This is a genomic window from Humibacillus sp. DSM 29435 (assembly GCF_001758225.1).
Taxonomy (GTDB): domain Bacteria; phylum Actinomycetota; class Actinomycetes; order Actinomycetales; family Dermatophilaceae; genus DSM-29435.
On record NZ_MAST01000023.1, the window covers coordinates 115,344 to 217,540 of the forward strand.

The 102,197-nt window shown below is 68.1% G+C and carries 92 protein-coding genes, 4 tRNA genes and 2 pseudogenes (1 of these 98 only partly in view); 49 read left to right on the top strand and 49 right to left on the bottom strand.

What is annotated here, in order from left to right:
* Both BA895_RS14405 and BA895_RS23580 read left to right on the top strand, forming a co-directional pair.
* Nucleotides 1-107: the 3' portion of a MoaD/ThiS family protein gene (locus BA895_RS14405; RefSeq protein WP_217493908.1), read on the top strand. It extends 157 nt beyond the left edge of the window; the window shows 107 of its 264 coding nt (coding positions 158-264); its start codon lies off the left edge, out of view; its stop codon occupies nt 105-107.
* Nucleotides 108-113: 6 nt separating this feature from the next.
* Nucleotides 114-926 carry a hypothetical protein gene (locus tag BA895_RS23580; protein WP_070192586.1) on the top strand — a complete coding sequence of 271 codons (813 nt, stop codon included), beginning with the start codon at nt 114-116 and terminating at the stop codon, nt 924-926.
* A 134-nt stretch (nt 927-1,060) separates the two neighbouring features.
* Here BA895_RS23580 and BA895_RS14415 read toward each other — a convergent pair whose 3' ends face one another.
* Nucleotides 1,061-2,872: a bifunctional UDP-sugar hydrolase/5'-nucleotidase gene (locus tag BA895_RS14415; protein ID WP_070192587.1), complete on the bottom strand. Its 1,812-nt coding sequence runs from the start codon at nt 2,870-2,872 to the stop codon at nt 1,061-1,063.
* 118 nt (nt 2,873-2,990) lie between these two features.
* Here BA895_RS14415 and mshD point away from each other — a divergent pair, with 118 nt between their 5' ends.
* From mshD to pstB, 7 genes are all read left to right on the top strand, one after another.
* Complete coding sequence (mshD, locus tag BA895_RS14420) at nt 2,991-3,926, top strand: mycothiol synthase (RefSeq protein ID WP_070192588.1); 936 nt, start codon at nt 2,991-2,993, stop codon at nt 3,924-3,926.
* A gap of 137 nt (nt 3,927-4,063) precedes the next feature.
* Entirely contained in the window at nt 4,064-6,439 is a 2,376-nt protein-coding gene (locus tag BA895_RS14425) for an RNA degradosome polyphosphate kinase (RefSeq protein ID WP_083283390.1), read from the top strand.
* An 88-nt stretch (nt 6,440-6,527) separates the two neighbouring features.
* Nucleotides 6,528-7,478 carry an NUDIX hydrolase gene (locus tag BA895_RS14430; protein ID WP_070192590.1) on the top strand — a complete coding sequence of 317 codons (951 nt, stop codon included), beginning with the start codon at nt 6,528-6,530 and terminating at the stop codon, nt 7,476-7,478.
* A gap of 194 nt (nt 7,479-7,672) precedes the next feature.
* Nucleotides 7,673-8,797: a phosphate ABC transporter substrate-binding protein PstS gene (gene pstS / locus BA895_RS14435; RefSeq protein ID WP_070192591.1), complete on the top strand. Its 1,125-nt coding sequence runs from the start codon at nt 7,673-7,675 to the stop codon at nt 8,795-8,797.
* Nucleotides 8,798-8,814: 17 nt separating this feature from the next.
* Entirely contained in the window at nt 8,815-9,822 is a 1,008-nt protein-coding gene (gene pstC / locus BA895_RS14440; protein ID WP_070192675.1) for a phosphate ABC transporter permease subunit PstC, read from the top strand.
* Complete coding sequence (gene pstA / locus BA895_RS14445; protein WP_083283372.1) at nt 9,819-10,838, top strand: phosphate ABC transporter permease PstA; 1,020 nt, start codon at nt 9,819-9,821, stop codon at nt 10,836-10,838. Before pstC ends, pstA begins: the two co-directional genes overlap by 4 nt.
* Nucleotides 10,839-10,857: 19 nt before the next feature.
* Entirely contained in the window at nt 10,858-11,634 is a 777-nt protein-coding gene (gene pstB, locus BA895_RS14450) for a phosphate ABC transporter ATP-binding protein PstB (protein WP_070192592.1), read from the top strand.
* Nucleotides 11,635-11,655: 21 nt separating this feature from the next.
* Here pstB and BA895_RS14455 read toward each other — a convergent pair whose 3' ends face one another.
* From BA895_RS14455 to BA895_RS14465, 3 genes are all read right to left on the bottom strand, one after another.
* On the bottom strand, nt 11,656-12,648 hold the full coding sequence (locus BA895_RS14455; RefSeq protein ID WP_070192593.1) for an inorganic phosphate transporter: 993 nt from the start codon (nt 12,646-12,648) through the stop codon (nt 11,656-11,658).
* A gap of 7 nt (nt 12,649-12,655) precedes the next feature.
* Nucleotides 12,656-13,276: a DUF47 domain-containing protein gene (locus BA895_RS14460; RefSeq protein WP_070192594.1), complete on the bottom strand. Its 621-nt coding sequence runs from the start codon at nt 13,274-13,276 to the stop codon at nt 12,656-12,658.
* A gap of 265 nt (nt 13,277-13,541) precedes the next feature.
* Entirely contained in the window at nt 13,542-13,766 is a 225-nt protein-coding gene (locus BA895_RS14465) for a hypothetical protein (RefSeq protein WP_070192595.1), read from the bottom strand.
* Nucleotides 13,767-13,862: 96 nt separating this feature from the next.
* Here BA895_RS14465 and BA895_RS14470 point away from each other — a divergent pair, with 96 nt between their 5' ends.
* Nucleotides 13,863-14,066, top strand: coding sequence for a hypothetical protein (locus BA895_RS14470; RefSeq protein WP_139142667.1), 204 nt, complete (start codon nt 13,863-13,865; stop codon nt 14,064-14,066).
* A 161-nt stretch (nt 14,067-14,227) separates the two neighbouring features.
* Here BA895_RS14470 and BA895_RS14475 read toward each other — a convergent pair whose 3' ends face one another.
* Both BA895_RS14475 and BA895_RS14480 read right to left on the bottom strand, forming a co-directional pair.
* Complete coding sequence (locus BA895_RS14475) at nt 14,228-14,839, bottom strand: hypothetical protein (protein WP_070192597.1); 612 nt, start codon at nt 14,837-14,839, stop codon at nt 14,228-14,230.
* Between the two features lie 65 nt (nt 14,840-14,904).
* Nucleotides 14,905-15,426: a YbhB/YbcL family Raf kinase inhibitor-like protein gene (locus BA895_RS14480; protein ID WP_070192598.1), complete on the bottom strand. Its 522-nt coding sequence runs from the start codon at nt 15,424-15,426 to the stop codon at nt 14,905-14,907.
* 127 nt (nt 15,427-15,553) lie between these two features.
* On the opposite strand from BA895_RS14480, the gene BA895_RS14485 reads away from it, so the two are divergent.
* Nucleotides 15,554-15,629, top strand: a tRNA-Lys gene (locus BA895_RS14485).
* A gap of 211 nt (nt 15,630-15,840) precedes the next feature.
* On the opposite strand, the gene BA895_RS14490 is transcribed toward BA895_RS14485, so the two are convergent.
* Nucleotides 15,841-16,518 (bottom strand): DedA family protein, encoded by a 678-nt coding sequence (locus tag BA895_RS14490; protein WP_217493909.1) that lies wholly within the window; start codon nt 16,516-16,518, stop codon nt 15,841-15,843.
* Between the two features lie 104 nt (nt 16,519-16,622).
* The gene (locus tag BA895_RS14495; protein ID WP_070192599.1) at nt 16,623-19,070 is read right to left on the bottom strand and encodes a phosphoketolase; all 2,448 of its coding nucleotides are present in this window, start codon (nt 19,068-19,070) and stop codon (nt 16,623-16,625) included.
* A 212-nt stretch (nt 19,071-19,282) separates the two neighbouring features.
* On the opposite strand from BA895_RS14495, the gene galT reads away from it, so the two are divergent.
* Complete coding sequence (gene galT, locus BA895_RS14500; RefSeq protein ID WP_070192600.1) at nt 19,283-20,359, top strand: galactose-1-phosphate uridylyltransferase; 1,077 nt, start codon at nt 19,283-19,285, stop codon at nt 20,357-20,359.
* A gap of 84 nt (nt 20,360-20,443) precedes the next feature.
* Here galT and BA895_RS14505 read toward each other — a convergent pair whose 3' ends face one another.
* Nucleotides 20,444-20,638 (bottom strand): CsbD family protein, encoded by a 195-nt coding sequence (locus BA895_RS14505; protein WP_070192601.1) that lies wholly within the window; start codon nt 20,636-20,638, stop codon nt 20,444-20,446.
* 164 nt (nt 20,639-20,802) lie between these two features.
* Here BA895_RS14505 and BA895_RS14510 point away from each other — a divergent pair, with 164 nt between their 5' ends.
* Nucleotides 20,803-21,828, top strand: coding sequence for a cation diffusion facilitator family transporter (locus BA895_RS14510; protein ID WP_371327719.1), 1,026 nt, complete (start codon nt 20,803-20,805; stop codon nt 21,826-21,828).
* Between the two features lie 13 nt (nt 21,829-21,841).
* The gene (locus BA895_RS14515; protein WP_070192603.1) at nt 21,842-22,354 is read left to right on the top strand and encodes a methylated-DNA--[protein]-cysteine S-methyltransferase; all 513 of its coding nucleotides are present in this window, start codon (nt 21,842-21,844) and stop codon (nt 22,352-22,354) included.
* 40 nt (nt 22,355-22,394) lie between these two features.
* Here the strand turns inward: BA895_RS14515 and BA895_RS14520 are convergent, their stop codons facing one another.
* A complete protein-coding gene (locus BA895_RS14520; protein WP_070192604.1) occupies nt 22,395-23,159 on the bottom strand; it encodes a GNAT family N-acetyltransferase in 765 nt (254 codons plus the stop codon).
* A gap of 214 nt (nt 23,160-23,373) precedes the next feature.
* Here BA895_RS14520 and BA895_RS14525 point away from each other — a divergent pair, with 214 nt between their 5' ends.
* The 8 genes from BA895_RS14525 to BA895_RS14560 all read left to right on the top strand — a co-directional run bounded on the left by BA895_RS14525 (nt 23,374) and on the right by BA895_RS14560 (nt 28,125).
* Nucleotides 23,374-23,871, top strand: coding sequence for an RNA polymerase sigma factor (locus BA895_RS14525; RefSeq protein WP_070192605.1), 498 nt, complete (start codon nt 23,374-23,376; stop codon nt 23,869-23,871).
* Nucleotides 23,864-24,484, top strand: coding sequence for a methylated-DNA--[protein]-cysteine S-methyltransferase (locus BA895_RS14530; RefSeq protein ID WP_083283373.1), 621 nt, complete (start codon nt 23,864-23,866; stop codon nt 24,482-24,484). The genes BA895_RS14525 and BA895_RS14530 overlap by 8 nt, the downstream gene beginning before the upstream one ends.
* Nucleotides 24,485-24,515: 31 nt before the next feature.
* Complete coding sequence (locus BA895_RS14535) at nt 24,516-25,061, top strand: NUDIX domain-containing protein (protein ID WP_070192606.1); 546 nt, start codon at nt 24,516-24,518, stop codon at nt 25,059-25,061.
* A gap of 216 nt (nt 25,062-25,277) precedes the next feature.
* A complete protein-coding gene (locus BA895_RS14540) occupies nt 25,278-25,781 on the top strand; it encodes a SigE family RNA polymerase sigma factor (protein WP_070192607.1) in 504 nt (167 codons plus the stop codon).
* Nucleotides 25,778-26,770: a hypothetical protein gene (locus tag BA895_RS14545; protein ID WP_070192608.1), complete on the top strand. Its 993-nt coding sequence runs from the start codon at nt 25,778-25,780 to the stop codon at nt 26,768-26,770. The genes BA895_RS14540 and BA895_RS14545 overlap by 4 nt, the downstream gene beginning before the upstream one ends.
* A gap of 32 nt (nt 26,771-26,802) precedes the next feature.
* Nucleotides 26,803-27,849 (top strand): PHP domain-containing protein, encoded by a 1,047-nt coding sequence (locus BA895_RS14550; RefSeq protein ID WP_070192609.1) that lies wholly within the window; start codon nt 26,803-26,805, stop codon nt 27,847-27,849.
* A 64-nt stretch (nt 27,850-27,913) separates the two neighbouring features.
* Nucleotides 27,914-27,986 (top strand) — tRNA-Glu (locus BA895_RS14555).
* A 65-nt stretch (nt 27,987-28,051) separates the two neighbouring features.
* Nucleotides 28,052-28,125 (top strand) — tRNA-Asp (locus BA895_RS14560).
* A 196-nt stretch (nt 28,126-28,321) separates the two neighbouring features.
* Here the strand turns inward: BA895_RS14560 and BA895_RS14565 are convergent.
* Together BA895_RS14565 and BA895_RS14570 are read right to left on the bottom strand one after the other, a co-directional pair.
* Complete coding sequence (locus BA895_RS14565) at nt 28,322-29,257, bottom strand: hypothetical protein (protein ID WP_070192679.1); 936 nt, start codon at nt 29,255-29,257, stop codon at nt 28,322-28,324.
* A gap of 190 nt (nt 29,258-29,447) precedes the next feature.
* Nucleotides 29,448-30,563, bottom strand: coding sequence for a CdaR family transcriptional regulator (locus BA895_RS14570; RefSeq protein ID WP_254666477.1), 1,116 nt, complete (start codon nt 30,561-30,563; stop codon nt 29,448-29,450).
* 170 nt (nt 30,564-30,733) lie between these two features.
* Here BA895_RS14570 and BA895_RS14575 point away from each other — a divergent pair, with 170 nt between their 5' ends.
* The 7 genes from BA895_RS14575 to BA895_RS14605 all read left to right on the top strand — a co-directional run bounded on the left by BA895_RS14575 (nt 30,734) and on the right by BA895_RS14605 (nt 39,167).
* The gene (locus tag BA895_RS14575; RefSeq protein WP_070192611.1) at nt 30,734-31,825 is read left to right on the top strand and encodes a ferredoxin reductase; all 1,092 of its coding nucleotides are present in this window, start codon (nt 30,734-30,736) and stop codon (nt 31,823-31,825) included.
* Nucleotides 31,826-31,840: 15 nt separating this feature from the next.
* Nucleotides 31,841-33,163, top strand: coding sequence for an acyl-CoA desaturase (locus BA895_RS14580; protein ID WP_083283374.1), 1,323 nt, complete (start codon nt 31,841-31,843; stop codon nt 33,161-33,163).
* Nucleotides 33,153-33,851: an HAD family phosphatase gene (locus BA895_RS14585; protein ID WP_070192612.1), complete on the top strand. Its 699-nt coding sequence runs from the start codon at nt 33,153-33,155 to the stop codon at nt 33,849-33,851. The genes BA895_RS14580 and BA895_RS14585 overlap by 11 nt, the downstream gene beginning before the upstream one ends.
* Nucleotides 33,852-34,157: 306 nt before the next feature.
* Nucleotides 34,158-34,892, top strand: a complete 735-nt coding sequence (locus BA895_RS14590) for a hypothetical protein (protein ID WP_070192613.1) — start codon at nt 34,158-34,160, stop codon at nt 34,890-34,892.
* Nucleotides 34,893-35,042: 150 nt separating this feature from the next.
* Nucleotides 35,043-36,119 (top strand): class I SAM-dependent methyltransferase, encoded by a 1,077-nt coding sequence (locus tag BA895_RS14595; protein WP_070192614.1) that lies wholly within the window; start codon nt 35,043-35,045, stop codon nt 36,117-36,119.
* A gap of 134 nt (nt 36,120-36,253) precedes the next feature.
* Nucleotides 36,254-37,831 (top strand): HD domain-containing phosphohydrolase, encoded by a 1,578-nt coding sequence (locus BA895_RS14600; protein ID WP_070192615.1) that lies wholly within the window; start codon nt 36,254-36,256, stop codon nt 37,829-37,831.
* 313 nt (nt 37,832-38,144) lie between these two features.
* Entirely contained in the window at nt 38,145-39,167 is a 1,023-nt protein-coding gene (locus BA895_RS14605) for a M12 family metallopeptidase (protein ID WP_070192616.1), read from the top strand.
* A gap of 137 nt (nt 39,168-39,304) precedes the next feature.
* Here the strand turns inward: BA895_RS14605 and BA895_RS14610 are convergent, their stop codons facing one another.
* A complete protein-coding gene (locus BA895_RS14610; protein ID WP_371327718.1) occupies nt 39,305-39,616 on the bottom strand; it encodes a type II toxin-antitoxin system Phd/YefM family antitoxin in 312 nt (103 codons plus the stop codon).
* Nucleotides 39,617-39,778: 162 nt separating this feature from the next.
* Nucleotides 39,779-41,215 (bottom strand): GuaB1 family IMP dehydrogenase-related protein, encoded by a 1,437-nt coding sequence (locus BA895_RS14615; RefSeq protein ID WP_070192617.1) that lies wholly within the window; start codon nt 41,213-41,215, stop codon nt 39,779-39,781.
* A 106-nt stretch (nt 41,216-41,321) separates the two neighbouring features.
* Between BA895_RS14615 and BA895_RS14620 the strand changes: the two genes are divergently transcribed.
* From BA895_RS14620 to BA895_RS14630, 4 genes are all read left to right on the top strand, one after another.
* Complete coding sequence (locus tag BA895_RS14620) at nt 41,322-41,840, top strand: hypothetical protein (protein ID WP_070192618.1); 519 nt, start codon at nt 41,322-41,324, stop codon at nt 41,838-41,840.
* A gap of 173 nt (nt 41,841-42,013) precedes the next feature.
* Nucleotides 42,014-43,771 (top strand): aldehyde dehydrogenase family protein, encoded by a 1,758-nt coding sequence (locus BA895_RS14625; protein ID WP_070192619.1) that lies wholly within the window; start codon nt 42,014-42,016, stop codon nt 43,769-43,771.
* Between the two features lie 240 nt (nt 43,772-44,011).
* Nucleotides 44,012-44,173, top strand: coding sequence for a hypothetical protein (locus BA895_RS23975; protein ID WP_175442332.1), 162 nt, complete (start codon nt 44,012-44,014; stop codon nt 44,171-44,173).
* 137 nt (nt 44,174-44,310) lie between these two features.
* Nucleotides 44,311-44,386 (top strand) — tRNA-Phe (locus tag BA895_RS14630).
* Between the two features lie 724 nt (nt 44,387-45,110).
* Here the strand turns inward: BA895_RS14630 and BA895_RS14635 are convergent.
* From BA895_RS14635 to BA895_RS14675, 9 genes are all read right to left on the bottom strand, one after another.
* Nucleotides 45,111-47,426, bottom strand: a complete 2,316-nt coding sequence (locus tag BA895_RS14635; RefSeq protein WP_070192620.1) for a UvrD-helicase domain-containing protein — start codon at nt 47,424-47,426, stop codon at nt 45,111-45,113.
* Nucleotides 47,427-47,512: 86 nt separating this feature from the next.
* A complete protein-coding gene (locus tag BA895_RS14640) occupies nt 47,513-49,390 on the bottom strand; it encodes a hypothetical protein (protein ID WP_070192621.1) in 1,878 nt (625 codons plus the stop codon).
* A gap of 2 nt (nt 49,391-49,392) precedes the next feature.
* Complete coding sequence (locus BA895_RS14645) at nt 49,393-52,728, bottom strand: Swt1 family HEPN domain-containing protein (protein WP_139142668.1); 3,336 nt, start codon at nt 52,726-52,728, stop codon at nt 49,393-49,395.
* Nucleotides 52,728-54,575 (bottom strand): DUF262 domain-containing protein, encoded by a 1,848-nt coding sequence (locus BA895_RS14650; RefSeq protein ID WP_070192622.1) that lies wholly within the window; start codon nt 54,573-54,575, stop codon nt 52,728-52,730. Before BA895_RS14650 ends, BA895_RS14645 begins: the two co-directional genes overlap by 1 nt.
* Before the next feature lie 3 nt (nt 54,576-54,578).
* Entirely contained in the window at nt 54,579-57,389 is a 2,811-nt protein-coding gene (locus tag BA895_RS14655; protein WP_254666478.1) for a DUF1156 domain-containing protein, read from the bottom strand.
* Between the two features lie 145 nt (nt 57,390-57,534).
* Nucleotides 57,535-60,975: a helicase-related protein gene (locus BA895_RS14660; protein ID WP_254666479.1), complete on the bottom strand. Its 3,441-nt coding sequence runs from the start codon at nt 60,973-60,975 to the stop codon at nt 57,535-57,537.
* A 76-nt stretch (nt 60,976-61,051) separates the two neighbouring features.
* Complete coding sequence (locus BA895_RS14665) at nt 61,052-61,981, bottom strand: lecithin retinol acyltransferase family protein (protein WP_083283376.1); 930 nt, start codon at nt 61,979-61,981, stop codon at nt 61,052-61,054.
* A 318-nt stretch (nt 61,982-62,299) separates the two neighbouring features.
* A complete protein-coding gene (locus BA895_RS14670) occupies nt 62,300-63,163 on the bottom strand; it encodes an HNH endonuclease (RefSeq protein ID WP_083283377.1) in 864 nt (287 codons plus the stop codon).
* 96 nt (nt 63,164-63,259) lie between these two features.
* Nucleotides 63,260-65,077: a DNA/RNA helicase domain-containing protein gene (locus BA895_RS14675; protein WP_254666480.1), complete on the bottom strand. Its 1,818-nt coding sequence runs from the start codon at nt 65,075-65,077 to the stop codon at nt 63,260-63,262.
* A 498-nt stretch (nt 65,078-65,575) separates the two neighbouring features.
* On the opposite strand from BA895_RS14675, the gene BA895_RS14680 reads away from it, so the two are divergent.
* The gene (locus BA895_RS14680) at nt 65,576-65,812 is read left to right on the top strand and encodes a hypothetical protein (RefSeq protein WP_070192625.1); all 237 of its coding nucleotides are present in this window, start codon (nt 65,576-65,578) and stop codon (nt 65,810-65,812) included.
* Between the two features lie 189 nt (nt 65,813-66,001).
* Here the strand turns inward: BA895_RS14680 and BA895_RS14685 are convergent, their stop codons facing one another.
* From BA895_RS14685 to BA895_RS23175, 6 genes are all read right to left on the bottom strand, one after another.
* Entirely contained in the window at nt 66,002-66,247 is a 246-nt protein-coding gene (locus BA895_RS14685) for a hypothetical protein (RefSeq protein WP_070192626.1), read from the bottom strand.
* Complete coding sequence (locus tag BA895_RS14690; RefSeq protein ID WP_083283394.1) at nt 66,244-66,882, bottom strand: DUF2306 domain-containing protein; 639 nt, start codon at nt 66,880-66,882, stop codon at nt 66,244-66,246. Before BA895_RS14690 ends, BA895_RS14685 begins: the two co-directional genes overlap by 4 nt.
* A 50-nt stretch (nt 66,883-66,932) precedes the next feature.
* The gene (locus BA895_RS14695) at nt 66,933-67,622 is read right to left on the bottom strand and encodes a hypothetical protein (protein ID WP_070192628.1); all 690 of its coding nucleotides are present in this window, start codon (nt 67,620-67,622) and stop codon (nt 66,933-66,935) included.
* Nucleotides 67,623-67,779: 157 nt separating this feature from the next.
* Entirely contained in the window at nt 67,780-70,542 is a 2,763-nt protein-coding gene (locus BA895_RS14700) for a LuxR C-terminal-related transcriptional regulator (protein WP_070192629.1), read from the bottom strand.
* A 538-nt stretch (nt 70,543-71,080) separates the two neighbouring features.
* Nucleotides 71,081-71,434 carry a DUF86 domain-containing protein gene (locus BA895_RS14705; RefSeq protein ID WP_254666487.1) on the bottom strand — a complete coding sequence of 118 codons (354 nt, stop codon included), beginning with the start codon at nt 71,432-71,434 and terminating at the stop codon, nt 71,081-71,083.
* Nucleotides 71,434-71,898 carry a nucleotidyltransferase domain-containing protein gene (locus BA895_RS23175; RefSeq protein ID WP_083283378.1) on the bottom strand — a complete coding sequence of 155 codons (465 nt, stop codon included), beginning with the start codon at nt 71,896-71,898 and terminating at the stop codon, nt 71,434-71,436. The genes BA895_RS14705 and BA895_RS23175 overlap by 1 nt, the downstream gene beginning before the upstream one ends.
* A 309-nt stretch (nt 71,899-72,207) precedes the next feature.
* On the opposite strand from BA895_RS23175, the gene BA895_RS23980 reads away from it, so the two are divergent.
* The 4 genes and pseudogenes from BA895_RS23980 to BA895_RS24515 all read left to right on the top strand — a co-directional run bounded on the left by BA895_RS23980 (nt 72,208) and on the right by BA895_RS24515 (nt 74,608).
* Complete coding sequence (locus BA895_RS23980; protein ID WP_175442333.1) at nt 72,208-72,345, top strand: hypothetical protein; 138 nt, start codon at nt 72,208-72,210, stop codon at nt 72,343-72,345.
* Entirely contained in the window at nt 72,342-73,736 is a 1,395-nt protein-coding gene (locus BA895_RS14715) for a hypothetical protein (protein ID WP_070192631.1), read from the top strand. Before BA895_RS23980 ends, BA895_RS14715 begins: the two co-directional genes overlap by 4 nt.
* Complete coding sequence (locus tag BA895_RS14720; protein ID WP_139142669.1) at nt 73,724-74,137, top strand: DUF6188 family protein; 414 nt, start codon at nt 73,724-73,726, stop codon at nt 74,135-74,137. Before BA895_RS14715 ends, BA895_RS14720 begins: the two co-directional genes overlap by 13 nt.
* A 230-nt stretch (nt 74,138-74,367) precedes the next feature.
* Nucleotides 74,368-74,608: pseudogene (locus BA895_RS24515) on the top strand (toxin).
* Between the two features lie 35 nt (nt 74,609-74,643).
* On the opposite strand, the gene BA895_RS14730 reads toward BA895_RS24515, so the two are convergent.
* The 5 genes from BA895_RS14730 to BA895_RS14750 form a co-directional block, all read right to left on the bottom strand.
* Nucleotides 74,644-74,955 carry a hypothetical protein gene (locus tag BA895_RS14730; protein WP_070192633.1) on the bottom strand — a complete coding sequence of 104 codons (312 nt, stop codon included), beginning with the start codon at nt 74,953-74,955 and terminating at the stop codon, nt 74,644-74,646.
* Nucleotides 74,952-75,254, bottom strand: coding sequence for an AbrB/MazE/SpoVT family DNA-binding domain-containing protein (locus tag BA895_RS14735; protein WP_070192634.1), 303 nt, complete (start codon nt 75,252-75,254; stop codon nt 74,952-74,954). The genes BA895_RS14730 and BA895_RS14735 overlap by 4 nt, the downstream gene beginning before the upstream one ends.
* Before the next feature lie 250 nt (nt 75,255-75,504).
* Complete coding sequence (locus tag BA895_RS14740) at nt 75,505-75,912, bottom strand: nuclear transport factor 2 family protein (protein ID WP_070192635.1); 408 nt, start codon at nt 75,910-75,912, stop codon at nt 75,505-75,507.
* Nucleotides 75,909-76,895, bottom strand: coding sequence for an agmatinase (speB, locus tag BA895_RS14745; protein WP_070192636.1), 987 nt, complete (start codon nt 76,893-76,895; stop codon nt 75,909-75,911). Before speB ends, BA895_RS14740 begins: the two co-directional genes overlap by 4 nt.
* Nucleotides 76,888-78,462, bottom strand: a complete 1,575-nt coding sequence (locus tag BA895_RS14750) for a cytosine permease (protein WP_070192637.1) — start codon at nt 78,460-78,462, stop codon at nt 76,888-76,890. The genes speB and BA895_RS14750 overlap by 8 nt, the downstream gene beginning before the upstream one ends.
* Before the next feature lie 68 nt (nt 78,463-78,530).
* Between BA895_RS14750 and BA895_RS14755 the strand changes: the two genes are divergently transcribed.
* Nucleotides 78,531-79,199: a cyclase family protein gene (locus BA895_RS14755; protein WP_070192638.1), complete on the top strand. Its 669-nt coding sequence runs from the start codon at nt 78,531-78,533 to the stop codon at nt 79,197-79,199.
* Nucleotides 79,200-79,201: 2 nt separating this feature from the next.
* Nucleotides 79,202-79,780: a helix-turn-helix domain-containing protein gene (locus BA895_RS14760; protein WP_070192639.1), complete on the top strand. Its 579-nt coding sequence runs from the start codon at nt 79,202-79,204 to the stop codon at nt 79,778-79,780.
* A 25-nt stretch (nt 79,781-79,805) separates the two neighbouring features.
* Here BA895_RS14760 and BA895_RS14765 read toward each other — a convergent pair whose 3' ends face one another.
* The 8 genes from BA895_RS14765 to BA895_RS14800 are packed head-to-tail and all read right to left on the bottom strand — an operon-like array spanning nt 79,806 to nt 87,429.
* Entirely contained in the window at nt 79,806-80,960 is a 1,155-nt protein-coding gene (locus BA895_RS14765) for a M20 family metallopeptidase (protein ID WP_070192640.1), read from the bottom strand.
* Nucleotides 80,957-81,874 carry a ribokinase gene (locus BA895_RS14770; RefSeq protein WP_070192641.1) on the bottom strand — a complete coding sequence of 306 codons (918 nt, stop codon included), beginning with the start codon at nt 81,872-81,874 and terminating at the stop codon, nt 80,957-80,959. The genes BA895_RS14765 and BA895_RS14770 overlap by 4 nt, the downstream gene beginning before the upstream one ends.
* A complete protein-coding gene (locus tag BA895_RS14775) occupies nt 81,871-82,827 on the bottom strand; it encodes a nucleoside hydrolase (protein WP_070192642.1) in 957 nt (318 codons plus the stop codon). The genes BA895_RS14770 and BA895_RS14775 overlap by 4 nt, the downstream gene beginning before the upstream one ends.
* A complete protein-coding gene (locus BA895_RS14780) occupies nt 82,827-83,582 on the bottom strand; it encodes a glutamine amidotransferase (RefSeq protein ID WP_070192643.1) in 756 nt (251 codons plus the stop codon). Before BA895_RS14780 ends, BA895_RS14775 begins: the two co-directional genes overlap by 1 nt.
* 1 nt (nt 83,583) lies before the next feature.
* Nucleotides 83,584-84,627: a phosphotriesterase gene (locus BA895_RS14785; RefSeq protein ID WP_070192644.1), complete on the bottom strand. Its 1,044-nt coding sequence runs from the start codon at nt 84,625-84,627 to the stop codon at nt 83,584-83,586.
* The gene (locus tag BA895_RS14790; RefSeq protein ID WP_070192645.1) at nt 84,624-85,622 is read right to left on the bottom strand and encodes an ABC transporter permease; all 999 of its coding nucleotides are present in this window, start codon (nt 85,620-85,622) and stop codon (nt 84,624-84,626) included. The genes BA895_RS14785 and BA895_RS14790 overlap by 4 nt, the downstream gene beginning before the upstream one ends.
* A gap of 1 nt (nt 85,623) precedes the next feature.
* The gene (locus BA895_RS14795; protein WP_070192646.1) at nt 85,624-86,394 is read right to left on the bottom strand and encodes an ATP-binding cassette domain-containing protein; all 771 of its coding nucleotides are present in this window, start codon (nt 86,392-86,394) and stop codon (nt 85,624-85,626) included.
* A gap of 57 nt (nt 86,395-86,451) precedes the next feature.
* Nucleotides 86,452-87,429, bottom strand: a complete 978-nt coding sequence (locus BA895_RS14800; protein ID WP_083283379.1) for a substrate-binding domain-containing protein — start codon at nt 87,427-87,429, stop codon at nt 86,452-86,454.
* Nucleotides 87,430-87,540: 111 nt separating this feature from the next.
* Between BA895_RS14800 and BA895_RS14805 the strand changes: the two genes are divergently transcribed.
* The gene (locus BA895_RS14805) at nt 87,541-88,557 is read left to right on the top strand and encodes a LacI family DNA-binding transcriptional regulator (protein WP_070192647.1); all 1,017 of its coding nucleotides are present in this window, start codon (nt 87,541-87,543) and stop codon (nt 88,555-88,557) included.
* Between the two features lie 5 nt (nt 88,558-88,562).
* Here the strand turns inward: BA895_RS14805 and ilvA are convergent, their stop codons facing one another.
* On the bottom strand, nt 88,563-89,819 hold the full coding sequence (gene ilvA, locus BA895_RS14810) for a threonine ammonia-lyase (protein WP_070192687.1): 1,257 nt from the start codon (nt 89,817-89,819) through the stop codon (nt 88,563-88,565).
* Between the two features lie 321 nt (nt 89,820-90,140).
* Nucleotides 90,141-90,245: pseudogene (locus tag BA895_RS24950) on the bottom strand (AbrB/MazE/SpoVT family DNA-binding domain-containing protein); the annotation flags it as partial.
* A gap of 131 nt (nt 90,246-90,376) precedes the next feature.
* Between BA895_RS24950 and BA895_RS14815 the strand changes: the two are divergent.
* Both BA895_RS14815 and BA895_RS14820 read left to right on the top strand, forming a co-directional pair.
* Nucleotides 90,377-91,804 carry a DUF3375 domain-containing protein gene (locus tag BA895_RS14815; RefSeq protein WP_070192648.1) on the top strand — a complete coding sequence of 476 codons (1,428 nt, stop codon included), beginning with the start codon at nt 90,377-90,379 and terminating at the stop codon, nt 91,802-91,804.
* Between the two features lie 18 nt (nt 91,805-91,822).
* Nucleotides 91,823-92,458: a DUF4194 domain-containing protein gene (locus BA895_RS14820; RefSeq protein WP_070192649.1), complete on the top strand. Its 636-nt coding sequence runs from the start codon at nt 91,823-91,825 to the stop codon at nt 92,456-92,458.
* A gap of 65 nt (nt 92,459-92,523) precedes the next feature.
* Here BA895_RS14820 and BA895_RS14825 read toward each other — a convergent pair whose 3' ends face one another.
* The 3 genes from BA895_RS14825 to BA895_RS14835 form a co-directional block, all read right to left on the bottom strand.
* Complete coding sequence (locus tag BA895_RS14825) at nt 92,524-93,657, bottom strand: hypothetical protein (RefSeq protein ID WP_070192650.1); 1,134 nt, start codon at nt 93,655-93,657, stop codon at nt 92,524-92,526.
* Between the two features lie 156 nt (nt 93,658-93,813).
* Nucleotides 93,814-93,993 (bottom strand): hypothetical protein, encoded by a 180-nt coding sequence (locus BA895_RS14830; RefSeq protein ID WP_070192651.1) that lies wholly within the window; start codon nt 93,991-93,993, stop codon nt 93,814-93,816.
* A complete protein-coding gene (locus BA895_RS14835; RefSeq protein ID WP_070192652.1) occupies nt 93,990-94,508 on the bottom strand; it encodes a hypothetical protein in 519 nt (172 codons plus the stop codon). Before BA895_RS14835 ends, BA895_RS14830 begins: the two co-directional genes overlap by 4 nt.
* A 198-nt stretch (nt 94,509-94,706) precedes the next feature.
* Here BA895_RS14835 and BA895_RS14840 point away from each other — a divergent pair, with 198 nt between their 5' ends.
* Nucleotides 94,707-94,943, top strand: coding sequence for a hypothetical protein (locus BA895_RS14840; protein ID WP_070192653.1), 237 nt, complete (start codon nt 94,707-94,709; stop codon nt 94,941-94,943).
* A 14-nt stretch (nt 94,944-94,957) separates the two neighbouring features.
* On the top strand, nt 94,958-95,275 hold the full coding sequence (locus tag BA895_RS14845; RefSeq protein ID WP_254666481.1) for a type II toxin-antitoxin system PemK/MazF family toxin: 318 nt from the start codon (nt 94,958-94,960) through the stop codon (nt 95,273-95,275).
* A 56-nt stretch (nt 95,276-95,331) separates the two neighbouring features.
* On the opposite strand, the gene BA895_RS14850 is transcribed toward BA895_RS14845, so the two are convergent.
* The gene (locus BA895_RS14850) at nt 95,332-95,640 is read right to left on the bottom strand and encodes a hypothetical protein (protein ID WP_175442334.1); all 309 of its coding nucleotides are present in this window, start codon (nt 95,638-95,640) and stop codon (nt 95,332-95,334) included.
* Nucleotides 95,641-95,929: 289 nt separating this feature from the next.
* On the opposite strand from BA895_RS14850, the gene BA895_RS14855 reads away from it, so the two are divergent.
* From BA895_RS14855 to BA895_RS14865, 4 genes are read left to right on the top strand one after another with little or no spacing between them, the layout of a single operon-like run.
* Nucleotides 95,930-98,185, top strand: coding sequence for an ATP-binding protein (locus tag BA895_RS14855; RefSeq protein ID WP_217493911.1), 2,256 nt, complete (start codon nt 95,930-95,932; stop codon nt 98,183-98,185).
* A gap of 5 nt (nt 98,186-98,190) precedes the next feature.
* Entirely contained in the window at nt 98,191-99,381 is a 1,191-nt protein-coding gene (locus tag BA895_RS24210; protein WP_254666482.1) for an SbcC/MukB-like Walker B domain-containing protein, read from the top strand.
* A gap of 13 nt (nt 99,382-99,394) precedes the next feature.
* Nucleotides 99,395-100,558: a Wadjet anti-phage system protein JetD domain-containing protein gene (locus BA895_RS14860; protein ID WP_070192656.1), complete on the top strand. Its 1,164-nt coding sequence runs from the start codon at nt 99,395-99,397 to the stop codon at nt 100,556-100,558.
* A 38-nt stretch (nt 100,559-100,596) separates the two neighbouring features.
* Entirely contained in the window at nt 100,597-101,007 is a 411-nt protein-coding gene (locus BA895_RS14865) for a hypothetical protein (RefSeq protein ID WP_070192657.1), read from the top strand.
* A 44-nt stretch (nt 101,008-101,051) separates the two neighbouring features.
* Here BA895_RS14865 and BA895_RS14870 read toward each other — a convergent pair.
* Nucleotides 101,052-102,197, bottom strand: a 1,146-nt coding sequence (locus BA895_RS14870; protein ID WP_139142671.1) for an HNH endonuclease signature motif containing protein, incomplete at its 5' end; no start/stop codon positions are given.

Here is a 102,197-nt window from a genome sequence, read left to right on the forward strand (position 1 = left end):
TGGCCCGCGTCGCGACGCTGCTGCTCGACGGGCGGGCCGTCAGCCGTGACGCTCCGGTGCTCGTCGGCGCCACGCTGGAGGTGCTCCCTCCCTTCGCTGGCGGATGAGGCACGATGACGACCGTGCCTGACGCCGCTCCGCCCGCCGGCTCGCAACGCCCGCCTCGCTCGGCCGCATCCGGCCCGTCCGCCGAGGTTGCTCGACTGCGGCTCGGCACGGTGACCACGACCGTGGTCGGCGCGGGCGCGCTGATGGCCGCCGGAGCGGCTGGTCAAGGGGCACTGCTGGCCGTCACCCTGGTGCTCGCTCTGGTGCTGGCCTGGAGCTGGCCGTCGATCAGCGGCACCGTCACTCCGCAGTCGACGTCGGTGGTTCTCGCGCTGTCCTGTTTCGCCATCGTGCTCAGTGCCCTGCGTGACGACCTGCGCTGGGTGGCTGCGTCGGCCGCCTTCGGGATCGTCCTGTCGTTCTTCGCCCAGCTGCGCCGCACCTCCGGGCGAGAGGGGCTGGTGCTGTCGTTGCTGTCGGCGTTCGGCGGTCTCGTGCTGATCGCCTCGGGCACCACCGCAGTCGTCGCCGGCGGCAGCGACCGGGGCCGCACCGTCGTCGTGGTGGCGATGGCAGCTGTCGTGGCCGCCATCGTCGCCGACCTCTTCGTCGGCACTGTGAAAAACGCGGCTCTGCTCGGAGCCATCGCCGTGCTGCTGGGTGCTGTGGCCGCCGTCGCCGTCGGCCTGGGCCTGCACGGGGCCGGAACCATCACGGCTGCGCTCGTCGGCGCTGCCGCCGGCGCCGTCTCCTGGGCACTGCGCCGGGTGTTGGCCCCCCATCCCGGTCTGGGGGCCGTGCGGGGCCAGGTGGGCGCAGGGGTGGCGTCGCTGCTCGCGGTCGGCGCCGTCATCCACCTCGCCACCGTCATCTCCTGAACGAAAGTGGCCACTCGACTGGAGGCGGGGAGCTGCCCAGGTCGAGTGGCCACTTTCGTACCTACGCGCGGATGCCGCTGGGCGCTGGCCCAGCGGCATCCGCGCGTCTCATCGGTGGTGCAGACGGCGTCTGCTCACTGCAGGGTGATGCGGTCGAGCGCGCCCGGGGTGTAGGGCGAGACGCTCTCGAGGTAGTTCGCGAAGGCGTCGATGTCGAGCCCGCCGAAGAACTTGTTCGTGCCCGTGGCGAAGGCGGCGAAGCCGTCACCACCGTCGGACAGGAAGTTGTTCGTCGAGATGCGGTAGGTGGCGGCCTTGTCGACCGGGGTGCCGTTGATGGCCACCGAGCCCTCGACGACTCCGGGGGTTCCAGTCTTGGTGTACGTGTAGCTGAAGCCCTTGCTCACCGCGAGGATCTTGCTCGACGCCGCGTTGAGACCGGTGACCTGCTGGTTCAGCACGTCATAGATCTGCTGACCGGTGAGGTCCATCGACACGAGGTAGTTGTTGAACGGCTGCACCGTGAACGCCTCCTCGAAGGTCACGTCGCCCGGCTGTTCGGTGGGGTACTTCTGGGCGTTGTAGACCAGGTCGGCCCGCACCCCGCCGGGGTTCATGAAGGCCACGACCGGCACCTTGCCGCCTGTGGTCGTCGACGGGTCGGCGAGCTGGGCGTCGGCGATGAGGTCACCGAGCGGTGACTCTCCGGCGGCGTTCTGAGCCTTGACGACGTCGGTGGTGATCTGGCCCAGCACCCGTGAGGCGATGGCCTCGACGAGCGTCTTGTACTTGGTGATCAGGGCCGTCTGGGCGGCGTCTTTCGGCACGATTCGCGTCACCGGCAGGTTCGTCGCGTCAACCGACGTGCGCACGATGTCACCGCGCCGGGTGTCGTACTGCAGGTTCGTCTCGGTGTAGAGCCGCCCGAACGACGACGCCGAGGTGACCAGTCGCGGCTTGCCCGCCGGGTCGGGGATGTTGCACACGTACGGCTGGTGCGTGTGGCCCGAGATCACCATGTCGATCGCGGGGCTCAGCTTCTGCGCGATCGGGATGATTGGCGAGCTGGCGTCGAGGGTTCCGCCACCCCCGCACGTGTAGTAGTACGGCGTGCCCGACGGCGGGATGCCGCCCTGGTGGATGAGCACGACGATCGCGTTGACGCCCTTGCGCTTCAGCTCGGGCACGAGCTTGTTGGCCGTGGCCACCTCGTCGTTGAACTGCAGGCCGGCGACGCCGGAGGCGGTGACGATGTTGGGGGTGTCCTTGAGGGTCATGCCGATGAAGCCGATCTTGACCCCGTTGCCGAAGTACTTGATCGAGTAGGACGGCAGAATCGTCTTGCCGGTCTTCTTCACCACGACGTTGGCGGCCAGGTACTTGAAGTCGGCGCCGCCGAACACGCCGTCGGGGCAGGAGTTCTGGTTGTTGGCGCCGTCTCCGTCGTCGATGCAGCCGCCCTTCTGCAGCCGCTGCAGCTCTTTGTAGCCCTCGTCGAACTCGTGGTTGCCGACCGAGGTGATGTCGAGCCCGAGCTTGTTCATCGACTCGACCGTCGGCTCGTCGTGGAAGGCGGCCGACAGCAGCGGGGAGGCCCCGACGATGTCGCCCGCCGCGACCGTGACCGTGTTGCGGTGGCCCTTGCGCGCCTGGGCGAGGTGCGTCGCGAGGTACTCCACGCCCCCGACATCGGTCGTGTCGGTGGCCAGCGGACCGGTCTGGATGCGGCCGCTCGAGCCGCCCGGCGGCTCGAGGTTTCCGTGGAAGTCGTTGAACGACAGAATCTGCACGTCGACGTTGCGAGGCGAGTGGCCGTGGTTGCCATAGCCGTTCGACGAGCTGCTGTCGCTGCTCTGGGTGGGCGAGGCGAGCGCCGGGGCCGCGAGCGCGACCGCGCAGGCTCCCACGACGGCGGCGCCGGCGATTCGGCGGTTTCTTCGGGACATGTCATTTTCCCCTTGATCACGTGGGTTGCGAGAGGGCGCCCCCGAGCGCCTGCTGGGCAGGTTAGCGGCAGGCACCGACGAACGGGGGTCAAGCCAGGTGCCGTGATGAGATGGGCGCATGAACACCGTGCAGATCGTTCGTCGCGACGCCGACCACCCACTCACCGGCCCGGAGGTCGAGAACGTGGTCGCCCTGGTGTCCGCCGCCGCCGAGCACGACGGCGGGAGCGCCCTCTCGGAGCAGTTCCGACTGTCTCTGCGCGCGGGCGAGAGCGAGGGTGTGACCCACCTGCTCGCGGATGCCGCTGACGGCGCCCTGGTGGGCTACGCGCAGGTGCGCGACGGCTCGGCGGACGAACCCCCCTCGACCGAGCTCGTGGTCGCCCCCCGGTCGCGACGGGTCGGCATCGGCACGGCGCTGCTCGACGCGACGCCCGCTGGGGCGCGCGTCTGGAGCCACCTTCCCGGTGCCGCCGGCGACGGCGCGGCGGCCTTCGCCGCGGCTCGCGGGCTGCATCCGGTGCGTTCGCTGCACGTGATGGGCCGGAGCCTGGTCGAGGGCCCGGCCTGGCCGCCGGCCGCGGTGCCCGACGGGCTCGTGGTGCGCTGCTTCGAACCGGGTCGTGATGAGGACGCCTGGGTCGCGGTCAACGCCGCGGCGTTCGCTCACCACCCCGAGCAGGGGTCGCTCACCCGGGCCGACCTGGAGCAGCGCATGGGCCAGCCGTGGTTCGACCCGGCCGGCTTCATCCTGGTGTGCCCGCGCGACGCGCCCGACCAGATCGCCGCCTTCCACTGGACCAAGGTCGACCCGCCCGACGGCACGGTGGGCGAGGTGTACGTCGTGGGTGTCTCCCCTGACCGGCAGGGATCGGGCCTGGGCCGCTCGGTCACCGTGCTCGGGCTCGACCACCTGGCCGGACGGGGCCTCACCGATGTGGTGCTCTATGTCGACGAGGAGAACACGGCCGCCGTGCACACCTACACGCGGCTCGGGTTCACCGACCGGGAGGTGCACCGCCAGTTCGCGCGCTCCGAACCCGAGCTGCCGTAGGCCGCCGTCAGCAGCCGTCAGCAGTACAAGGCAGCCCTTCGCCGCACGGGGCAGCCGTGAGCAGGCCGGAACCGCCCCCGCACCGCCGGTGGGATGAGTTCACCCACGGGTTGCCAAAGGGTGCCACCATGGTGCGCATGAGCACCGGGAGCCTCGAGCGAGCCGACGTGTCCGACCTGAAGGAGGCACGCAGGGCGCGGCGTGGTGACGGCTCCGAACCCACGCCCGACGCCACCCTCGAGTCTGTGCCCGATACCGCCGGCGACTCCCGGCCGGACATGACGCCGGAGTCTTCCGACGCGGTCAGCTCGTTCACGAGCACCGTACCCACGCGGCGCATCCCGGCCCGCGCCCCCAACGGTCGTTTCGTGGGCGAGGGTACGGAGCGAGCGTCGGCTCGTGACGAGCTGCCGGCCGACCGCTACCTCGAGCGTGAGCTGTCGTGGCTGCAGTTCAACGAGCGGGTGCTGCAGCTGGCGATGGATCCCGCGGTGCCGCTGATCGAGCGCACCCGCTTCCTGGCGATCTTCGCCAACAACCTCGACGAGTACTTCATGGTGCGGGTCGCCGGCCTCAAGCGGCGCATCGCGACGGGGCTGGCGGTGCGCACCGCCGCCGGCCTAGAGCCTCGCGAGCTGCTCGAGCGGATCGCCCGGCTGGCCCATGAGCTGATGAACCAGCACGGGGCCGTGTTCCAGAACGAGGTGCGCCCCGCTCTGGAAGACCAGGGCATCAGCATCGTGCGGTGGGACGAGCTCGACGACGAGGAGCGCCAGCCGCTGCACGACTTCTTCGGCGACCGGGTCTTCCCGGTGCTCACCCCGCTCGCCGTCGACCCGGCCCACCCGTTCCCCTACATCTCGGGCCTGTCGCTCAACCTCGCGGTGCTGTTGCAGAACCCGAAGACGGGTACGGAGCACTTCGCCCGGGTCAAGGTGCCACCGAGTCTGCCCCGCTTCATCAAGGTCGAGGAGGACATTGACTCCGAGATCGAGCGCAAGCGCTTCGTGCCGCTCGAGGACGTCATCGCCAGCCACCTCGACCAGCTCTTCCCCGGCATGCTCGTGCAGGAGCACTTCTCCTTCCGGGTCACCCGAAACGAAGACCTCGAGGTCGAGGAGGACGACGCCGAGAACCTGCTCACGGCCCTTGAGAAGGAGCTGACCCGGCGCCGCTTCGGGCCGCCGATCCGGCTGGAGGTCGAAGAGCACATCGACCCCAAGGTGCTCGACATGTTGAGCCGCGAGCTGCAGATCAGCGAACGTGAGGTCTACCGCCTACCTACCCCGCTCGACCTGCGCGGCCTGTTCACCGTGGCCGACGTCGACCGCTCCGATCTGGAGTTCCCGAAGTTCTTCCCCCGCACGCACCCCGACTTCGCCCCCACCGAGAGCTCCAAGGCCATCAGCCTGCTCGACGCCGTGCGCCACAAGGACGTGCTGGTGCAGCACCCCTACAACTCCTTCTCGACCTCGGTCCAGGCGTTCATCGAGCAGGCGGCCGCCGACCCCAACGTGCTGGCCATCAAGCAGACCCTCTACCGCACCTCCGGCGACTCCCCCATCGTCGACTCCCTCATCGACGCGGCCGAGGCCGGCAAGCAGGTGCTCGCAGTCGTCGAGCTCAAGGCCCGGTTCGACGAGGTCAACAACATCAGCTGGGCGCGCAAGCTCGAGGAGGCCGGCGTGCACGTCGTGTACGGGGTGGTCGGGCTCAAGACCCACGCCAAGCTGTGCCTCGTGGTGCGTCAGGAGTCTGACGGGCTGGTGCGCTACTGCCACATCGGCACCGGCAACTACAACCCCAAGACGGCGCGCACCTACGAGGACTTCGGCCTCTTCACAACCGACCCGCAGGTCGGTGAAGACCTCTCGCGCCTGTTCAACCTGCTCTCCGGGTTCGCGCCGCGCAGCCGCTTCAAGCGGCTGCTCGTGGCCCCGAGAACGGTGCGCTCAGGCCTGATAGACCTCATCGACGATGAGATCGAGCTCGAACGCACCCGCGGCAAGAACGACCCGCGGGGGCGAATCGTCTTCAAGGCCAACTCCATCGTCGACGAGGCCCTGATCGACGCGCTCTACCGGGCCAGCATCGCCGGTGTGCAGGTCGACCTCTGGATCCGCGGCATCTGTGCGGTGCGTCCAGGCGTCAAGGGCCTCTCCGAGAACATCCGGGTGCGCTCGGTGCTCGGCCGCTTCCTCGAGCACTCTCGGGTGTTCTGGTTCGACCACGGCGGCGACCCGCAGGTCTACATCGGCAGCGCCGACATGATGCACCGCAACCTCGACCGCCGCGTCGAGGCAATGGTGCGCATCGCCGACGTCGGTCACCTCGCCGAGCTGGGCGACCTGCTCGACATGGGCTTCTCCGAGAACACCTCGCGCTGGGACCTCGGCGCCGACGGTCGCTGGGTGCGACACCACCAGAACGAGCAGGGTGAGCCGCTCGACGACCTGCAGGCCAAGCTCATCGAGCGTCACGACAAGCGCCGCCGCAAGGCACGACGCCGTTGAGCCGCGGGCGCTCCCCCATGCTGCTGCGCGTTCACCCATCCCGGATGCCGCTGTGCCCGCTGGGCCCGCTGTCGGGGCAGCGCAGCCGGTGAGCTCTGTGATCCCGGCCGCGGGAACCCTGCCGTGGCGTCGTCGCGACGGGCGGCTCGAGGTGGCCCTCGTGCACCGGCCGAAGTACGACGACTGGTCATGGGCCAAGGGAAAGCTCGACCCGGGCGAGCTCCCGTGCGTCGCCGCGGCCCGCGAGACAGCTGAGGAGACCGGGCTGACGGTGCGCCTGGGCCTGCCCCTCCCCTCGTCGGAGTACCCGATCCTCGACTCGGTCGGAGGCCCGGCGACGAAGTCGGTTCACTACTGGGCGGCCCACGTGACCGGCGGCTCCGGAACGCTGGAGCACGAGATCGACGAGGTGGCGTGGGTCGACGTGCGCACCGCGAACGACCGGCTCGACTACACCCGAGACCGTGAGCAGCTGTTGGCGCTCGTGCGGGCCGACCGCGAAGGCGACCTGGCCACCTGGCCACTCGTCGTCGTGCGTCACGCCAAGGCCCGTTCCCGGTCGCACTGGGGCCACGACGACCGGCTGCGCCCCCTCGATGCGGCTGGGCTCGCCCAGGCCCGCAGGATCGCGCCGGTGCTCGCTGCGTACGGCATCCGACGGGTCGTCACCTCGTCGGCGACGCGCTGCGTCTCGACGGTCGAGCCCTTCGCCGTCGCTGCCGGCATCCACCTCAAGCGCCGGGACTCGCTCACCGAGGAGGGCTTCGCCCACGACCCGGGTGCCGCCGTGGCGCAGCTCGACGACCTGCTGCGCCGGCACAAGCCTGCAGCGCTCTGCAGCCATGGCCCCGTGCTGCCCGACCTGCTCGACCACCTCAGCGCGCGCGTGTCGCCGCAGCACCATCGCGCTGCGTGGCTGACCGAAGAGCTGCGCACGGCCGCCGACTCCACGATGCGCAAGGGCGAGGCCCTCGTGTGCCACGTGCACGGCTCTGGCGAGACCGCCCGAGTGCTCGGCGTCGAACGCATCTACAGCTGAGCGGCCGACACCGCATCCTGAGTCAGCGGCCCTCCCCAACTCGACGTCACGCGTTCACCTGCGGTTAACCGGTCAGGGCGAACTGGTCACCCGGCGAACCTATCTTCGCCAGTGGATGCACCATTCCGGCAGCGTTGCTTCGGTGGGTCCGACATCGTCCCCCACCTGACCCCCCATCGAGAGGGAGCTTATCCGTGTCCGTTTCACGCACCACCGTTCTTGGGGCCCTGGCCCTGAGCGGAGCCCTGCTGCTCTCCGCCTGCGCGTCCGAGAACAACTCCCCCGCCCCGGCGGCGGGCGGCTCCGGCAGCTCCGGTAGCACCGGTAGCACCGACTGCTTCAGCGGCAACCTCAAGGCCGAAGGCTCGTCCGCCCAGAAGAACGCCATCGACGAGGCCATCTCGGTCTTCCAGACGAAGTGCGCCGACGCCACGATCGACTACAACCCGAGCGGATCAGGCTCGGGCATCAAGCAGTTCATCGCCAAGCAGGTCGACTTCGCCGGCTCCGACTCGGCCCTCAAGACCGTGGCCGTCGATGGCTTGGTCGAGGCCGACGACGCGGCGAAAGCCTGCGGCTCGCCGGCCTGGAACCTGCCCATGGTCACCGGCCCGATCGCCGTCGCCTACAACGTCGCCGGTGTCGACAAGCTCGTGCTCGACGCCGAGGTGACGGCCAAGATCTTCGACGGAAAGGTCACCACGTGGAACGACCCCGCCATCGCCAAGCTGAACGCCGGTGTGAAGCTGCCGTCCACGCCCATCAAGGTCTACTTCCGCTCCGACGACTCCGGCACGACCGAGAACTTCACCAAGTACCTCAAGGCTGCGGCCCCCGACGCCTGGAGCTATGAGACGGGCAAGAAGTGGACCGGCAAGGGTGAGGGCAAGGAGAAGTCGGCCGGTGTCGCCACCGCGGTGAAGGGCCAGGACGGCGGCATCACCTACGTCGAGCTCTCCTACGCCAAGCAGAACACCCTGAAGATGGCCGAGATCGACACCGGCTCGGGCCCCGTCGAGCTCAACGCGGAGTCGGTCGGCAAGACCGTGGCCACCGCGAAGCCCGTCGGCAGCGGCAACGACCTCGCGCTCAAGATCGACTACGCCACCAAGGAGGCCGGGGCCTACCCGATCATCCTGGTCACCTACGAGGTCGTCTGCTCGAAGTACTCCGACGCCGCGCAGGGCTCCAAGGTCAGGGCCTTCCTGACCACCTTCGCCTCCGACGCGGTGCAGGGCCAGCTGGAGGAGCTGGGCTACGCGCCGCTCCCGACCGAGGTCGCCACCAAGGTGCAGACCGCGGTCAAGGCGATCTCCTGATCGAAGGGAGGCCAGTGGTGTCCAGTGTGACCGGAGTACCCACCGTCAACGACGGCGAGGGGCCCGACGGCCAGCGCGTCCCGCAGGCTGACCGGGCCTCGACCGGGCGCCTCGGCGACCGTCTCTTCGGCGGCGCCGCCACGGCATCCGGAGTGATCGTGATCGCCATGGTCACCCTCATCGCCACCTTCCTGATCATCCAGGCCGTACCGGCCCTGATGAACAACCAGGAGAACTTCCTCACCTCCCGGGTGTGGTCGCCGGGGGGTGAGGAGCCCGGCTTCGGCATCCTCGAGTTTCTCTGGACCACGGTCGCGGCCGCGACCATCGCCATGCTGATCGCGGTGCCCTTCGGGGTCGCCGTCGCGCTCTTCCTGACCCAGTACGCGCCCGCCTGGATGCGCGGGCCCGCGGCGGCGCTCGTCGACCTGCTGGCCGCTGTGCCCTCCATCGTCTACGGCCTGTGGGGCCTGATCACCTTCGCCCCGTTCTTCAAGCCGTTCCAGGGCTGGCTCGAGAGCACCTTCGGGTGGTTCCCGCTGCTCGCCCAGACCGGCATCACCGGTGGCACGATCCTGTTCATCGGCATCGTGCTCTCGATCATGGTGGTGCCCATCGTCACGGCCCTGTCGCGAGAGATCTTCGGTCAGACGCCGCTGGCCCACAAGGAGGGCGCGCTCGCACTCGGCGCTACGCACTGGGAGATGATCCGCACCACGGTGCTGCCGTTCGGGCGCCCGGGCGTCATCTCCGCGGCGATGCTGGCCCTCGGCCGAGCGCTCGGGGAGACCCTCGCGGTCACGTTCCTGGTGTCCTCCCTGCCGAACGGGGCGGCGTGGACCTGGTCGCTCTTCAACGGCGGTGAGACCTTCGCCTCGAAGATCGCCAACAACGCCGCCGAGTTCAGCAGCCCCACCCGCACCGGGGCCTACATCGCAGCAGGGCTCGTGCTGTTCGTGCTCACCTTCGCGGTCAACAGCATCGCGAGAATCGTCATCGAACGCAGAAAGGCCTTCAGCGAATGAGCACCCTGACGCGCGAGGGGCGGGCGACGGGCGATCGTCGGCCCCGGCCGCAGCATGAGGACCAGCGCCGCGACCGGCGCCGCGACGACCAGGTTCCCGACGAGGGGGCGACTCCTCCCGGCCAGGGGCCCGACGCCGGGCCTCTGGCGGAGATGGGTAGCCCGCAACGCGGCCGAGCGGTCAAGGATGCCGTGGCCCGAGTGGTGATGTGGGGCGCGTTCGGCGTCGTCATGATCCCGCTCGTCTGGATCCTCTACACCGTGGTCAGTCGCGGGGTCCACCTGCTGCTGAGCTCGACCTGGTGGACGAACAACCAGCGCAACATCAACTCGGGAGACGTCGGCGGCGGGGCCCGGCACGCCATCGAGGGAACGCTGATGATGGCCGGGATCACGGCCGTCATCGCCGTGCCGATCGGCATCCTCACCGCCGTCTACCTCGTCGAGTACGGGCGGGGTGGGCTGGCCAGGGCGATCAGCTTCACGGTCGACATCCTCTCCGGCATCCCCTCCATCGTGGCGGCGCTGTTCATCTACGCGGTGTGGGTCACGACGTTCGGCATCGAGCGTTCCGGTTTCGCCGCGGCGCTCGCTCTCGTGCTGCTGATGATCCCCGTGGTCGTGCGCTCGACCGAGTCGATGCTGACCCTCGTGCCGAACGAGCTGCGTGAGGCGGCCTACGCCCTCGGAGTTCCCAAGTGGGTGACGGTCGTCAAGGTGGTGCTGCGCACGGCCTTCTCGGGCATCGTCACCGGCGTGCTGCTCGGCCTGGCCCGCATCATGGGTGAGACGGCGCCGCTGCTGATCCTCGCGCCGTACACGAAGAACTTCCAGCGCGACCTCTTCAGCGGCAACTTCCCCACCCTGCCGATGATGATCAACCAGGACCGCGGCGACATCGGCCTCGCGGCCGCCGCCGAGCGCATGTGGGGCGCCTCTCTGACCCTCATCCTGCTCGTGCTGCTGCTCAACCTCGTCGGCCGCATCATTGCCCGCGCCGGCTCCGTCAAGACGTAGGAAGCGAACTCACGTAACCATGGCAAAGCGAATCGATGTCACCGACCTCAACGTCTACTACAGCGCGTTCAAGGCGGTCGAGGGCGTCTCGATGACGGTCGAGCCGCGCTCGGTGACCGCCTTCATCGGGCCGTCGGGCTGCGGCAAGTCCACCTTTCTGCGCACCCTCAACCGGATGCACGAGGTGATCGCCGGCGGCCGCGTCGAGGGCAAGGTCATGCTCGACAACCAGGACCTCTACGCCCCCAATATGGATCCCGTTGCCGTGCGGCGCACCGTCGGAATGGTCTTCCAGCGCCCCAACCCCTTCCCGACGATGTCGATCTACGACAACGTGGCGGCCGGGCTGCGCCTCAACGGGGTGAAGAACAAGAAGTCCCTCGACGGCGTCGTCGAGACCTCGCTCAAGAGCGCCAACCTGTGGAACGAGGTCAAGGACCGGCTGGGCAAGCCGGGCGCCGGCCTCTCCGGTGGCCAACAGCAGCGGCTGTGCATCGCCCGGGCCATCGCCGTGCAACCTCAGGTGCTGCTCATGGACGAGCCGTGCTCGGCCCTCGACCCGATCTCGACCCTCGCCATCGAAGACCTCGTGAGCCAGCTGAAGAACGAGTTCACCATCGTCATCGTCACGCACAACATGCAGCAGGCGGCTCGGGTCTCTGACCGAACGGCCTTCTTCAACCTGCGCGCAACGGGCGAGCCCGGGCGGCTCGTCGAGATCGGTGACACCACGAAGATCTTCAACAACCCGACCCAACAGGCCACCGAGGACTACATCTCGGGCCGCTTCGGCTGAGCCCCACCAGAGCCGTCGAGGTCAGCGGAAGACGGCCGTGATGTACCAGGTGGCGACAGCGACGAGCCCGGCGCCGGGGAAGGTCAGGAACCAGGCCCCCACGATGTTGCCGGCCACGCTCCAGCGCACCGCGGACATGCGCTTGGTGGCACCGACGCCCATGATCGCCGAGGTGATCGTGTGCGTGGTGGAGATGGGGGCACCGAAGGCCAGACCGGCCACGTAGAGGATCGAGGCGGCAGTCGTCTCGGCCGCGAATCCCTGGGGCGGGGTCAGGTCGATGATGCGCCGGCCCAGCGTGCGCATGATGCGCCACCCGCCGGCGTAGGTGCCGAGCGAGATGACGATGGCCGAGAGCAACAGCACCCAGATCGGGATGTCGTTGCCGCTGTGGTGTCCGGCGATGTTGAGGGCGAGCACGACCACGCCGGCCGTCTTGGCGGCATCCTGCAGTCCGTGACCGAAGGCCATCGCGGCGGCGGAGGCCACCTGGGCGACCCGGAACCCGCGCGTGACCCGGCCGGGGTTGGAGTTGCGGAAGATCCAGAGGATCGCCGTCATCGCGAGGTAGCCGAGGATGATGCCCAGCACGGGCGAGACCACCATCGGGATGACGACCTTGGCCCAGATGACGCTCCACTGCACGCCGACCCCGGCCACGAGGGCGGCGCCGCCGAGGCCGCCGATGAGCGCGTGGGAGCTCGACGAGGGCAGGCCGAACCACCAGGTGATCAGGTTCCAGCCGGTCGCACCCACGAGCGCAGCCGCGACGAGCCAGAGCCCGTTCGGGCCGGTCGGCGTCTCGATGATGCCCGAGCCGATGGTGGCGGCCACCTTGGCGCCGAAGAACGCGCCCACAAGGTTGGCGACCGCCGCCATGCCCAGCGCGACGCGCGGTGTCAGTGCTCGGGTCGAGATCGACGTGGCGATCGCGTTGGCCGCGTCGTGGAAACCGTTCGTGTAGTTGAACCCCATCGCGAGCGTCACGACGAGGATGATCGGGACCAGGTCCATGGGTCGGTCAGGACTCCTTGACCGCGATGCCCTCGATCAGGTGGGCCACCTTCTCGAACGCGTCGGCGGCATCCTCGAAGCCGTCGATGATGTCTTTCACCTTGACGAGGTAGACGGCATCGGTCACGTTGTTGAACTGGTAGGCCACCATCTTGCGGTGCAGGTCGTCGGCCTGGTTCTCGAGACGGTTGATCTCGATCCAGTAGCTCGACAGGTCTTTGAGCGAGCGGAGCCTCGGCATCGCCTCGGCCGTGACCTCGGCCATCCGGGCGAGGATCTCGAACTGGTCGGCCAGACCGTCGGGCAGATCGCCGAGCCGGTAGAGCACGATCAGGTCGGCGGTCTCCTCGATGAGGTCCATGCAGTCGTCGAGGCTCGCGGCCAACCCGTGGATGTCCTCACGGTCGAACGGCGTGATGAACGAGCTGTTGACCTTCTTGATCAGCTCGTGCGTGGCGTCGTCGGCGTCGTGCTCGAGGTCACGCAGCCGGTCGGCGATGCCCTGACGGGCCGACGGCTCCACCTCGAGAAACTTGGTCAGCTCGCGCGTGGCTTCGACGAGCAAACCGGCCGAGGTGGCGAAGAGAGAGAAAAAACTGGTGTCCTGGGGTGTGAGGCGAAAACCCACTAGGTGCTCCGGTCGGTCGACGGCTGGTCCGGAGACGATGCTACGGGTAGGAGGTCGCAGACACGCAAACGCGCAGTAACCCGCCGTTCACCCGTTCGACGCGTTCCGGCTCCGGCCGGGTCGACGAACCCCGACCGAACGGCCAGCACCCCGCTTGGAGCCATCTCGCGGGCGGCGCGGGCGCTCGCTGCCTGAGCCAGGCCGAGGCACGGTCCGGTGGCCGGCTCGGGCCTCGGTCGGGCCCGATCCGCGCAGAACCAGCGGGTCACACCGCTGAGGGCTCGGCGTCGGCGGAAGGGAGGTCGGCTGCCGGCACGACGGCCGGGCCGTCTGTTGCCGCCGGGGCCACCCCGAGCAGCTCGTCGACCTCGTCGGGGGTGAAGTGCCGGGGGCTCGACGACGCGGCCACCACGAGGTCGCTGACGAGCTCGATCTCATCGCGCAGGGTCACGTCGAGCAGATCGCCCGATCGCTCGTCGTCGGTCGTCATGGGCTCAATCTAGTGGCGCCCGCCGCCCCCGTCGACGAAAGCGAAAAATGCGCTGAGCCATGGTCTCGCGCAGCCGCGGCAGGCATCATGGTGCGCATGTCGCACGACGCGCTCGACGCGCACGACGCGCACGACGCCCGCCTGACGGGATGGACACTCGTGCACCGCGGCAGCTTCGTGCACGGCGCGTGTGACCGCTGTGGCTTCGTCAGTCCGGCGCGCCGAGCCCGGTTCACCACCGGCTCGGACATGGCCGCCCACGCCCTCTCGTGCCCTGGTCGGGGAGCCGCGCCGAAGTAATGCGTCGGGCCGGGAGCGCCTCTCGGCACAGGGCCGCTCGAAGCGGCTGAATTTGGGACCCGGGGCTGCCACGACCCGACGCGAGACCAGAATAAGCCGTGAAACACGGTTCGACAAAGGGTTCGGCCACAGCCGGCCGGATGCCGTCGGCCGCGGCGCACTCAGGTGAGGGTGTGCACCCGCCAGAGCCGGGCGCAGGCGGCCAGGTCGTCGCCGAGAACCAGCACGTTGGCGGCCTGCTCGGCGGCTTCCTCGCCGCTCGAGAGGTCGGCACGCCCGGCCGCGATGACGCGACAGAACGCCGCCGCTCGTTCGAGGGCGACGCCGAGGTCACCGTCGAACACGCCGCGAAGGATCTCGTCGATGACCCGCCCCATCTCGGCCGGGCCGGGCGGCTCCGCGACACCGGCCACGGCGTGGTTGGGAGCCGTGAAACGCATTCCGGCGGCGTACTCCCGGCTGGCTTCCTCGGGCGAGCGGCGCACCCACTCGCGCAGCACGTAGAGGCGCCAGAGGGCGCCCGGCAGGCTGCGGGCCGGCCGGCCGCTCCACAGCTCGGCCAAGGTCGAGAGACCGATGTCATCGACGATGGCGACCAACCGGGTGGTCAGGTCGGGGTCGGCCGCGGCCCGGCCGGCGTGCACGATGGCGGATGCCGTCTCGTGCGCCGCGTGGATCGCCTCGGTCGGGTCGTAGGCGGGCCCGTGCGCCTCCAGCGCAGCCTCGCTGAAGAACGCCGGCCGGCGGTGGCCGCGTCGGTCGTTGTCGCTCATCACGAAAGCGTATCCCCGCTACCCGACACCGGCCCGCTGCCGATCCGTACCGCCGGCCGCTCCGTTCAGTGCTGGTAGGTGCCGTGCATGACCGCACGGGCGAGGGTCTTGAACACGAGGTTGAACGACACCACCGCCGGTGACGCGGTGTCGTCGACCCCGAGGGTCGGCTCCGACACGGCGTGCACGACGAAGAAGTAGCGGTGCGGCATGTCGCCCTCCGGCGGGGCCGCACCCATGAAGCCCTTGTCGCCGCCGTCGTTGCGCACGTGGAACGCCTTGCCCGGCAAGGCGCCCGACGCGGCACCGGTGTCGAGGGTGGTGACGTCGGCCGGCACGTCGACGAGCACCCAGTGCCAGAAACCCGACGGCGTCGGCGCATCGGGGTCGAAGCAGGTCACGACGTAGCTCTGCGTGCCCTCGGGTGCCCCGCTCCACGACAGCTGCGGTGAGGTGTTGCCCTGGTCAGCCACCTGGTCGTTCTTGAGCGGCGCGCCGTCACTGACGTCGTCGCTGGTGACGCTGAACGACGCCACCTGCGGCAGCAGCTCGTAGGGGTTGGGGGCAACGGGCCGGTCGAGGCTCATGCTGGCTCCTGCATCGAGAGTTGAATGGTCTACCGACAGTAACCCGGCCCCGCTGAGAACGACCGAACCCGTGGGTAAGGCATACTGGCGGCTGGTTCGGGCGTCGTCACGACGGCTCTCGACCAGAGGGCCTCTAGCTCAGTCGGTAGAGCATCGGACTTTTAATCCGCCGGTCGTCGGTTCGAGCCCGACGGGGCCCACCATGCGACGCCCGACTCTGAGTCGGACCAACCACCCCCGTCGAAACACACCGAGTAGTCGCCAACTCACCGGGTAGCTACTCGGTGAGTTGAGGATTACTCGGTGTGTTGCCTGGGTCGCCGCACCACCCGGGCAGCGGCTGAGCTCGTGCGGTCACCTTCCGGCATCCCACCGCGGCAACCGGACCACGGCTGAGCTGGCGCGGTCAGAATCTCAGCTGTCGGATGCCGCTGTGCTCCGCGAGGGCGACTCGGAGGTCTCGGAGGCCTCGGTGCCCTCTTCGTCGCCCTCGGCGCGGCGGCGGCGGAAGTGCCAGACGACAAGCCCAACCACGACGGCCACGGCGATGATGATGGCGGCGTCGCGCCCGAAGACCGTCTCGACCTTCTGGTACGAGGCGCCGGCCAGGTAGCCGGCCGTGACCACGACCGAGCCCCACAGCATCCCGCCGAGGGCGTTGAAGGTCAGGAACGTGCGGTAGGTCATCGGGGAGCTGCCCGCGAGCGCCGGCATCACGGCTCGGAAGAAGGCGACCCAGCGACCGAGGAACACGGCCCAGCCGCCCCGGCGCTTGAGGAAGTCCTGCGCGTCGTTGATGCGTGACTCGTGCTTGCGCAGCATCCTCAGACCGAGGATGCGGGGCCCCAGCCGGCGGCCGACCTCGAACCCGACGCTGTCGCCGACGATCGCCGCGATGATCACGACGGCCAGCACGGCAGGCAGTGCGACATGGCCGCGGTTGGCCGCCACGCCGCCGACGATGGCCGCGGTCTCCCCCGGCAGGACGAACCCGACGAACAGCGCGTCCTCTGCGAAGACGAGCAGGCCGACCACGCTCAGCACGAGGGCAGCCGGTGCGCTCAGGATCTTGTTGACCAGGTCAGCGAGCACTAGGGCCCACCGCCTGCGCGACGACGCTCATCCCGGCAGCATCGAACACCAGGCTGGGAACAGTCTGGACGTCAACTGGATGAGCGAGGCCTGAGCAGGAGCGGTCAGACGGTCTCGTCCTCGGTCGTGATGAGCCAGTCGCGCACCTCCGGCATGTCTTCGAGGTGCTCGATGATGTAGGCGTGGTGGCGCTCGAGCTGCGACTCGCACCAGGCCTTGAGGTCGCTCGCCCCGGGCACCTGACGCTTGGAGTTGTTGATGGCGTCCATGACGAGGTGGTAGCGGTCGACCCCGTTGCGCACGACCATGTCGAAGGGCGTGGTCGTCGTGCCCTCTTCGCTGAACCCGCGCACGTGGAACCGGTCAGCGTCGGGCCGGCCGTGCACCAGCTGGTGGATCGCCCCGTGGTAGCCGTGGAAGGCGAACACGACGTCGACCGTGTTGGTGAACAGCTCGGCGAAGCGCACGCCGTCCATCCCGTGCGGGTGGTTGCGGGGGCGCGAGAGCGCCATCAGGTCGACGACGTTCACGACCCGGACCCGCAGCTGCGGCAGCATGTCCTTGAGGATCTGCGCCGCCGCCACCGTCTCCATGGTCACGACGTCACCGGCGCACCCGAGCACGATGTCGGGGTCGGCCGAGCCGTCGTCGTTGCCCGCCCACCCCCAGGTGCCAGCACCGACCGCGCAGTGTTTGATCGCCTCGTCCATCGTCAGCCACTGCGGCTGCGGCTGCTTGTCGATGACGATGAGGTTGACGTACGACGTCGAGCGGAAGCAGTGGTCGGCAACGGAGAGAAGGCAGTTCGCGTCTGGTGGCAGGTAGATGCGGGCCACGTCGCCGCGGGCGGTGAGCACGGTCTGGATCAGGCCTGGCCCCTGGTGGGAGAAGCCGTTGTGGTCGTTGCGCCAGGCCGTCGAGGTGAGCAGGATGTTGAGGCTGGGCACCCGCGCGCGCCACGGCAGGTGTCGCGACTCCTGGAGCCACTTGCTGTGCTGCACGGTCATCGACGCGCTCACCATGGCGAACGCCTCGTAGGTGGCGAACAGCCCGTGCCGCCCGGTGAGGTTGTAGCCCTCGAGCCAGCCGTGGCAGTTGTGCTCCGAGAGCACCTCCATCACCCGACCGTGGCGCGAGAGCAGCACGTCGCCGGGCTCGACCCGCTCGGCGGTCATGCGGTCAGAGACCTCGAACACGGCGCCCAGGCGGTTGCTGTTCGTCTCGTCGGGGCAGAAGAGCCGGAACGAGTCGGGGTTGCGCACGTAGAGCTCGCGCATCATCTCGCCGAGGGCGCGCGTCGACTCGGCCCGAACGCTCGCGGGCGCCGGCACGTCGCGGGCGAAGTCGCGGAAGTCGGGGATGTCGAGGGGCACGTGCAGCCCGTCACCGGCATCCGGCGAGCCCTGCAGGCGCACCCCGCCGTTGGCGTGCGGCGACGCGCTCATCCGCAGGTCGCCACTCGGGTTCGCCGCCCGCACCAGCTCGACCGGTGCGCCCGACTCGTCGAAGAGCTCTTCGGGGCGATACGTCTTCAGCCACGTGTCGAGCAGGGCGAGGTGCCCGGGGTCGCCCTTCACCCCCGACAGCGGCACCTGGTGCGAGCGCCACGTGCCGGTGACCTGCACCCCGTCGATCGTGTCGGGCCCGGTCCACCCCTTGGGGGTGCGCAGCACGATGAGCGGCCACCGGGGGCGTGGCCCCTCCCAGCCCTGCTCGCCGACAGCACGCGCCTCGGCCTGGATCGCCCTGATGCGCGTGTAGGCGTCGGCCAGCACCTCGGCGAAGCGCTCGTGCATGCCGGGGATGTCGTCGCCCTCGACCTCGAGCACGAGGTAGCCGTGCCCCTCGAGCAGGCGGCGCACCTCGCCGGGGTCCTTGCGGCCCAGCACTGTCGGACCGGCGATCTTGTAGCCGTTGAGGTGCAGGATCGGCAGCACCGCTCCGTCACGAGCCGGGTTGAGGAACGAGATCCCCTTCCACGACCCCTCGAGCGGGCCGGTCTCGGCCTCGCCGTCGCCGACGACCGCGACGGCCAGCAGGTCGGGGTTGTCCATCACGGCGCCGAAGGCGTGCATGAGCACGTAGCCGAGCTCGCCGCCCTCGTGGATCGAGCCGGGCGTCGTCACCGAGACGTGGCTGGGGATGCCGCCGGGCGACGAGAACTGGCGGAAGAGCCGCTTGACACCGGCTTCGTCCAACGACACGTCGGGGTAGACCTCGCTGTAGGTGCCCTCGAGGTAGCCGGCGGCGACGAGTGCAGGCCCGCCGTGGCCGGGACCCGTCAGATAGATCGTCTCCTGCCCGGTGTGCCGGATGACGCGCGAGACGTGCGTGTAGATGAACGACAGGCCCGGGCTGGTGCCCCAGTGGCCGAGCAGCCGCGGTTTGATGTCGTCGGAGGTCAGCTCGCGCCGCAGCAGCGGGTTGTCCTGCAGGTAGATCTGACCGATGGTCAGGTAGTTGTTGGCGCGCCACCACGCGTCCATCGCCGCGATCTCGTCGGGCGTGGCCGCGGGCACGGTGGTCAGGTCGGATGCCGGTGTCGTCGTCACGGCCCCACTCTGGTCGAGTCACCGCGCCCCGACAAGGGACCATCGGCCCCCGCAGAACCGGGCCGACCCGCTCACACGGGCAAGCGACGCCGGTGTCACCGAGGCTGCGTCACCTCGACACCCATCGGTTGGCCACTCATGCAACGATGTCCGCGACCAGCACGCCCGCCCGCCGCCCGGCGCGCAACCCCCTCACACGCGAAGGAGCTCGGATGCAGCGCACAGCCGGACTGCTGGCCGACGGCCGCGAGATCATCTGGTTCGACGTCGATGGCTCTCCTGCTCGTTCTGCCGTCGACGACCCTCGCGACCTGCCCCAGACGATCGCCAGCTCGCAGATGCGGCTCGACGTGCTCACGCAGCAGTGGATCTCGATGGCGTCGCACCGCCAGAGCCGCACCTACATGCCGCCGGCCGACGAGTGCCCCCTGTGCCCGTCGAGCGACGGTCGGCACACCGAGGTGCCCTCGGAGGAGTACCAGTCGGTGGCCTTCGAGAACCGGTTCCCGTCGTTCTCGACCCACGTCGAAGGCATCGACTCGGTCGACGACGGCATCACCGCACTGCGCCCCGGCATCGGGCGGTGCGAGGTCGTCTGCTTCACCTCCGACCACGACGGCTCGTTCGCCGGGCTGACGCAGCAGCAGGCGCGGCTCGTCGTCGACGTCTGGGCTGACCGCACCACCGCGCTGTCGAGCTCACCCGGGGTCGAGCAGGTCTTCCCCTTCGAGAACCGCGGCGCCGAGATCGGGGTGACCCTGCAGCATCCGCACGGTCAGATCTACGGCTACCCGTTCGTGCCGCCGCAGACCCACCACGAGCTGCACAGCGCCCGCGAGCATCTGGCCCAGACCGGCAGCAGCCTCTTCGGCGACATCATCGAGCGCGAGCTGCGCGACGAGGTGCGGGTGGTGGTCGACAGCGAGCACTGGGTCGCCTTCGTGCCGTTCGCTGCTCGCTGGCCCATGGAGGTGCACCTCTTCCCCCGGCGCCAGGTTCCCAACATCCCCGCCCTCAACGACGCCGAGCGCGACGACTTCGCCCGCGTCTACCTCGACGTGCTCGGCCGTTTCGACCGGCTCTACTCCACCCCGATGCCCTACATCGCCGGCTGGCAGCAGGCGCCGGTTCACAGCGACCGCGACCTGGCCTGGCTGCACCTCGAGCTGTTCTCGGTGCGCCGTGGCGAGGGGCGCCTGAAGTATCTCGCCGGGTCGGAGTCGGCGATGGGCGCCTTCGTCGGTGACGTGCTGCCCGAGCAGCAGGCAGAGCGGTTGCGCCAGGTCTGACGGCCGAACAGACGGCCCGCGCCGCCCCCTCCACGAAGAGTGGGCCGGGCTCCCGAAGAAGACCGGCCCACTCGACCGCAAGGGTCAGTGCTCGAAGGCGTCCTTGACGTTGCTGCCGGCGTCCTTGAGCTGCTCACCGCGCTGCTTGAGGTCTGCCTTGGCCTGGTCGCCCTGGCCCTCGGCCTCCAGCTGCTCGTTGTCGGTGACCTTTCCGGCGGCCTCCTTGGCCTTCCCCTTGAGCTCTTCCCCGAGGTTCTTGGCCTTGTCCATAGCGCCCATGGCTGGGCTCCTTTCCTGGTCCGATCAGAGATCGGTACCTTACCGGTCGCGTCCGGTTCGCAACCCATGGAGGCGGTCTGGGTCGGGCCTCCTGCCAGTCGCCGGGCTCACGAGACGGTCGCGTTTCGCGTCGGGCCGGTCCGGTTTGCGACACTGGCGGCGTGATCTCTGCAGCGGGCGACCCACCCGGCCTCTCCTCGGTGCGGGCGCCCCGGTCGGTCAACCTGAGCCGCTACGCCTACCTGTCGATCGCGGCGGCCGTGGTCACGATCACCCTCAAGGTCATCGCCTGGCGCCTCACCGGGTCGGTCGGGCTGCTCTCGGATGCCGCGGAGTCGGTCGTCAACCTCGTCGCCGCCGTGGCCATGCTCGTCGTGCTGCGGGTCGCGGCGAAGCCGGCTGACAGCAACCACCTCTTCGGGCACAGCAAGGCCGGCTACTTCTCGGCGGCCATCGAGGGACAGCTGATCTTCGTGGCGGCCCTGGTCATCATGTGGACCGCCGTCGAGCGGTTCATCAACCCGCGACCCATCGAGGACGTCGGGTTGGGACTCGGCATCTCGGTCGTGGCGTCCGTCGTGAACGGGGTGGTCGGCATCCTGCTGATCCGCGCGGGGCGGCGGTACCGCTCGCTGCCGCTGACGGCCGACGGCAAGCACCTGATGACCGACGTCTGGACCTCCGTCGGAGTCATCGTCGGCGTGCTGCTCGTCGCGCTGACCGGCATCGAGCGTCTCGACCCCGTCATCGCGTTTCTGGTCGGCCTCAACATCGTCTTCACCGGCTGGAAGCTGCTGCGTGCGTCGGTCGAGGGGCTCATGGACATCGCCATGACACGGGAGGACAACGCCGTGATCGCTGACGTGCTGACCGGGTTCGTGACCCCCGAGGTGCACTTCCACGCGCTGCGCACGCGCGAGTCCGGGCACGACCGGTTCGCCGAGGTGCACGTGCTCGTGCCGGGAGCCTGGTCGGTGCAGCAGGGGCACGACCTCGTCGAGGAGGTCGAGGCCGCCGTCTGCCTGCGCTTCCCCGACGTCGTGCTGACCTGCCACCTCGAACCGTCTGAAGACCCTCGCGCCTACGGTGACTACGCGGCCGAGTTCCCGGTGCCCACCCACGACGACATCCTCGCGGCCCACCGGGGCCACCCCGACGAAGCGGCCGGCGCCGGCGCCCCACCGACGTGACCGGTCGCCACCGATGAGCCCCCAGCACGTCGTCATCGACTCACCCATCGGTGCGCTCACCGTCGTCGCCGACGATGGGGCCATCACCCACCTGCTCATGGATGCCGCTGCGCACCGCCCCGACGACCCGGCGCTCTTCGGCGGGCTGGGCGACCCTGCCTCCGAGCCGTTCACGTCAGCCGCCCGTCAGCTGGAGGAGTACTTCGCCGGCGAGCGCACGACCTTCGACCTCCCGCTGACGCCGCGCGGCAACGACTTCCAGCAGCGGGTGTGGGCCCGGCTGCTCGAGATCCCCTACGCCGAGACGCGCAGCTACGGCGAGCTGGCTCGTGGCCTCGGCGGCGCCGGTCTTGCCCAGGCGGTCGGGTCGGCCAACGGACGCAACCCGATCGCGGTGGTCATCCCCTGTCACCGCGTCATCGGCGCCGACGGGTCGCTGGTCGGCTACGCGGGAGGGCTGGGCCGCAAGCGTTTCCTGCTGGCACTGGAGGAGTCACCACCACTGGTAGCCGGCCGGCTCTTCTGACTGGTCGCGCGGGCGGCGGGCGGCGGGCGGCCCCACGACCTCAGTCGGCCACCTGCAGGATGCACGCGGTGCCGACGTCGACGAAGCCCACCCGCCGGTAGATCTCCGCCGCGGCATCCGACGCGGCCGAGAGGAAGACGAGCTCGACGCCCCGGTCACGGCAGGCGGTGACCAGCGAGCGGGTGATGGCGGTGCCGTGCCCGCGACGGCGGTGGCCCGGTGGCACGGCGATCCCCATCATCTCGGCAACATCGTCTCGCGGAGCGGCCGACCCGGCACCGCACAGGTGAGTGCCCTCGAACGAGGCGACCACCACGAGGTCACCGCGTTCGATCAGCTGCGGCTGGATGCCGGTGTCGCCAGGCTCTACCTCGTCGACCCCATGGAAGCCCGCCGCCACCGCCCCCACCGCGAGCGCCAGGTGCGGCTCGGCCGGGTGCAGGGTGCGGGCCCTCGGGTCGGGCTCCACGTCGTTCAGGCTGGGCAGGGCGAGCAGCGGGTAGCGCTGCGTCCGGTAGCCGGCCGCCACCACCGCAGGCAGCAGCTCGGGCGTCATCTGCTCCACCCATTCGATGGCCCGGGGAACGCCGAGCTGCCGTTGGCGCTCGAGCACCCGCTCGACATCAGCCGGCTCGAACCGGCCCCGGCCGCCCAGCGCAGGACGGGCGTAGAACTGCCAGCCGGTGCCCGCTTCGGCGACAAAGAGCGTGAACGGTCCGCACGGCTCCGCGGCCGACGAGGCCCGCGGCACGAGGTCGTAGTAGCGCTCGATGCGGTCGAGCCGGTGGTCGTGGATGGTGCGCACGTCGTCACGATGACACCGTTGGGGCTCGCGACGCCATCGAGTTCTCCGGCGTCAGCGAAACGTTCGTCGGTCTGAGGATGGTCACTGACGGCCGAGCGCCTTCGCTGACCAAGCCAGCATCGCACGTCTCCGGTGCGCCGTTCTTGGCGTGGGATGCTGGCCCGACCGCAAACCTCACACCTCACACTTTCGCGGGGCGGAGCGTTCACAGAGCATGAAGCATCCGTTCGACCAGGCTGTCGCCGAGCACAGCGCCGTCGTGCTGCGCGTGTGCCGGGCCGTGCTCGGGCCCGTCGAGGCCGACGACGCGTGGTCGGAGACGTTCCTGTCGGCGCTGCGGGCCTGGCCCGACCTGCCCGACGACGCCAACGTGCGGGCCTGGCTCGTCACCGTCGCGCATCGCAAAGCCATCGACGTGCGAAGGGCGCAGGCCCGGGGCGCCGTGCCGGTCGAGTCCCTTCCCGACCGGCCGTCCTGGGGCGACGAACAGCCGGGAGCAGCCCTGCCCGACACCGAGCTCTGGGCCGCTCTCGCCGCCCTACCGAGCAAGCAACGCCAGTGCGTCGCGTACCACCACGTGGCCGGCCTTCCCCACGCCGAGGTCGCCGCCATCGTCGGAGGAACGGCCGCCGCCTCGCGACGGTCGGCCGCCGACGGGATCGCGACCCTCCGCCGCACCTATCTCACCAAGGAAGTGAGCACGCATGTCTGACAACTTGATTGAGCAACTCGCCGCCCCCCGACCCGCAGACGCCGGGGCCGTAGCCGGGGCGGTGGCGGCGCTGCGCGAGAGGCTGGCCGGGGCGGCATCCGCCCAGGGGCTGGTCGACGTGGCGTTCCGCACCGTCGAGACGCCGGTCGGGGCGTTGCTGCTCGCGGCGACGGAGGCCGGAGTCGTGCGCGTCGCGTACCCGGCCGAGGGTCACGAGGCGGTTCTCGAGTCGTTGAGCGTGGCCATCGGCTCGCGAGTGCTGCGCGACACCAGGCGGTTCGACGACCTCTGCCACCAGCTCGACGGCTACTTCGCGGGGCAGCGGCGCCACTTCGAGGTGGCGCTCGACCTGCGGCTCGCCCACGGGTTCCGCCTCGAGGTGCTGGAGCACCTGCGCACCATTGCCTACGGCGCCACCGAGACGTATGCCGCCGCGGCCGCGGCATCCGGTCGACCGAAGGCCGTGCGCGCCGTGGGAACCGCCTGCGCCACCAACCCGCTGCCGCTGCTCGTTCCGTGCCATCGGGTCGTGCGCTCCGACGGCACGATGGGCGGCTACCTCGGCGGGCTCCCGGCGAAACAGCTGCTGCTCGACCTGGAGGCGGCGGCATGACGTTGCTCTCCGGCCGGCGAGGGGTCGTTCGATGAGCTGGCCGGTCGAGCGCACCCGGGAGGTCTACGCCAACCGCTGGATCACGGTTCGCGAAGACCAGGTGCGGCGGCCCGACGGGTCCGACGGCCTCTACGGCGTGGTCACCGTGCGATCCCCCGCCGTGTTCGTCGTGGCCCTGACCGAGGCCGACGAGGTGCTGCTCGTCACCATCGACCGTCACACGGTCGGGGCCTCCGTCGAGGTTCCGGCCGGAGGCACCGACGGCGAGGACCCCCTGGTGGCCGCCCGCCGCGAGCTCGCCGAGGAGACCGGGATGGCGGCGCGCACCTGGCGCCGGCTCGGCACGATGACGGCGCTCAACGGCATCTGCGAGGCCGAGGAGACCGTCTTTCTCGCCACCGACCTCGAGCCGGCCCCTGGTCACGACGCGGCGACCCTGGTCGAGGAGGGCATCACCGCGGTTCGGCGCGTGCCGCTGCGTGACGTGCTCGCCATGGTCGCCGCCGGCGAGATCACCGACGGTGAGACCCAGGCCGCGCTGCTGCACGCCCTCATCGCCCTCGGCCGGGTCCACTGACCCCCACCCAGTCGAGTGGCCACTTTCCTACAGTCGGGTCCGTACCGAAGTGGCCACTCGACTGACTTCTCCCGTCGAGTGGCCACTTTCGTACCGGTCTCATCACCACCCCCACCCAGTCGAGTGGTCACTTTCGTACCGGTCGCGATGCAACGGTTCTGGGATGCCGTGTGTCAATGAGGGTGTACGGGTTACGCCGAGAGCACCGGAGAGTCGATGAGACGCAGAGACGAGACCGCCTTCCAGGCCTTCGTCGTCGAGCGCCAGACCATGCTGCGCCGCCGGGCCTTTCTGCTGTGCGGCAACTGGGCCGACGGTGACGAGCTGGTACAGGAGGCGTTGGCCCGGGTCTACGTCGCCTGGCCGCGGATCGCCACCGGTGCCGAAACCGCCTACACGAGACGCACGATGATGAACCTCTTTCTCAACGACCAGCGCAAACGACGCCGCGAGGTGCTCACCGACGAGCCCCCTGAGCCGGCCACGACCCCCCACGACCACGACCTGGCCCTGACCCTGACCGCGCTGCTCGACGACCTGCCCGAGAAGCAGCGGGCCGTGCTCGTGCTGCGCTTCTGGGAAGACCTCACGGTGCCGCAGATCGCGGAATGCACCGGGGTCGCCGAGGGCACGATCAAGAGTCAGATCTCCCGTGCGCTGCACGCCCTGCGCGACCGGCTGGCCGAACCGCCGCGAGGCGCGGCGGAGGTGGCGACATGAACACCCGAGGCGACGACGACCGAGCCGACGACGACCGAGCCGACCAGGCCGGCCGAGACCACGAACCGCACGAGAAGCAAGACAAGGACACCGCCATGGACACCGACACGAGCGAGCAGCGGCTCAGAGAGGCATTGAACGCCGTGAACGACCTGGAACCTCCCCGCGACGACCTCTTCGCGGCACGGGCCCTCAACCGTGGCCGGGCCCGCACCGCGCGCCGCCGTTCGGCGCTGCTCGGAGCCGCCGCCGCGGTGATCGTCGTCGGCGGGGTCGGCGGGGTCGGCGGGGTGTGGACCCTGTCGCAGAACGTTGGCACGTCGACCAGCTCCATGGCGGCCGGTGCGCCCGTGCAGGACCAGTCCAAGGCGGGGGCGGGTGGTTCGGGCGAGGCTGCGCGCGCTCCTGGCCCCATCTCACCGGGTCAGCCAACCCGCACCCTGGGCTCGGACCAGCCGGGAACAGACGGCCTCACCGGTGGAAACCTGTCATTGTCGGCCCGCGACACCAGCCAGTGGCTCCGGGGGCCGGTGACGGCGCAGCGCATCGCGTTCGATGCGATTGCGCCCACCCTCGCCGCGCGCTGGCCCGACGTCTTCTCGGGCGCGTATGCCGCTGACGCCACGAACGCGCGCATCGTCGTCGCGGTCGTTCGCCCCGATCCGGCACTCGAGTCGTTCGTGAGGGGCGCCATGCCGACAGCGAGTGATGTTCAGTTCGTCACGGCGGCGAACTCGCTCGCGACCAAACAGAAGGTGGCCACAGAGATCGCCGCGAGCGCCGTGGCCCTGAGCGGCCAAGGTGTCGACGTGACCGGCATCCGCCTCGACGGGCGCACCGACCGGGTGGTCGTGACGACCGCGACGGGGTCAACCCCAGGAGTGCTCGAACAGCGTTACGGCACAACGATGGTGACGGTTGTCGTCTCAGCGGTGACGCCTCCGGCGAAGCTGCCGAACGGCGCCACCCTGCCGCCACTGCAACGCTGACCATCTCGGCTGGCGCGGATAGGCTGCTCGGCATGGAGCAGCCCCCCGCCCCCGAGGCCCCGATGAGCCCCATCGAGGCTCTGAGGCGCATCTGTTTCCTGCTCGAGCGCGGGCGTGAGAGCAGCTACCGGGTCGACGCCTTCCGCAAGGCCAGCGACGCGATCACGCTCATCACTGACGACGAGCTGACGGAGCGGGTCAAGGCTGGAACTCTCAAACAGATCAAGGGCATCGGCGACTCGAGCGCCGCGATCATCGGGCAGGCGGCGCGGGGCGAGATGCCGACCTACCTCGCCGAGACCGAGAAGAAGCACGGCGGGCCGCTCACCACCGACGGCGCCGAGCTGTACGCCGCGCTACGCGGTGACCTGCACTCCCACTCGAACTGGAGCGACGGCGGCAGCCCCATCGAGGAGATGGTGCTGGCCGCCGTGCAGCTGGGGCAGGAGTGGATGGCGCTGACCGACCACTCCCCCCGTCTCAAGATCGCGAACGGGCTCTCGCGCGAGCGCCTCGCCGACCAGCTGAGACGGGTCGAGGCGATCAACGCCAGCGTCGGCGACTCGTTCACCCTGCTCAAGGGCATCGAGGTCGACATCAACCTCGACGGCAGCCTCGACCAGGACGAGGACATGCTGGCCCAGCTCGACGTCGTGACGGCCTCGATCCACTCCAAGCTGCGCCAACCCGCCTTCGAGATGACCCCCCGCATGCTGGCCGCCGTGCGGCATCCGCGCACCAACGTGCTCGCGCACTGCACCGGCCGGCTCGTCACCGGCGGCCGGGGCACGCGGCCCCCGTCGGCCTTCGACGCCGAGAAGGTGTTCGCGGCCTGCCTCGAGAACGACGTCGCAGTCGAGATCAACTCACGCCCCGAGCGCCAGGACCCACCCGACGAGCTGATCGTGCTGGCGCGCGACCTCGGCTGCCTCTTCACCATCGACTCCGACGCCCACGCGCCCGGTCAGCTCGACATGAAGAGCCTCGGCTGCGCGCGGGCCGAGCAGCACGGCATCTGGGCCGAACGCATCGTCACGACGTGGCCGGTCGATGACGTGCTGGCCTGGGCCGGGCGTTGATTTGGAGCGAGCCCCGATCTGCGGCTATGGTTTCGCTCGTCCCAAACGGATAGGTCGGGTTCACGTCCCCATCGTCTAGCGGCCTAGGACTCCGCCCTTTCACGGCGGCAGCACGGGTTCGAATCCCGTTGGGGATACGCGTTACAGTTCCACCAGCGTCACAGTTGCACCAGCACCATGGTTTCACCAGCACTACCAGTGAGGCCCCGTAGCGCAGTTGGTTAGCGCGCCGCCCTGTCACGGCGGAGGTCGCCGGTTCGAGCCCGGTCGGGGTCGCTTCATATGAAGCGCCGCTCCTCAACGAGGAGCGGCGCTTTGGCGTTCACCACCCCCAGCCCGGATGCCGCTCACCCTCCCGCGGCCGCGTCGCCTGTGCGTTCGGCACCTGTTTGGCCTCGCAGGTGCCAACCGCGCGACAGGCTGCCCGTTCGGCACCTCCCCCGCCTGACTGGTGCCAACCGCACAGCTGGGCTCAGGCGGGTCGGCGCGAGCCCAGGCGGTGGGCGCGCACGACCTGGTTGAGGAATGCGTTCGGGTCGAGGCGCAATCCCAGAACGGGAATTCGCAGCACTCGCTCGGCGCCGAGCACCAGCTCGTTCTGGCGCAACGCGTCGGCCACCGCGTTCAGGGCCAAGGCGTGGTGCCCACCGTCGATCTCGACAACGAGCCCGATGTCGTTCCACGCCACGTCGAGGTAGACCCGGCCGTCGGGAAGCGTGCGCACCGACTGCCGGTCGGGCTCGGGCAGGCCACGGGTGCGGCAGAGCCGCGCAAAGTCGAGCTCGCCCAACGAATGCGCACCATCGCAGACGTCACGAACCACCGTGTCGATCAGCTGCCGCCGCGGCGAGCGGCGAACCGCGCTCCACGCCTCGAGCAGCATCGGGGGTGAGACGAGGCGCTGCTGAATGACCAGACAGAGCACCAGGGTGGCCTGGCGATCGGTGCGGGCCCACTGCGCGGCATGGATCGCGGCGTGTTCGGGCCGAACGCGGGGTACGCCGGCGCCGATCGGTTCCGGCTGGCGAACTCGTTGGTGACGTCGCACGCCTGGCACCGAGTGCCGCCGGTTGTCGGCCGGCAGGCAGACATCGATCGCATCGGTCATGAAGCCGGTCAGCCCCGAGGCCAGCAGTGCGGTCGCTCCGTCGAGCGCCGCGCCGGCACCGGTCTCCCACACGGCGCGCCACCACAAGGCCTCGCCTTGAGGCTCTGAGGTGCCGATGACCACCGTGTGCCGACCAGCGCGCCGCCACCGGCCGGCGTTGACCTCTGACGCGACGTCATGCCTGGACAGGCCCGCGGCACGCAGATCGGCTCGGTGAGCGACCCCGGCGTGCCGGGCCGCCACCTCCGCTCCGATGCGGGCTCGCTGCGCACGGCTGCGGCGCACGGTTCTGGCGAGCATGCAGGCAGCCTGCTTCATCAACCGTCCGCGTCGCTGACGTTGTGCACAGGCCGCCGCTGAGCGTTCGGCACCTCTCAAGCCGCGGAGGTGTCAAGCGCACTACGGGTTGCGCGGTTGGCACCTGCACGACGTCGGAGGTGCCAGACGCACAGCGCAACGCGGCCCAGCGGCATGCCGGATGCCGGTGGAATCAGCGGTGGCCGGCCCGCAGCACCAGCTCGAGCTCGAACCGGGTCTCGGGGTCATCGAGAGCCGCACCGAACAAGTCGCGAAGCTGGCCGACGCGGTAGCCGACGGTCTGGGGGTGCACGAACAGCTCCTCGGCGATCGGGGCCCGCGCCCCTTGGTGGCGCAGCCACGACAGCAGCGTCTCGGCCAGCCGCTCCCGAACGGCCGGCCGCAGCGAGTCGAACGGGGTGAGCAGCTTGCGGGCCAAGTCGTCGGTAGCCAGGGGCTCCGCGCGAACGACCAGCTCGGCGAGGTGCTCGTCGACCCACACGGGCGGGGCGCCCGGCCCCGACTCGACCGGGCTCGACAGCCCACGACCAGCGGCCGACGCCGCCAGCTGCAGCGACTCCGACGCCTCCTGCCACGGCCGGGTCGAGCCGATGATGGCCCGGCGACCCGAGAGCGCTCGCTCGATCGCGGAGCGCTGAGCGGGCCGCCCGGCGAAGGGCAGCACGACCACGACGTCGGTACCGCGCTCGCTCACCAGCGCCTCCGCCCCGAGAGCGGCCCGCAGGCCGTCGACGCGCGGAAACGGCACCACGGCGACCACGATCGTGTCGGGCAACGTCCAGCCGATGGCGGCCGCGGCCCGGCTGACAGCGCCGTCGCTCGAGTCACCGCGCAGCAGCATCTCGACGAGCCCACCCCGCAACCGCTGCTGCTCACCGGCGCGCTCCGACTGCTCGTGGGCGTAGCCCTGGGCGCTCGCGGCCGACAGCTCGTCGATGTAGGCGAACAGTGACTCCCCGAGGGCGAGCAGCACGTCGGGGGCCATCTGCGAAACGTCGACGGTGCGCGAGATCGCGCGAAAGGTGACCCGGGCGCCGTAGCGGTAGGCCGCGAGCAGCGACTCGAGGCTGCGGCCAGAGCGCACCTCGCCCCGGCCGAGGCCCTCGTAGACCCACTTGCCGTCATCGGACAGGGCCGGCAACCGGGTTCCGGGCAGGTCGAGAAAGCGGTTGAGGGCGATCTGCACGCCCCGTCGGACCCCCTGCCCGAACCGGCCCTCCATGGGCATCGCGTAGACCGGAACGTCGAGCGGGATACCCGCGATGATGGCCTCGACGATCTCAGCCACCACAGGCCGGATTTGCTGGCTGACTTCGGTCGGTAGGTACAACCACGGAGGGTCAGACGTGGTCTGCGCCACAATCCTCACCGCCTTCTTATCACCACGAGACAGTTTCCTGCGTGAAACAGTACCCGACGTCGCAAGACGCCGAGCCCCTTCAGGGTGGATGATTAGGTATGCCTCAGATCCGTGCCCTGCGACGCGTCGCTTCACTGCTGACGACACCGCTGGCCCCGGAAGACTTCTTCGGCCTGGTGAACCCCCTCAGCTCGACCCGTCAGCTGCGCGGCATCGTCACGAAAGTGACCCGCGAGACGGCCGACTCGACAACCGTCGCCTTTCGCCCCGGCAAGGGCTGGAACGCCCACGCCGCCGGGCAGTGGGCCCGTATCGGGGTCGAGATCAACGGCGTGCGGCAGTGGCGCAGCTACTCGTTGTCGGCGGCCGCGGGGCACGACCCGGCCATCACGGTCACCGCGATCGGCTTCGTCTCGACGGCCCTGGCCCGCGACACCAAGGTCGGCGACCTGCTGTTCCTCGACCCCCCGCAGGGCGACTTCGTGCTCCCCGAGCACCCCCGCCCCCTGCTCATGCTCACCGCGGGCAGCGGTCTCACGCCGGTCATGTCGATGGTGCGCACCCTCGTGCCGCGCCGCCAAGACGCCGACGTCGTGCTCATCCACTCCGCCCGCAGCCCCGACGAGGCCCTGTTCCACGACGAGCTTCTCGAGATGGCCGACCAGTTTCCCAGCCTCAAGGTGCGGCACTGGTACACCCGCGACACGGGCCCCGACGCCTCCAACGATGAGCCCCGCCGCCTCGACCTCACCGACACCACCGACCTCGAGAGCCTCTGCCCCGACTGGCGCGACCGGGCCGCTTACGCGTGCGGCCCCGCCGAGTTTCTCGACGCGGCCGACGAGCTGTGGCTGCGCGACGGCGACGACGCCACCCACGCCAACCTGACCATCGAGCGTTTCGCCACCGTGCTGCTCCCCGGAACCGGGGGCGAGGGTGGGATCGTTACGTTTGAGAAGTCCGACAAGGAGGTGGAGGTCGATGGTGACGTCCCCCTGCTCGACGCCGGTGAAGACTGCGGCGTCGTCATGCCGAGCGGATGCCGTATGGGCATCTGTCGAAGCTGCCTGATCCCGCTCGTGGCCGGCAAGGTGCGCGACCTGCGCACCGGCGAGGTTCACGGCGAAGAGGGCGAGCTCATCCAGACCTGTGTCAATGCTGCCGCCGGCCCCGTCCACCTGGACATCTAGGAAGGAACCCCACATATGCCCACCTTGGTTCACAAGTCAGCCCCGACCGAGACACCGGTCCCCTCGCCCTCTGGAACGCACGCGACCCAGCCGGGCCAGCCGACCCCGGCGACCGAGCCCGGCGGCATCCGCCCGCGCAAGCCGATCCTGGCCGCCACCGGAGCCCCCGCCCTGCGCCCCGCCGCCGCGCGCCACCTCTCTGACGAGCAGGTCTACCAGCTCGGTGTCGAGCTCGACACCCTGCGCGACTCCATCATCGCCACCCGCGGGGCGAAGGATGCCGCCTACATCCGTCGGGTCATCCGCGCCCAGCGCACCCTCGAGGTCGCCGGCCGCGCCACGTTGATGCTGTCGAAGAAGAAGACCGCCCTGGTGGCCGGCACCGCGATGCTCTCGGTCGCCAAGATCCTCGAGAACATGGAGATCGGGCACAACGTGCTGCACGGCCAGTGGGACTGGATGCGCGACCCCGACATCCACTCCACCACCTGGGAGTGGGACTTCGTCACTCCGGCCGCAGCCTGGAAGCACACCCACAACGACCTGCACCACACCTGGACCAACGTCATCGGCAAGGACAAGGACGTCGGCTACACGACGCTGCGCATGGCCGAGGACCAGCCCTGGAAGCCGTTCAACATCCTCAACCCCGTCATCAACGCGGTGCTCGCGCCGTTCTTCGAGTGGGGCATCGCCATCTACGACCTCGAGCTCGAGGCCGTCAAGGACGGCGAGAAGAGCAAGGCCGACCTCAAGCGCGACCTCAAGGCCGTGGGCCGCAAGGTGGTGCGCCAGTTCACCAAGGACTACGTCGCCACCCCCGCCGCCGCCGCCCTGCTCGGCTCGGGCAAGCAGGCCCTGATCGGCACCTTCACCGCCAACGCGATCCGCAACGTGTGGGCCCACTCGGTCATCTTCTGCGGCCACTTCCCCGACGGCGTCGACACCTTCAGTGAGGCCGAGATCGAGGGCGAGACCCGCGGTGACTGGTACATCCGCCAGATGCTCGGCTCGGCCAACATCTCCGGCAGCAAGACCATGCACCTCATGACGGGCAACCTCAGCCACCAGATCGAGCACCACTGCTTCCCCGACCTGCCGAGCAACCGGTACCACGAGGTGGCCGTGCACATGCGCGAAATCACCGAGCGTTACGGCCTGCCGTACACGACCGGCCCGATCCACCGCCAGGTCGGCCAGGCGTGGGCCAAGGTCTTCCGGCTCGCGCTGCCGCCGAAGAAGTCGCGCACGTCGCCGGCCGCGCCCGACGCCGGCTCGCCCGAGTCCGCTCCGACCACCGGTCGCTCGCCCCTGCCGATGGTGGCGAGTGCCCTCTGAGCCGGCTGCGCGCGCAAGCCTGACCGCGGCCTTCTTCGACCTTGACCGAACCCTGATCCGGGGGTCGGCCAACTACCCCTTGGCGATCGCCGCGTTCCGCAGCGGTCACGTGCCGTGGCGCGACCTCGTCAAGGACACGTTCACGGCGCTGACCTTCCACCGCAAGGGTTCGACGGATGCCGGGAGCCACGCGCTGCGCGAACGCATCCTCGGCGCCGTGGCGGGTATCCCGCAGGCCGAGATCATCCACCTGGCCGACGCCATCGTGCCGAAGGTCGTCGGCCGGGTCATCCCCGAGTCGGCTGCGCTGCTGCGTGAGGCGAAGGATGCCGGTCACCACCGCATCGTCGTGTCGGCCTCCCCCATCGAGCTCGTCGGGCGCATCAGCGACGCCCTCGGGCTCGAGGGGGCGGTCGCAACCCGCAGCGAGCTCGACAACGGCTGCTACACCGGCCGGCTGGCGGGCGAGTTCTGCTACGGCCACGGCAAGGTGATCGAGATCGAGAAGCTCGCGGCAGAACGCGGCTACGACCTGACCCGCAGCTGGGCCTACAGCGACTCGATCAGCGACCTGCCGATGATGGAGCGGGTCGGCAACGCGGTGGCGGTCAACCCCGACAAGGAGCTGCGCCGCCTCGCTGGCGAACGCGGCTGGCGCATCGTCGAGATCCGCACCCGCCAACGCTGACCCTGCCCCCCGCCCCCCTCCCCCCTGTCCCCTCGCCCTTTCCCCTCGCCCTGTCCCCTCGCCCTTTCCCCGCGAACGACTCGTTCGTGGTCGAACGCGCCGGTGTGCCAGCGCGTTCGCTCACGAACCCTGCGTTCGTGGGCTTGTGCTTCTGGGCCGGCAGGCCGCTGACCGGCATCCACCGGTGGCACCACGAAGCATCGCGGGCTGGTCGACCGCCGCAGCGCCGCACCGCCGCACTGCCGCACGAGAAGTTGAGGCCGATGCCTCATGACCCGGCAGGGGCCTCGGGGTGACGCTGATGTCATGTTCACGACACCACGTCAAGCAGCCACCACCATCGCGGCCAACCCCCGCCTGGCCCGCGGGTCTGACGAGCGCTTCACCGGGTACGGCGCGATGGGCGTGCCGTTTATCGGGGGGTGCCACCTCGGCCTACGGGACATGGTGGCCAGCTCGCTGGGCACGCCGTACCGCACGGTCTGGTACCGCGACCCGATGGGCCGCTGGACCATCTTCACTAGCGTCGACCCCGACGTCAGCTGTCCGCGCTACTTCGGGTCGGTGACGGCTGTCGAGCGGGTGCCCGCGATCGACGTCACCTGGCGAGACGACTGGACCGTCGACGTCACCATCGGGGCCCGTCTCTCGTGGCGGATGAGACTCGGGGCGACGCCGGCCACCCGTTCGATGACGATGCTGGGCGGCGCCACGCCGCCGCTGGCCTGGAACAGCACGGCCGTGCTCGGCGCCATGAGCCCCATGGCCGGCGGCGTGCTCCGGTCGGGGCGAATCAGGCTGCGCGGCCGCACCCCCAACGGCCCGAGCTTCAAGATGGCCCCGCTGCGGGTGTGGCGAGTCGTCGGCGGCTCCGCGACGCTGGACGGCAACGACCTCGGCGCCATGGGCCCCCTGGCGCAACAGGCGCATCTGGGCGACTTCTGGCTGCCCCAGCGGGGTCTCTTCTTCGCCGGTCGGGCTCGGTTCACGGCGGCCACCCCAGCAACCGAAGCTCCGCGCGAGATGGCAGACCTTCGCTGACGCCCCGGCCCCGGAGGGCCGCCTATGGCGGTCCACTCGCTCCTTCAGAACCGGCGACCGCCTGGCCGCTTACGCGCACCAGGCCGACTTTCACGACAGAGCCGACCCCAACTCACACCCGCACCCGCACCCGCACCGAGAGGAAACATCATGACCGTTCAACAGCAGACACCCACCCTCGACGTCGACAAGCTGATGGCCTTCGTCTTCAAGGCCGTCGACGAGGTCGGCGCGACCCTCAACACCGCTCTCGTCGTGCTGGGCGACAAGCTCGGCTACTACACGACCATGGCGAGCGGGCCGGTCACGCCGGCGCAGCTGGCCGAGGCCACCGCGACCGGGGAGCCCTACGCCCGCGAATGGCTGGGCGCCCAGGCTGCCGGTGGCTACGTCGAGTACGACGCCACCACCGGCCGGTACACCCTGCCCCCCGAGCAGCGGGCCGCTCTCACCGACCCGAACAGCCCGGCCTACCTGCCCGGCTTCTTTCAGATCGCCCTCGGTACGACGCACGACATCGACGACGTGCTCGCCGCCGCCCGCAGTCAGGCCGGTCTGGGCTGGCACGAGCACCACGCCGACGTGCACGACGGCTGCGAGCGGTTCTTCCGCACCATGTACAACGCCCACCTCGTCGGCGAGTGGTTGCCGGCGATGGATGGCGTCGTCGACAAGCTCGAACGCGGCGCCAGTGTCGCCGACGTGGGGTGCGGGCACGGGGCGTCGACGATCATCATGGCGCAGGCCTTCCCGAGCTCCACCTTTACCGGCTTCGACTACCACCCCGCCTCGATCGACACAGCCCGACAGCGGGCTGCCGAAGCGGGCGTGGGCGAGCGGGTGCGGTTCGAGGTGGCGTCTGCGACCGCGTTCCCCGGGACCGGCTTCGACCTCGTCACCACCTTCGACGCGCTGCACGACATGGGTGACCCGGTCGGTGCGGCGCGGCACGTGCATGACGCCATGGCCTCCGACGGCACCTGGATGGTCGTCGAGCCGATGGCCGGCGACACCGTCAGCGACAACCTCAACCCGGTCGGGCGGGCCTACTACGGCTTCTCCACGCTGCTGTGCACCCCGTCTTCCCTGGCGCAGGACGTCGGTCTCGCGCTCGGTACCCAGGCCGGGCCAGCACGGATCCGCGAGGTTGTTGCGGCGGGTGGCTTCACCCGGTTTGCCTCGGTCGCCGAGACGCCTTTCAACAGGGTGCTGGAGATCCGTTGGTGACGAGAGTTGGTCGTCACTGCCCGGTCCGGTGATCGAACGCACGCACCCGCCGTCGGCGTCCCGCACGAGGGGGTACGGCGGGGGCGACGTTGCGAGCCCGTGACCAGCGGCGTCGTTAGGAGCAGAATCAGCCCATGACCGGTCCGGGCACGCACGACGGTGAGGATCTTCCTCGACTCGTCGAGGTTCTGGGCGCGCTCTCGGTCGCGATCGACCTCGGGTTGGGTCAGCCCGCCGAGCACATGCTCCGTTCGGCCACGATCGCCTGCCGACTGTCCGACCGGCTCGGGCTCCCACCTGAGCAGCGCGACACCGTCTACTACTCCACCCTGGTGATGTGGATCGGGTGCCATGCCGACTCCCAGGAGTACGCCCGCTGGTTCGGCGACGACATCGCGGTCCGTCACGACGCGTACCTCGTCGACTGGGCCGGCATCCCCTACCTGCGGTTCCTGCTCGGCAACGTCGCCAAGGGTGAACCTCTTGCCCAGCGGCTGAAGGTGATGGGCACGCTGTTTCGAGACGCTCACGGCCAGCTCGCCACGCTGGTGCACTCGCACTGCGCCTCGGCAGCGTCGCTCGCGCAACACATCGGGCTCTCGCCGGAGGTCGCGACCACGCTCGCCTACACCTTTGAACGCTACGACGGCCGGGGGCTGCCGGTCGGAGCTTCGGGCGACCAGATCCCCATCGAGATGAGGGTCGCGCAGTTCGCCGACATCGCCGAGGTGCACCACCGCACCTTCGGGCTGGACGCGATGACCGCGATGGCCAGGAGCCGACGAGGCGGCCAGTTCGACCCTGCCGTGGTCGACGCGGCGCTGACCAGCCCCGAGGAGCTGTTGGCCGCCGCCCCCGACGGTGACGAGTGGAAGGAGGCCCTCAACTGGGCTCCCGACCGGGAGGTCCGGCTCACCGGCGAGCACCTCGACCGGCTGGTGTGCGCCATCGGCGACTTCGTCGACCTGAAGTGTCCGTTCACGCTGGGTCACTCACGGGCGGTGGCCACACTCGCGGCGGCGGCCGGCGAGAGGCTGGGGATGGGTCCCGCCGAGGTCCACACCCTCCGCCGAGCCGGACACCTGCACGACCTGGGGCGGCTCGGCGTCTCGAACCAGCTGTGGGCGAACCAGGGCAGCCTGAGCCCCTCGGAGTGGGAGCGAGTGCGGATGCACCCCTACCTGACCGAGCGCGTGCTCGACCGCATCCCCGGGCTGGGCGGCGTGCGCACGGTCGCCCGCGCGCATCACGAGCACCTCGACGGCACCGGGTTTCCGCTTGGGGTCGGCGGCACGATGCTAGGCCGCAGCGAGCGCACCCTGGCTGCGGCGGTCGCTTACCAGTCGGCGCTCGAGCCGCGGCCCTACCGGGACGCGATGTCGCCCCAACAGGCCAGGGAGCGGCTGCGTGGAAGAAGCAGGGCAGGCCGACTCGACCCCGACTGTGTCGACGCAGTGCTGGCCGTCGCCGGGCACCGCCCCTCGAGGCTTCGGCGCGATGACCTGCTCACCCCTCGAGAACACGAGATTCTCGGACTGGTCTCTCGTGGGTTCTCGAACCGAGAGATCGCCAGCCGGCTGGTGCTGAGCGAGAAGACCGTGCGCAACCATGTCGAACGCACCTACACCAAGATCGGTGCGACCAACCGGGTAGGCGCCAGCCTCTACGCACTCCAGCACGGCCTGGTGACCCACCTGAACGACCCTGACTAGCAAGCCTGCTCACCCGATCGATCTGCAGCCGCCGCTCCGGCCGCCAGGGTGGCTCGGCACACAGCACGTCGGTTCCGCCTGCTGACCACGGTCTGTAGACAACCCCGCGGCCCGGCATCCGCACCCCGAACCGAACGCGGCGTTCGTTCTCGAACGCGTCGCTACAACACTGAGTTCGGCACCGAACGCGGCGTTCGCGGAAAATGTGCGGCCCCGAGATGTATCAACCGGTTTCGCTGTCGCCCCTGCCATCTACGAGGACCATGAAGTCCAGCGCAAGTGCGCCAGCACAGGGAATCAAGGGGAGATCGCCATGTCTGAGTCACCCAAGGTCTGCTTCGACCGCATCCTGCCGAAAGACCTGATGCGCCCTCACCGGCGCGAGCGCGGGCCCGACGGCGGCGACCGCGCCATATCGCCCATCGGCAAGTCGTGGATGAACGGCACCCGCCTCACCGTCAGCTTCCTGGGCGGCACGCCGGCCGAGCAGAACACTGCCCGTCAGCAGGCCGCCTGGTGGCAGCAGGCGTGCAACATCTCGTTCGACTTCGGCTCGCACATCGCGGCCGACATCCGCATCAGTTTCGACCCGAACGACGGGGCGTGGTCGTACGTCGGCACCGACAACAAGGGCATCCCGGCGAACGAGGCGACGATGAACCTCGGCTTCCTCGACGGCGGCACCGCGGGGCACGAGTTCGGTCACGCCATCGGCCTCGCACACGAGCACTCGAACCCGGCGGGCGGCATCCAGTGGAACGAGCCGGTCGTCATCGCCGCGCTCGCCAAGCCCCCGAACAGCTGGGACGAGGCCAAGGTTCGGCACAACGTGTTCATGAAGTACGCGGTCGACCAGATCAAGGGCACGGCCTTCGACCCCGACTCGATCATGCTCTACAGCTTCCCGGCGGCGTGGACGCTCAACGGCATCGCGACGCACGCCAACGACGTGCTCTCCTCTCTCGACAAGGCGTTCGTCGCCGGGGCGAGCATGTACCCGCCTTCGGCCCCGCCGCCCAGCGAGGCGACGACCCTGACGATCGACGGCGACAAGACGAAGGCCTCGATCGGCACCGCGGGTGAAGAGGACCTCTACTCCTTCGACGTGGCGACCGAAGGGGTGATCGAGGTGACGACCCGCGGCACGACCGACGTCTACCTCAAGCTCTACGGCCCCGACAGCGAGACCGCCCTCATCGGCGAGGACGACGACGCCGGCTACGGCCTCAACCCGCGCATTCGCACCGCCCTGCTCCCGGGCCGCTACTACGCGCAGGTGCGTCACTACAGCCCGCAGGGCACGGGCGACTACACGATCCGGGTGCGCACGCGCTGAGCCGAGCGCAAACGAAGCGATGCCGGATGCCGCTGTGCCCGAGCGGCATCCGCGCGTCTACCCCAGCCGCCCGCTGAACGCAGCGTTCGTTCTCGAACGCGCCGCTGTAACAGTGAGTTCGGCAACGAACGCCGCGTTCAGTCGGCGGGGCGGGGCGGTTCTGGTTCCAGGCGGTTGCTCGCATCAACTGTCGGGGCCGAAGGCGAGCCTTGACGCACCAGGCCTTGATCTTGACGTTCACCGGCCTGGGCCTGCTTCAGGCTGTCCATAAGTCGCTGGGCGTTCGCGGGCACGCGCAGCAGGTGAGACGTCTCTTCCAGAGCGTCGTAGTCGGCGCGCGAGAGAAGAACCGCGTCTCCGCGCCGTGAGGTGATCTCGATCGGGGTGCGGTCATCGTTGACCTTCTCGATCAGGGAGAGCAGGTTTTTGCGGGCCTCGCTTGCCGTCACAGCCACAACGCACCTCCGGGTGGGTGCGAAAACGGTACCGCGCGGTCTCGGCATGCACCTCACCGCGCTGGGTCATGATCGGCGTCGAACGACGGGTTGGTGAGCGAACGCGCCGGCACACCACCGCGTTCGACCTCGAACGAGTCGTTCGCGGGGAAAGGGTTACCAGGAGGTGTGGAGGGGGCGGCCTTCTGCGTAGCCGGCGGTGCTCTGCAGACCGACGACGGCGCGGTCGTGGAACTCCTCGAGGCTGCGGGCCCCGGCGTAGCTGCAGCTGCTGCGCACGCCGGCGATGATCTCGTCGATGACGTCCTCGACCGAGGGCCGGGCCGGGTCGATGTACATGCGCGCTGTGCTGATGCCCTCCTCGAACAGGGCCTTGCGAGCCCGGTCGTAGCCGGTGTCGGTCGCGGTACGGCCCCGCACGGCACGGGCACTGGCCATGCCGAACGACTCCTTGTACTGCCGCCCGGTGTTGTCGGTGTAGAGGTCGCCGGGCGACTCGAGCGTGCCGGCGAACCACGAGCCGATCATGACGTTCGAGGCGCCGGCCGCGAGCGCCAGGGCCACGTCACGCGGATGCCGCACTCCCCCGTCGGCCCACACATGGCCGCCGAGGTCGCGGGCGGCCGCAGCACACTCGAGCACCGCGGAGAACTGGGGGCGACCGACGGCGGTCATCATGCGGGTGGTGCACATCGCGCCGGGCCCGACGCCGACCTTGACGATGTCGGCGCCGGCGTCGATGAGCTCGCGGGTTCCGGCGTCCGAGACCACGTTGCCGGCGACGATCGGCACCTCGGGGTCGAGGGCGCGCACGGCTCGCAGCGCCTCGAACATCTTGTCCTGGTGGCCGTGGGCGGTGTCGATGACAAGCACGTCGATGCCGGTGGCGAGCAGCTGCTCGGCCTTGGTCGCAACGTCACCGTTGATGCCGAGCGCGGCCGCAACGCGAAGGTGCCCAGCGGCATCCGTCGCGGGGGTGTAGAGGCCGGAGCGGATGGCACCGCCGCGCGTGAGGATGCCGACGAGCTCTCCGCTCGCTGACACGACGGGCGCGACGCGGCGGCGGGCCTCGGCGAGGCGATCGAACCCAGCTCGCGGGTCAAGGCCGTCGGGCAGTACGAGCATGTCGTCGTTCATGACGTCGCGCACCTGGGTGTAGCGGTCGACGCCGGTGAGGTCTTTCTCGGTGACGATGCCGACCGGGCGCGGGCCGTCGACGACGATGCCGGCGCCATGGGCACGCTTGCCGAGCAGCGCGAACGCCTCGCCGGCGGTGACGCTCGGGTCGAGCGTGATCGGGGTGTCGTGCACGAGGTGGCGGGTCTTGACCCACGACACGACCTCGCCGACCACCTCGACCGGGATGTCCTGGGGCAGCACCGTGATGCCGCCGCGGCGGGCCACGGTCTCGGCCATGCGACGCCCGGCGATGGCGGTCATGTTGGCGACCACGAGCGGGATCGTCGTGCCGGTGCCGTCGACCGAGGCGAGGTCGACGTCGAGGCGGCTGGTGACCGACGAGCGGCTGGGCACCATGAAGACGTCGTCGTAGGTGAGGTCGAGCTGGGGCGAGAGACCGTTGAGGAACTGCACGGGGAGCAAGTGTAGGCGGGTTAGTGGGCGTGGTTTTGCGCGTGGACGGTTTCGCTGGTGGCGGAACGGCTTGGGCTTGGCGACGCGATGACGTAATCTTAATTACATGATTACGAATGAGAAGACAGAGAAGGTTCGCGGCTGGTTCACCGGTCGACTGCCCGCCGAGTGGACCGCGGCCGCCCCCGAGGTCACCGTCGACCGGGAGGAGATCACGGTCGTGCTGACGACGGGTGACGTCGAGCTCGCCGACGCGAGCGAGGCCGAGACGGCCGAGGCCCGCGCCGGTCGCGCCAAGGCGTTCCGCGAGGACACCCGCGAGCGCCGCATCGCCATCGCCCGCGAGGCCGAGCACCGTTTCGACCGCAAGGTCTCGTGGGCCGTTCGGGTCGGCGACCGCACCGAGCTGTTCACCCACGTCGCGGCGCCCGCCATGACCCGGCTGCGCCAGCCCGAGCGGGTCGTGCTCGACACCCTGGTGGATGCCGGCGTCGCCCGGTCGCGCGCCGAGGCGCTCGCCTGGTGCGTCAAGCTCGTCGGCCAGCACGAGAACGACTGGCTGGCCGAGCTGCGCGAGGCGATGACCGCCGTCGCCGACGTGCGGGGCAAGGGCCCGTCGGCCTGAGTCGTCACGGCGAGTCGTCACGGGCGGCGTGGCCAAGGGTGAGTGGCCGCGCCGTCTGGTCGTTTGCTGCATCCGGGGAACGGGCGCGGGCGATACTGAACGTGGAACCGTGAGGTGACCGCCTCACTCCTGGGGCCAGCCCGCGACCACGCAGCACCCCGACGAGGAGCCCGATGACCACGCAGTCGAACGCACCCACCTTCGCCCCCACCCCGAAAGGCGAGCTGTCTGACGACGATCGAGCCCGCCTCGACGCCATCGTGGCCGGGATGGCTCGGGGCGAGTCGGTATGGGCGGCGATGGATCTGCCGGCTCGCGCCGACCTGCTGGCTGACGTGCACCGCAGTGTCGCCGCCGCCGCTGACGCGTGGGTCGCCGCCGCGGTGCGCGCCAAGGGCCTCGACCCCAAGTCGCCGCTCGTGGGTGAGGAGTGGCTCTCGGGGCCCTACTGCACGCTGACGGCGCTGCTCGCGCTCCAGCACTCGCTCAAAGCCCTGGCCTCAGGTGGTAGCCCCGTCGACGGGAAGCGCCTCGGCACGGCCCCCGGCGGCCGGGTGACGGTGCCGGCCCTGCCCTCCAACCGTTTCGAGTACCTGCTGCTGCACGGCTTCACCGCCGACGTGTGGATGACGCCCGGAGTCAGCGCCGCCCAGGTGCAATCGCGCGCCGGGCTCGGGGCGAGGACCCCCTCCGAGACCGGCGGGGTGGGCCTGGTGCTCGGGGCGGGCAACATCACCTCGATCGCGCCCCTCGACGTGCTCTACGAGCTGGTGGCCCACAACCGGGTCGTCGTGCTCAAGCTCAACCCGACGCTTGATGAGCTGCTCCCGGCCTACGAGGCGGCCTTCGCCCCGCTCATCGACCGCGGGCTGCTCGCCATCGTCGCCGGTGGCGGCGACGTGGGCGGCTATCTCGCGCAACACGAGGGCATCTCGCACGTGCACATCACGGGCAGCGCGGCCACGCACGACCTCATCGTGTGGGGTCGCGGCGAGGATGCCGCCCAGCGCCGGGCCGCGGGCACGCCCCTGCTCGAGACGCCGATCACGAGCGAGCTGGGCGGGGTGTCGCCGATCATCGTCGTGCCCGGCGACTGGTCGAGCGCCGACCTCGCCTTTCAGGCTGCGCACGTCGCCACCCAGCGCCTGCACAACGGCGGCTACAACTGCATCGCCGGGCAGGTAGTGGTGCTGAGCAGTGACTGGGCGCAGCGCGAGGCCTTCGTCGAGCAGCTGCGCGTCGCGATGGACAAGGCGCCCGGCCGCGCGCCTTGGTACCCCCGTAGCGCGGAGCGGGTCGCCGACGCCGCCGCGTCCTACTCGGATGCGCAGCGGCTCGGTCCCGATGGCGGGCGGCTGCTCATCGACGCCCGCGGCTCTGACGCGGCCTCGATCGTCGAGACCACCGAGTACTTCTCCCCCGTGCTCGGGATCGTCGACGTGCCAGGCACCGGCCAGGCCTTTCTCGACGCCGCGGTCGACCTCGTGAACCACGACTTCGTCGGCACCCTCGGCGCGAACCTGCTCGTCGACCCCGCGACCATGAAGACCCTCGGCAACGGCTTCGAGGAAGCGGTCGCGCGGCTCGAGTACGGAACCGTGGCGATCAACGCCTGGACCGGGGTGGGTTTTCTCACCGCCAACGCCTCGTGGGGCGCCTTCCCGGGGCACACCCTCGACAACGTGCAGAGCGGCATCGGCGTCGTTCACAACGCGTTGCTGCTCGCCGACGTCGAGCGCACGGTCGTACGCGGCCCCTTCCGCCCGTTCCCCCGATCGGCCGTCGGCGGCGAGTTCGCCCTCAGCCCCAAGCCGCCGTGGTTCGTCTCGGCCCGCAGCGCCCGCACGACCGGCGAGCTGCTCACCCGCTTCGCGGCCGACCCGTCGTGGGCCAAGCTTCCCCGCATCTTCGGATCGGCCTTCCTGGCCTGAGACCTGGAACGACGGGCGCCGACGAGGGCTGACGCAGGCCGACGGTGCGGCGCCTGAGTCGCGGGTTGGTGCGGCCAATACAGGTCACACGGCAAGGCGTTCCGGGAAGACAGTTGCGAGCGGCGCATGGCTAACGCCCGCGAGCCCGAACACCGCTTCTCCACGAGGTCTCGTGGGCCGATTGGGGCGACGAACGCACCGAACTGATGACCCAAGTCGCGGCGCCAGCCCGAGCGGGTCGTGCTCGCCATCTTGGTGGATGCCAGCGTCGCCGGATCCAGCGCCGGGGCGCCCGCCTGGTGCGTCAAACTCGTCGGCCATCACGAGAACGACTGGCCGGCAGAGCTGCGCATCGCGATGACCACCGTCGTCGACATGCGCGGCAAGGGCCCGTCGGCCTGAGCCTCTTCTGGGTTCAGGCCGTCTCTCGGATGCCGTGTGCTTCCTGGTCTGGGCCGGCGGGTTGGCCCCTCGGCTGGCCTGGTCTAGAACGGTGTGCGCCCAACTCTGGCCTTCGGCTATAGTTCGGGACGGCGCAAGGCCAGATAGCTCAGTTGGTAGAGCGTTCGACTGAAAATCGAAAGGTCGGCGGTTCGACCCCGTCTCTGGCCACCACCACGAAGCCGCAGGTCACGCCTTTGTGACCTGCGGCTTCACTTTCTATAGTCGACGTGGCTGCGCAAGCACGAGCAGTCGATCAAAGATGGTTACGCCACGTACGAGTCCTCAAGGGGGGCCTAAAGCTCTTGCCGCCAGCACAGCGCGCAACGGATCTCTTTTGAACTAGCAGACGTCGGCGTTTCGGGCTGAGAGCCTAGCTGTGCCACGCTTCGTCCTTGTGCCGCCCCAACCCCCTCCCGCCCCTCGGCTGTCGTTGCTGGTCGTCGCGAGCAATCCGCCCACCACGTCCGGCCTGAGAACCATGAACCGGGTGGAGATGGCTCGTCGTGTTCTGGGTTTCGAGGCAGCCCTTGTCGTCAACCTCTTCGGGTTGCCCACCTACCGAACGAGTGCCATTAGCGACGCCGGCGCTTTAGCAGAAGGGTGGGAGCAGGCGCGAGTTGACATCGTTTCGGGGCTGCAAAGGGCTGACGGTGTCCTTCTGGCCTACGGGTTGAGCAAGCCGACGGGCGTCGCTAGACGCCACCACGACGAACAGGTGGCCTGGCTCGAGCGCGGTCTCTTGAGGGCGCGATTTCCTGTCTGGTGGGTAGGAGGTGCCCCCCGGCATCCGTCCCGCTGGCAGCGGTACACCTATCGAGAGCACCCCAGCCTTCCCTTTCCCGAGGCTCTCGGTCTTTCCTTGCAACCCAGGGAGGCTGCGAACCCAGCGGTCGCCTCAGTCGAACCGGTCGAAGACGTCCTCTTGGCTGACCTCAAGGTCACGTCGCAACTGGTCGATGAGGGCAGCCCACTGAGCAGGGGCGACACTAGCCCGGATCTGGTCGGCCACTGAGGCAGCCGCTGCGCGAACCAGCACCGATCCGAGATCCGGGGCCCTTCGTCCTGATGGCTCGGTGGCCGTTTCCGGGGGCGAGTGCCGAACCCTCGAAGACGCGTCGACGTCAGTAACCCCCGGCGTGGCCGCGATGTCTTCTCCTTCGGCGGGAGGCGTGTCCACTGTCCGCACAGCGAGCCGTGAGGGGGGCACCTCCGACTCCACGGTGGCGGGAAGTGGCATCGCAACCCCGTCATGGACCACCGTCAGGTACTTGGTGGTGCGCGTGAGGGCAACGTAGAGCATTCGATACCCACGCTCCGCCTCCTGCACGACGCCCGTGGGGTCGACGACCACGACGGCATCGAACTCCAAACCCTTGGACTCACGAGGGGTCGACAAGTTGATCGACTTGTCCAAGTTGCCGGCTCTGACGTCTGCCCAGCTGATGTCACGGTTTCTGAACTCGGTGATGATCTCGTCGCGCAGATGTTCCGGGGCGATCAAGCCGACGAACCGACCGCTGCCGGCGTGCTGACTGGCAGCTGAAACCGCCTGAGCCGCTAGTCCGTCTGAGGGCACCTCGATGAGGTCCGGCTCTGCCGGACCGTCGCGCACCACTCTGGGGGCGGACACCTCGGGAGCTGCGTAGGGGAGGAGCTCGGCGGCGAACTCGTACACTTGTCGGGGCACCCGGTAGCCCAACGTCAACTCGGCTGTTTCGACTTCTGCGTCGCCCGATAGATTGGCAGCGAGGTCTTCCCAAGAGTCTCGAGCCCACGCACCCGTGGACTGTGCCAGGTCTCCTACGACTGTCATCGATCCAGTCCGCGACCGGCGCTTGATACTGCGGAGCTGAAGTGGCGACAGATCCTGTGCTTCGTCGACGATGATGTGGGCGAAGGTTGGCCCACGCCCGTTGATGAGTTCGTCGAGTTCATCGAGCAGGGCGACATCTGAGTCACTCCACCGCTGGTCCGATACTTTCTCCGAGGGCGATCGCTGGAGGCGGTTGACATCTGCTGCTGTGAACTCTTCCCCCGCCGCTGAGAGTAGTCGGTCTCGCGACCCGAGGAGATCACGCAGGGAGGACTGCGGCGTTAGGGAGGGCCACACCCGCTCCACGGCATTGTCGATTGCCTGTGAAGACGGCTGCGGCCCACGGGGCGCTCGGAGGACTGCTTGGGTGGTGAGGAAGGCACGAAAGCCCTGCCGTCCCGCGTTGTAGTTCGACTGTCGCATCTGCTTGGCGAGCTCTGCCTCGACCTCGTCACGGTTGAAGACAGGAACACCGGTGCCGGTGCCCACCTCAAGGGTCCGGGCTCGCTCTGGGAAGCGCACCCGTTGCCAGAGCCCGGTTCGCAACAGGCGAGCCATCCGCAGTTCACCCTTCATGCGGGCAAGCGTGGTCGACTCCGCGAGGGCGTGGCTGCCTTGAGGTCCCAGATTTCGGAGGTCTCGGTAGGAGACGTCCCCATCGCCGAGGCCAGGAAGCACCGCCTTGATGTAGCGGGTGAAGGTGGGATTGGGGCCGACGACAAGGCAATCCTGTGGCGCCAAGGTGTCCTGGTGGTTGAAAAGCAGCCAAGAGATGCGGTGGAGGGCAAGGGCGGTCTTGCCGGTCCCCGGGCCTCCCTGGATGAGGAGCAAACGGTCCAAGGGCTTACGGATGAGCTGGTCCTGCGAGGCGTGAATCGTCTTGACGATGTCGCGCATCTCGCCCGTGCGGTCAGCATCGAGATCCTTCAAGACGGCGTCGTCAACGCCCCACTGCTCAGCGCCCGTAAGTTCTTCGAGACGTGCCGCGATGTCGGCAAAGACGACGTCGTCGAAGTCTTTGACCCTGTTTCGATCGGTGAGGAAGGTGCGTTTGCGCGACAGGCCGAGCGCGTCTTGAACGGTGGCTTGGTAGAACCGTTCTGCGGCAGGAGCCTGCCAGTTGATGACGAGCAGGTCGCGGTCATCGGTGGAGATCACGTGGTTTCCGATGTACATCGGTTCGCCATCGAGATCGAAGCGTCCGAAGGCCACGGCGTCGTCGGTACCGCCGAGCTTCTCGAGCTCCTTGTTGGCCGCCCGCCCCACCGCGGCCATCCCCTTGTTGTTACCGCCCGCGGCGAGGTGGGCGCCCTTGAGGTTCTGCCGCTTGCGCTCCCGCGCCTCCCATGCCGTGTCGAAATAGTTCTGTTCTTTCTTGATCTCCGCAGCCTTGGCCACTCAAACTCTCCCTGTCATCGCCATCTTTGACGCCACCCTAAGGCGGTGCGCCGACACCGCCTCCCTTTTCCGGGCGGGCAGGCCTCTTAGTTTGACTGTGTGTTGGTCAGATGCCGTCCTAAATAACCGAGATAGATCTTGCCGCTGGCCGGCAGATCGTCGAAATAGTAGAGGCGGGGGCTGAACATCCCGATGCGGGCCAGTTTGAAATGCGCCGTCATGGTCTTGCGTCCCGTAGCGTCGACTGAACTCGGCACGGGGAAGCTTCGCTCGCTTCCGAAGCGGCGCATGGTGACCCCCGTCTCCGTCATCCCATGCTTTCCGGGGCTGATGCCGTCGTAGCCGGACGGACGGTGTCGCAAGTAGTGGTCGACGCCGTTCGAGCAGGCCCCCGCAGCCTTGGCGCGGGCGTACTCCTTCAATGAAATGCAGGAGTCCCACGCTGTTCTCGCGGCCAACTGAAGGACGTCGACCTCATCCACGGCAGAGACGTCGTCGACGTCCCCGGTGAAAACGATGACTCCCGCTGCGAGGTCCTCGAGGCGCTCGACCACTTCCAGGCAGGACGTGGGGTAGTCGGTGGCGGCAACATCAGGCTGAGCCACGGCCCCTTCGTAGTCCTCGAGGCTGCGCAAACGGTCGCGCAGCCATTGACTCTCTGACCGGGCACCGTCCAGTTCCTGCTGGAGGCTGGCCTGCTCCAAGGAGTCGTCGTCTAAAAGATTGGCGGCCAAGCGCAGCTTGTCTTCGAGCTCCTCCGACTTCGCCGACTGCTCCTTGATCCGGAGACTGGCCCGTTGCACCTGCTCGGTGAGCTCGCCTCGGAGAACCAGCAGTCTTTCCACGGCCTCCGTCACGGTCTCAGGCGTGACGGTGGAGAGACCGAGGCGTCCACCCAGAAGCGCGAGGCCGTGAACGAGTTCGGGCCGGGCCTCGAGCTGTGTCTCTGACAGGTCCGTCTTCGCGCTGGGAGGAGCGTCGGCGACCTGGGACGTAGTGACTGGTTCGGCCGACGGCTCGACAATCGGGTCAACTGCCGCCGACTGAGCTTCTGGCTGACGCTGGAGGTGCTCGAGGAGACGTCTGGTCTCGTCGCGCTCCAGGACACGACGAACGTGCACCGCCTCTGCTGGTTCCGGCCGCTGTGAGGCCTGGAGGCGGGCTACATTCGCGAGGAGGCTGCGCAGCCGCCCATCACTTTCGTTGGCGAGGGTCGCAGTCGTGAGATAGCGGTGCCGACGACTGTCCACGGCGCTGCTGGGGTCAAGACCGGGGTAGTAGGTGCGCACTGTCCACGGCGCCACGGCATGAAAATGGAGTCGCTCCCCGAGGGCATACGTCGCTTGTGGCGTGAGCACAATGCTCTGAGCCAGGCCGTAGACTTCACGGGTCCACTTGGGGATGCGTTCGCGGAAGGCCTGGAAGAGGCCCGGGTCCGGACCCGTGCCCGCCACGAGCACCAGGCCATGGCGGTCGCGGTCTTGGAGGAGGTCCACGAGCTGGTCCAGTTCGCCGACGTCCCACAACTTGACGTCGTTCTTGAGCTGCAACGACGCGTCACTGAGGTCGAGCGACGCCATGAGGCTCTTCGCCAGCCGCGGCACCGCCACCATACGGCCCTCGGCGTTCCTCACTGCGAGGTGAATCCAGCCGGCATCTGAGGCAAGGAGATCTGTCGTCCACGTGCCAGTCGCCTGGTCGCTCTCGATCAGGCGGGCGCGGAGGACGGCTTGGTCGCCGTCCTGCGCCCTCTGCAGCGACGCGGCCTTTCCCTCTGACGACCACTCTCCCGTGTCCCCGTGGGCGCCGAGGCCTTTGCTCTCGAGCCACGACGAGAAGCACTCCTCCACCGCGGCCACCACAGCCGTCGCGTCGCTCGCCCGCATGAAGGCGCTGTAGTTCTTCGACCCACGGCGAGCAGCATCGACGCGCAGCGGCGCCGGCCCGCGAAGGATTTCGCTCATGCTCAGGCGTCCTCGAAGCCGGACTGGTCAAACTTTAGGGTCTTGGCGTTCTCCGAGACCGTCCTCACCTTGCTCTCGTCAAAGCCGGAGGCCTGGGTCGCTTCGATCTCGAGCGTGACCCGCAGGGTGGCGCCGGGGGTCCCGGCCAGATGGCTGAGGATCTCGTCGGTGATCTTCTTGAAGTCCTTGGCGTAGGCGTCCGCGCTCAGCTCTTTGGTGCCGAAGAAGCGAGTCTTGCGGGGCTTGGGGGTGGGCCCAGGCTCTGGCCTGGGAGGCGTGTCGGGCGCGGGTGAGATGACGGGAACATTGGGGTCATTCGGGATCTCGGGCTGCTCTTTTCGGCGCTGCTCAAGCGCGACGGGCGGCTTGACGATGAGGGTCGAGTCGCGGATCCCGCTCAGGAAGTCTTCGCGGGGTAACACGAGACCGCGGTAGCGGCTGGTCCCGTCCGCTTGCTTCTCGTAGCTGTCCGCCAGGGCGAAGCCGTCCCGCTCCCAGAGTAGGGGCGCATTGAGGAGCCCCTCGTTGAGCACGCTTCGGTCGCGGAGCCGAGGCATGTAGGCGTAGGCGGCATAGAGTTTCCAAAGGTCGCCGACCGCTACATGTCCACTCTCCCAAAGCGACTTGGCCGTGGTGTCGAGCTGGAGGCGAATGGCAGCGGCGGCCTGCTGCGTCGTCAAAGCGCCGTCGTTGCCGAGTCGTTTCGAGACGCGCTCAGCCAAGGCGGGGGCCTGCCCTTCGACCTTCGTCGCCTTGATAACGACCGGCTGCCCGTCAGGAACCAAGGCCCACTGGTAGGTACCGAGCAACCGGGCCTGGGCCGTCTCGTTCGCCTGCTTCTGCTTGTCGATCGCCTGGTTCTTCTGGTTCTGGGTGAGGTCGAGCTCGTCCTGTTTCGCGAGCACATCCGACCAGCCGAGGTACTCCCTCACCACACTGTCCAGCTCGGAGAGACGGTCCTCGTCGGCCGCCAGAAAGACGAGCATGTTGCGGTTGGCTCGGTTGGCCGCGCCGCGGTTCTCGGTGGCTCGCTGGGCGAACACCATCGCGGTCGAGTCAGGACTGTTGCGTTTGTGCGAGGTCTTGGGGTGCAGGATGACGAGGCGCGCTTCGTCGGTATCAGGCAGGTCGCCGTTGTCTTCTGGGCAGACGTGCACTCCGGCGAAGTCGCCGCGAGTGCGACCCTGAACGGCGAGGCGTCGAACGATCTCGGCCCAGACATCTTCGGGATGCAACCGGTCGGCCTGGTCCTTGGCCCGGCGCGAGATATTAGCCTGCAAGTCGTACCAGTACTTGCCAGAGCCAGAGTAGAAGTAGGTGGCTTTATCACCGAGCTGGGCCAGTGCTGAGTGAAAGTTGCCGGGTACGTCACCGGGCACGGCCGTGCCGAGAAACACCCGTTGGGACTCGAGCCCTTTGTGGGCTGAACCGATCGTTGGAGCTGCGCCGAAGAACACCGTGCGGGCGAGTCGCTTGGTCAGGGACCGTTGACCGAAGAGCGGTTTGTCCTTGTCGATCTTGGCCGGCTCAGAGTTGGCGCCGTCGACGTCGGCGTCGATGATCGCCTTCCACCGGTCTTCGAGGTAGCCGGTAATCTCTGAGTTGACCGAGCTCTCCGCCAAGGGGATCGACGCCGGCATAATGAGGGGCGACTGGTCCTCTCCAACCCAGAGGGCGTGGATGATCTTGTTCATCAAACGGAGGACGCCGCGGGTGCGCTGGAAGCGCTCGAGGGTCGACCAGTCCTCGTAGAGGCGGTCGAAGAGCTCGGGGTGGATCGGGTAGGTCTGTTTGATGCGCTCCTCGTAGGCGGTGTCACGGGCCTCCCGAGGAAAGTCTGCTGAGTGCTTGCGGTAATACTCCACGAACGCTTTCGACGTCGCGCCGATCGCCGCGAGCGCAGCGGCATCCGGCGTGGTGAAGAGGCGTTGTCGCACGATGTGGTAAGCCTCGTCGGAGGAGGCGGGTCGCCACTGGTCTGCGACACGGCGCACCACGTTCTGCAGGCGCTTGAGCGCCTCCAGCCCGTTGGAGCCACCGACCTCCTCGGCGTTCCCAGCCACGATTCGCGAGTCGTCGCCGCTCTCGGAGGCGGGTATGGAAATCGCCAACAGGATGCCGGACGTGCCCTTGGCCGCCTCGGTCAACGACTGGGCAAAGGTGAACTGGTCATCGAACGTCCCGCCCGCCAGGTCCTCGCGGCCGAGCAGACTGCGGGCGTAGGCCACCCACTCGTCGATGAGGATGACCGCCGGCGCGTAAGCCGCCAACAGTGCGTGCAACGCCTGACCAGGGGGAGTGCGGTCGTGGTCGGCCTTGGCCACCAGGGCGTACCCCTCGTCACCGCCCAGCTGCCAGGCAAGCTCACCCCACAGCGTGTTGATGTGGGTCGCGCCGTGGTCGAAGCCAGACGTGGCGGTGTGGTTGCCGACGATGGCGACCTGACCCACCTTGGCCGGCAGGGTGTCGTAGCCGCCGCCACTCAGCAAGTCCTGGAGTTCTTGAGGCAGATCTCCTAGGGGGCAGCCGCTCGCCAAGTGCCAGAGGGCCAGCATGGAGTGCGTCTTGCCGCCACCGAAGTTGGTCTGAAGGTTGATCACCGGTGACGCGTTGTCGTCACCGGAGAGTCGTCGCACCGCCCCGGTGAGAAGGTCACGCAGCCCGGCAGTCAGGTACGTGCGAGAGAAGAACTCGACAGGGTCGGCGTAGTCCTTCGGCGCGTCCTTGCTCACCGCCACTTTGTAGAGATCGGCCGCGAACTCAGCGGCCTGGAAGTTGCCCATGGCCACGTCATCATGCGGGCGTAGGACCTCCCGCCACGGCTTCACCCCCGGCGACGACGGGTTGTCGACATCGTCCTTAACGCTGCGGCGATCCTGTTTGGCCGCGCTCACCCGGCGCAGGTCGAGTCGGATCTTCTCCACCGCGGCGGCAGCTTCCGGCGCCCCGATGACGGTCAGGAACCGCTCAGCCGTGTCGAGCGCGCGGTAGGCATCGTCGTCGGTAAAGCTGCGGTTGTGGGCCCAGTCGTTACGGGTGTCGCGCAGCTCGTTGGCAAAGCCCTGTTGGGCGCGGCCCAGCCTGGCGCTGAAGGGATACCAGCCGGGCTTCAGCTTGTGAGGAATGTTCTCGGTGAGCATCCGCAGCTGTACTTGCGGGTCGAGGGCGTCGTACTGCTTGCCGATGATGCCTTTGCCGGCATCGACGGCCGCCACCAGCGACGTCCACGACTGGCCCGGCTCGATACCCGGCGCGATCGTTTCGACCAGAAAAGCGTCGACCGGTGGTGCCATCAGGTCGAACAATCTGCCGATGCGTTCCTTGTTGCTGGTTGCCATCAGTCCTCCTCCTCCGCGGTCTCGGCCACCATCGCCTCATCGAACTCGGCCGACGTCTCTCCGGCCTCACCCTCGTCGAGATCGCGCGGCACGGCCTTGCCCATCGCCTTCTCCACCAGCTCGCACAGCAGCTCGCGACGACGGGCGAAGTAGGCATCGAATGCGTCGACACGCAACAAGTCGGCGGGCACGAGGTGACCTGCCAAAAGGGCGTCGAGGCGCTCCGGCTCGATCTGAGCCCGCTTCTCGATGTAGGCGAGGTAGGCCGACGGCGCCACACCACCGATGGTGCGGTTGGTGGTGGCCGAGATAGCAGTCTTGTTGACGATGCTCTCGCGATGCTCATCGTCGACGTCATGCTGCCGACACCATGCCTGCGGAAAGATGTGGTGGATGTCGACCGCCAGACTCACGTACTGGACGCGGTCCAGAGCCTTATCCTCCATCCAATCTCGGGCGCCGTTGGCGAGAAGCAACGCGTAGATGCCCTTATACGCTGCCGCATTCCGAGTGCGCAGCGAGTGCAGTCGCGACTCGACGAAGGTCGCGTCTTGCACCGTCCGCGGCGTGTCAGCGTCTACCTCGCCGCGCGCCCACGACGGCACGAGCTCGAGGTCACGAACGAAGCGGTTCTCAATGGCACTCCCGTAGAGCTCGCCCAGGATGCCGCACCAGAACCACCGCACCAGCTTCTCGCGGGGGCCGAGCAGGTCGGCATCATGCCCCATCAGCACCCGGATGGCCGCGAGCGGGACGAGCTGCTTGGGGTAGGGCAAGAACTTCGTATCGAAGATGTAGCGGTCGGCCAGGAAGTCGGACGCCCACACGAACGCCTCCCGCAGGGGCGCGACCCACTCGAGATACTCATCGAGCGACAGCTTGAGCACGTCTTCGCGCTTGGCTGACACTGCCGGAGGGCGAGGGCCAGCATGGTCACGATTCCTCTTCCACGTCGCGAGCATGGTGACGGCCTGGAGGAAGTCGGTGTTCTCCAGCGACGAGAGCACCGGGTAGGCGACAAACTTCGCCCGCGTCTCCTCCCAGTTGTCGTTGAGCCGGAAATCGGTGCCGTGCTCAGCGAAATAGGCTGGGTCACCGGCGAACGTCGCGGTGAGCAGCTCGAAGACGTTGAGGGAAAGCCCTCCGGTGTTCACCTTCTCGAAGACCGTGGCCACCGCCGACTTGGTGGTCGAGTTGTCGAGCTCGATGGCCGGGATGTTGTAGGTCGTGACCGGCTGGACGACCTGGGCATGGAACTGGCTGGCCTGGTCGTGGTCGGAGTAGGCGAACAGCCACGTGACAGTGTTGGCGCCGGCGAAGAGCAGATTCAGGGGGAAGAAGCCCGCCTGCCGCTCCTTCTCGGCGTCAGAGAGGTCGAGAACAACATCACGACCGAAGTTGGCCCGCACGATCCCGTCAGCCGGAGTGGAGAACACCGCCTCGTCGATACGATCCTCTCCTTGCAGGGCAAGCGCGATATCGACGTAGAACCGCCGTTCCAGCAGCTTGCCGCGACTGTCCATCGTCGCCACGGTGCCGTCACCCGTGAGGGCCTGAGTCAGCGAGGTGAGACGCTGCTGACCGTCGAGCAGCAACAACTCGGGCTTGACGTCTGGGTCGACGCTGACCCCTTCGACCGCGCGGGGCTTGAAGCGGATCTGGTCGTTGCCGGCCTTGAGCAGCATGACCACCCCGAGCGGATGCCCCCGCAGCACCGTGACCAGCAGGGAGCGGATGCGCTCCTCCTCCCACTTGTAGCCACGCTGAAAGTCGGGCAGCTGAATGCGACCTCCCGTTGTCCATTTGAGGTAGTCAGACAGTTCATAAAGCGGGGTCTGGAAGCCCATGGGTCACTCGTCCTCGTCGAAGTCGAAGGCGGACTGGGAAATGCTCGGCGCTCGAGAGGCTCTCGAGGCATCGACGATGTCGGGCCACGAGGTGGCGAGCGTGTTGAAGGCGAGGGCGTCCTTGGTCCAGCCGTTCTTCTCGGCGATGGAGAAGAGGAGGAAGGCGAGCTCCTTCACCAGATCCATCTCGATAACCCCGTCAGGTCGGCTCACAGCGGCGGCGAGGAAAACGCCGGCGGCGCCGACGCCCTCCGTCTCGAGCAGCCGGCTCAGGTGATGCAGCGCCTCCCACGCGCTCGTCTGTTCGTCGGTGAGGACGTCATAGTCCGTTGGCAGGTCAGCAGGGCGGAGCAACGTCACCTTGCCAGCTCGTGAAGTCAGGACACCGCCACGATCCATGGCCTCGACCGAGGTGTTGCGGGCTCGTGCAAGGTCGTCGGCCTGACCGAAGACACCGGTCTGGTAACCGTGTTGGCGGTACCACGCGATCGCGAAGCGGGTCGTGGCGTCGAAGTCGCCCTCCTGCTCGTTGAGCACCTGGTCGAGGATCTCGTTGATTCGCGCCAACGCCGACCGCACCGTCATCGGCGAACCGTCGGACTCGATAACCGACGAGTACCGGCTGAAGACCGCCATCCCTGGCCCGATGGCGGCCTGAGGAAGATCGACGGGCGCTATCGCCCCCAGTTGAAGATTGCGCAGGGCTTGAGGCAACTCGGCGTGGAGGGCAACGATTAAGCCACGGCGATCCGTCGTTGGGGCCTCTGCCGGACGGGGTCGAAGCGCGAGGACAATCGAAGACGCGAGCGCGTTGGTACCACTGGCGATCATTCGGTTGCTCAGCTCGCTCCGATTCGGCCACGTTGCAGTGATCGCCCATCCTGCACTGATCATCCCCTCCAGTAGCGTCTCCCAACCGGATGACGATGTTCCTTCATCCGAGGAGTCCGACTGTTTGAAGGCGTACCACACGACGGTTGGATGATCCGTCATCGCACTCACGCGCGCACGGGCAAAAACTTTGGCAAAACCCTGTTCGAAGAATGATTTGGCACCTGCCTTACCGTCATGACGGAAGGGATTAGCAACAAGCTCCTCTGCCTTCGGGACCAACATTGTGCTCAACAGGGAAGGATAGATGTCACGCAACGACTTGCGCAGCCAAACATAGAAGAAGTCTGATAAATCAGAGTAGCCAATATTATCGTAGTAGGGCGGATCTGTGCTGATGAGCAGGCCTTCGTAGTCTCGTGAAGAAGCGTCTGCCTGAAAGACTTGCGCAGTGGGTCCTCCGGTGTCTGCGATGGCTTTCGCCAAGCTACCAAGACTCACCAGGTAGGAACCAGCCGCCTTACCGAAAGGTGGCGTCTCCGCGAAGTCCCATAGCATCGGAATCGCCTGACGACCAAATAGGTTGCGGACTTGTTCCTTCGTGTTTTCCCATCGGCACAATGCATTGGAGATGTCCGTCATCCGGCTCAGACCCATGCCGAGGTACGTGGTCACCGCATCGGCGTAGGCCGTCGCGCCGGTCCCCCCGGTCTCGAGACTATGGCCGCGGTCAAGGCCCGACGAGAGCGCGTCTGCGAGACAAACTTCACGAGCCTCGCGGACAAGGTCACTTAGTGTCGTCAGCGCTTCAAGTTGTCGATTAGTGAAAAGATCTGCGAAACTTGTCATTCCGTACCTGTAAACATTGATACGACCTGGCCAATCGAATAGCTCGCCCTCCGGTATGGCATGTGGTGCGTCGATATTGGCCGCGGTTGCATGGTCCGCATTCGGGGGAAGATAGACACGGCGGAGAGGCCCTGCCGCTACGATCGTCATCAATTGCGCTCCCAGGCCCTCGGATCGACTCGTCGATCGAACGTACTCCAGTAAGACCGGAGTCTTGCAAGCGACACAGGTGGCTCCAGCGCGACCTACGGTTCCGTCATTCTGAGGTGTAGGCGCGCTCGTCGAGTCATAAGAGATTTCATATCTAATACTGAGACCGCTCGGGTGGGAATCGTCCGTAACGACCATAGGCACGACAAATGCCTCGGCTCCCCTTCTTTTGCTGAGCCACCAAGAACGCACCAAAGGCATTTCGATACCGCAGACAGGATTCGGGCACGTCACGGTGCGCGCCCACAGCCACGCAATTACGGTCGCCATCGAGCCGTCGGCAAGCCTCGCCTTTGGGTAATGATGCCCGATCCGCCGCTCCGCCTCGTCACTGACCCATTGCCCATAAGCACGGACGTCAGCGACGAGACCCTGAGCCCTCTTCCAACCCATCATGTGCGATTCATCCAGGCCAGGGAAAACCGGCGGCTGATCCCGAAACTTTGGCGGGATCTCGATGAGGGCCTTGTTAATCAGTACGGCCACAGGGTTGAGGTCCGAGGCGTGCGCCTCCAGGCCAAGTCGCTGCGCCTCGAGTGGGATCGTACCGCCGCCAGCGAAGGGGTCGAGGATCGCAGGCGGGTGACCGTCGGTCGACTTCAGGATCTCGGCGTGAGCTTCGGCGAGCAGTTTCTCGTCGTGGATGTTCTCCCAGACGACCAGTCGTTCAATGATGCCGTGGAGACGTTCGCGCTCGACCTTTTGGGCTTCCTCGGTCGGGAACTCCTCAGGGTGGCTCGACGGGTCATCGACGAGCTGAGCGAAGAGCACCGCCCTGGCGGCCGCCAAGGGCCGACGGGCCCACCACAGGTGGAGCGTCGAGGGGTGGCCGTGGCGGATCGACTTCTCGCGAACGGACTCCCGATTGATCGCCTCAAGCGGCAGCGCCACCTCGATCAGCTTGCGCTTGGGCGTCATAGTCATGGTTCCCCTCGAGGGTTGGTTTGCTTCATAGAAAGCTGGCGCGGCTGAGCAGGGGCGAAGCTGCCCAAGACGTCCCAAACTAGTCGGCCGGGCCCCGCTCGGCACCGCGAATCGCGGGCCAAGGAGGTGCTCAGATTGCCCATGATCAGAACGGGACCCGGCCCCTGGCCCAGGACTTGGCCCAGTTGCCTCTGACGCCCATCGCGTCGAAGTCTCCGAGATCAACGGCGGCAAAGGGATCGTCGAGGTACCGCACGGCATCGTGCTCCGGCCCGCGGGGGTCGACGGAGACCAGTGCCAGCCGGTAGCGCGGCACGGCGTTTCTGCCGGTCAAGACCTCGTTGTGGGTGACGAAGAAGTCTTCGGCCCCGAGCAGGCGCGCTTTCACTTCGATGCGAAGGGGCAGATCGTCGCCCGATTGGTGGGACAGGATGTCGAAGCCGGGGTTGTTGAAGGCCTGCTCTTCGGGTTCGCGGCCCAGGGCCCGCTCGCAGGCCAGCACGAGGTCGACCCCGCGACGCTCGACCGCCTTGGTCTCGACAGCGTGGGCAGGAACGTCAGGCGGGAGGTCGTCATCGACCAGGCGAAGCGGCAGGATTAGGGCGGCAGTCAGCACACGCGGCGGCCGTGTCGACATCAGGGCTTGCCGGTCGAGCTGGTCGAGCCGGTCGGCCAGTCGCAGCTCGAGCTCGTTGGCCTTGCGGACGAGGAACTCGGCGCTCTGCTTCGGCTTCTGACCGGCCTGCTCTTGGGCGTCGGCGAGGATCGAGTCGGCGTAGAGCCGGTTGATCTCACTGTTGAGGCGCCGTGACACCTGCTCCTGGGTCCGCCTCAGCTCGACCGCGCGACGGGGCTGGACCTCGGCGAGATAGCTCGGGAGCTGGTGGGCGATGATCCAGGTCGTGGCTCGGGCCTCGGCGCCCACGACCCATTCCAGGGCTCGTGCCTGATCGGTAGCAGCTGTGGGCGGGGCGGCGACGCAGTCGAGGTAGGGCGCCGGCCCGGCGGGTGTTACCTCACCCTTCTCGTCGACGAAGGCGTAGCCGAACCGACGGGCGACGAACGCACCGGTGGCGTCGACGATCTCCTCCACGACCCCAACCAGCAGAGTCGGCGCCTCCACCGTAGACGAGACCAGAACGCTGCCACGCTCCAGACACTGGCCCCAGCGGGCAATCGTCTCGTCGGCCACCGCGTCGTGGAGGGGGTGGCCGGGAGCGAGCAGGTCGGCGCGAGCTGAGTCAGCGGCATCCGGTGACACGTACTGAAGATCGAAGGTCACTCGCTCGTAACGGGTGGAGATCGGGCCGTACTTGGCCGAGCGTAACGACGCGGGAACGTTGTTCAGCTCGAAGCGCCCCTTTTCGCGTCGCGGCATCCGACCGCCGAAGCGTTTGAACGCCTCTCGGAAGGCGCCCTCGATGTAGTGCGGCTGGAGACGACGGGCTCGGGCCCCGTCCATCTGCCGTCGGAGCTTGGCCAGGTCGACGTCGGCGAGGGAGTCGTGGGCGAGGGCGCGCTCGTTGAGCAGCTCTTCGAGCCCTTGGGAGACCTTGGCGTCGATGACCTGGTGCATCTTCGCGCGAACCTCAGGCTGCTCCCCGTAGCGGATCGCCTCGACCAGGAGGTCGCGCAGGGGCGACTCCTCGAAGGCGAGACCGAGCACGTCGAAGACCTTGCCGCCGTAGGCCTTGCGCTGTTCTTCGATTTTGGCGAGAAGGCGGGTGAAGACCTCGCCCTCACGGGTGTTGCTGGCGACGAGGTTCCAGAGCCGACACACCTCGGTCTGGCCGATGCGGTGGATGCGCCCGAAGCGCTGCTCGATGCGGTTGGGGTTCCACGGCAGGTCGTAGTTGACCATGAGGTGGGCGACCTGGAGGTTGAGGCCTTCCCCGGCAGCATCCGTGGCGATCAGCACCTGAACGTCGGGGTTCTTCGTGAACTCCTCGGTGATCCGGCGCCGGTCGGCTCGCCGCACACCCCCGTGGATGGCCTCGACAGCCTGCGGCTTGCCGAGCAGCACGCGGATGCGCTGGGTGAGGTAGTCGAGGGTGTCGCGGTGCTCAGTGAAGACGATGAGCTTGCGTGGCTTACCCGCCGGGTCGGCAGCGAACGTGTGGTCTTCGAGGAGGGTGCGCAGCTCGACCCACTTGCGGTCGGTGCCGGAGTCACGAACCCGTTTGGCGAGCGACGTCAGATCGGCGAGGTCGAGCAGCTCAGCATCGAGCTCGGCAACGGTGCGAGCCGCCGTGGCAGCGTCGACCAGCTCCTCCTCCACCGCCTCGAGCTCGTCGGCGGCGTACTCATCAGGATCGTCGAGCACGTTCACGTCGGTGGTGAGGGGGCCGTCGTCGAGCACCTTACCGTCGAGCAGATCCTGCTTGCGGCGCTCGAGGCGGCCCGAACGCCGCAGGAGGGACTGGTAGATCGCCTCCGGGCTCGAGGCGAGGCGACGCTGCAGCACGGTAAGCGCGAAACCGACCGTGTTGCGACGCTTGCCATCGAGCTTGTCGGCGCGGTTCATCCCCTCGCGGACGTACGTCGTCACCTGCTCGTAGAGGTCCTGCTCAAGCGCGGTCAGCTCGTAGGGGACCGTCTCGGCCACGCGCTCTGGAAAGAGCGGCTTGCCCTCGAAGGTGAGGAGGTCTTCTTTCACCATCCGGCGCATGATGCCGCTGGTATCGCTGTTGTGAACGCCCTTGGCGTACTTGCCCGCGAAACGGTCGGGGTCGAGCAGGGTGAGGAAGAGCTGGAAGTCCTCCTCCTTGCCCGAGTGTGGGGTTGCCGTCATAAGCAGCAGGTGGCGGGTGATCTGGCCGAGCAGCTCGCCCAGGAGGAAGCGCTTCGTCTTCTCCAACTTGCCGCCGAAGTAGTGGGCGCCCATGCGGTGCGCCTCGTCGACGATGATCAGATCCCACTCCGAATCTTCGAGCTGGCGTTGCAGCTCTTCGTTGCGGGCCAGCTGGTCCATCCGAGCGATGAGCAGTGGGTGGGAGTCGAAGACCGACAGGCCGATGTTGCCCTCGACGAGCTGACCGGTGAGGATGTCGAAGCGCAGCCCGAACTTGTAGAACAGCTCGTCCTGCCACTGCTCCACAAGACCTCCCGGCGCCACGATGAGGCACCTCTTGACGTCGTCGCGGAGCAGGAGCTCCTTGATGTACAGACCCGCCATGATGGTCTTGCCCGCGCCCGGATCGTCGGCGAGGAGGAAGCGCAGGGGGGTGCGGGGCAGCAGCTCGCCGTAGACGGCCCGGATCTGATGAGGTAGCGGCTCGACATCGCTGGTGGCGACCGCGAGCATCGGGTCAAACAGACCCGCCAGCTTGATGCGTTGAGCCTCTGCCACGAGCTTGAAGTCTGCCGCTAGAGCGTTGAAAGGGCGGCCGGCCGTTCGCGCCAGTGCGAGTTTGCCCTCATCCGCCCGGTAGAGCAGCGTCTGGTCAAGCACTCCGGCTGCGGACTTGTACGTCAGCTCCAGGGCGTCATCACCGTGCCACTGCACGGCGACGATCTGCACTGCCGCTCCGGGGAGGACCCCGGACAATCTGTTGCCAGCAGCCAGTTCCTCGAGCTTCAAAGCCATCCCTTCGAACGGAACGATGGCACGGGTAAGCGGTCCCTGTGCCCTGGGCGTGACGGCTGACGATACCGCTCGACGATCACGTCGCTGGGACCGGCGGGCCATCCGATCCCTCAGTGGCCGTTTCCCTGTCCAGCTCCTGGGTGCGATTGTCGGCATCCGAGTCGTTCTTAGGCGATCGCAACCACTTGCTCAGCATGAACACGCCTGCACCGACCGCTGCTGCGGCCACGGCAGGGGCGGCAACGACAACCACAGTGCCCGCCGCCATGCCACCGCCTACTACTGAACCAATAGTGGCCAGCCCGCTGGCAATGCCGGCGGCACTCAGCCCCGATACGCCAACGGCGCTCACTGCCGCGACACCACCAACGGTGCTGGCTCCGGCGCCCACGAACGAGGCCGCTCGACCATCTCGACGTGCTTTGCGTTCATCCACTGGCAGGCTGGCGTCGTCGCGAAGGGCCACCTGTGTGATCCCTACGCCAACGACGGCTGGGCCGAGACCAATCATGGCCGGACCGGCGGCGGCCCCTGCTCCGACGAGCGAGCCCGCTGTAGCCAGCCCCGACATGATTCCTGCGCCGCTGAGCCCGGCCACGGCGCCCATGGCCCCCACGACGCCAGTAGTCGCTGCGACCGTCACGCCGGCCACCGCACCATGGGCCGTGAGGCCACCAACGCCCCGTACCTGCTCACTGGCGCTACGCCCAGTGCAGCACCAAGTCGCGAAATGCTCACAGTTGTTGATGACGAGGTGGTAGCCCGCATCACCCTGTCGCGACTCGGCGCGAGCCATCGTGACGTTAGCCTCATCCCGCTGTCCGTAGCGCCTGATTTTGAGATCGCCGCCGTTCAGAAAGTCGTCAAGCGGGGTCCGGGCGATGGCCGCGTCGAGCTTGGCCTTGCCTGGCTCCCCCGTGAAGTGGATGACGGTTCCGTCACCAGCGTCTATTCCGTGGTGGGTGTAGACACCCCTGCTCACATAGATGTGATCTGCTCGAGCCATTTTGGCCTCCCCTTCATCCCGTTCAGGCCAAAGTAGGTCGTCTTGTCCGCCTTGTCTCGTCTTTCACAGATTCGTTCGAGTGGATCGACGGATCAGCTGCCTGTCGCGGTCTATCGATCCACTCGCCAGTTCCCAGTCATCGTCCTGTAGCGGAGCTTCATGCACACGTGATCGACGACGGCATAGTCAACCGTCCTGTCGAACTTGTTGCGGAGTGTGCGGTGGCCTGGCCAAATCGCGCTCAGACTCTACTTGGGCCCTCCCGCCTCTGGAGCGCTAGGCCTTCGACGCTTGGCCCTTCAGATCAGCGCCTAGTCTCTATTTAGCGGCTGTAGCCGTTTGCTTGATCAACCATTTGCAGCGAGCATTGTGCGCCAAGAGCAATTGAGAATGCGGCCGACTCTTCGGCTCGGGGATAATTGCCAACGGCTTCCTATTGAAACTGGCGTACTCATCTTCCAGCCGCGGATGGACGCGCACCTCCAGATCCGGGGTAATAGTGAGCAGGCGTAGGTCAAAAAGCACATGGATATCCGCTCGCAGTAGGATGCCGTTCTTGATGCCATTCGTGTGGGGACCCTTGTGGGGGGAGATGTGAGCCGCCTCGAGCACATCGATTGTGCTGGTGCCCGACACAGCACACCCTTCGTAGATCGAGATCAATTTGTTTCGGAACCCCTGTTGCCCTTGACGCGTCCGTATAGCTCTAAGATCAATGCCGCGACGGTCGTCATCCATATCTTCTAGACCTTCGCTTCGAAGGTCCTCGTAACTGACTTCTACGTCGGGTGACGCTTGGAAGAATTCCGCGAGTCTCGCCTGGTCCTGATCGGAGTCGAACCGGGGGAAAAGCTGCGGCGACATCTTCTTAATCATCGCCTCCTGCAGGAGACCCCAGCGCGGTTGCGAAGCTGGCGCTTCCGACAGAACGTCGAAGTGGAACCTCGCGACGTAGCTCCGAGAACCCGAGTCCTCCCAGGGCGTCGGGTGTTGGGGTGGAATGGGATAAGCCCCTTGAGTTACCAAGCACTGAGCAATAAGGGAGCCGCCTGCCTGCCAGAAATACACCAAGTCACCGAACGCGACTTTTTGGAACTTCGGCATATCCCAAAACCCATGCGATTCTGCAATGCTCCAGTGCTGAACGTGATCCGCATCAATCGTGACGACCCAACTTGCCATGGCATGCCTCTTCCGTGTGAATCACGGGTGAGGCGTGTCCAGAAGGAAGCCTGTCGGTCCGTTGATGGTGATTGGTTTGTAGCGAAGCGCCGAAATTCAGCGCCGGATCAAAGTTCGAATTTGGTCGCGCGTTTGCGGATCAGTAGAATAGATAGTGACGCTCCGCATGCCGCGGGTCAGTAGGACCTTGTAGACGTTGCGTACGAGAGCATCGAACTGGGCATTGCTGACTTTGGTACGAATGCGAAAGTCGGGGTCACGGTTGGCTGAGCGCACCGATCGCCAACTCCCCTCCCGCCAAACCAGGTCGGGCCCAAGAATGACCCCCGCGTGGTCGTATTCAAAGCCCTGCGCCGTATAGACACAGCCGACCTGGCCGAAGCCAGCAGGTTCACTGGCCCACAATGCAGCCGGCGGTGCGCCACCCACCGATCGATCTCCACGCAGATTCCACGGACGTGACCAACCGCCGATCTGGACATCTTCAACCAGCGAGCCGTCCGACCGAGGGTCGCTCCACGGCCAGCAGTACCCAGCTGCCATCCGCGCCGAGTAGCCGTTGCTTTCGTGCTTGGACATGACGTGCTCGAGCTCTTCAGGTGTGTCCGCCAAGGACACGTCGAATCCGTCATCCCCGGCCCACGGCACGGGTCCGCCAGGTGCGAGGCCGAGCAGCCGTAACACCCACTGCACATAGATCTCTGATCCACCGCAACGGAACTGGTCGTTGAGGCTGATGTGCTGAACCCCCATGCCGAGCGCCGACGCGTGCGCCTCGATGTCTTCGACCGTGCCCATCTCACCAGGCCGAACCACCTGATGCTCGTCCAGAAGGAACACCGGCACCCTCGCAGCGTTAAGCAACTCGTACATCTGGGGGCGGCCCGCGTTCCGCAGCTCCTTGCGCGTGTACCGGCTGACGGAGGTCTCTCGAATCCGGTGAGCCTCGTCCAGGATCAGACAGTCCAGATCGTTGGGTTCTGCCGACATGAACGAGTTGAAGTACGTGAACAGCTTCGCCACGGCAGGCGCCCGCCGGCCGGCCACCTTGCGCAGGGTCTGGGTAAATGAACGTGATCCGGTGGCATGCATCACCGGCCGTCCTTGACGCGAGAGTTCCCCCATCAGGGACAACGCGATGACGGACTTGCCACTGCCCGGCCCCCCGCTCACCACGATCGCGGTTTTTCTGTTGGCGCGTCGCGCCCGACTCACCGCATGCAACACGTGTTCGTAGGCGTCTCTCTGCTCATCCAGCAACACAAATTGTTCTCGGCTCTGCACCTCCTCGGCTGCCACCGCCAACAGTTGCTTGCTCGGTGCGATCCGGCTTCGTAGCAGGGCATCTGCGGAATCCGCTCCCTCTCGCCCCGGGGCCAGATGCGTCCGCAAATAGTCCACGAACGCCCCACGACGCTGGTTGGTGAAAATGGCGCCGTGCGTGGGTCGCCGTACGTCAAGGAGATCCGCGACTCCGAGATCCGTCGCGTTGTGCAGGTAGGCAACGCCTGCCAGCGAGTGCGACTGCTCGGCCAGCATGACGGTGAAGGACGACAGATACTCGCAGTAGTCGGCGACCTGCAAGGCGGGGTGCGTCACAGCACGGTGCCCGTACTGCTCGACCTCCACCAAGGTCTCACTGTCCTCGAAGCGCTGGGCAGAGCTCCATTGCTTCAACTCCACCACGACGTAGGAGGGGTCACCCGTTTTCGGGTGGATGCCGGCCAGGACGACGTCAGCACGCTTGCTGGTCAACGGAAGCTGGTGCTCAATGAGCATCTCCACGCCGTCGAGTCCCGCGGACATCAGGTCCGCCCGCAGCGCTGGGAGGCTACGTTGCCAAGAACGCGACTCGCTTGCTGACGGGCGGTGACCCGTCTGAATGCTCATCTGCTCTGCGATGTGGTCAGCCAAGTGCGCCTCCAGAGCAGAGAAGCCTCGAACGGAGGTCCGGAGTAGATGCACGAACAGGTCCCCTGGCAGCACGAAGAAACTCGTGCGGTGTGGGGGCGTGTCCGTGAGGAAGCCCGTCGGGCCGCAATGACAGGTGAAGCCTAACCAGTCCCTGCCTGGAATCGCCGTGACCCCGCCGTGCGCTTTGCACGGGTTGAGCCCTTCGGTGGAAATCTCCGGGCGTCAGGCGACGTCGCCCCCTTTAACTGCGTGACGATCTGCGACGTCAAGGACGGGAACGGTCCACGTCATCCCGCGCAGTCCTGTCGGTGACCAGCTAAGCGAGCTCCTCACCTTCAAAGTGCAGTTTGCCAACGGGGCCGCATGGATGAGGCTTCGTCTGCACCCCAGATGGCGCGGCCTTGCCGTTGCCGCAGACCTGCTGTTCACCGTCAGCGGTGACCGCGCCCGAAACGTCCAAACCGCACTCGGCCATGACTTGCCTGGTAGGAATGCCGAATGGCCTACATCAACCAGTTCTTCGCGTCGAAGTCAGCGACGACCACGCGCCCGCACACCACCTGTTCGTGCGGCTGGAAGGTTACCGAGCGCGATGGGACTAAGGTGCTGCAACTGGACACCTACGGTTCAGACGGCCGCAAGGACCAAGGCACCGTGAGTCAGTCGATCCAGCTCGACCGCGCTCAGGCACAGGAACTGCTGTCGATCATCCGCAAGACATTTCCGGGTCTCTGACCCAAACGAGGCAAACACTCGACCTAAAACCATGGAGCCTTCGTGCTGGGAGGAATGACGCTTGCAGGAACGTCGGCACCCGCTCAGGCACCAGCGGGAGCTGACCCTGCGGCATCCGAGTAGGTCGTACTTCGGTCGACCGGCTGGGTGCCTTGAGCTGGCACCCTGATCCACCAACTCGTGGTGCGGTCAGCGCTGGTCGGGAGCCCTCGTGGGCTCTACAGAGATCAGAATGACGCCCAGGTCGCGGACTTTGCTGAGCAGTCCGTGGAGGTGGGCTTGGTCGGCGACGGGGCCGGTGAGGCTCGTCGTGCCGTCACTCTCGCGGGTCAGCACGAGGCCGTCGAACCAGGTCGACCAACGGTCGTCGAAGTGCCCGTCGATCCGCAGTTGGTAGCAGGCGGGAGCCTTGCTGGGCGGCGGGCGCGTCCTCACGCCGCCACCTCCGCTCTCGTTCTCTTCCTCGCGGACCGGCGCGTCGATGGGCGTCGCCGGATGACGTACTCGGCGACGGCGAGGTTGATGACCCACCCTGCGCCCAGGCTAAGGTCGGTGGTGAGCGTGTTGGCGCCGAAGACCCGGGCTCCGACGCCGAGGGTGAGCACCTGGGTACCGGCGCCGAGGGCGAGCGCGTAGGCGCGGGTCATCCAGGCCCTGTGACGGGCGACGTCACCCCGGCGGATCGCCGTGAAGCCGAGCACGATGCTGGCGGCCATGCTCGACCCGAACGCGAGCCGAAACGCGTAGGCCAGCTCGCCGGTGCCGGGCTGCCGGCGGTAGAACTGCGTCATCCACAGCGCCGAGAGCGCCACCGCCAGACCCAGCACCACCAGCACTCGCCCCGACGCCCGATGCCAGCCGGGCCAGCGCTGCCGGAACCGCGAAGAGAACTGGAACGCGCCGAGCACCGCATACGTGACGGCGCTGACGATGTGCACGACCACCGGCGCCGGTGAGGCGGTCATGCGGGAGTTCGCGGGCAGCAGGTGCGGGCCGCCGGCCAGCTCGACCAGCCGAAGCGAGCCGGCGATAGCGGGGATCACCACAAGGGCGCCGAGCGCGATGGGCACCCACCCGGTCGAGCGTGTCGACCGGGTGGGACGCGCTGGTGCGCGGGTGGTCACTTCGCGCCGGCCGGGTCGAGCTGCGGGCTGACCAGGGCGGATGCCGGCTGGCGGGCGAGAAGGCGCTGCGAGCGCCACAGCGAGTAGCCGAGGCCGATGAGGGCGACGCCGGTGGGAATCGCGAACAGCCGTTCGTTGAGCTGCGGCAGCACGGCCCTCGCGGCGGTGGCGACGGCGGCACCGGCGAGGAGGACTGAGGCCCAGCGGGCGAGCACGTTGGCGCGGTAGAGGGCGATGCCGAAGAGCAGGCCGCCGCCGATGAAGCCGACGCCCATGACCGAGATGAGGGGCGCCATCAGGCCGATGTCACCACTGGCGTGCCCGCCGGTGGCCACCGCGAGCACGTCGGCGACGTAGGCGGGTGAGCTGTGCGCGATCGCCGGGAGCACGACCGCGCCCACGACCTCGACGCCCATCATGGCGAGGTAGCCGACGCTCAACAGTAGGTACGCGAGCAGGCCGAGCACGCCGATCTGCTTCACCTGGCGTAGGTACATCCCGGTGATGCCGACGAGAGACAGGCCGGCAAAGAGCACCTTCATGCCTTCGCGCACCTGCCACTCGGTCGTGGTGGCGAAGGTGACGTCGAGGCTGGGGTGCTTGATCTGCACGGCGATGAACAGCAGCCCCCCGACGGCGGCGGCAACGCCTGCCGCCCGGGTGAGGTGGGTGGTGGTGACGGTCATGGCGGGCTCCTGGGTCGAGGTCTGCGGCGGGATCGCCGTGGTGTGACTCGAAGGTAGGAACCGAGGGGGTGAGCGGGCGTCACCCAACGATGTGACTGACGGGGTGAGATCCGGCCGCCGGTCGTCAGCCGCGTATCAGGCTCGTGCCGGCCGCCGGCTAGAGCAGGCCGTGCTCGCGGGCCCGGGCGACGGCTGCCCGGCGGTTGGTGACGCCCAGCTTGGTGAAGATGTGCTTGGTGTGGGTGCGCACCGTGTTGTGCGAGACAAAAAGCTCGCGGGCGATCTCGGGCGCGCTCAGCTCGCTGTCGAGCAGCCGCAGCACCTGCCGCTCGCGCTCGCTCAACGGCTCCACCATCGAGCCGGTGGGCCGCTTATCAGAGCCACCCGGCCCGGCCCAAGTCGCGGATGCCGCTGACAGCACGAACCGCGCGTGGGCGCCGGCCACGCTGTGCTCTCGCAGGTCATGGAGCAGGCGCGTCATCGTCGGCCCCTTGTCGAGCAGCAGTCGCACCGAGGCCTCGGGTTCGGGGGCCTCGGCCAAGGCGCTGGCAAGGGTGTCGCGAGCGCCGGCCGACTCACCCAGCGCGTCGTGGGCGAGGGCCAGCAGCATCCGGATCTCGAGGGTGCTGCCGGATCGTCCCTGCGTCTCGGCGGCGAGTTCAAGGCGGCCCAGCTGAACCACGACGGCCCGAACCGCGGCCGCGTCGGGCCGCTCCCGGTGCCGCGCCAAGACCAACCGTGCGAGGGTCAGCTCGTCGTACTCCCGCAGGTAGGTGGCGTCGTCGGACGCGGACACCCCCCGGTCGCGGGCCCAACCGTCGGCCTTTGCAAGGTTGCCGTGGCGGATCCAGACCCGAGCCCTCGTCGCCGCCACTGGGTGCACGTCGGGGTAGAAGCCGGGACGGTAGAGCTGCTCGGCCTGCTCGAGGAACCCGATCGCCCCGTCGAGGTCACCCTCGGTGTCGGCGACCCGGCCCATCGCCCTGAACCACCGGTAACGACTCTCCGTCACGCTGCCCCGCTCGACGAACTCCCTTGCTGCGTCGAGGTGTTGCTTGGCGGCCTCGAGGTCACCGGCCTCGCGGTCGAGCTCGCTCAGGGCCACGTGCAGCTCTGCGGTCGCCCGGGCCACCGGCTCGCCCGCACTTTCGGCTCGTGCCAGCGCAGTGGCGCAGAGCCGCCGGGCCGTGCCGGGTCGGCCCGCGACGCGCCACATGTCGGCCAGCAGCACCGTGCTGCTCAGCTCGTCAACGGCGTTCCCGGCAGCACGGAGGCTGGCCACCGCCTGCCCGAACGTCTCGATGGCTTCGGTCACGTCACCTCTGGCCCACGCCGCGAGCCCGAGGAAACCGGCCGCTCCCCCGCGGGCGGCGTGGTCGCCCGGCCCGGCCAGCTCGAGGGCGCGCCGGGCGTGTGCCGTCGTGCCCGCCACGTCGCCGCGGGCCTGGGCGAGCGAGGCCCGGTGCACGGCGATGGTGGCCGGCAGCGTGCGCAGGTCGTCGGTGTCGGCCCGCGGCGGCGACGAACCGGGCGGCTCGGCGAGAGCCAGCTCAGCGGCATCCAGCCAGGGTTCGATGCCCTCGACGTCACCGGTGGCCATGAGCATGAACGCGTAGTACACGCTGAGCACCGGGCTGCGGCGCACGGCGTCTTCGGGCAGCGCCCGCAGCCACCCGATCAGCACCGACTCCTGCCGGTGACGCCGGATGGCCGGCACGGCGAGCTCGATGAGGTAGGTCGCGCGGTCGAGGTCGCGGGCCGCCAGCGCGTGCGTGATCGCCTCGTCGGGCAGGTCGTGCTGCTCGAACCAGCGGCTGGCGCGTTGGTGCAGCCGCGGCACCAGCTCGGGCTGTTCGGCGGCCAGGCGGGCCCGCAGCACGTCGGCGAAGAGGTGGTGGAAGCGGAACCACTCCCGGCGATCATCGAGCGGCACGATGAACAGGTTGGCCCGCTCCAGCGTCACGAGCAGGTGGCTCCCGCCGTCACTGCCGGTGACGGTGTTGCCGGTGACTGCGTCACAGAGCGGCCCGGTGAAGCGGTCGAGCACCGCCGATCGCAGCAAGAAGTCGCGCACCGGGCCGGGTTGGTGCGCCAGCACCTCCTCGACGAGGTAGTCGACGACGTACCGGTCATCGCCGGCGAACCCGGCGATGAAACCCCCCACGTCGTCACGCCCCTGAAGCGAGAGCGCGACCAGCTGGAGGGCGGCGATCCACCCCTCCGTCCGCTCCTCCAACACGGCCACGTCGGCGCGGGCCAGGTGCAGGCCCGCCACCGACTGCAGGTAGGCGGCGGCCTCGTCCGCGGTGAAGCGCAGGTCGGCCGCGCGAATCTCGACCAGCTCACGCCGCACCCTCATCCGCGAGAGCGGCAGACCCGGGTCGGCGCGGGTGCTGACCACGACGTGCACCTGCGGCGGGAGGTGCTCCAGCAGAAAGGCCAGACCCTCCCCCACCTCGCGGCTCTCGGCCAGGTGGTAGTCGTCGAGCACGATCGTCATTGCGCGCTCGGCCCGCGCGAGCTCGTTGACCAGCGTCGTGAGCGCGGGCTCGGTAGCCGCTGCATCCTGTTCGAGCTGGGCTAGCGCCTTCGCGCCTGCTTCTGGGGCGGCGTTGCGGATGGCGGTGAGCACGTAGGTCCAGAAGGATGCCGGGTCGATGTCGCCGCGGTCGAGGGAGACCCACGCCACGGACGGCGTTTCGACCAACGCGGCGGCAGGCGTGGCGGCGGACCGTTCGACCGCCCTTCCGCCCAGCCAGGCGGCGAGCAGGGTCGACTTGCCGAACCCGGCCGGGGCCGACACCAGCGTGAGCCTCGCCTCGGCGCCACGCCGTAGGCGCTCTAGCAGCCGCGGCCGCGGCACCAGACCCGGTCGCGGGCGCGGCACGTACAGCTTGGTGGCGATCACCGGTCGTGCCATGGCAGCCCCGTCCCAACGGCACCGCCACAAGGGAGGGTGCCGACGACCACGCTAGTCCCCGTGTCAGCCTCCCGACCCAAGCGAACGCAGCCCTGGCTACCGGGGCGCGCGTTCCGTCTCACCACCCGCGGAACCAACCCAGAGGCAGCTCAGTCTCGCCCCGCCGTACGTACCCGATGGGCCAAGGGGTCGGGTTCGCAGGCACCATGCCGCCACCGAAGCCCGGACACGTTCTGCTTGGCTCTGGGTCAGGGTCGTCGGAAGACGTCGTGGTGACCGACAGGCAACGCCAGCCATGGATGCCGTCGACGTTGACGAGCCCCAACCTTGCGCGGCCGTGCCGGCTGGCGAACGCAACTTCGCCTCGAGGACTACTCGGGCGCCCTCGGCCGACTTGGCCCACAGTGAGTAGGCGATATGAGTGCCAGAGCACGGCTCCACCGAGACCCTGGGTGAGCGGCATCCGCCTGCAGAAGGTCTGACTGCGTTCGAGACCACCCCTCATAGGATGCGCCGACGGCGCGACGAGGTTGATGCATCAAGGCGAGAGCGCGTGCTGCGCCACGGCGAAACGATCGCGCAGCGCTCGATCCAGCTCAGGCCACAAGGATTCCAAGGTTGACCACGTGATGTCCCGGTCGATCTGGTCGTACTGATGAATGATCCAGTTCCGGTTCGCGACAACCCGTGCCCACGTGAGGCCAGCAGGTTCCGGCTCCCCAGCACGCCTCAGACGGTTGGCGGCCTCGCCGATCTTCATCATCAGCGAGTCCCCGGCCTCTTGGAGCAGCTCATCCTGGTTGTACTCCTCGCGACCGGCACTGACGATGAGCGAAGCCTTCGTGGGCCAATCTTGCACCTGCAGATACTCCTTGGCGGTGCGTGGATGCATCACAGCGCGACCGAGTCACGAAAGATGACATCGTCGATCCCGGCCTTGAGTCCCCCGTAGGTGACGAGGTCAACGGGCCGGTCGAGCACGCGCTCAAAGAGCTCTCGAAGATCGACCAGATCAGAGATGGTCGCTCCCTGCGGTGGGCGCACGAGGAGGTCGACGTCCGAGTCCATCCTGCTCTGACCGCGGGCCACCGAACCGAAGAGGGCCAAATCGGTGAAGCCGCGCTCGGCCGCCAGCGCTTTGAGGATGGGCGTTGCGGCATCGATCAGGGTCTCGAGATCGACGGCGACACCCGTTTTGAGCTGCTGGCTGACGGCCGGCTGCGTGATGCCCAGTTCGCTGGCGATCTCGCGCTGGCTTGCACCGGTTGCGAGCATCGCTCGTAGAGCGAGAACGCGACGCAGTCGCGCCACGGTCTCCCCCGCTCGGGCCCTTTGGTACTCAGCGAGCATGGACATAAGGCAACCTTATCGCGACCAGGTGCGCCAAACTGAGATTGCTGTCGGCCGACAGCGCCTTCGCGCAGGCCTTCGCGGCGCTCTCGTGCTTCGCCTTCATGGGCTGTGTCCTTGGTCTGTGCGCCACTCCTCGGCGATCCGGTGGGCTGTGACGATGGCGGCCTGCTGGATAGTTTCGTCTCCGCCCTTCCTCATTGCCACCCCTTTCGAGTCCCCATCGGGCCTGACGTCCGCCACCATCCCGTTGCCCGCCGCGGCTCTGTGGAAAACTGCGGGGGTTGCTTCGCTGACGCGATTAGGTTTCGAGTCATGGCGTACGGGATCGACACCGACAGCACCCCGGCCGCCATCTCGACCCTCGAGGTCGAGCTAACCAACGCCGTAAGCCTCGACTCGCGAGTCGTTCCTCCGCCCCCGAGTGCCACTGCGCCTCAGGGTGGCTCGTGATTCCGCGCGACACCGCCACCGTCGACCTTGCCGTGCCCGACGGCGACCCCGCGTCGATTCGAGCCGCGGCGCGCCGACTACGGCAGGTCGCCGACACCGGCCTGGCCACAGCCGGGGTTCGGGGCGAGGCAACCGGCGAACTGGCCGGAGTCTGGACGGGCTCGAGTGCTGCCGGGGCAGGCCGCGAGCTGTCGTCCCTTTCGCTGCGGGCCCGCACGGTGCTGCCGCTGGTCGACGACGGGGGCCGGGCACTGGCCGCCTACGCCACCGCTCTCGAGACCGCCATCACCGCGGCCCGTGCCCTGTCGGGCCAGGCCCGGCGCGCGACCGACGAACAGCAACACACCCTGGCTCGTATCGACCTCACCCACGCGGCCGACCCGGTGCTGCACACAGCGGCCAGCACCCAGGCCGAGCGGGCTCACGCCACCGAGGTGAACGGCATCCACCGTCGATACGGCACCGCGATGGACGTTCTCACCGCCGCCGCCACCCGCTGCGCCCGCACCCTGGCCGGCCTCACGCCCAGCACCAGCGCGGCCAGCCCGATCCCAGTGGCCCCAACCTTGGACCCTTCCCTGGTCGATGACCTGCCTCTGGTGCGAGGCCAACTCGACGCCGCCGCGGCCTCGGGTGTTGGTCACGCGGCTCCACCGGAGGAGTCGAGCTGGTACGACCCGGTGCTCAACGCTGCGGGTACCGCCGGCGCCTGGACGTACAACCACACTGCTGTCCCTCTGCTCAACGGAACGGCCAACGCCATCCAAGCCGGTGCCGAGCACCCCGAAGACCTGGCCCAGATGGCCTTCGGCACCGGCATGATGTTCATCGGCGCCGGCGGCGAGGTCGGCGGCTTCGCCCTCGATGCCACCGGAGTGGGGGCCGTCGCCGGGGTACCGATCAACGTCGCGGCTGCTGGCGCCGTCGTCGGCGGGATCGCCGCAGCCGGCTCGGGCGCCGGCCGGTTCATCCAACACGCCCGCGCCAATGACAACCTCCTCCTGCAAGAAGCCGAGGCTCCCAGGCCAGCACGGGGTGAAGCCGGTGAGCCGCTGCCCGACTCGATGCGCCCTGATGCAGCCGGCTCGACCTGGAAAGGCCGGGTTGCCATGAACCGGCAGGGCGATGTTTGGCAGGCCCCTGACAAGGTGGACGGCGTGAGGGGACAACCAAAATTTGCAGACATGCTCCGAATCTGTGACCCCACCACTCGCTACCCGGGCGGCTACGTTCGCTTCTACAACCGGTACGGGCAGCCGATCAAGATCGACGGTCAGCCTGCCAAGAATCCCAAGATGGGCTCCGAGCCTGCCAAGGACTTTGACGACGGGACGCACTTCGAGATCAGGCCCGACGGGACGTTCGATCTACCTAAGGGATGGAAACCATGATTCCTAGCTACGACGGAAAGACCATCGAGATCATCCGGCTCGACGGATCGGTCCAGCTATGGACCAGCGACAACTGGTACATCCACTTCGAGGCGCACCCTTGGTTGACAGTGCCAGGCACTTCACCGGTGCAGATCGACCCCGGAGACTCACCAGATCTGGACGCGGGCGAGGACTATCCGCCAGTGCCAGACGCCCTGACCCCTCTCATTGGCAAGACGATTCGCGCATTGCGCGTATCTGACGGTGGTGACCTTGACGTCAGTTTCGACGATGACTGCCGGCTCAGCGTGAAGTCCTCTGAGTTTCACGAGGCTTGGCAGCTCAGCGGACCGCGCGGGGAGATGGTGGTCTGTATGCCGGGGGGGAAGCTGGCGATCTGGGGCCCGCGCGACGACTGACGCAAGAACACCCGACCCGGAGTTCGGCCGGTCAGAAGCCAGCGCCCGCTCAGCGGCATCCAGCCACGGTTTGATCGCCCCGGCCATCTGCTGCTCGTCACGGTGACCTCGGGAGGGGCCAGGAGCAGATCCAGAGGTTTGCCGACGAGGATCGCTTCGAATCTGGTCATGTCGTGCTCGTCGACGTCGTATCCCACCTCGGCCCGGGCCGCGCTGGCCCACTTCGCTGCGTGAAGGTCCACCCGAGCGCACTCAAACACGGCATCTCCCCGGAGGACGTGATCCAGGCTGCAGAGTGGCCGCTGTGGATCGAACCTTTCGACGAGGACGGGCCGCCTGACCGGGAGTTGCGCCTCGGATTCGATACCAGCGCGCCTACTGGAAACCGTGGTGCTGGTCTTCGAGGGCGGCGATGAGTTGATCATCCACGCCATGCCCGCTCGCGCGAAGTACGTGGACCTCCTGCCCTGATGACGTCGATCGATACTCGCGCCGCAGGCCTGGTGTCAGGGTCGTTTGAACACGTCGTGGTCACCGACTCGGCGCCAGCGTAGGCGAACGTCACCTTCGACGGTCACGAACTCGAACGTGGCGCGACCGTCTGGGCTGGCGAACGACCATGTCATCTCGAGGATGCCTGGGGCGCCTTGAACCGACTTGACGCGGAGCGACTGCGGCCATGGCGAAGCGGGGTCAATGGCATGCGCGTCACAGGCCGGGACGAACTTCGTCTTCAAGACGTCGAGGAACCGCTGTAGGTGCTCACGCTTGAGGCGGCGCACGTCTTTGTCGAAGGCCGGGGTCGTTTCGAACTTCACGACGGGTCGGTCAGGCCGACGATGTGCGCCAGCAGCGCGTCGCCATCGTCGTGCACCTCTGCGCGCCCCGCGGCCACGTGCTCGTCGACCTCGAGCTCACGCTCCTGCCAGCGACGCGTCCAGAACCACTTCTGGTCGGCGGGAACCGGCAGCGCCGGCCGCATCTCCAGCACCCCGTCGTCGCGTTCAGTGATTTCGAGCTGCGCGCCAGGCTCGTCCAGACCCAGGCGGCGGCGAACCTCCGCCGGCAGAGCGAACACCCCGCGAGCCTGCACACTCACGTAACCATGAAAACTCATGTCCTCATCTTCTCACGGTCGCAGTTTCGCTGTAAAGCAGCTTTACGGTCTAGTGGTGCTGCACCATTGCTGAACGGGTGGTCGACCTCGCAGACCCGCCCTGGTAGACCCTCAACACGCAGTGCCTCCTTGATGGTTGATGGTGGCGAGCACCCGCAGGTCGTCAGTGTGGCCCGCAGTGACGACGGACGTAAGGGGCTCGGCCAGAGCCCGCTCAGCGGCATCCAGTCAGGGGCCGATCGCCGACGCATCACCGGCTTTGGGTGTGCCCTGGATCGACCGACAGGTGCTCGTGCACGCCGGCCCATCGGGTGCCGAGCGTTCGGTGGAAGACGATCGTCTCCCGTTCCGCTGACTCCGCTTCCCCCGCCTTGGTGGAGGTGAGGGTGCGGACTCGATGGGTGAACACCGCGACGTCGCCGAAGAGCTGCACCCGTTGCTCGGTCGAGGCGCACGACACCACGCGGAAGTCATCGTCTCGTTGCCAGGCCTCCCACTCGCTGCGGTACTCGGCCACGGAGGTGAGCACACGGTCGGTGGTGTGAAAGATGAACGTCGCGTCGTCGGCGAAGGCGGCGAAGTAGTTCTCGAGATCGCCCGAGCCGAACGCGTGCACCACGGCGGCAGCCGCGGCCAGAACGTCTTCTGTGTCGCTCATGGCTTCGCCGGGGTCTTGGCCATGGCGCTGATCAGTTCATAAGTGACGTGCGAGGCGGCGATGCCCGTGATCTCGGCGTGGTCGTAGGCAGGAGAGACCTCGACGATGTCGGCGCCCACGAGGTTCAGCGAGCTGAAGCTGCGCAGGATGGCCAGTAGCTCGCGGCTGGTCAGGCCGCCCGCCTCGGGGGTGCCCGTTCCGGGGGCGAACGCCGGATCGAGAACGTCGATGTCGACCGAGACGTAGACCGGGCGGTCACCCACGCGGTCGGCGATCCTTTCGATGACGCCCCTCGCCCCGATGTCGTCCATCTCGCACCCCTGCACGATCTGGAAGCCCAACCCGCGGTCGTCGCTCAGATCGCTCGGGGCATAGAGCGGGCCTCGGGTACCCACGTGCAAACAGCCGGTGGGGTCCATCAGGCCCTCCTCGGCGGCTCGCCGGAACGGAGTGCCGTGGGTGTACTTCGCACCGAAGTAGGTCTCCCACGTGTCGAGGTGGGCGTCGAAGTGGACGACCGCGACCGGCCCGTGCAGCTTGGCCATCGCCCGCAGCAGCGGAAGCGCGATCGTGTGGTCACCTCCGATGGTCACCAGGCGCCCGGCGCGTTCCAACACGGCGCGGGCACCAGCGTAGATCTGTTCGATGCCGGCTTCGATGTCGAAGGGGTTCACGGCCAGGTCGCCAGCGTCGACGACCTGTTGCGTCGCAAAGGGTTCGACGTCGGCGGCGGGGTTGTAGGGGCGGAGCAGCCGCGACGACTCGCGAACGTGGGTCGGGCCGAAGCGAGCCCCGGGTCGGTAGCTGACTCCGGCGTCGAACGGCACACCGACAACGGCGACATCGACGTCTGAGACCTCGTCGATGCGAGGAAGCCGGGCGAACGTGGCCGGCCCGGCAAAGCGGGGTACCACGGTGGCATCGACCTGACCCAGATTTCCTCCGGTGGTGATGCGCGGCAGTGGCGCTTTCGGTTCAGCCATGGGTGCTCTCCTCCGCGAGTTCGGCACGGAGCACGTCGGCGCCCGGGCCGCTGCTTCGTGGGTCGTCCACGATAGCGGGCGCCTCACCGGGCTTGCAGGGCACGAAGCGGGGGCCGTCCGGCCCGAAAACGTACCGCGGCTCGGGCGCCAGGAAGAGCATCGCGACGTAAAGCACTGCGGCCGCACCGATGGTGACCGGCAGACTGATGTCGACTCCGCCGGCGACGTCGCGGAGGGGGCCGACGATCAACGGCGGGTAGTTGGCGAAGAGCAGCCCGAGGATCGCAGCCGGGATCCACGCGAGCATTCCCCGCCAGCTCACCCCGGAGGCGTACCAGTAGCGGCCCCCGGTCTTGCCCTGGTTGAACACCTGCACGTCAGCGGCCGAGTAGAACCCGCGCCGCACGACGTACGAGATCGCCATGATGATCATCCAGGGTGTCGTGCACAGCACGATGGCGCCGATGAAGGCGTTGACGCTGTCGATGAGGTCGAACTTGAGCCGCCCGACCAGGATGAAGACGAAGGCGATGCCCCCGATGGTCAGGGAGGCGTGCACCCTGCTGAGGCGCGGGATCACCGACGAGAAGTCGAGGCCGGTGCCGTAGACCGAGGTGATGCCGGTCGACATGCCGCCGAGGAAGGCGACGATGACCAGCAGGAACGTGTACCAGAGGGGCGAGACCTGGACGAGGGCGAACACGTAGTCCGCCTTGCCGGCCACGATGGTCGCGGTGGCCACGCCGAACAGGAACGGCACCAAGGTGGCCAGCTGCGCGAAAAGCGTTGCGCCCAATAGCCGCACCGGCTTGGTGTTCCTCGGGACGTAGCGCGACCAGTCCCCCAGGAAGGCACCGAACGAGATGGGGTTGCCCATCACGATGAGCGCCGACAGCACGAAGGTCGGCCAGAACGAACCGAGGGCGTAGGAGCCGGCCGCAGGCGCGTAGCCCGGGTCGAAGATGCTGGCGTAGGCGACGATCCCGAGAAGGATGAGCACCGTGTTGGCGTACACGACGATCTTGTTGACCAGCAGCATGAACTGGTACCCGTAGACCACCACGACGAGCACCAGCGCGCCGAGGATCGCATAGGTGATCGCTCGCACCAGGTCGTTGTCGGGCACCCCGGCCAGGCGGTTCAGAGCGCCGACGAGAGCGTCCCCGCTGACCCAGACCGAGATCGAGTAGAACGCGACGGCCGTGAGCAGCGAGAGGAACGACCCGACGATGCGGCCCCTCACGCCGAAGACCGCCCCGGACGAGATCGCGTTGTTGGTGCCGGTCTTCGGCCCGAACAACCCCATCGGCATGAGGATCAGCGCACCGATGACCACCCCGGTGATCGTCGCGCCGACCGCCTGCCACCACGAGAGCCCCAGGACGATGGGGAACGTGCCCAGAATGATGGTGGCGAAGGTGTTGGCCCCACCGAACTGGATGCGGAACAGGTCCAACGGGCGCGAGGTGCGGTCGCGGTCGGGGATGGTGTCGATGCCATGCACCTCGACATCGGTGACTCGGAGCGGACGCGAAGGCCCGATGTCGGTGGCGCTCTGCTCTTTCATGCTGCCGAAAGTAGACGTAAGTTGCTTCACAGGCAACAGTCGTTCCAGATTTCTTCGAAGGAGTCCTCGTGCGCGTTCACAAGATCGTCGATCTGTCCGTCCCGTTGACGTCGAGCACCCAGGTGTATCCAGGCGACCCGGAACCGCGGATGGAGGTGCACTCGACCATCGAGCAGCACGGGTTCAACCTGCTGCAGCTTCACCTCGGCTCCCAGACCGGAACCCACATCGACGCCCCGTACCACTTCTGGGAGCAGGGGCTGCGGGTTGACCAGCTCGACCTGTCGCTGTTCACGGGTGACGCGCTACTCATCGACGTTCGCGGCATCCGGCCGCGTGAGGCGATCACCTGGGACATGATCGCGGCCCACGAGCACGCACTGCGCCCCGGCATCATCGTGCTGCTGTGCACCGGGTGGGCCGACCACTACGGCACCCCGCGCTACTTCGACAACCCGTATCTCGATGCTGACGCGTGCCGTCGGATGCTCGACCTCGGGGTGCGCACCTTCTGCATCGACGCCCTCAACATCGACGAGACGCCCGACGCCACCCATCCAGGGATCGGCTACCCCGTCCACCACCTGATCGCCGAGGCCGGTGGGGTGATCGGCGAGAACTTTTGTAACCTCGAGCAGGTGAGCTTCCCCCATCCCTTCGTCAGCTGTCTGCCGCTCGCGCTCGAGGCGGCCGACGGGGCCCCGGTTCGTGCCGTGGCGATGGACCTGGAACGCTGACCGTGGGACTCGGAGGCAAAGCGACAGAGGATGCCGCTCCCGTTGCGGTCGTCGGGGCCCGCCTCCGCGCGGCCCGCCGTCGCCGCGGCTTGACCCTGGACCAGCTCGCGACCGCCACCGGGTTGACGAAGAGCTTTCTGAGCCGCCTTGAACGCGACCAGGTTTCACCGTCTGTGGCCACTCTGGTGAGAGTCTGCGGCGTGCTGGGCCTGGGCGTCGGAGAGCTGTTCGAGCCCCCGAAGACCTCCCTGGTGCGCAAGGCCGAGCGACGTCGAATCAACTTCGGCGGGCAGGACGTTCTTGAGTCTCTGCTCACCCCAGACACGCAGAAGGATCTGCAGGTGATCCACTCCGTGATCGACCCGGGAGGTACCGGCGGGGATGAGCTCTACTCCCTCGGCTGCAAGGTGGAGTTCGTCTACGTGATCGCGGGGAACCTGCGGTTGTCTCTGGTCGGCGACACCCACGAGCTCGCCGCCGGGGATGCCTTCACCTTCCCGGGCCAGGAGCCGCACACCTGGGCCAACACCAGTCACGACGCTGCCTGCGAAGTGCTGTGGGTGTTGGCCCCAGCACCGTGATGGTCGCTCCCCCGCCGCGCCTGGGTCAGACTCCGTCGGCCGCCAGCAGATGGAGGGCGGCGCCGACCGTCAGCACGCTTTCGTCGTAGACGACGTCGTCGGCGTGGTTGAAGGAGGTGTTCCCCGCCCCACGCGCACCGAGATAGACCATCGCTCCTGGCCATCGCTGGAGGAAGTAGGCGAAGTCCTCGATGACCATCGAGGGTTCCGGCATGTCGGTGACAGCCGAGGCGAGCTCGGTCTGTGCAAGGCGCGCGACGAACCGGTCGATGTAGTCAGCGTCGTTGACGACCGCGGGATAGCCCTCCTGGATCGTCACCTCGCCGGTCAGGCCATGCGCTGCAACAACATTCGAGACGACGCGATGGATGCCGTCGATCAGCGCGGTTCTCGAATCGGGGGTGAGGGCGCGGATCGTGCCCCGGAGCCGCCCCGAGGCCGGGATGACGTTCACGGTGTTGCCGATGATGCACTCCGTCACGGTGGCGACAGTCGGCTCGACCAGGGCGAGGTCAGCGGCGAAGGTCTTGATGCCGGCAGTGATCTCACCGGCTGCATCGACCGGGTTCCCGACGAGATGGGGTTGGCTGGCGTGGCCGCCGGGGCCGGAGAGCTGGATGGTGAACCAGTCCCCGTACGCCATGAAGACTCCGGCGCGGCACAGAATCTGTGCGGGGTCGGCCATCGCGTGAACGTGGACTGCGAAGGCGTTGGCCGGCCCGGCGAGCTCAAGGTTGGTGTGCTCGAGCACGGCCAGGGCACCGCGATCAGACTCCTCTCCCGGCTGGAAAGCGAGCACGGTGTCGCATCGGGGCGCCACCTGGGTTAGCACCTTCGCGGCCCCGAGCAGCATCGCCATGTGCAGGTCATGACCGCAGGCGTGCATCGCCCCGGCTTCCTCCGAGGGGAAGGCGACACCGGAACGCTCAGTGACGGGAAGGGCGTCCATGTCGGCGCGCAGAACCGACACGACGCCGTTCGGCTCGGAGCCTGCCGCCGTCACGGTGACACCCGCAGCGGGGTGAACCTCGACGGCGTAACCCAGGTCGTCGAGAACGCCGGCCACGTAGTCGTGCGTTCGCGGCAGCTCTAGCCCGACCTCCGGATGCCGGTGGAGGTGCCTGCGGTGAGCGACCATCCAGTCCTGAAGGGCCGCTGCTTCTGTGAGTCGCGAGCTCACGACGCGCCTCCACCCGGGCTGCTTGACGCTGGAGCGATGCTCAGCTGAGCACCTCTGAACAGCGTGCTCCTGCCGGCGACCTCGACCGCACGCACAACGGCATCCGCAAGGGCGCGCCCTTCAGACAGTCCGACCGCAAGGGCACCGCAGAAGGCATCCCCGGCACCGGTGGTGTCGACCGGCTCAAGCTGCAGGGCGGCATGGTGCACCGGCTCGGTTCCCGCCTCCACGAGGATCGCCCCGTCGGCTCCGAGCGTCACGATGACGGCACCGGCGAAGTCCAGCGCCGACAGACATTCTCGCACTTCGTGCACGGTTCTTGGCTCCGTCGTGCCGGCGAGCTGCCCCAGCTCGGTGCGGTTCGGAACCAGCACGTCAACCCGCTCGAGCAGCCTGCGCAACGCACCGGCATCCGGCGGCATCGGGGCGGGGTTGAGCACCAGCACGGTCTCGGCGGGCAATGCGGCTGCGGCCGCCTCCAGGGCGGTCAACGGCACTTCGAGCTGGAGCAGCACCACGCCCAGCGGTTGGCCCAGAACCTTGGGCTCGACCCAGGCGGCGTCGAGCAGCGAGTTCGCTCCCGGGTCGACGACGATGAGGTTCTCTCCCGCGTCGTCGACGAAGATCATCGCCGTGCCCGTGTCGACCTCTGCGTGTTGGGCGACACCGTCGACGTCGACGCCGGCACGGCGCAGGTGCTCGAGGTAGGTCTCCCCCGCTTCGTCCTGCCCGACGGCGCCGATGAAGCTCACCTGAGCACCGAGCGCGGCGGCAGCGACAGCCTGGTTGCCACCTTTGCCCCCGAACGCCTTGGCTCGGTCTCGAGCCAGTACGGTCTCACCCGGAGCGGGCAGCGTGGTGACCCGGTAGCTGAGGTCGACGTTGAGTGAGCCCACCACACCAATGGCGCTCATGCCCGGCGCCCGACCCGGTCGACGGCATCGATCACCAGGTTCCAGTAACGGTCGGCATCGAGGGTCATCGCGACCTGGGTGTTCGGCCGCTGCTCGGCATAGCGGTGGTGAAGGTCGACGACAGTCGTCCCTCGGGTCCAGCTGCCACCGAGCTCGACCGCGACGAAGGCCTCACGCCAGTCGATCACCGCGGGGTCGATCAGGGCGGCAATCGTGCACGGATCGTGGACGGGTGGTGCAGCGAACTCCCACACCCGGTTGTACGAGGCTCCGAAGAAACCCATCCAGGCGGCGCAGGTCTGCCCGACCACGTGGTTCATGCCGGCCATTCGGTCGACGACCGCTGGCGTCGCGAGGGCCTGATGGGTGAGGTTGAGGCCCACCATCCGCACCGTCAGCCCGCTGCGGAGAACGACGTCGAGCGCCTCAGGGTCTGCGTAGGTGTTGAACTCCGCTGTGGGCGTGTGGTTTCCGCGCTCCGTCGAGCCGCCCATGAAGATGACCTCGCGGATGCCGCTCTTCACCTCCGGGAAGTCGAGCAGCAGCCGTGCGACGTTGGTGATGGGCCCGGTGGCCGCCACGGTGACCGGCTCGTCACTCGACTCGATGACCCGGCGGAGCAGCTCGACGGCACCGACCGACTCGACCTCGAAGGCCGGCTCTGGCATCGGCGGGCCGTCGAGCCCACTCACGCCGTGGACGTAGTTGCCGAGCGTCGACCCACCGTCGAGCGACCCTGCCGCGCCCTTGGCCACCGGCACGTCCAGCACGCCGGCAAGCGTCAACACCTGCAAGGCGTTTCGTGTGGCATCCTCAACCGAGCAGTTTCCGAAAGTGGTTGTCACCGCCCGGAGGTCGACCTCGGGGGAACCCACAGCGAGCAGCAGCGCCACCGCGTCATCGTGGCCAGGGTCGCAGTCGATGACGAGAGGGCGACCTCGGCGGCCTCCCATCAAGACGTCCGTTCGGCGCCGAGCCAGCTCAACATGGCCCCGACCAGCGGCGCGAAGCCCTCCCACTCCAGAAACTCGGTCGGGCACCAGTGCGGGCCGATGTCCGAGGTCCACACGAGCGACCTACCCTTGCCGACCTCACGCGTGGCGATGAGCACGTCGTCATCGACGGTGGCGACGACCTGGGCGTCCGGTTTCGCCGTCACGACGTTGTAGCCGAGCAACTGCGGGGCCTCCCCCGTCCACGCCGCGGCGACCTCATGGTCGGGCGCGACGACGCGGCAGGTGGCCCCTTGAGGCGACCCTGCGCGGTCGTCACTGGTCAGCATGTCGACGGGCAGCACGTCGGCAATCGGGCTCCGCGCGAAGTTAGCCCGGGCCTGGAAGCCCTGGAAGCTGAGGTAGCCACCGGCCATCATGAGCCCGCCACCGGCGCGGGTCCACTCCACCAGGGCCAGCAACGGGTTGTCGGTGCACTGCCCCTTGATCCAGACCTCGTTGGGTAGGACGAACGAGTTGTAGCCGATGTCAGACAGGATCACCACGTCGTAGGCCGACAGTGCTTCGACCGTGCGGGGAAAGCGGGCCGGCACGTCGTGGCCATACATCTGTTCGACCTCGATGCCCTGCGAGGCCGCGGCCGCGATGAACTCGTCGGCACCGGTCTCGAAGGTCGTCGACGAGAAGCTGTCGAACCCCTTGTAGTGGGTGGACTGCGAGATCCAGCTCTCGCCAGCGAGCAGCACGCGCGCCATGTCAGTTCTCCTTCTGTGCGGTCTCGAAAAGAGTTCGTGGGTTGATCGTCAGCAGGTGGTCGATGTCGCCCTCGGTCATGCCCAAGCGGCGCAACCGAGGAACGAAGTACTGCAGGATGTGCCCGTAACCGGGTCCGCCGTAGTGCCGCAGCAGCGACTTCACGAAGATGTCCTGGGAGATGAGCAGCCTTGCCAGGTGGCCATGCTCGGCGAGGCGGCAGAGCCACCGGGCGTTCTCTTCGTCGGAGGGGCACTGCACGTTCTGGTCGGCGTAGAAGACCTCCATGCCGATCATGTCGTACTGCACCCAGGCGCCGCGCCGGAGCAGCTCTTCCTGGTAGATGAGGTCGTCGCCGGAGGGGCCCATGTGGCACAGCACGACACAGGCGGGGTCGACACCGTGCTTCTCAGCGAGGTCGAGCACTTCACCGCCCCGTCGGAACCAGGCCGGCAGGTGCACCTCGACGGGCAGGTTCAGCTGGCGCTGAGCGATGAGCGCACCCTCGAGGCTGGCCCGTTCCGCAGGGGTGAAGTCGGCGCCCACCCCGATCTCCCCGATGATGCCGGGCCGGATGCCGTCGACCCCCTCCGTCACGTCACGCACGATGAGCTCGGCGATCTCTTCAGGGCGCAACGCCTTGACCTGCGACGGTTGCGCGCCGTCGAGGTAGTAGCCGGTGCCGGCGATGATGTTGACTCCGGTGCCTTCGCTGACCCGCTGAAGCAGCGCGAGGTCACGGCCGACCCCGAGACCGGTGGCGTCGATGATGGTCTGGCCGCCCAGAGCGGCGTAGCGTGCGACCTCCTCGATCGCCAGTACCTCGTCGTCGAGTCGGCAGTTGTCCCGGTTGCCGAAGGGGTCCTGCTTGAGGTCCCAGACGATGTCCATGGTCACGGGATGGTTCTCGAACTCCTCCGCGGACCATCCCGTGGAGCAGGTGGCCTGCCACCACGACGTGACGTCGTTGATGATGTGCTCGTGGGTCAGCGTCGTGCCGAGGTCGGCCGAGTCGACGGGCCCGGTGACGCTCATGACGGTCGTCATCGTCGAGACCTCACCAGGCGGGCGAAGAGCTTGCTGTTGAGCAGGATCGCCACGATGAGGATGCTGCCCTGCACGATCGGCACCCAGTAGACGTCGACCCGCAGCAGGACGAGCCCGTTGCTGATGATCCCGAGCGTGAGCGCGCCGATGGCCGACCCCAGGATCGACCCCCTCCCGCCCATCAGGCTGGTCCCTCCCAGCACCACAGCGGTGATGACCTCGAGCTCGAACATCGTGCCTGAGTTCGAGCTCCCACTGGCGAGGCGAGTTGCGGTGATGATGCCGGCGCCGGCCGCGAGAACCCCGGTGATGATGAGCACCGACATCTGGATCCGTCTGATGTCGACGCCTGAGCGCCGAAGCGACTCCGCGTTCGACCCGACGGCAGTGACGTAGCGACCGAACCGGGTTCGCGTGAAGACGTACCAGGCCACCGCGACCATCGCGATCGCCATCCACGTCGGCGTGTACAGACCGAGGAACTTGCCGTTGCCGAGCGGCAGCAGGAAGCTCGACTCGATGGGCGTGCTGTAGCCCTGCGTGATGAGCAGCGCCACACCACGCACGGCCGTCAGGGCCGCCAACGTGACGATGAACGACTGAAGCCTTCCGTACGCCGTCAAGACGCCGTTGATCACGCCGATGAACGCCCCGATGAGCAGGGTGAGCACCAGGGCCAGCACCGGGTTGCCCGTCTTGGCCAGGAGGGCGAGCGACGCCGCGGTCAGACCGACGATCGACCCGACCGAGAGGTCGATGGCGCCCGTCGTGATGACGAAGGTCATGCCCATCGCCACGACGACGGTCGGCGCGATCTGCCGTGCGACGTTGACGAGGTTCTCAGTCGTCAAGAACGCGTCGGCGCGGGCACTGAAGAAGATGAACAGGACGGCGAAGACGACCAGGATAGAAAGGACGCCGAAGTGCCGGCCGATGAAGTCGGTGCGAGCGCCCCGTGAGAAGCGGGCGGGCTTGGTGGTCGGGATCAGTGTCATCTCACTTCCCCATCATCGCGGTGACGAGCCCCGCAAGATCGGTCTTCGACGGCTCGAGCTGCTGGTAGATGGTGCCCTCGTAGAGCACGACGAACCGGTCGGCGACCTCGAAGAGGTCCTGCAGTCGGTGGGTGATGAGCACGACCGACACCCCGCGCGAGGAGACGTCCTTGATGAGCTGGAGAACCATCTCGACCTCCTTCGCGGCGAGCGCCGCCGTCGGCTCGTCGAGCACGAGAACCTTCGGGTCGAAGGTGACGGCGCGGGCGATGGCGATGGCCTGCCGCTGACCTCCGGACATGTTGCCCACGTCTTGCCGCGTGTTCGTGATCCGGATGTGCAGCTTTCTCAGCTCGTCGACCGCCTCGCGATGCATCCGCTCCGTGTCGAGCGCCCGGGTGATCGGGTGGTACTGCTCCCGGCCGAGGAAGAGGTTGCCCGTGACGTCGAGGTGGTCACACAGGGCGAGATCCTGGTAGACCATCTCGATGCCGTGGGCCCGGGCCGCCCTCGGCCCGGAACCGGTCATCGCCACCCCGTCGACGAGGATCTCGCCCCGGTCGGGGGTCTCCGCGCCGGCGAGCATCTTCATCAGGGTCGACTTGCCGGCTCCGTTGTCGCCGATGAGGCCGATGACCTCGCCCGGGGCGATCGTCAGGTCGACCCCCTTGAGCACGTCCAACGCGCCATACGACTTGTGGATGCCGCGCATCTCCACGCGCGGCGGCGACTGCGACGCGTCGGTGGCGACGTCTGAGGGGATCGTGCTCATGTGGGGGTCTTCCTTGAGGTCAGTGGCTCGTCGGTTCCGCGGCTGTCCGCGCGCCGATCAGGGGAAGATCTTGCGGTAGGGCTCGACGTTCTCCTTCGTGACGATCGTGATCGGCACGTCGATGAAGCCCGCAGCCGCGCCGCCACCGATGAGCGACTTGATCTCCTTGACCGCCTTCTCACCCTCGGTCTTGGGGTCCTGCTGGATGACGGCCGTGACGACGCCGCTGTCGAGGCCCGCGATGACCTCACGGGTCAGGTCCCAGCCGACGATCTTGGTCTTGCCGCTCGCGCCGACGGCACTGACCGCACCGACCGTCGCGGGCTCACCCGTCGTGTAGAGGAAGTCGAGGTCGGGCTGGGCAGTGATGAGGTTCTGCGCCGCAGTGGCCGCCTTCTCCTGCACGTTCTCACCACTCACGCTCTGGGTGAACATGGCACCCGCAGCGTCGATGGCCTTGCGGAAGCTGTCTTCCCGCTGGTTCTGGATGAACGAGTTCTTGGCGTCGACCACGCCGTACTTCTTGCCCTTGGCCAGCCCCTTGTCGACCATCCACTGAGCGGCTTCGGCGCCGGCCTTCTCGTTGTCGACGCCGACGAAGGTCTCGACAGCTCCGTCGTTGAGCTTCGCGTCGATCGCAGCGGCCTTGATGCCCTTCGCCCGGGCGGCCTTGATCGCGGGCAGCACGCCGTTGACGTCGATGGCCACGACGATGAGCCCGTTGACGCCCTGCGTCGTGAAGTTCTCGATGTCGCTGTTCTGCTTCGCAGAGTCGTTGTTGGCGTTGGCGATCGTCAGCTCACAGCCGACCTCCTTGGCCGCCGCCTGGGCGCCTTCGTTCATCTGGGTGAAGAACGCAGCGGTCTGGTTGATCTGCGTCATGCCGATGACGCACTTGGCACCCGCCGAAGTGCTGCCACCTCCGGCAGCGGGAGCAGGCTCGTTGCCCGTGCTGCAAGCAGAGCTGGCCGCCAGAGCGGCCACGGTGGCGATGCCGAGCAGGGTCTGGCGGCGGAGTCGAGACGTCTTGGTCATGGTGGCGGCCTCCTCATTGAGTCTCGGCAATCGATTTCCGAGTTGCGAGTAAGGTACATCCCACGGCCCCGCGGGCGATCACGTTTGGATAACGACCACGAAGAGGTGCCCATGGCCGAGGGCCTGCCACAGCACGCACTGTCGCGCCCCGTGACCATGGCCGATGTTGCCGCGCACGCCGGGGTGTCCGTCTCAACGGTCTCGAGGGTGATCAGCGCGGCCAGGCCGGTGGCAGAGCCACTTCGGGATGCCGTGCTCGGTGCTGCGGCCGAGCTGGGCTATCAGGTCAACCTTGTCGGCCGGGCCTTGCGCAAGGGCAGAACGGCCACCGTCGGCCTGCTCGTTCCAGATCTCGACAACCCGTTCTTCTCGTCACTGGCCCAGCACCTGTCGACCGCCTTCGAAGGGTCCGCAGCGGATGTGCTGGTCTTCAGCACCTGCGGGGACCTGCGAGTGGAGCGGCGAGGTGTCGAGGCGTTCCTCGGACGCCAGGTCGATGCCGTCGTCATGATCCCCTGCCACGAGTCAGAGAGTGTCGACTCCGTGCGGCTGGCCGCCCATTCGGCGTTGACCATCCAGCTCGACCGCCAGGTCGTGGGGGCCGACGTGCACTTCGTCGGATGTGACAACGCCGCCGGCCTGGGCCTCATCACCACACACATCCGCGAGCACGTCGACGTCGACGACAAGCCGGTCCTCTACGTCGGCGCGAAGACCCTCTCGTCGTCAGGCCACGAACGATTTCAGCAGTTCACCCAGAACTTCCCGGACCGACCGACCTACCTCGGCGACTTCGACTTCGCGTGGGGGCAGCAGGCCGTCGACGAGATCCTCTCCGACGGCCACACCCGGGGCACGATCGTCGCGGCGGCAGACATCATCGGCCTCGGCGTCATCGCCGGACTGCACGTTCGCGGATACCGGGTTCCCGACGACTTCAGGGTCATTGGGTTCGACGGGATCGGGGTGGCCCGCTTCGCCCATCCGACCCTGACCACGGTGCGCCAGCCGGTCGAGGAGATCGGTCAGACCGTGCTCGATCTCGTCTCGCTTCCCCGATCCACAACGCCCTCTCGGTCGGTGCGCATCGCCCCTGACCTCATCCTGGGGGACTCGAGCCCGGGCTGACGTCGCTACGCGACCTGGATGCGGAACCCGTGGCCGCGTAACGTGGCGATCACGTGATCGGCGTGCTGCTGGCTCTTCGTCTCGAGTTCGAGCCTGATCTCGACCTCGTCGACCGTGATCGACGTGCTCGTTCTCGAGTGCGCGACCTCGAGCACGTTGGCGTCGAGGGAGGCACACTCCATGAGCAGGCCCGAGAGGGAGCCCGGGCGATCGGGAACGTGCACCTGGAGCCGGAGGTAGCGACCGGCCACGGCCAAGCCGTTGCGGATCACCCGCAGCATCAGCAGCGGGTCGATGTTCCCGCCCGAAAGCACTGCCACCACAGGCCCCTCGAGACCAGCCGCCGCGCCCCGGCCGTCAGGCGCAGCGGTGTGCGTCTTGGCCTCCTCCAGCAACCAGGCCACCGCGGCGGCGCCGGCCGGCTCGACCACGAGCTTGGCCCGCTCGAGCACGAAGAGCAGGGCACGGGCCATCGCATCCTCGGAGACCGTCTCGACCGAGTCGACCAGATCCTTGATGATGGCGAAGGGCACCACCCCGGGGCGCCCGACGGCGATGCCGTCGGCCATCGTCGCCATCCTCGGCACCGAGACCGGATGGCCAGCGGTGAGAGACAGCGGGTAGGCCGCGGCCGTCTCGGCCTGCACCCCGATCACCCTGACGTCAGGCTTCAAGGCTCGCAGCGCCACGCTGATGCCGGCGAGCAGGCCACCGCCGCCGAGCTCGACGACGACGGTGCGCACGTCGGGGCACTGCTCGAGAATCTCGAGGCCGCAGGTGCCCTGCCCCGCCACGATGTCGGGGTGGTCGAACGGGTGCACGAGCACCGCGCCGGTCTCGTCGGCGAAGATCTGCGCCGCGGCCAGGCACTCGTCGATGGTCGAGCCCAGCTGCTCGACGGTCGCGCCATAAGCCTGCGTGGCCAGCAGCTTGGGCATCGGCGCCCCGAGCGGCATGTAGACCTTCGATCGGATGCCCAAGATGGATGCCGCGAGCGCGACGCCCTGCGCGTGGTTGCCGGCCGAGGCGGCCACGACACCCGCTTCCTTCTCGGCATCCGAGAGACGGGACATGCGGGTGTACGCGCCTCTGATCTTGAAGGAGCCTGCCCGCTGGAGGTTCTCGCACTTGAGGTAGACCTCCGCGCCGACCCGGTCGCTGAGTGCCCGGCTGAACTCGAGCGGGGTCGGCCGGATCACGCCGTCGAGGAGTCGCTGAGCGGCTTGGATGTCTTCAACCGTCACTGACCCAAGCGCTTCCATAGTGGTCAGGCTACGCCGCCCGTCTTCCGCATCCGCCGCACGGCAAGATTCGGCAGTCGGAGCTGCGGAGCGACAACGCCGCTGTGATGCGCCGAGCCGCGACCGCAGCACGACACGACACGAGTTGACGCTGCTGACTCGAAACGGCAACGACTTCAGCGGCAGTGTCTCGCCGTAGTCGCTCGCTGGAACCACGAGCTCGAGGCCGCGTTCATCCCATTCGCCGCGCAGCTGATCCAGTTCTTCGGGGCGACAGATGCCGTCGGCGATGCCGGCGTAGCGGCGCACGCGGGAAGTGCGGGCGACAGTCACGATCTCGCCAGCTCCCCCGGCGCGGACCGTGACCTCGTCGCCCGGTTCCAGCCCGGCGGCCCTCATCGCGGCGACCGGAAGCGTGATCTGGTTGTTGCTGGACACCCTCGGCATACCTATACGATCTCGCTCCCCAAGTAAAGGGACGCGGAGCGGTAGCGCCTGCTTATCCGCCCACGGCTACGGGATGGTGCGGCGTCACGCCTACGCTGGCCGTCGAGACTCGGAGCAGGGAGGTGTGAGCGGTGGAGCACGACACGATCGAGACGCTGCGGGAGCGGCATCCGGCCTGGCGGTTGCTGCGCGCCACGAACGCTCCGCTCGTGCTCGCGTTCCTCGGCCGCTTCTTCGTCGAGGACAACCACGGCGCCACCTCCGCGCCCGAGCTCGCCACCGCCCTCGACGACGAGCTGTTCACCATCAACGCCGCCCACCCCGACCACCCCGTCTACCCCCGAAGCGCGGGCGACTACCTCGACGACTGGTCAACGACGGATGCCGGCTGGCTCCGCCGGTTCTACCCGCTCGGCTCCGACGAGGTGCACTACGACGCCACGCCCGCCTTCGAGAAGGCCTACGCCTGGGTGACCGGGCTGCAGGTGCGCTCGTTCGTCGGCACCGAGTCACGGCTCAACACCGTCGTCGAGCTGTTGCGCCAGATGGTGCTCGGGTCAGAGACCGACCCGCAGGTGCGCCTGGCCGAGCTGCGCCGGCGCCGCGACGGCCTCGACGAGGAGATCGCCGCCATCGAGGCCGGGCACGTCGTCGTGCTCGACCGGGTCGCCGTGCGCGACCGCTACCAGCAGTTCGCGAGCACCGCCCGCGAGCTGTTGTCGGACTTTCGCCAGGTCGAGGAGAACTTCCGCGCCCTCGACCGCGCCGCCCGCGAGCGCATCGCGGCCTGGGAGGGCAGCAAGGGCGACCTGCTCGCTGACCTCGTCGGCACCCGCTCCGACATCAGCGCCTCCGACCAGGGCCGCAGCTTCCAGAGCTTCTACGACTTCCTCCTCTCCGAGGCGCGGCAGGACGAGCTCGCCGACCTGCTCGCCAGGGTCGAGACCATCGCCGCCCTCGACGCCGACCGCCGGCTGCGCACCGTGCACCACGACTGGTCGGAGGCCGCCGAGCGCACCCAGCAGACCGTGCGGCAGATCTCCGAACAGCTGCGCCGCTTTCTCGACGACCGGGTCTGGCTCGAGAACCGGCGCGTGCTCGAGCTGGTGCGCTCGGTCGAAGCCGCCGCCCTGTCGGTGCGTGACACCCCGCCCGCCGTGGGCCTGGTCGTCGACGAACCCGGCGTAACCATTTCCCTACCCTTCGAGCGGCCCCTGCACGACGCCCGGCCCGCGGCCGAGGTCAACAGCCTGCTCGCCCCGGCCGATGACGAAGAGCTTGACGTCGACTCCCTCTTCGGGCAGACGTTCGTCGACCACGCCCGGCTCGTCGAGAACGTCCGCACCGCCATCCCACCCCGCGCCTCCGCCCTGCTGGCTGACATCGTGGAGCTCTACCCCATCGAGCAGGGCGCGGCCGAGATCGTCGGCTACCTCGCCCTCACCGACGACGACATCGAGGTGAGCATGGACGAGACCGAGACCACCCACATCGAGTTCACCGACGGCGACCGGATGCGGCGTGCCCGCCTCCCCCAGGTCACGGTGACCCGCCGATGAGGCCGCGGTGAGAACCTCATGAGAACGCCGGAGGAGCACGCTGTCGGGGCCGCGATCATCCACCTCATGCGCGGCGTCGTCTACCGCGAGAGCAACGAGGACGCCTGGGCCACGCTCGAACGACAGGGCGCTGCGGTGCGCGACCACTTCAGCGCGATCGGCGTGGAGCTCGTGGTCGACGACACCGAGGGCTATGCGTACCTGCGCAGTGAGACCGAGGACCCCGGCATCCCGCCCCTCCCCCGGCTCGTGATGCGGCGCAGCCTCACCTACAACGTGAGCCTGCTGCTCGTGCTGCTGCGCAAGCGCCTCGTCGAGTTCGAGACGACGAGCAGCGAGGGCAAGCTCGTGCTCGAGCGCGACCAGATCATCGAGATGCTGCGCCTGTTCTTCCCCGACTCGACCAACGAGGCCCGGGTCATCGACACCGCCGACAGCACGATCCGCAAGGCGGAAGAGCTCGGCTTCCTGCGCGCGCTGCGAACCCAAGCGACGAGCGGCCAGCCGGATGCCGCTGGGCGCGCTGGCCGGCCCGGCCAGTGGGAGGTGCGGCGCATCATCAAGGCCTACGTCGACGCTCAAGTGCTCTCGGACTTCGCGGCCAAGCTCGAGGAGTACGCGCACGCGGCATCCGGTAAAGGCGACGATGACTGACAGCCGCTTCTCGGCGCTCGAGATGTCATCCGCGCCAGCCGCGACCATCTGGACCGGGGCGGTGCTCACCCCGCGGACTGGTCGAAGATGGTGACAGCGGCCATCACGACGGCCAGCGCGCCGTAGCCGATCTTGCGGGCAGGACCGCTCGAGGTGCGCATCGCCAGAACCGCCTGAATGGCGTAGTAGGCGGCGAAGGCCCGTGAGGCGACCGCGATGATCGTGAAGGTCGACGTGGTGGCGGCCAGCAGGATCGCGGCGCCACCACTGACGAGGTACGGCGTCGGGCCGCGCATGAAGCGGGACAGTCCCCGCAGGTTGCCGTCAGCCGCAACGGTGTCGGCCACCGCCGCGCTGAACTGGCTCAGCACGGCCGAGAGCACCAACGGAAGAGCGAGCCACGGGGCCACCCGGGCGGTGATGTCAAGCAGCGTGACATCAGGCCCGTCGGCTGTTCCGAGCCCCATCACCGGAGTCGCGACCGCGACGAAGCCGAGGTAGATCGACGCCGCGATCAACTGTGCGAACCGGGAGGCCCAGATGCGAGTCTCGGCGTCGTACTGGGCGCCGAGATACTGCACCGTCTCGAACCCCTGCACCGTGATCACGATCCCACCCAGCACCAGCAGAATCTCGCCGATTCCGACGTCGGGTACCGGGGGCAAGACGAGCCCTTCACCGAAGAGGCCCCGAGCGTCGTGGAACAGCAGGGTCCCGCCCAGCACGGTCGTCAGGATGAGCACGACAGCCAGGCTGAACCGGTCGAGGGCGTTCAGCCCGGCGAACCCGCGGGTGACCCCCACCACCACGATCAGCACCACGGCCGCGCACGCCAGCCCCCGGGCCCAGGCCGTGGACCCGCCCGGAACGGCATAGTCGACGACGTACTCGGCCATGATCCGCAGGTACAACGCGACTGAGATGACATAGGCCACCACGATGACCGCGTCGCCGGTGCGGTCGAGGCCGGCGGTGACCCGGTCGGGAGAATCGGCGGCCAGGGCGGGCTCCACGACCCGGACGCAGTGGCGCACCGACGTGCCGACCACCCAGGCCACCGCGCACACAACGGCGGCGCCGACCACCGACAGCGACCCCAGGGTGCGCTCGAGCACGGGCACAATGATCAACAGGCCCGAACCGAGGATCGAGGCCAACGGAGTCACCGAGGCCCGCATCACCTTCGACAGCGCCGGCACGAGCCCACCGTCCCATAGCAGTCCGGGCGAGGCGTGATTCACCGGCGCCGCGGTGCGAGCCGGAGGCGGAGGCGGGTTGCAGTCACGACCCTCAGACGGGGATGGCGTAGCCGAGCGCCTGCAACGCCTTGAGAAACGCCGGCTTGTCATCGGCGGTCACCGCCAGGTGCCGGTCACCGCCAGGTGCCGGTCACCGATCAGCGCGCACAACGGGCTCAGTCGGCGGTCGCGGTGGATCAGGACGGCGAGTGCCGGGTCGGAGAACTCGATGAGGCGCACCCGGCCCAGGTCACGCACCCGCTGGGTTCGAGCCGTCACGTCGGCGAGCAGAGTCACAAGGGTCGAGGGTGAGCTGGTCGGTCGGTCAGGCCCAGCGCGTACGCCCCGAGCCCGTTCAGTCGCAACGCTCGTAGCCCGTCGTAGCGGCTCAGGTAGGGCAGCTCCTCCGCACTCGCGTTATAGCGGAAGTCGTCCCGGGCCCCCTCCGGCTCGTCGTAGGCCACGTCGACCAGAGCCAGCGTGGCCGCGTACTCGAAGACCACGGCCAGGGTGTACCGGCCTTCGAGCATCTGCCACGTGCCGTAGCCGTCGTAGCCACAACTGCCGTACTGGGCGTCAACCAGGTACAACTTCCACAGGGCCCGCCCGTTGCGAGCGACCTGCGGGGACAGACCGGTCCGGCGCATCGACCTGAACAGGTCGTCCACCTCGACCCACGTGTAGGGCTGGCGCTTGGCGAGCGCGGCCGCCACGATCTCGCGTCGCGTCTTCACCGACGTCAAAACGTTGGCCGACCGCTGCCCCTTGAGGTGCTCGACCCGACTCAACTCGTCGATGGCGCCTTTGGCCACCCACGACCTCCACAGTTCCGCCCCGAGTCACACAGGCGCAGCACCGCGTGCAGGTCGCGCAGCGACCCACGCGGGGTCAGGCGCACCTCGTTCTCCTCCGGGCCGTCGTGGCTCAGCGTGCCCGCCCGACCCGACATGCGGCATTGGTAGACGATGACATCCCCACGATGGTGTCTACATTTCGTCTACACTGACAGCATGGCTTCCCCAGACACCACGACTGTCCGCGTTCGCCGGCCTGACTCGGAGCGACTTCAGTCACTGGCAAAGTCGCGTCAGACCCCGGTCATCGATGTGCTGCACGCGGCTATCGACGCCCTGGAGCGGCAGGAGTTTCTGCGTGGTCTGGGCGAGGACTACCAATCTTTGCGCAACGACCCCGAGCGGTGGGATCAGTACCTGTCCGAGCGTCAGGAGTGGGACAGCCTCGCGTGATCTGGCGCGGGGAGGTGTACGACGTTGACCTGGGCCAGCCGATCGGTCGCGAGCCGGCCTTCCGACGCCCGGCCGTCGTGGTCTCGGTCGACATGCTTAACAACGGCCCGGGCAGGCTGGTCGTGGTGGTTCCGGTCACGTCTGCGGACTACGGCCTACGGAGTCATGTCGAAGTAGAGCCTGGTCGCAGCGGATTGGGGCACCCCTCATACGCGCGCTGCGACCAGATACGAGTGATCTCGACCGATCGACTGTCGTCTCGCCGGGGCATGCTCGATCCGGACGAGCTGCGCGCCATCGACCAGGCCCTTAGCTTCGTCCTCGACCTGTGAGCAAGCGGTGCACCCGGGCTGCTGACGTGCCGGTCGTCGGGCCTCACCCGGTGCCGTCAACGGCGGCGCCGTGCCGCGGGGTCTCGAGCCAGCTGCGCACCGCGCTCGCGGACGAGTCCTACCAGCGCGACGGGATCATCGAGGGTGGCGGGATCGACTGGTCGGTACTTCCAGTGGCCGTCTTCGAGATAGCGCAGCTGGAACGCGCCGTCCCACGCGGCAGCGACCAGTAGACCGTCATCGTAGAAGCCGAACCCGCTGAAAATCGGGCGGACGTCAAGCCTGGGCATCTCAGCCAGCGAGTCGATGGCGCGGTCCCGGATCTCTCGTTCGAGGATTCCCACAGCAGCATCATCCTCCGACACGTTCACCTGCTCGCCATGCCCGGCTGGGTCCGTGTGTTTGCCCTGCCGCGCTCAGAGCCTCTTCCGGCACCGGGCCGACGTCTGCAAGCAGTCCGGTAGCAGTGCCGGACGGCATCGCCGCTACCGAGTCTCATGCGAAGTTGCCTACGCTGGCCTGCGAGAGTCGGCGAAGAAGGAGGCGAGCCGTGGGAGACATGACGATCGAGACGGTGCGGGAGCGGCATCCGGCACGGCGCTGCCACGCGACCTTCACGGCATCCGGACTCGGCGGTATCCGGTGGGGGCGACGGTGACCGACAGCCTGTTCTCGGCCGTCGAGCTGGCCACCGCGGGCCGTGCCGGCTACCGGCTCCAGCACGTCGAGGTCTTCAACTGGGGCACCTTCGACAGCCGCGTCTGGCGCCTCTCGCCGCACGGCGAGACCTCCCTGCTCACCGGCGACATCGGCAGTGGCAAGTCGACCCTCGTCGACGCCATCACCACCCTGCTGCTGCCCGCGAACAAGATCGCCTACAACAAGGCCGCGGGCGCCGACAGCCGCGAGCGCACCCTGCGCAGCTACGTCGAGGGGCACTACAAGTCCGAGCGCATCGAGGCCACCGGCGCGTCGCGCCCGATCGGGCTGCGCGACCAGAACGCCTACTCCGTCGTGCTCGGGGTGTTCGTCAACGACGGCTACGACGAGACCGTCACGCTGGCGCAGGTCTTCCACCAGAAGGACCGCACCGGCCAGCCTGACCGCTTCTTCGTCACCGCCACGAGCGAGCTTTCGGTCGAGACCGACTTCGCCGGGTTCGGCGCCGACCTGAACAGCCTGCGCCGGCGCTTGCGGGTCGGGGGCGCCGAGATCACCAACGGCTTCCCCGACTACGGGCGTACCGTGCGGCGGCTGCTCGGCATCCGCTCCGAGCAGGCCATGGAGCTGTTCCACCAGACGGTGTCGATGAAGTCGGTCGGCAACCTCAACGAGTTCGTGAGAAACCACATGCTCGAGCCGGCGGATGCCGCCGCCAAGGTCAAGGGGATCGTCGGCCACTTCGAAGACCTCACCAAGGCGCACGACGCCGTGAAGCGGGCCCGCGAACAGCTCGAGGCACTGCGACCGCTGGTGGCCACGACCGTGAAGTACGACGACGCGCTCGTGCGCCGCGCCGACTTCGAAGCCCAGCGTCAGGCGGTTCGGTTGTTCTTTGCCGAGCTGCGCATCCGGCTGCTCGGCGAGACCATCGCGAGCAACACCGACCTGCGCGCACACCGGGCCGCTGAGGCCGATGAGGCTGGGGCGGGGCGGCATCGGCTCGCTGCCGATCGCGAGCAGCTCATCACCGAGCGCACCGGCGCCGGGGGCGACCGGGTCAGCCAGCTCGAGCAGCTCGCGTCGTCGTTACGTGCTGAGGCGCAGGTGCGTCGGGGCCGGCGCGACCGCTTCAGCGCTCGACTGGCGGATGCCGGTCTCGTCGACGCCGGTCTCGTCGACGGCGGTCTCGCCGAGTCGGGACTTTCTGAGGTCACCGACGCCGGGTCGTTCAGCGCCTTGCTGACCGCGACGCCGATCGCCCGGCAGGCTGCTACCGATGAGCAGGCCGCACTCGACGGGCAGGTCGGCGAGCTGACCGTGAGCCAGGGTGAGCTGAAGCGAACGAGCGAGGAGACCAACACCGAGCTGTTCAGCCTCGCCGGGCGCACCAGCAACCTGCCCAGCAGCCAGCTGGAGATTCGCGGTCAACTATGCGCCGACCTCGGCATTGACGAGAGCGAGCTGCCGTTCGCGGGCGAGCTCATCGACGTCGGCGACGACCATTCGGCCTGGCGGGGCGCCGCCGAGCGGGTGCTGCGCGGCTTCGCCCTGTCGCTCATCGTGCCGCAGCACCACTACGACGGCGTGGCACGCTGGGTCAACGAGCGCCGCCTGACCCACCGCCGCACCGACGGGCGGGTGGTCGGCAGTCGCCTGGTCTACGAACGGATGCCGGCCCGCCGCGTGCGCGTCAAATCCCCCACCGCCTCGGGCGTGCTCCTGCTGGCCGACACCCTCGAGGTGCGCGACGGCCCGTTCCGCGACTACCTCGAGGGCGAGCTCGTGCGCCGGGCCGACTACCGGTGCGTCGCCGACCTGGCCCAGTTCCGCGACGAGCGGCGCGCCGTGACGAAGCAGGGGCAGGTGCGCTCTGGCGACCGGCATGAGAAGGACGACCGCTCACGCGTCGACGACCCGAAGGCCTGGGTGCTGGGTTGGGTCAACGAGCGCAAGGTCGCTGCCCTGACCGAGCAGCGCTCAGAACAGCAGCGGCTCCTCGTCGACCTCGACGAACAGCTGAAGCGCGCCCGTGCCCGGCGCACCGCCGCCCAGAGCCGAGTGACTGCCCTGGCGAGCCTCGCGGAGTACACCTCCTGGGCTGAGCTCGACTGGGCCAGTGCCCTTTCCGAGGCCGAGCAGCACCATGCTGAACGGTCCCGGCTCCTGTCGGGGTCATCGACCTTGACCGAGATCGAGCGGCGGCTCGAGGCAAACGCCGAGCGTCTGCCGCCCTCGACGACCGACTGAAGGCTTTGCACGGCACCATCGCCCAGCTCGACGACCGCATCGAGCGCGATGAGGTCGCCCGCGCCGTCGAGCAGCGTTTCGTGAAAGAGGCCGGCTCCAACGACCCCCACGGCCTCGACGCGGCCCAAGCTGCCTACCCGCTGCTCGAGAAGCGGCTCGGCGCCCAGCTGCCGACGACGACGGAGGCGTGCCGGCCGGCATCCGACCGGTTGACCGACGAGCTCGACGCCGGCATTCGGCGCATCAACACCGAGCTGGGCGGCTACACCCAGAGCCTGCTGCAGTACATGGCCGAGGCCCGGCGTCGGTGGCCCGAGGCGACGACCGAGATGGACGCCAGCGTCGAGTCGCGCGCCGACTTCACAGCCTTCCACGACCGGGTGGCCGGCGATGACCTGCCCCGGTTCGAGGAGGAGTTCAAGCGCCAGCTCAACACCAACACCATCCGCGAGCTGGCCCAGTTCAACAACTGGCTGCGCCGCCAGGCCGAAGACATCGACGTGCGCGTCGCCCGGATCAACGAGGCCCTCGGCGCCATCGACTACAGCCCCGGCCGCTACATCCGGCTGTTGCCCGAGCGCACCGTCAACCAGGAGATCCAGGCCTTTCGCACCGACCTGCGGGGCGCCACCGACAACACCCTCTCGCCCGACGATGAGCAGTACTCGGAGCAGCGCTTTCTCGACGTGCAGCGCATCATCGAGCGGTTCCGCGGCCGTGAGGGTTACGCCGACTCCGACAAGGCCTGGACCCGGCGCGTCACCGACGTGCGCAACTGGTTCACCTTCTCGGCCTCCGAACGTGACCGTGAGACCGACGCCGAGTGGGAGCACTACCGCGACTCCGACGGCAAGTCGGGCGGCCAGAAGGAGAAGCTGGCCTACACGATTCTCGCCGCCTCGCTCGCCTACCAGTTCGGCCTCGAGTGGGGGGCGGAGCGCTCGCGCGACTTCCGGTTCGCCGTCATCGACGAGGCTTTCGGCCGCGGCTCGGACACCTCGACCCGTTACGCCCTCGAGCTGTTCGCCAAGCTCGGCCTCCAGCTGCTCATCGTCACTCCCCTGCAGAAGGTGCACGTCATCGAGCCGTACGTGCAGGCCATCGGCTTCGTCGACAACCCCACCGGTCGCTACTCCCGGCTGCAGACGCTGACCATCGAGGAGTTCCGGGGTCGGCGGAGCGGGCGTCTGCTGTGAGACAGGTTCCCGAATGAGCGCTCGTTGGGTGACTCCGGCCGGCATCCGGGCGCGGGTGCAGCGGAGGGTCGACGACGGCAGTCTGCTGACCGCCTTCGCGGCGAACGCACCCTTTCGAGCGGTCGAGGTTCCGCTGCGCGGGCCTAGTGCCAGTGACATAGGCGACGACCTCGCTGCCGTGCAACGCTGGGTCGCCACTCTTGACACGGGCAGCCATGATGGGCGGCACTATTCGCTGGTGCGGACGGCTGTCGGTGGTCGGCACATCGGGCGCAACGTGCTGCCGAGCCGGGCCGTCGTGGACAGCTACGACCAAGCGTGGGCCCTGCTCGGAGTGGCCCGCCAAGTGCAGGCGTATGCCGCTGAGCTCGCTCTCGCGCGCGACGAACCGGCCGTTCGCGAGTGGATCGCGAGCAAGCCGCTGGCGGCGCTGGGGTTGGAGCCGGAACTGCCGAACCTGATCGCTGCCTACCGTTGGCTGCGGGAGCGCCGTGGGTCGGGCCTCTACCTGCGCCAGATCAGCGCGCCCGGCGTCGATACGAAGTTCGTCGAGCGGCACCGGTCAGTGCTCGCGGCGCTGCTGGGGGTTCCAGCATCCAGCGCAGGGTTCCTGGCTGCTTTGGGGCTGCAGGCCAAGCCCGAGACGTTGCGACTGCGCGGCCATCCCTCGACGGGCCCGCTCGCGGGTTGGTCTGATCTGACCGTTCGGCTCGACGAGCTCGCAGCGGCCACTCCGACGGTGCGCACCGCCGTGATCGTCGAGAACGAGATCACCTTTCTCAGTTTGCCCGTCCCGGTCGACGGAATCGTGCTGTGGGGCAAGGGGTTCGAGGTCGACCGCGCCGGGTCACTGCCTTGGCTGGCTGACGCCGACGTCCACTACTGGGGCGACCTCGACACCCACGGGTTCGCCATCCTCGACCGACTGCGGGCCTGGCTCCCCCAGACGCGGTCGTTCCTGATGGACCGCGAGACGCTGTTGGCGCACCGGGACCGTTGGGGCGCCGAAGCCTCGCCGACGCGAGCCTCCTTACGTCACCTGACCGACGACGAGGCGGATCTCTTCAGCGACCTGGTGAGCGACCAGTTCGCCGACCGCCTGCGCCTCGAGCAGGAACGGATCAACTGGGCCTGGGCGCAGGCTCGCCTGCCCTACGCACAACCGTGTCAAGGGTGACGCGCTCAGCCTCAGCACCGTAACCGTAGGCTTCGACGATGAGCCACGCACTGCGCACCATCGGTCGGGTCGCCCTGGGGTCGCTGATGGTCGGCGCCGGCATCCTGCACCTAACCACTCAGCGTCAGGAGTTTCAGGCCCAGGTGCCTGACTGGTTCCCGATCGGCAAAGACCTGACCGTGCTCGGCTCTGGCGTGGTGGAGATTGCCCTGGGGGCCGCGTTCGTGTTCGTGCCCAAGCGCAAGCGGCTCATCGGCGGGCTGCTCGCGGCGTTCTATGTCGCGGTCTTCCCGGGCAACATCGGCCAGTACGTTCAGGGGGTCGACGCCTTTGGTCTCGACACCGACACCAAACGACTGACGCGGTTGTTCTTCCAGCCCGTGCTCGTGCTGTGGGCCCTGTGGGCCGGGTCGGTGCTCCGGCGGCCCGGCGACCAGACGCAAGGCTAGAAAACCCATCGGAGCGGGCAGGTGCCGCAGGAGCCTGCCCGACTTCAGCCGGCGATGAGGTCGGTGAGGTAGCGCTCGAACGGGCTGAGCGGTGGATCGCTTGCGGGCGCCGTGCGGATTCGGGGTTTGGGACAGGGTGTCTTGCCGGGGATGAGCGGCGGCGGCGTGGAGTGGTGGGTGTGTCCGGTGGGGGTGGTCAGCTCGACGAGGTGCGGCGCGCCGGGTTGTTGAACTTCGGGGGTGAGGGTGCGGGCGGTGAAGCCGGGGAGTTGTTTGGTGTGGTTGCACCGCACGCAGAGGCCTTGGGCGTTGGTGGCGGTGGTGGGCCCGCCCATAGCGTGGTCGTGGATGTGGTCGAGGTGGCGGATGGGGGCGTCGCACCAGGGGGTGCGGCAGGTCCCGCCGTCGCGGGCCAGGAGGTACTTGCGCAGGTTGCCGTCGAAGACGCGGCGGGTGGAGTCCATACCGACGAGCTGCCCGGTAGTGGGGTGGGCATACAGGCGTCGGAGCCAGACCCGGGCGTGCTCACCCAGCCCCGCCCCGGTCGCGCCCTTGGCCGCACCGGCAGCGCTGGGGGTGAGCAGGTCACGAACCCAGCCGGCGGGGACGGTGCCATAGCCGGGGACCTGACCGGGGGTCTCGTCGTCGCCGAAGAGGGCGTCGTCGGTGATCACGACCTGTACCTCGACATCAACATCCTGCGCGGTCTCTTGTCCGGTGAGGCGTTCGACGAGGGTGTCGGCCATCACCTGACCCTTGCCGCGGTCGTCCCCGCCCGCCCTGGCGGTGTCCGCGGCCGCCGTGAGCGCCGCGTACGCGGCCACGGCCTGCGCCACCGGGAGCAGCGCGCTCAGGTAGGCCATCGTGTCGGGGGCCGGGCGCAGGCTGACCCGCCGGTCTCCTTCGGCTTTGCGGGCCCGGGCCAGGACCGAGGCCGGGTCGAGGCGGTACGCGATGGCTTTGACGTGCCCGACCAGCTGCCGGTCACCCAACCGGCCGATCCCCTCCCCGAGGGCCTCGCCCAGCTCCGCGTCGAGGGCTTCTTGTAGGTCAGGGGCCAGCACCGCGGCCTCACGCACGATGAGGGTGGCGCGCCACTCACTCAGGACCCCGGCCGTCAGCCACGCCAACACGTTCGGCAGGTGCCGGTCCAACGCCAACGCCAGGCCCACGTGCTGGCTACCGCGGTG

Excerpts from the sequence above, each read along its gene's own strand:
- BA895_RS14795 (WP_070192646.1), bottom strand. The coding sequence starts at position 86,394 with ATGAGCACGATCCCCTCAGACGTCGCCACCGACGCGTCGCAGTCGCCG.
- BA895_RS14565 (WP_070192679.1), bottom strand. The coding sequence starts at position 29,257 with ATGCTCGCCAGAACCGTGCGCCGCAGCCGTGCGCAGCGAGCCCGCATC.
- BA895_RS14625 (WP_070192619.1), top strand. The coding sequence starts at position 42,014 with ATGACCACGCAGTCGAACGCACCCACCTTCGCCCCCACCCCGAAAGGC.
- BA895_RS14525 (WP_070192605.1), top strand. The coding sequence starts at position 23,374 with ATGAAGCATCCGTTCGACCAGGCTGTCGCCGAGCACAGCGCCGTCGTG.
- BA895_RS14465 (WP_070192595.1), bottom strand. The coding sequence starts at position 13,766 with ATGACGACCGACGACGAGCGATCGGGCGATCTGCTCGACGTGACCCTG.
- BA895_RS14535 (WP_070192606.1), top strand. The coding sequence starts at position 24,516 with ATGAGCTGGCCGGTCGAGCGCACCCGGGAGGTCTACGCCAACCGCTGG.
- BA895_RS14580 (WP_083283374.1), top strand. The coding sequence starts at position 31,841 with ATGCCCACCTTGGTTCACAAGTCAGCCCCGACCGAGACACCGGTCCCC.
- BA895_RS14790 (WP_070192645.1), bottom strand. The coding sequence starts at position 85,622 with ATGACACTGATCCCGACCACCAAGCCCGCCCGCTTCTCACGGGGCGCT.
- BA895_RS14800 (WP_083283379.1), bottom strand. The coding sequence starts at position 87,429 with ATGACCAAGACGTCTCGACTCCGCCGCCAGACCCTGCTCGGCATCGCC.
- BA895_RS14505 (WP_070192601.1), bottom strand. The coding sequence starts at position 20,638 with ATGGGCGCTATGGACAAGGCCAAGAACCTCGGGGAAGAGCTCAAGGGG.
- BA895_RS14775 (WP_070192642.1), bottom strand. The coding sequence starts at position 82,827 with ATGGGAGGCCGCCGAGGTCGCCCTCTCGTCATCGACTGCGACCCTGGC.
- BA895_RS14475 (WP_070192597.1), bottom strand. The coding sequence starts at position 14,839 with ATGAGCGACAACGACCGACGCGGCCACCGCCGGCCGGCGTTCTTCAGC.
- BA895_RS14705 (WP_254666487.1), bottom strand. The coding sequence starts at position 71,434 with ATGCATCCACGCACCGCCAAGGAGTATCTGCAGGTGCAAGATTGGCCC.
- BA895_RS14720 (WP_139142669.1), top strand. The coding sequence starts at position 73,724 with ATGGAAACCATGATTCCTAGCTACGACGGAAAGACCATCGAGATCATC.
- pstA (WP_083283372.1), top strand. The coding sequence starts at position 9,819 with ATGAGCACCCTGACGCGCGAGGGGCGGGCGACGGGCGATCGTCGGCCC.
- pstB (WP_070192592.1), top strand. The coding sequence starts at position 10,858 with ATGGCAAAGCGAATCGATGTCACCGACCTCAACGTCTACTACAGCGCG.
- BA895_RS14575 (WP_070192611.1), top strand. The coding sequence starts at position 30,734 with ATGCCTCAGATCCGTGCCCTGCGACGCGTCGCTTCACTGCTGACGACA.
- BA895_RS14665 (WP_083283376.1), bottom strand. The coding sequence starts at position 61,981 with ATGGCTCGAGCAGATCACATCTATGTGAGCAGGGGTGTCTACACCCAC.
- BA895_RS14620 (WP_070192618.1), top strand. The coding sequence starts at position 41,322 with ATGATTACGAATGAGAAGACAGAGAAGGTTCGCGGCTGGTTCACCGGT.
- BA895_RS14860 (WP_070192656.1), top strand. The coding sequence starts at position 99,395 with ATGAGCGCTCGTTGGGTGACTCCGGCCGGCATCCGGGCGCGGGTGCAG.
- BA895_RS14540 (WP_070192607.1), top strand. The coding sequence starts at position 25,278 with ATGAGACGCAGAGACGAGACCGCCTTCCAGGCCTTCGTCGTCGAGCGC.
- BA895_RS14785 (WP_070192644.1), bottom strand. The coding sequence starts at position 84,627 with ATGACGACCGTCATGAGCGTCACCGGGCCCGTCGACTCGGCCGACCTC.
- BA895_RS14640 (WP_070192621.1), bottom strand. The coding sequence starts at position 49,390 with ATGAGCGAAATCCTTCGCGGGCCGGCGCCGCTGCGCGTCGATGCTGCT.
- BA895_RS14425 (WP_083283390.1), top strand. The coding sequence starts at position 4,064 with ATGAGCACCGGGAGCCTCGAGCGAGCCGACGTGTCCGACCTGAAGGAG.
- BA895_RS14865 (WP_070192657.1), top strand. The coding sequence starts at position 100,597 with ATGAGCCACGCACTGCGCACCATCGGTCGGGTCGCCCTGGGGTCGCTG.
- BA895_RS14590 (WP_070192613.1), top strand. The coding sequence starts at position 34,158 with ATGTTCACGACACCACGTCAAGCAGCCACCACCATCGCGGCCAACCCC.
- BA895_RS14415 (WP_070192587.1), bottom strand. The coding sequence starts at position 2,872 with ATGTCCCGAAGAAACCGCCGAATCGCCGGCGCCGCCGTCGTGGGAGCC.
- galT (WP_070192600.1), top strand. The coding sequence starts at position 19,283 with ATGCAGCGCACAGCCGGACTGCTGGCCGACGGCCGCGAGATCATCTGG.
- BA895_RS14680 (WP_070192625.1), top strand. The coding sequence starts at position 65,576 with ATGGCCTACATCAACCAGTTCTTCGCGTCGAAGTCAGCGACGACCACG.
- BA895_RS14820 (WP_070192649.1), top strand. The coding sequence starts at position 91,823 with ATGAGAACGCCGGAGGAGCACGCTGTCGGGGCCGCGATCATCCACCTC.
- BA895_RS14770 (WP_070192641.1), bottom strand. The coding sequence starts at position 81,874 with ATGAGCGCCATTGGTGTGGTGGGCTCACTCAACGTCGACCTCAGCTAC.
- BA895_RS14695 (WP_070192628.1), bottom strand. The coding sequence starts at position 67,622 with ATGACCGTCACCACCACCCACCTCACCCGGGCGGCAGGCGTTGCCGCC.
- BA895_RS14655 (WP_254666478.1), bottom strand. The coding sequence starts at position 57,389 with ATGACTATGACGCCCAAGCGCAAGCTGATCGAGGTGGCGCTGCCGCTT.
- BA895_RS14750 (WP_070192637.1), bottom strand. The coding sequence starts at position 78,462 with ATGAAAGAGCAGAGCGCCACCGACATCGGGCCTTCGCGTCCGCTCCGA.
- BA895_RS14740 (WP_070192635.1), bottom strand. The coding sequence starts at position 75,912 with ATGAGCGACACAGAAGACGTTCTGGCCGCGGCTGCCGCCGTGGTGCAC.
- BA895_RS14530 (WP_083283373.1), top strand. The coding sequence starts at position 23,864 with ATGTCTGACAACTTGATTGAGCAACTCGCCGCCCCCCGACCCGCAGAC.
- BA895_RS14840 (WP_070192653.1), top strand. The coding sequence starts at position 94,707 with ATGGCTTCCCCAGACACCACGACTGTCCGCGTTCGCCGGCCTGACTCG.
- BA895_RS23980 (WP_175442333.1), top strand. The coding sequence starts at position 72,208 with ATGGCGTACGGGATCGACACCGACAGCACCCCGGCCGCCATCTCGACC.
- BA895_RS14455 (WP_070192593.1), bottom strand. The coding sequence starts at position 12,648 with ATGGACCTGGTCCCGATCATCCTCGTCGTGACGCTCGCGATGGGGTTC.
- BA895_RS14595 (WP_070192614.1), top strand. The coding sequence starts at position 35,043 with ATGACCGTTCAACAGCAGACACCCACCCTCGACGTCGACAAGCTGATG.
- BA895_RS14660 (WP_254666479.1), bottom strand. The coding sequence starts at position 60,975 with ATGGCTTTGAAGCTCGAGGAACTGGCTGCTGGCAACAGATTGTCCGGG.
- BA895_RS14805 (WP_070192647.1), top strand. The coding sequence starts at position 87,541 with ATGGCCGAGGGCCTGCCACAGCACGCACTGTCGCGCCCCGTGACCATG.
- BA895_RS14600 (WP_070192615.1), top strand. The coding sequence starts at position 36,254 with ATGACCGGTCCGGGCACGCACGACGGTGAGGATCTTCCTCGACTCGTC.
- mshD (WP_070192588.1), top strand. The coding sequence starts at position 2,991 with ATGAACACCGTGCAGATCGTTCGTCGCGACGCCGACCACCCACTCACC.
- BA895_RS14470 (WP_139142667.1), top strand. The coding sequence starts at position 13,863 with ATGTCGCACGACGCGCTCGACGCGCACGACGCGCACGACGCCCGCCTG.
- BA895_RS23580 (WP_070192586.1), top strand. The coding sequence starts at position 114 with ATGACGACCGTGCCTGACGCCGCTCCGCCCGCCGGCTCGCAACGCCCG.
- speB (WP_070192636.1), bottom strand. The coding sequence starts at position 76,895 with ATGGCTGAACCGAAAGCGCCACTGCCGCGCATCACCACCGGAGGAAAT.
- BA895_RS14605 (WP_070192616.1), top strand. The coding sequence starts at position 38,145 with ATGTCTGAGTCACCCAAGGTCTGCTTCGACCGCATCCTGCCGAAAGAC.
- BA895_RS14780 (WP_070192643.1), bottom strand. The coding sequence starts at position 83,582 with ATGGCGCGCGTGCTGCTCGCTGGCGAGAGCTGGATCTCGCAGTCCACC.
- BA895_RS14700 (WP_070192629.1), bottom strand. The coding sequence starts at position 70,542 with ATGGCACGACCGGTGATCGCCACCAAGCTGTACGTGCCGCGCCCGCGA.
- BA895_RS14550 (WP_070192609.1), top strand. The coding sequence starts at position 26,803 with ATGGAGCAGCCCCCCGCCCCCGAGGCCCCGATGAGCCCCATCGAGGCT.
- BA895_RS14645 (WP_139142668.1), bottom strand. The coding sequence starts at position 52,728 with ATGGCAACCAGCAACAAGGAACGCATCGGCAGATTGTTCGACCTGATG.
- BA895_RS14735 (WP_070192634.1), bottom strand. The coding sequence starts at position 75,254 with ATGAGTTTTCATGGTTACGTGAGTGTGCAGGCTCGCGGGGTGTTCGCT.
- BA895_RS14650 (WP_070192622.1), bottom strand. The coding sequence starts at position 54,575 with ATGGGCTTCCAGACCCCGCTTTATGAACTGTCTGACTACCTCAAATGG.
- BA895_RS23175 (WP_083283378.1), bottom strand. The coding sequence starts at position 71,898 with ATGTCCATGCTCGCTGAGTACCAAAGGGCCCGAGCGGGGGAGACCGTG.
- BA895_RS14515 (WP_070192603.1), top strand. The coding sequence starts at position 21,842 with ATGAGCCCCCAGCACGTCGTCATCGACTCACCCATCGGTGCGCTCACC.
- BA895_RS14545 (WP_070192608.1), top strand. The coding sequence starts at position 25,778 with ATGAACACCCGAGGCGACGACGACCGAGCCGACGACGACCGAGCCGAC.
- ilvA (WP_070192687.1), bottom strand. The coding sequence starts at position 89,819 with ATGGAAGCGCTTGGGTCAGTGACGGTTGAAGACATCCAAGCCGCTCAG.
- BA895_RS14670 (WP_083283377.1), bottom strand. The coding sequence starts at position 63,163 with ATGGCAAGTTGGGTCGTCACGATTGATGCGGATCACGTTCAGCACTGG.
- BA895_RS14480 (WP_070192598.1), bottom strand. The coding sequence starts at position 15,426 with ATGAGCCTCGACCGGCCCGTTGCCCCCAACCCCTACGAGCTGCTGCCG.